The 112705-nt window shown below is 66.9% G+C and carries 101 protein-coding genes and 6 pseudogenes (1 of these 107 running past the window's edge); 38 read left to right on the forward strand and 69 right to left on the reverse strand.

Annotation, left to right across the window (positions count from 1 at the left end; genetic code table 11):
* On the reverse strand, positions 1 to 2171 hold the 5' portion of the coding sequence (gene secA, locus CSW63_RS06100) for a preprotein translocase subunit SecA (protein WP_062094303.1). Its footprint begins 598 nt before the window's first position; the window shows 2171 of its 2769 coding nt (coding positions 1-2171); its start codon is at positions 2169 to 2171; its stop codon lies off the left edge, out of view.
* Positions 2172 to 2468: 297 nt separating this feature from the next.
* Between secA and CSW63_RS06105 the strand changes: the two genes are divergently transcribed.
* Positions 2469 to 3434 (forward strand): peptidyl-prolyl cis-trans isomerase, encoded by a 966-nt coding sequence (locus tag CSW63_RS06105; RefSeq protein ID WP_168193610.1) that lies wholly within the window; start codon positions 2469 to 2471, stop codon positions 3432 to 3434.
* A gap of 15 nt (positions 3435 to 3449) precedes the next feature.
* The gene (argJ, locus tag CSW63_RS06110) at positions 3450 to 4895 is read left to right on the forward strand and encodes a bifunctional glutamate N-acetyltransferase/amino-acid acetyltransferase ArgJ (protein WP_062094304.1); all 1446 of its coding nucleotides are present in this window, start codon (positions 3450 to 3452) and stop codon (positions 4893 to 4895) included.
* 24 nt (positions 4896 to 4919) lie between these two features.
* Here argJ and CSW63_RS06115 read toward each other — a convergent pair whose 3' ends face one another.
* Positions 4920 to 5975, reverse strand: coding sequence for a LacI family DNA-binding transcriptional regulator (locus CSW63_RS06115; RefSeq protein ID WP_062094305.1), 1056 nt, complete (start codon positions 5973 to 5975; stop codon positions 4920 to 4922).
* An 88-nt stretch (positions 5976 to 6063) separates the two neighbouring features.
* On the opposite strand from CSW63_RS06115, the gene CSW63_RS06120 reads away from it, so the two are divergent.
* Positions 6064 to 6576: a molybdenum cofactor guanylyltransferase gene (locus CSW63_RS06120; protein ID WP_062094306.1), complete on the forward strand. Its 513-nt coding sequence runs from the start codon at positions 6064 to 6066 to the stop codon at positions 6574 to 6576.
* 145 nt (positions 6577 to 6721) lie between these two features.
* On the opposite strand, the gene CSW63_RS06125 is transcribed toward CSW63_RS06120, so the two are convergent.
* The 12 genes and pseudogenes from CSW63_RS06125 to CSW63_RS06180 all read right to left on the reverse strand — a co-directional run bounded on the left by CSW63_RS06125 (position 6722) and on the right by CSW63_RS06180 (position 21633).
* Positions 6722 to 8236: a sulfite reductase flavoprotein subunit alpha gene (locus CSW63_RS06125; protein ID WP_062094307.1), complete on the reverse strand. Its 1515-nt coding sequence runs from the start codon at positions 8234 to 8236 to the stop codon at positions 6722 to 6724.
* A complete protein-coding gene (locus CSW63_RS06130; protein WP_137803460.1) occupies positions 8236 to 9189 on the reverse strand; it encodes an FAD:protein FMN transferase in 954 nt (317 codons plus the stop codon). Before CSW63_RS06130 ends, CSW63_RS06125 begins: the two co-directional genes overlap by 1 nt.
* Before the next feature lie 176 nt (positions 9190 to 9365).
* Positions 9366 to 10250 (reverse strand): DUF4198 domain-containing protein, encoded by an 885-nt coding sequence (locus tag CSW63_RS06135; protein ID WP_082749374.1) that lies wholly within the window; start codon positions 10248 to 10250, stop codon positions 9366 to 9368.
* The gene (locus CSW63_RS06140) at positions 10247 to 10762 is read right to left on the reverse strand and encodes a DUF2271 domain-containing protein (protein ID WP_062094310.1); all 516 of its coding nucleotides are present in this window, start codon (positions 10760 to 10762) and stop codon (positions 10247 to 10249) included. Before CSW63_RS06140 ends, CSW63_RS06135 begins: the two co-directional genes overlap by 4 nt.
* 10 nt (positions 10763 to 10772) lie before the next feature.
* Positions 10773 to 11402 carry a PepSY-associated TM helix domain-containing protein gene (locus tag CSW63_RS06145; protein WP_062094311.1) on the reverse strand — a complete coding sequence of 210 codons (630 nt, stop codon included), beginning with the start codon at positions 11400 to 11402 and terminating at the stop codon, positions 10773 to 10775.
* Positions 11403 to 11540: 138 nt separating this feature from the next.
* Positions 11541 to 13023 (reverse strand): annotated as a pseudogene (locus CSW63_RS06150) (HWE histidine kinase domain-containing protein).
* A 33-nt stretch (positions 13024 to 13056) separates the two neighbouring features.
* Complete coding sequence (locus CSW63_RS06155) at positions 13057 to 13767, reverse strand: 2OG-Fe dioxygenase family protein (RefSeq protein ID WP_062094313.1); 711 nt, start codon at positions 13765 to 13767, stop codon at positions 13057 to 13059.
* Entirely contained in the window at positions 13764 to 14177 is a 414-nt protein-coding gene (locus CSW63_RS06160) for a group III truncated hemoglobin (RefSeq protein WP_062094314.1), read from the reverse strand. The genes CSW63_RS06155 and CSW63_RS06160 overlap by 4 nt, the downstream gene beginning before the upstream one ends.
* 90 nt (positions 14178 to 14267) lie before the next feature.
* Positions 14268 to 16178: a sialate O-acetylesterase gene (locus CSW63_RS06165; protein ID WP_062094315.1), complete on the reverse strand. Its 1911-nt coding sequence runs from the start codon at positions 16176 to 16178 to the stop codon at positions 14268 to 14270.
* Positions 16179 to 16378: 200 nt separating this feature from the next.
* Positions 16379 to 18799 carry a glycoside hydrolase family 3 N-terminal domain-containing protein gene (locus CSW63_RS06170; protein ID WP_062094316.1) on the reverse strand — a complete coding sequence of 807 codons (2421 nt, stop codon included), beginning with the start codon at positions 18797 to 18799 and terminating at the stop codon, positions 16379 to 16381.
* Between the two features lie 144 nt (positions 18800 to 18943).
* Positions 18944 to 19574, reverse strand: a pseudogene (locus CSW63_RS06175) (hypothetical protein).
* Positions 19575 to 19668: 94 nt separating this feature from the next.
* Positions 19669 to 21633 (reverse strand): M61 family metallopeptidase, encoded by a 1965-nt coding sequence (locus tag CSW63_RS06180; protein WP_082749375.1) that lies wholly within the window; start codon positions 21631 to 21633, stop codon positions 19669 to 19671.
* A 185-nt stretch (positions 21634 to 21818) separates the two neighbouring features.
* On the opposite strand from CSW63_RS06180, the gene dnaG reads away from it, so the two are divergent.
* Both dnaG and rpoD read left to right on the forward strand, forming a co-directional pair.
* Positions 21819 to 23750, forward strand: a complete 1932-nt coding sequence (gene dnaG, locus CSW63_RS06185) for a DNA primase (RefSeq protein ID WP_062094318.1) — start codon at positions 21819 to 21821, stop codon at positions 23748 to 23750.
* 416 nt (positions 23751 to 24166) lie between these two features.
* On the forward strand, positions 24167 to 26125 hold the full coding sequence (gene rpoD, locus CSW63_RS06190; protein WP_062094319.1) for an RNA polymerase sigma factor RpoD: 1959 nt from the start codon (positions 24167 to 24169) through the stop codon (positions 26123 to 26125).
* Between the two features lie 165 nt (positions 26126 to 26290).
* Here the strand turns inward: rpoD and CSW63_RS06195 are convergent, their stop codons facing one another.
* The 5 genes from CSW63_RS06195 to CSW63_RS06215 form a co-directional block, all read right to left on the reverse strand.
* Positions 26291 to 26557, reverse strand: coding sequence for a DUF2798 domain-containing protein (locus CSW63_RS06195; protein ID WP_062094320.1), 267 nt, complete (start codon positions 26555 to 26557; stop codon positions 26291 to 26293).
* A 167-nt stretch (positions 26558 to 26724) separates the two neighbouring features.
* Complete coding sequence (locus CSW63_RS06200) at positions 26725 to 28362, reverse strand: M56 family metallopeptidase (protein WP_062094321.1); 1638 nt, start codon at positions 28360 to 28362, stop codon at positions 26725 to 26727.
* Entirely contained in the window at positions 28359 to 28742 is a 384-nt protein-coding gene (locus CSW63_RS06205) for a BlaI/MecI/CopY family transcriptional regulator (protein WP_062094322.1), read from the reverse strand. Before CSW63_RS06205 ends, CSW63_RS06200 begins: the two co-directional genes overlap by 4 nt.
* Before the next feature lie 118 nt (positions 28743 to 28860).
* The gene (locus CSW63_RS06210; protein ID WP_062094323.1) at positions 28861 to 29376 is read right to left on the reverse strand and encodes a glycine cleavage system protein R; all 516 of its coding nucleotides are present in this window, start codon (positions 29374 to 29376) and stop codon (positions 28861 to 28863) included.
* Between the two features lie 52 nt (positions 29377 to 29428).
* On the reverse strand, positions 29429 to 30319 hold the full coding sequence (locus CSW63_RS06215) for a LysR family transcriptional regulator (RefSeq protein ID WP_062094324.1): 891 nt from the start codon (positions 30317 to 30319) through the stop codon (positions 29429 to 29431).
* A 99-nt stretch (positions 30320 to 30418) separates the two neighbouring features.
* On the opposite strand from CSW63_RS06215, the gene ilvD reads away from it, so the two are divergent.
* Positions 30419 to 32275 carry a dihydroxy-acid dehydratase gene (ilvD, locus tag CSW63_RS06220; RefSeq protein ID WP_099503908.1) on the forward strand — a complete coding sequence of 619 codons (1857 nt, stop codon included), beginning with the start codon at positions 30419 to 30421 and terminating at the stop codon, positions 32273 to 32275.
* 236 nt (positions 32276 to 32511) lie between these two features.
* Here the strand turns inward: ilvD and katG are convergent, their stop codons facing one another.
* Positions 32512 to 34695, reverse strand: a complete 2184-nt coding sequence (gene katG / locus CSW63_RS06225) for a catalase/peroxidase HPI (protein ID WP_062094326.1) — start codon at positions 34693 to 34695, stop codon at positions 32512 to 32514.
* A gap of 124 nt (positions 34696 to 34819) precedes the next feature.
* A complete protein-coding gene (locus CSW63_RS06230; protein WP_062094327.1) occupies positions 34820 to 35497 on the reverse strand; it encodes a methyltransferase domain-containing protein in 678 nt (225 codons plus the stop codon).
* 50 nt (positions 35498 to 35547) lie between these two features.
* Here CSW63_RS06230 and CSW63_RS24100 point away from each other — a divergent pair.
* Positions 35548 to 35622: pseudogene (locus tag CSW63_RS24100) on the forward strand (endonuclease domain-containing protein); the annotation flags it as partial.
* 64 nt (positions 35623 to 35686) lie between these two features.
* On the opposite strand, the gene CSW63_RS06235 reads toward CSW63_RS24100, so the two are convergent.
* From CSW63_RS06235 to CSW63_RS06250, 4 genes are read right to left on the reverse strand one after another with little or no spacing between them, the layout of a single operon-like run.
* Positions 35687 to 36760 carry an endo-1,4-beta-xylanase gene (locus CSW63_RS06235; RefSeq protein ID WP_062094328.1) on the reverse strand — a complete coding sequence of 358 codons (1074 nt, stop codon included), beginning with the start codon at positions 36758 to 36760 and terminating at the stop codon, positions 35687 to 35689.
* A gap of 1 nt (position 36761) precedes the next feature.
* Complete coding sequence (locus CSW63_RS06240) at positions 36762 to 37181, reverse strand: hypothetical protein (protein ID WP_062094329.1); 420 nt, start codon at positions 37179 to 37181, stop codon at positions 36762 to 36764.
* 2 nt (positions 37182 to 37183) lie between these two features.
* Complete coding sequence (gene fliI / locus CSW63_RS06245; RefSeq protein ID WP_062094330.1) at positions 37184 to 38518, reverse strand: flagellar protein export ATPase FliI; 1335 nt, start codon at positions 38516 to 38518, stop codon at positions 37184 to 37186.
* A 58-nt stretch (positions 38519 to 38576) separates the two neighbouring features.
* Positions 38577 to 39584 carry a dienelactone hydrolase gene (locus CSW63_RS06250; protein ID WP_062094331.1) on the reverse strand — a complete coding sequence of 336 codons (1008 nt, stop codon included), beginning with the start codon at positions 39582 to 39584 and terminating at the stop codon, positions 38577 to 38579.
* 157 nt (positions 39585 to 39741) lie between these two features.
* Between CSW63_RS06250 and CSW63_RS06255 the strand changes: the two genes are divergently transcribed.
* The 5 genes from CSW63_RS06255 (at position 39742) to CSW63_RS06275 (ending at position 44877) form a co-directional block, all read left to right on the forward strand.
* Positions 39742 to 40536 carry a LytTR family DNA-binding domain-containing protein gene (locus CSW63_RS06255; RefSeq protein ID WP_062094332.1) on the forward strand — a complete coding sequence of 265 codons (795 nt, stop codon included), beginning with the start codon at positions 39742 to 39744 and terminating at the stop codon, positions 40534 to 40536.
* A gap of 413 nt (positions 40537 to 40949) precedes the next feature.
* Complete coding sequence (gene ctrA, locus CSW63_RS06260; protein WP_062094333.1) at positions 40950 to 41645, forward strand: response regulator transcription factor CtrA; 696 nt, start codon at positions 40950 to 40952, stop codon at positions 41643 to 41645.
* Positions 41646 to 41903: 258 nt separating this feature from the next.
* Positions 41904 to 43280: a peptidoglycan DD-metalloendopeptidase family protein gene (locus CSW63_RS06265; protein WP_062094334.1), complete on the forward strand. Its 1377-nt coding sequence runs from the start codon at positions 41904 to 41906 to the stop codon at positions 43278 to 43280.
* Positions 43281 to 43375: 95 nt separating this feature from the next.
* Positions 43376 to 43858: a hypothetical protein gene (locus tag CSW63_RS06270; protein ID WP_062094335.1), complete on the forward strand. Its 483-nt coding sequence runs from the start codon at positions 43376 to 43378 to the stop codon at positions 43856 to 43858.
* Between the two features lie 86 nt (positions 43859 to 43944).
* The gene (locus CSW63_RS06275; protein ID WP_062094336.1) at positions 43945 to 44877 is read left to right on the forward strand and encodes a DMT family transporter; all 933 of its coding nucleotides are present in this window, start codon (positions 43945 to 43947) and stop codon (positions 44875 to 44877) included.
* A 105-nt stretch (positions 44878 to 44982) separates the two neighbouring features.
* Here the strand turns inward: CSW63_RS06275 and CSW63_RS06285 are convergent, their stop codons facing one another.
* The 5 genes from CSW63_RS06285 to CSW63_RS06310 all read right to left on the reverse strand — a co-directional run bounded on the left by CSW63_RS06285 (position 44983) and on the right by CSW63_RS06310 (position 50809).
* Complete coding sequence (locus CSW63_RS06285; protein WP_099503906.1) at positions 44983 to 46281, reverse strand: M20/M25/M40 family metallo-hydrolase; 1299 nt, start codon at positions 46279 to 46281, stop codon at positions 44983 to 44985.
* 73 nt (positions 46282 to 46354) lie between these two features.
* The gene (locus tag CSW63_RS06290) at positions 46355 to 48412 is read right to left on the reverse strand and encodes a phosphocholine-specific phospholipase C (RefSeq protein ID WP_062094338.1); all 2058 of its coding nucleotides are present in this window, start codon (positions 48410 to 48412) and stop codon (positions 46355 to 46357) included.
* Positions 48413 to 48601: 189 nt separating this feature from the next.
* Positions 48602 to 48943 (reverse strand): endonuclease domain-containing protein, encoded by a 342-nt coding sequence (locus CSW63_RS06295; RefSeq protein WP_099503904.1) that lies wholly within the window; start codon positions 48941 to 48943, stop codon positions 48602 to 48604.
* 198 nt (positions 48944 to 49141) lie between these two features.
* Positions 49142 to 50242, reverse strand: a complete 1101-nt coding sequence (locus tag CSW63_RS06300) for a Zn-dependent alcohol dehydrogenase (protein WP_062094133.1) — start codon at positions 50240 to 50242, stop codon at positions 49142 to 49144.
* 90 nt (positions 50243 to 50332) lie between these two features.
* Positions 50333 to 50809 carry a chemotaxis protein CheW gene (locus tag CSW63_RS06310; RefSeq protein WP_062094132.1) on the reverse strand — a complete coding sequence of 159 codons (477 nt, stop codon included), beginning with the start codon at positions 50807 to 50809 and terminating at the stop codon, positions 50333 to 50335.
* Positions 50810 to 51004: 195 nt separating this feature from the next.
* Between CSW63_RS06310 and CSW63_RS06315 the strand changes: the two genes are divergently transcribed.
* Together CSW63_RS06315 and CSW63_RS06320 are read left to right on the forward strand one after the other, a co-directional pair.
* Positions 51005 to 51382 carry a hypothetical protein gene (locus CSW63_RS06315; RefSeq protein WP_062094131.1) on the forward strand — a complete coding sequence of 126 codons (378 nt, stop codon included), beginning with the start codon at positions 51005 to 51007 and terminating at the stop codon, positions 51380 to 51382.
* A 189-nt stretch (positions 51383 to 51571) separates the two neighbouring features.
* The gene (locus tag CSW63_RS06320; RefSeq protein WP_062094130.1) at positions 51572 to 51796 is read left to right on the forward strand and encodes a hypothetical protein; all 225 of its coding nucleotides are present in this window, start codon (positions 51572 to 51574) and stop codon (positions 51794 to 51796) included.
* A gap of 192 nt (positions 51797 to 51988) precedes the next feature.
* Here the strand turns inward: CSW63_RS06320 and CSW63_RS06325 are convergent, their stop codons facing one another.
* From CSW63_RS06325 to CSW63_RS06345, 5 genes are all read right to left on the reverse strand, one after another.
* Entirely contained in the window at positions 51989 to 52297 is a 309-nt protein-coding gene (locus CSW63_RS06325) for a hypothetical protein (RefSeq protein WP_062094129.1), read from the reverse strand.
* Positions 52298 to 52438: 141 nt separating this feature from the next.
* Positions 52439 to 52993 (reverse strand): polymer-forming cytoskeletal protein, encoded by a 555-nt coding sequence (locus CSW63_RS06330; RefSeq protein ID WP_062094128.1) that lies wholly within the window; start codon positions 52991 to 52993, stop codon positions 52439 to 52441.
* A 75-nt stretch (positions 52994 to 53068) separates the two neighbouring features.
* Positions 53069 to 53314, reverse strand: coding sequence for a DUF2188 domain-containing protein (locus CSW63_RS06335; protein ID WP_062094127.1), 246 nt, complete (start codon positions 53312 to 53314; stop codon positions 53069 to 53071).
* A 70-nt stretch (positions 53315 to 53384) separates the two neighbouring features.
* A complete protein-coding gene (gene cobS / locus CSW63_RS06340) occupies positions 53385 to 54395 on the reverse strand; it encodes a cobaltochelatase subunit CobS (protein WP_062094126.1) in 1011 nt (336 codons plus the stop codon).
* A 135-nt stretch (positions 54396 to 54530) separates the two neighbouring features.
* A complete protein-coding gene (locus tag CSW63_RS06345) occupies positions 54531 to 54893 on the reverse strand; it encodes an RcnB family protein (RefSeq protein WP_062094125.1) in 363 nt (120 codons plus the stop codon).
* A gap of 138 nt (positions 54894 to 55031) precedes the next feature.
* Between CSW63_RS06345 and CSW63_RS06350 the strand changes: the two genes are divergently transcribed.
* A complete protein-coding gene (locus CSW63_RS06350; RefSeq protein ID WP_168193611.1) occupies positions 55032 to 55751 on the forward strand; it encodes a phosphatase PAP2 family protein in 720 nt (239 codons plus the stop codon).
* Here the strand turns inward: CSW63_RS06350 and CSW63_RS06355 are convergent.
* Together CSW63_RS06355 and CSW63_RS06360 are read right to left on the reverse strand one after the other, a co-directional pair.
* Positions 55720 to 56160 carry a hypothetical protein gene (locus CSW63_RS06355; RefSeq protein ID WP_062094135.1) on the reverse strand — a complete coding sequence of 147 codons (441 nt, stop codon included), beginning with the start codon at positions 56158 to 56160 and terminating at the stop codon, positions 55720 to 55722. The two genes, CSW63_RS06350 and CSW63_RS06355, sit on opposite strands and share 32 nt — an antisense overlap.
* Positions 56161 to 56284: 124 nt before the next feature.
* Positions 56285 to 56935: a J domain-containing protein gene (locus CSW63_RS06360; protein WP_062094123.1), complete on the reverse strand. Its 651-nt coding sequence runs from the start codon at positions 56933 to 56935 to the stop codon at positions 56285 to 56287.
* Between the two features lie 59 nt (positions 56936 to 56994).
* Between CSW63_RS06360 and CSW63_RS06365 the strand changes: the two genes are divergently transcribed.
* Both CSW63_RS06365 and cdd read left to right on the forward strand, forming a co-directional pair.
* Complete coding sequence (locus CSW63_RS06365) at positions 56995 to 57267, forward strand: BolA family transcriptional regulator (RefSeq protein ID WP_062094122.1); 273 nt, start codon at positions 56995 to 56997, stop codon at positions 57265 to 57267.
* Between the two features lie 104 nt (positions 57268 to 57371).
* The gene (gene cdd, locus CSW63_RS06370; RefSeq protein WP_062094121.1) at positions 57372 to 57800 is read left to right on the forward strand and encodes a cytidine deaminase; all 429 of its coding nucleotides are present in this window, start codon (positions 57372 to 57374) and stop codon (positions 57798 to 57800) included.
* A 116-nt stretch (positions 57801 to 57916) separates the two neighbouring features.
* Here the strand turns inward: cdd and CSW63_RS06375 are convergent, their stop codons facing one another.
* Together CSW63_RS06375 and CSW63_RS06380 are read right to left on the reverse strand one after the other, a co-directional pair.
* Positions 57917 to 60313 carry a TonB-dependent receptor domain-containing protein gene (locus CSW63_RS06375; protein WP_099503900.1) on the reverse strand — a complete coding sequence of 799 codons (2397 nt, stop codon included), beginning with the start codon at positions 60311 to 60313 and terminating at the stop codon, positions 57917 to 57919.
* Between the two features lie 17 nt (positions 60314 to 60330).
* Entirely contained in the window at positions 60331 to 61155 is an 825-nt protein-coding gene (locus CSW63_RS06380) for a TonB-dependent siderophore receptor (RefSeq protein WP_168193612.1), read from the reverse strand.
* A 544-nt stretch (positions 61156 to 61699) separates the two neighbouring features.
* Between CSW63_RS06380 and CSW63_RS06385 the strand changes: the two genes are divergently transcribed.
* Entirely contained in the window at positions 61700 to 65359 is a 3660-nt protein-coding gene (locus CSW63_RS06385; RefSeq protein ID WP_062094118.1) for a TonB-dependent receptor domain-containing protein, read from the forward strand.
* A 167-nt stretch (positions 65360 to 65526) separates the two neighbouring features.
* Here CSW63_RS06385 and CSW63_RS06390 read toward each other — a convergent pair whose 3' ends face one another.
* The 6 genes from CSW63_RS06390 to CSW63_RS06415 all read right to left on the reverse strand — a co-directional run bounded on the left by CSW63_RS06390 (position 65527) and on the right by CSW63_RS06415 (position 71338).
* On the reverse strand, positions 65527 to 65895 hold the full coding sequence (locus CSW63_RS06390) for a response regulator (protein ID WP_062094117.1): 369 nt from the start codon (positions 65893 to 65895) through the stop codon (positions 65527 to 65529).
* A gap of 3 nt (positions 65896 to 65898) precedes the next feature.
* Positions 65899 to 67494 (reverse strand): HWE histidine kinase domain-containing protein, encoded by a 1596-nt coding sequence (locus CSW63_RS06395; RefSeq protein WP_231737323.1) that lies wholly within the window; start codon positions 67492 to 67494, stop codon positions 65899 to 65901.
* Positions 67495 to 67586: 92 nt separating this feature from the next.
* On the reverse strand, positions 67587 to 68873 hold the full coding sequence (locus tag CSW63_RS06400) for an HlyC/CorC family transporter (RefSeq protein WP_062094115.1): 1287 nt from the start codon (positions 68871 to 68873) through the stop codon (positions 67587 to 67589).
* A 44-nt stretch (positions 68874 to 68917) separates the two neighbouring features.
* Positions 68918 to 69538, reverse strand: coding sequence for a hypothetical protein (locus CSW63_RS06405; protein ID WP_062094114.1), 621 nt, complete (start codon positions 69536 to 69538; stop codon positions 68918 to 68920).
* A gap of 87 nt (positions 69539 to 69625) precedes the next feature.
* Positions 69626 to 70738 (reverse strand): 3-dehydroquinate synthase, encoded by a 1113-nt coding sequence (aroB, locus tag CSW63_RS06410; RefSeq protein WP_062094113.1) that lies wholly within the window; start codon positions 70736 to 70738, stop codon positions 69626 to 69628.
* Positions 70739 to 70747: 9 nt separating this feature from the next.
* A complete protein-coding gene (locus tag CSW63_RS06415) occupies positions 70748 to 71338 on the reverse strand; it encodes a shikimate kinase (protein WP_062094112.1) in 591 nt (196 codons plus the stop codon).
* Positions 71339 to 71398: 60 nt separating this feature from the next.
* Between CSW63_RS06415 and CSW63_RS06420 the strand changes: the two genes are divergently transcribed.
* From CSW63_RS06420 to CSW63_RS06435, 4 genes are all read left to right on the forward strand, one after another.
* Positions 71399 to 72883 (forward strand): hypothetical protein, encoded by a 1485-nt coding sequence (locus CSW63_RS06420; protein WP_062094111.1) that lies wholly within the window; start codon positions 71399 to 71401, stop codon positions 72881 to 72883.
* Positions 72880 to 73797 (forward strand): site-specific tyrosine recombinase XerD, encoded by a 918-nt coding sequence (locus CSW63_RS06425; protein ID WP_062094110.1) that lies wholly within the window; start codon positions 72880 to 72882, stop codon positions 73795 to 73797. Before CSW63_RS06420 ends, CSW63_RS06425 begins: the two co-directional genes overlap by 4 nt.
* Positions 73798 to 73895: 98 nt before the next feature.
* Positions 73896 to 74117: an alkylphosphonate utilization protein gene (locus CSW63_RS06430; RefSeq protein ID WP_004621989.1), complete on the forward strand. Its 222-nt coding sequence runs from the start codon at positions 73896 to 73898 to the stop codon at positions 74115 to 74117.
* A 50-nt stretch (positions 74118 to 74167) separates the two neighbouring features.
* A complete protein-coding gene (locus tag CSW63_RS06435) occupies positions 74168 to 74908 on the forward strand; it encodes a hypothetical protein (protein WP_062094109.1) in 741 nt (246 codons plus the stop codon).
* A gap of 27 nt (positions 74909 to 74935) precedes the next feature.
* On the opposite strand, the gene CSW63_RS06440 is transcribed toward CSW63_RS06435, so the two are convergent.
* Positions 74936 to 75421: a VOC family protein gene (locus tag CSW63_RS06440; RefSeq protein ID WP_062094108.1), complete on the reverse strand. Its 486-nt coding sequence runs from the start codon at positions 75419 to 75421 to the stop codon at positions 74936 to 74938.
* Positions 75422 to 75581: 160 nt separating this feature from the next.
* Between CSW63_RS06440 and CSW63_RS06445 the strand changes: the two genes are divergently transcribed.
* The 3 genes from CSW63_RS06445 to CSW63_RS06455 all read left to right on the forward strand — a co-directional run bounded on the left by CSW63_RS06445 (position 75582) and on the right by CSW63_RS06455 (position 78866).
* The gene (locus tag CSW63_RS06445) at positions 75582 to 76583 is read left to right on the forward strand and encodes an aldo/keto reductase (protein ID WP_062094107.1); all 1002 of its coding nucleotides are present in this window, start codon (positions 75582 to 75584) and stop codon (positions 76581 to 76583) included.
* A 126-nt stretch (positions 76584 to 76709) separates the two neighbouring features.
* Positions 76710 to 77729, forward strand: a complete 1020-nt coding sequence (locus CSW63_RS06450) for a mechanosensitive ion channel family protein (RefSeq protein WP_062094106.1) — start codon at positions 76710 to 76712, stop codon at positions 77727 to 77729.
* 78 nt (positions 77730 to 77807) lie between these two features.
* On the forward strand, positions 77808 to 78866 hold the full coding sequence (locus CSW63_RS06455) for a CoA ester lyase (protein ID WP_099503896.1): 1059 nt from the start codon (positions 77808 to 77810) through the stop codon (positions 78864 to 78866).
* A gap of 141 nt (positions 78867 to 79007) precedes the next feature.
* Here the strand turns inward: CSW63_RS06455 and CSW63_RS06460 are convergent, their stop codons facing one another.
* The 3 genes from CSW63_RS06460 to CSW63_RS06470 all read right to left on the reverse strand — a co-directional run bounded on the left by CSW63_RS06460 (position 79008) and on the right by CSW63_RS06470 (position 81173).
* Positions 79008 to 79433: an OsmC family protein gene (locus CSW63_RS06460; RefSeq protein WP_082749355.1), complete on the reverse strand. Its 426-nt coding sequence runs from the start codon at positions 79431 to 79433 to the stop codon at positions 79008 to 79010.
* A 50-nt stretch (positions 79434 to 79483) separates the two neighbouring features.
* On the reverse strand, positions 79484 to 80872 hold the full coding sequence (locus CSW63_RS06465) for a cytochrome P450 (RefSeq protein WP_062094103.1): 1389 nt from the start codon (positions 80870 to 80872) through the stop codon (positions 79484 to 79486).
* Positions 80873 to 80972: 100 nt separating this feature from the next.
* Positions 80973 to 81173, reverse strand: a complete 201-nt coding sequence (locus tag CSW63_RS06470; RefSeq protein ID WP_062094102.1) for a hypothetical protein — start codon at positions 81171 to 81173, stop codon at positions 80973 to 80975.
* Between the two features lie 278 nt (positions 81174 to 81451).
* On the opposite strand from CSW63_RS06470, the gene CSW63_RS06475 reads away from it, so the two are divergent.
* The 4 genes from CSW63_RS06475 to CSW63_RS06490 all read left to right on the forward strand — a co-directional run bounded on the left by CSW63_RS06475 (position 81452) and on the right by CSW63_RS06490 (position 86253).
* Entirely contained in the window at positions 81452 to 82414 is a 963-nt protein-coding gene (locus CSW63_RS06475; RefSeq protein ID WP_062094101.1) for an acetyl-CoA carboxylase carboxyltransferase subunit alpha, read from the forward strand.
* 56 nt (positions 82415 to 82470) lie between these two features.
* A complete protein-coding gene (locus CSW63_RS06480) occupies positions 82471 to 82899 on the forward strand; it encodes a lysozyme inhibitor LprI family protein (RefSeq protein WP_099503894.1) in 429 nt (142 codons plus the stop codon).
* Between the two features lie 64 nt (positions 82900 to 82963).
* A complete protein-coding gene (locus CSW63_RS06485; RefSeq protein ID WP_062094100.1) occupies positions 82964 to 83941 on the forward strand; it encodes a nitronate monooxygenase family protein in 978 nt (325 codons plus the stop codon).
* Positions 83942 to 84048: 107 nt separating this feature from the next.
* Positions 84049 to 86253 (forward strand): methyl-accepting chemotaxis protein, encoded by a 2205-nt coding sequence (locus CSW63_RS06490; RefSeq protein WP_062094099.1) that lies wholly within the window; start codon positions 84049 to 84051, stop codon positions 86251 to 86253.
* Positions 86254 to 86306: 53 nt separating this feature from the next.
* Here CSW63_RS06490 and CSW63_RS06495 read toward each other — a convergent pair whose 3' ends face one another.
* The 6 genes from CSW63_RS06495 to CSW63_RS06520 all read right to left on the reverse strand — a co-directional run bounded on the left by CSW63_RS06495 (position 86307) and on the right by CSW63_RS06520 (position 95389).
* Entirely contained in the window at positions 86307 to 88442 is a 2136-nt protein-coding gene (locus tag CSW63_RS06495) for a phosphocholine-specific phospholipase C (RefSeq protein ID WP_099503892.1), read from the reverse strand.
* Between the two features lie 11 nt (positions 88443 to 88453).
* Entirely contained in the window at positions 88454 to 89476 is a 1023-nt protein-coding gene (locus CSW63_RS06500; RefSeq protein ID WP_062093269.1) for an alkaline phosphatase D family protein, read from the reverse strand.
* Positions 89473 to 90747, reverse strand: a complete 1275-nt coding sequence (locus CSW63_RS06505) for a DUF5690 family protein (protein WP_062093270.1) — start codon at positions 90745 to 90747, stop codon at positions 89473 to 89475. The genes CSW63_RS06500 and CSW63_RS06505 overlap by 4 nt, the downstream gene beginning before the upstream one ends.
* 103 nt (positions 90748 to 90850) lie before the next feature.
* Positions 90851 to 91420 carry an HD domain-containing protein gene (locus tag CSW63_RS06510; RefSeq protein ID WP_062093271.1) on the reverse strand — a complete coding sequence of 190 codons (570 nt, stop codon included), beginning with the start codon at positions 91418 to 91420 and terminating at the stop codon, positions 90851 to 90853.
* A gap of 39 nt (positions 91421 to 91459) precedes the next feature.
* Positions 91460 to 92389, reverse strand: coding sequence for a LysR substrate-binding domain-containing protein (locus CSW63_RS06515; protein ID WP_099503889.1), 930 nt, complete (start codon positions 92387 to 92389; stop codon positions 91460 to 91462).
* A gap of 153 nt (positions 92390 to 92542) precedes the next feature.
* Positions 92543 to 95389 carry a TonB-dependent receptor gene (locus CSW63_RS06520; RefSeq protein ID WP_099503887.1) on the reverse strand — a complete coding sequence of 949 codons (2847 nt, stop codon included), beginning with the start codon at positions 95387 to 95389 and terminating at the stop codon, positions 92543 to 92545.
* A 261-nt stretch (positions 95390 to 95650) separates the two neighbouring features.
* Between CSW63_RS06520 and CSW63_RS23325 the strand changes: the two are divergent.
* Positions 95651 to 95873, forward strand: a pseudogene (locus CSW63_RS23325) (hypothetical protein); the annotation flags it as partial.
* Between the two features lie 21 nt (positions 95874 to 95894).
* On the opposite strand, the pseudogene CSW63_RS24105 reads toward CSW63_RS23325, so the two are convergent.
* Positions 95895 to 96041, reverse strand: a pseudogene (locus CSW63_RS24105) (hypothetical protein); the annotation flags it as partial.
* Positions 96042 to 96305: 264 nt separating this feature from the next.
* Here CSW63_RS24105 and CSW63_RS06530 point away from each other — a divergent pair.
* Positions 96306 to 96578 (forward strand): type II toxin-antitoxin system ParD family antitoxin, encoded by a 273-nt coding sequence (locus CSW63_RS06530; RefSeq protein ID WP_062093606.1) that lies wholly within the window; start codon positions 96306 to 96308, stop codon positions 96576 to 96578.
* Here CSW63_RS06530 and CSW63_RS06535 read toward each other — a convergent pair.
* The 3 genes from CSW63_RS06535 to CSW63_RS06545 all read right to left on the reverse strand — a co-directional run bounded on the left by CSW63_RS06535 (position 96567) and on the right by CSW63_RS06545 (position 99427).
* Positions 96567 to 98651 (reverse strand): AAA family ATPase, encoded by a 2085-nt coding sequence (locus CSW63_RS06535; RefSeq protein ID WP_168193614.1) that lies wholly within the window; start codon positions 98649 to 98651, stop codon positions 96567 to 96569. The genes CSW63_RS06530 and CSW63_RS06535 overlap by 12 nt on opposite strands.
* A 189-nt stretch (positions 98652 to 98840) precedes the next feature.
* Positions 98841 to 99236, reverse strand: a complete 396-nt coding sequence (locus tag CSW63_RS06540) for a PIN domain nuclease (protein WP_099503885.1) — start codon at positions 99234 to 99236, stop codon at positions 98841 to 98843.
* Entirely contained in the window at positions 99233 to 99427 is a 195-nt protein-coding gene (locus CSW63_RS06545; protein ID WP_062098451.1) for a type II toxin-antitoxin system VapB family antitoxin, read from the reverse strand. The genes CSW63_RS06540 and CSW63_RS06545 overlap by 4 nt, the downstream gene beginning before the upstream one ends.
* 507 nt (positions 99428 to 99934) lie before the next feature.
* Between CSW63_RS06545 and CSW63_RS06550 the strand changes: the two genes are divergently transcribed.
* Positions 99935 to 100267 carry a hypothetical protein gene (locus tag CSW63_RS06550; RefSeq protein WP_127846944.1) on the forward strand — a complete coding sequence of 111 codons (333 nt, stop codon included), beginning with the start codon at positions 99935 to 99937 and terminating at the stop codon, positions 100265 to 100267.
* Positions 100268 to 100415: 148 nt separating this feature from the next.
* On the opposite strand, the gene uvrB is transcribed toward CSW63_RS06550, so the two are convergent.
* The 7 genes from uvrB to CSW63_RS06585 all read right to left on the reverse strand — a co-directional run bounded on the left by uvrB (position 100416) and on the right by CSW63_RS06585 (position 106032).
* Entirely contained in the window at positions 100416 to 102665 is a 2250-nt protein-coding gene (gene uvrB / locus CSW63_RS06555) for an excinuclease ABC subunit UvrB (RefSeq protein WP_062098447.1), read from the reverse strand.
* Between the two features lie 85 nt (positions 102666 to 102750).
* Complete coding sequence (locus tag CSW63_RS06560) at positions 102751 to 103317, reverse strand: DeoR family transcriptional regulator (protein WP_062098445.1); 567 nt, start codon at positions 103315 to 103317, stop codon at positions 102751 to 102753.
* Positions 103292 to 104014, reverse strand: a complete 723-nt coding sequence (locus CSW63_RS06565) for an SDR family NAD(P)-dependent oxidoreductase (protein ID WP_062098443.1) — start codon at positions 104012 to 104014, stop codon at positions 103292 to 103294. The genes CSW63_RS06560 and CSW63_RS06565 overlap by 26 nt, the downstream gene beginning before the upstream one ends.
* Positions 104011 to 104517 (reverse strand): DUF3429 domain-containing protein, encoded by a 507-nt coding sequence (locus CSW63_RS06570; protein ID WP_062098442.1) that lies wholly within the window; start codon positions 104515 to 104517, stop codon positions 104011 to 104013. The genes CSW63_RS06565 and CSW63_RS06570 overlap by 4 nt, the downstream gene beginning before the upstream one ends.
* Positions 104518 to 104614: 97 nt before the next feature.
* On the reverse strand, positions 104615 to 105310 hold the full coding sequence (locus CSW63_RS06575; protein ID WP_099503881.1) for a TetR/AcrR family transcriptional regulator: 696 nt from the start codon (positions 105308 to 105310) through the stop codon (positions 104615 to 104617).
* Positions 105311 to 105443: 133 nt separating this feature from the next.
* Positions 105444 to 105656, reverse strand: a complete 213-nt coding sequence (locus tag CSW63_RS06580) for a 4-oxalocrotonate tautomerase family protein (protein WP_062098440.1) — start codon at positions 105654 to 105656, stop codon at positions 105444 to 105446.
* 4 nt (positions 105657 to 105660) lie between these two features.
* On the reverse strand, positions 105661 to 106032 hold the full coding sequence (locus CSW63_RS06585) for a nuclear transport factor 2 family protein (RefSeq protein ID WP_062098459.1): 372 nt from the start codon (positions 106030 to 106032) through the stop codon (positions 105661 to 105663).
* A gap of 179 nt (positions 106033 to 106211) precedes the next feature.
* Between CSW63_RS06585 and CSW63_RS06590 the strand changes: the two genes are divergently transcribed.
* Positions 106212 to 106571 carry a helix-turn-helix domain-containing protein gene (locus tag CSW63_RS06590; protein WP_062098438.1) on the forward strand — a complete coding sequence of 120 codons (360 nt, stop codon included), beginning with the start codon at positions 106212 to 106214 and terminating at the stop codon, positions 106569 to 106571.
* A gap of 21 nt (positions 106572 to 106592) precedes the next feature.
* Here CSW63_RS06590 and CSW63_RS06595 read toward each other — a convergent pair whose 3' ends face one another.
* Positions 106593 to 106961 (reverse strand): cytochrome c, encoded by a 369-nt coding sequence (locus CSW63_RS06595; protein WP_062098436.1) that lies wholly within the window; start codon positions 106959 to 106961, stop codon positions 106593 to 106595.
* A gap of 177 nt (positions 106962 to 107138) precedes the next feature.
* On the opposite strand from CSW63_RS06595, the gene CSW63_RS06600 reads away from it, so the two are divergent.
* The 3 genes and pseudogenes from CSW63_RS06600 to CSW63_RS06610 all read left to right on the forward strand — a co-directional run bounded on the left by CSW63_RS06600 (position 107139) and on the right by CSW63_RS06610 (position 110026).
* The gene (locus tag CSW63_RS06600) at positions 107139 to 107468 is read left to right on the forward strand and encodes a PadR family transcriptional regulator (protein WP_168193615.1); all 330 of its coding nucleotides are present in this window, start codon (positions 107139 to 107141) and stop codon (positions 107466 to 107468) included.
* A pseudogene (locus CSW63_RS06605) lies at positions 107429 to 108472 on the forward strand (hypothetical protein). The gene CSW63_RS06600 and the pseudogene CSW63_RS06605 overlap by 40 nt, the downstream one beginning before the upstream one ends.
* Positions 108473 to 108889: 417 nt before the next feature.
* The gene (locus tag CSW63_RS06610) at positions 108890 to 110026 is read left to right on the forward strand and encodes a cell wall hydrolase (RefSeq protein ID WP_062098430.1); all 1137 of its coding nucleotides are present in this window, start codon (positions 108890 to 108892) and stop codon (positions 110024 to 110026) included.
* Here the strand turns inward: CSW63_RS06610 and CSW63_RS06615 are convergent.
* On the reverse strand, positions 109992 to 110813 hold the full coding sequence (locus CSW63_RS06615) for an SDR family oxidoreductase (protein WP_168193616.1): 822 nt from the start codon (positions 110811 to 110813) through the stop codon (positions 109992 to 109994). The genes CSW63_RS06610 and CSW63_RS06615 overlap by 35 nt on opposite strands.
* Positions 110814 to 110903: 90 nt before the next feature.
* Positions 110904 to 111083: a DUF1508 domain-containing protein gene (locus CSW63_RS06620; protein ID WP_062098426.1), complete on the reverse strand. Its 180-nt coding sequence runs from the start codon at positions 111081 to 111083 to the stop codon at positions 110904 to 110906.
* 150 nt (positions 111084 to 111233) lie between these two features.
* On the opposite strand from CSW63_RS06620, the gene CSW63_RS06625 reads away from it, so the two are divergent.
* Positions 111234 to 111791: a DUF1003 domain-containing protein gene (locus CSW63_RS06625; protein WP_062098424.1), complete on the forward strand. Its 558-nt coding sequence runs from the start codon at positions 111234 to 111236 to the stop codon at positions 111789 to 111791.
* Positions 111788 to 112699 (forward strand): carbon-nitrogen hydrolase family protein, encoded by a 912-nt coding sequence (locus CSW63_RS06630; RefSeq protein ID WP_062098422.1) that lies wholly within the window; start codon positions 111788 to 111790, stop codon positions 112697 to 112699. The genes CSW63_RS06625 and CSW63_RS06630 overlap by 4 nt, the downstream gene beginning before the upstream one ends.
* Positions 112700 to 112705: the final 6 nt, after the last annotated feature.

A 112705-nucleotide genomic window follows, 5' to 3' on the forward strand; every position in this document is an offset into this window, starting at 1 on the left:
GACTTCACGCGCTCGGTCAGGCCCTCGACGTCCCACTGCTCGGCATAGGCCTTGGGCGGCAGGTGACGAGCGACCAGATCGTCGATCGTGTCGTGACGCATCTCGGTGATGATCTCCGAGAGGTCGCTGGACTCCATGAACTCCTGGCGCTGCTCGAACACGGCCTTGCGCTGGTCGTTGACGACGTCGTCGTACTTCAGGAGGTTCTTGCGGATTTCGTAGTTGCGCTGCTCGACGCGCTTTTGCGCGGTGGCGATGGCGTTGTTCAGCCACTTGTGGGTGATCGCCTCGCCTTCCTGGACGCCGAAGGTGCGCATGATCGCGTCCAGACGGTCGCCGGCGAAGATGCGCAGGAGGTCGTCCTCGCACGACAGGAAGAATTTCGACCGACCCGGGTCGCCCTGACGGCCGGTACGGCCGCGCAGCTGATTGTCGATGCGGCGGCTTTCGTGGCGCTCGGTGCCCAGCACGAACAGGCCGCCGGCGGCCAGGGCCTGGGCCTTCTTGTCGGCGATCTCGGTCTCGAGGCGGGCGCGTTCTTCGGCCTCATCCTCGACGGTGATCTCCAGACCCATGCCGCGTTGCTGCTGGCGCCAGTTGAACAGGCGCATGTCGATGCTGCCGCCCAGCTGGATGTCGGTGCCACGGCCCGCCATGTTGGTGGCGATGGTCACCGCGCCGGGCACGCCGGCGTCGGCGACGATGACAGCTTCCTGCTCGTGGAAGCGGGCGTTCAGCACTTGGTGCGGGATGCCCTTCTGCTTCTTGCCGTCGTTCTCGAAGGTGTAGTTGGTCAGAAGCTTGGACAGCTCTTCCGACTTTTCGATCGAGACGGTGCCGACCAGGATCGGCTGGCCGCGCATATGGCAGTCGGCGATCTGCTTGAGGATGGCCTCGTTCTTTTCGCGCTCGGTGCGATAGACCTCGTCGTCGTCGTCGATGCGCTGGATCGGGCGGTTGGTCGGGATTTCCGACACGCCCATCTTGTAGATGTCGTCGAATTCCTGCGCCTCGGTCGAAGCCGTGCCGGTCATGCCTGACAGCTTCTTGTAGAGGCGGAAGTAGTTTTGGATCGTCACCGAGGCCAGGGTCTGGTTCTCGGGCTGGATGTCGGCGCCTTCCTTGGCCTCGATGGCCTGGTGCAGGCCTTCCGAGAGACGGCGGCCGGTCATCATGCGACCGGTGAACTCGTCGATCAGGATCACCTCGCCGCCCTTGACGATGTAGTCCTTGTCGCGCGTGTAGAGCACGTTGGCGCGCAGCGCCTGATTGACGTGGTGCACCACCGAGACGTTGGCCGCGTCGTAGAGACCCGCGGAGTCTTCGGCCAGGTGGCCGCCGGCCATCAGGATCTCTTCGATCTTCTCCTGGCCTTCTTCGGTCAGGATGACCTGCTTCTGCTTCTCGTCATGGTCGTACATCGACTTGTCGAGGATCAGTTCCTTAACCAGCACGTCGATGGTCTTGTAGAAGCTGCTGCGGTCCTCGGTCGGGCCCGAGATGATCAGCGGGGTGCGGGCCTCGTCGATCAGGATCGAGTCGACCTCGTCGACGATCGCGAAGTTGTGGCCGCGCTGGACCATCTCGTCGACGCTGTAGACGAGGTTGTCGCGCAGATAGTCGAAGCCGAATTCGTTGTTGGTGCCGTAAGTGATGTCGCTGCGATAGGCGCGCTGGCGCTCGCCCTGCGACAGGCCGTTGACGATCACGCCGTACGACAGGCCCAGGAAGTTGTAGACCTGACCCATCCAGTCGGCGTCGCGGCGGGCCAGATAGTCGTTGACGGTGATGACGTGGACGCCCTTGCCTTCCAGGGCGTTCAGATAGGTCGGCAGGGTGGCGACCAGCGTCTTGCCTTCACCGGTGCGCATCTCCGAGATGCCCGAGAAGTGCAGCACCATGCCGCCGACCATCTGGACGTCGAAGTGGCGCATGCCCAGCACGCGCTTGGAGGCCTCGCGCACGACGGCGAAGGCTTCGTTCAGGATGTCGTCGAGGGTTTCGCCCTTTTCGAGACGCGCCTTGAACTCGGCGGTTTTGCCCTTCAGCGCCTCGTCGGAAAGCGCCGCGTATTCGGCTTCATAGGCGTTGATCTTGGCCACGCGCGCGGTCAGCGTCTTGACCTTGCGCTCGTTGGAAGAGCCGAAGAACTTTTTGGCGAAACCAAGCATTCAGGGAGAATCCGGAGGGCGGTTTGGACGAGGAGGCCGGCGCTAAGGCTGAGAGGCCTCGACTACGGAGATGAAAATCAGCCGCAACAACGCGTAAACACGCCGTTCCGGTGCGGCCGGAGACTTAAGCACCGCCCCCCCTGGTGTCAACGCGAAGACCCTAGAACAAAGAGGGTTTAAGGCGCTGAAACTCAGGCCCCCGGGCCGGTTTTCGTAGACCAGAACGCTTTCCACGGCGAAGCCGTTTCCCCTTGGGTAAAAACCGCGCTAGAGCCCATTTCAGCAAAGCCGGAGATCTTGGCCTTGAAGACCTCTTTCCGCCTGATGGGCGCGCTGGGCGCTGTGGCCTGCGCGCTCTTGATCGCCTCCTGCGGCCAGAACAAGGTCGCCGACAAGCCGCCCGAGCCGGGCGACACCGCCGTGGCGCGCGTCAACGGCCAGGTGATCTGGGCCAGCGACGTCAAGCGCGAGGCCGTGGCCCAGGGGCTGATCAGCGAGGGCGAGCCGTTGGATATCTCCAGCGAGGTGTTCCGCCAGCGCCTCGACGAGGTCATCGACCAGAAGCTGCTGGCCGCCGAGGCGGTCAAGCGCAAGCTCGACAAGGACCCGGTGGCCCAGCGCCGCCTCGCCGCTGCGCGCGAGCGTATCCTGGGCGACATGCTGGTCGAGGGCGTGGTCGAGAAGGCCGTCACCGAGGACGCCATCCGCAAGCTCTACGCCGAGCAGCAGAAGCTGTCGAAGCGCTCCGAGGAGATCCGCGCCCGCCAGATTCTGGTCGGCAGTCAGGCCGAGGCCGAGAGCATCAAGAAGCTCTTGGCCACCGGCGCCTCGTTCGATGCGTTGGCCATGGAGCGTTCGACCGACCAGGCCACCCGCTTCAACGGCGGCGACCTCGGCTACTTCACGCTGGACGTCATGCCCGAGCCCTACGGGGTGGCCCTCAAGGACGCCCAGAAGGGTGCGCTGGTCGGCCCGTTCGCCGCCGAGGGCGGCTGGGTCATCGTCAAGGTCGAGGACAAGCGCACCGAGGAACCGATCACTCTGGAGGCCGCGCGGCCGCAGATCATCCGCTTCCTGACCTATGATCAGGTCCGCGACATCCTTGAGAAGCTGCGCGGCTCGGCCAAGGTCGAGATGATGATCGGCAAGTCGCAGGAACTGCCCGCCGGCGCGGCGCAGGAACCCGCCTCGGCCCCACCCGAACTGCAAGGCGCCGCGCCGGCCTCGGCCCCGCCGCCTCCCGCCCAACCCGCGAAGAAATAGTAGTAAGAGCGGCTCATGACCAAGACGACCAAGACTTCCGGGACGACGCCTGGCGAACCTGTCGCGGCCGCGACCGAGCGCGCGCACGGCGTCATCGACGCGATCGTCGATCCGCTGACCGCGGCGCTGAAGCGCGCCGGTCTACGCCGGGCCCAGAAGTCTGCGGGCGAGTCCGAACAGCAGGCCGCGGCGCCGGCCAAGGCCGCGACGGGCGCTGGGAAGCCCGGCCTGGCGATCTCGCCGCTGGCCGTGCCGTTCCCGACCATTCCGCCGATCGCCGGCGTCGAGATCGCCACCGGCCGCGCGGGCTTCTACAAGCACGAGCGGGAAGATCTGCTGCTGATGCGCTTCGCCGAGGGCACCTCGGCGGCGGGCGTCTTCACCCGTCACGGCGTGGGCTCTGCGCCGGTCGATTGGTGCAAGCGCCAGTTGGCGGCGACGGGCGGGGCGGACGTGCGGGCCCTGGTGGTCAACGCCGGCTGCGCCAACAGCTTCACCGGCAAGCCCGGCGCCGACGCGGTGCGCCGCGTGGCCACGGCCGTGGGCAAGCGCCTGGACTGCCGCCAGCGCGACGTGATGATGGCCTCGACCGGCGTCATCGGCGTCATCCTGGACGACAGCAAGATCACCGCCCGCCTGCCTGAGGTGGAAAGCCGTCTGAAGGCCGACGCCTGGGCCGAGGCCGGCCGGGCGATCATGACCACCGACACCTTCCCGAAGGGCGCCTACGCCACGGCGATGATCGACGGGGTCGAGGTCAAGATCGCGGGCATCGCCAAGGGCTCGGGCATGATCGCGCCCGACATGGCCACCATGCTGGCCTTCGTGGCCACCGACGCGGCGATCGCTCCGGCGGCCTTGCAGACCCTCGTCAGCCTCTACACTCGCACCACCTTCAACTGCGTGACGGTGGATGGCGACCGCTCGACCAACGACACCCTGCTGTTGTTCGCGACCGGCCAGTCGGGCGCGCCCAAGATTCACCGCGCCGGCGACAAGCGCCTGGCCGACTTCCGGGAAAAGCTCGAGGGCGTGCTGCTGGATCTGGCCCTGCAACTGGTCAAGGACGGCGAGGGCGCGACCAAGTTCGTCAAGATCACCGTCAACGGCGCCGAAAGCCCGGCCAGCGCCCGCAAAATCGCCCGCACCATCGCCGAGAGCCCGCTGGTCAAGACCGCCTTCGCCGGCGAGGACGCCAACTGGGGCCGCATCGTCATGGCCGTAGGCCGCGCCGACGAGCCGGTGGCCCGCGAGAAGATCAGCGTCAAGTTCGGCGACCTCTACGCCGCCCGCGACGGCCTGATCTCGGCCGAATACGACGAGGCCAAGATGAGCGCCTACGTCAAGAACCAGTCCTTTGAGGTCTCGGTGGATGTCGGCGTCGGCCGCGGCTCGGCCACGGTGTGGACCTGCGACCTGACCAAGCAGTATGTGGCGATCAACGGGGACTACCGGAGCTAGGGGGCGCTCTGGGGCGCTGGCCCTCTAAGCCCCCGCCGGCCCGCTGGAATCCCGCACGATCAGCGTATGAGGGTGCATCAACTGGCGCGGTTCGCCGCCGCCGTCGCGGTGTCGGCGGATTTCTTCAAGCACCAGATCCACGGCCGCGCGGGCCATGGCCGCGATCGGCTGATGGACCGTGGTCAGGGGCGGCCAGATGTTGTCGGCGATCGAGGTGTCGTCGAAGCCGACGATCGAGACGTCGCCCGGCACATCCAGGCCCAGGCGATGGGCGACGCCCGCCGTGGCGGCGGCCATGTCGTCATTGGCCGCGAAGATCGCGGTCGGACGCGGATCAGCGGCTAGCAGGCGCTCGGCCGCCTCCAGGCCCGAGCGATAGGTGAAATAGCCCTGCTCGACCCGGATGTTCTCCTGCGGGATACCGGCGGCCTTGAGGGCGGTCATGAAACCGTCCAGGCGCTGCTGGCTGACCGTCTGGTTCGGGTGGCCCTTGATGAAGCCGAAGCGCTTGTGGCCAAGGCCGATCAGGTGCTGGGTCAGTTCGAAGGCGGCCGCCTCGTTGTCGATGCGGATGGTGGCCATGTCGGCGCTGGCCGTGCCGGGGGCCACGGCCACGGCGGCGGCGCCCGCCGCGCGGATCTCGGCCAGGACCTCGGCTGACTCGCACAGGGGCGGGGGCAGGATCAGGCCGTCGACTCCGGTCTTCAGCAGGCGGGCCAGGGTGGCGCGGGCCAACTCAGGCTCGGCGCACTTCTCGATGACGATCTGAGCGCCAGTGCGGCTGCTTTCGTCCAGCGCCCCGACCAGGAATTCCGACAGATAGCCGGTCGAGGGGTTGTCGTAGAGCAGGCCGATCCGGAACGGCGCGCTGCCGGCCAGGCTGCGGGCGGCGGGGTTCGGCGCGTAGTTGAGATCGGCGATGGCCTTCTCGACCAACTGGCGGGTCTCTTCCTTGACCGTGCTTTCGCGGTTGATCACCCGCGACACCGTCATCGGCGATACCCCCGCCCGGGCCGCTACGTCGCGGATCGTGGCGCTCTGGGTCGTCCGGCGACGCTGGCGCTCGACAGGTTGGTTCATTCTAGAGTCCGTCCCTTTTCGGCGCGGAGACTAGACCGCTTCGGGTGGCGCTTGGAAGAGCAGCGGGTTTTGCTGCTAAACCCTGCCCATGACCTCTCTGGGCGCGATCATCCTGTGTGGCGGCGGCTCGCGGCGCATGGGCCGCGACAAGGCTGCGCTGGACTGGGACGGCCGCCGCGCCGTGGATCGCGTGGCGGACCTGGCGCGCGCGGTCGGGGCGGAGGCGCTGGTGACGGCAGGGGCGGACCTTGGCTGGCCATGGGTCGCCGACGACGCGGCGGGGGCGGGGCCTGTTGGCGGCGTGCTGGCGGGCGCGCGGGCGCTGGGAACCACACGGCTCCTCGTGCTCGCGGTCGATGCGCCGACGATCACGCCTGACGATCTGGCCCCTCTGCTCGCGAAGGGAGGCTGCTACGAGGGCTTGCCGCTGCCGATGGCGCTTGACGCAGCGGCCTTGCCGGCCGACGCCGAGGCCGGCTGGCCGCTGCGGAGACTGGTGGAGCGCGTGGGGCTCGTCGCCTTGCCGGTTCCGGACGGCGCCCTCCTGCGTCTGCGCGGGGCCAATACGCCGGAAGAGCGGGACGGGCTGTTACGGGGCTGAGCGCCCCCTCCGTCTCGCCGCGTATCCGCGTCGATCCACCTCCCCCGCGTCGCGGGTGAGGAGGTCTGGCTATCCTCCTGCCCCGCTTGCGGGGGAGGTGGCGCGGCGCCGCAGGCGACGTGACGCAGGGGGCGCTCCCCAGCGCCTAGTAAACGTCCCGCCGATACCGCCCTTGGTCCGTCAGGCGCTCCAGACCCTCGGCGCCCAGAATCTGGACCAGCGCGCTGTGAACCTCGCGGGACATGCCCTCCAGCGACCCGCAGACATAGATCGCCGCGCCGTTGGCCACCCAGCGGCGCAGGATGTCGGCGGACTCGCGCAGTCGGTGCTGGACATAAATCCGCTCAGCCTGGTCGCGGGAGAAAGCCAGGTCCAGCCGGTCCAGCAGGCCAGAGGCCTTCCAGGCTTCCAGCTCGGCGCGGTGGAAGTAGTCGTGGGCGGCGGTGCGCTCGCCGAAGACCAGCCAGTTCCAGCGCACGCCGGCGGCGGCGCGGGCCTTGAGGTGGGCGCGCAGGCCCGCCAGGCCCGTGCCTGCGCCGATCAGGATCAGGGGCCGGGTGGTCTCGGGGGCGTGGAAGCTGCGGTTTACCCGCACCCGGGCTTCGATCGCCGCGCCGATCGGCGCATAGCGGCACAGCCAGCCCGAACCCAGGCCCAGCGCGCCGTCGGCGCGGGGCATCAGGCGAACGATCAGCTCGACCCCGCCGTCGCCGGGCAGGGAGGCGATCGAGTACTCGCGGTGGGGCAGGGGCGTCAGGCGCTGGGCCAGGGCTTCGACGGACAGGCCGCGCAGGGGGGCAAGGTCGCCATCGTGCGGAGGCAGGCGAAGGCCCGCCAGGGTCTCGGCGGCCTGTGTTGGCAGGTCCAGGGCCGCGACCAGGGCGGCGACCTGCGCCGGATCGTTGCGGGGGCCGATCTCGAGAATGTCGCCGGCCTGCCAGTCCGCGCCCTTGGGCGGGGTCAGGCGGACATGCCAGGCCTCGCCGCCCGGACTGCCGGGGTTGAGCAGCGTCCGCTCGCCCAGGGTCCAGATGTCATAGATCGGCCGCGTCCAGTCCGGCGCGTGGGTGACGCCGGTCAGGGTCGCCAGCTGGACCTGCCAGTGGCGCAGGGCGGCCGGGTCCGCGTCGTCCACCTCCACGCGGTCGAACAGGGGCTGAGCGCCCTGGCCCGCCAGCCAGGCGTCCAGCGACCGGCCAAAGGCGCAGTAGTGGGCGTAGCTCGAATCCCCCAGGGCCAGCACGCCGTAACGCAGAGCCGAAAGGTTAGCCTTGGTCTTCATCACGTCGCGAATGAAGGCGCGTGCCGGGTCGGGAGCGTCGCCTTCGCCGGTGGTGCTGACCAGGAACAGGGCGCGGCCTGCAAGATCGCCGGCGGTTACGGCCGAGAGGTCCTTCAGGGTCACCGGCGCGCCGGCGTCCGACAGGGCCTTGGCCGTGGCGGTCGCCAGTTCCTCGGCGAAGCCGGTCTGGCTGGCGTAGGCGACGAGCACCGGCTCGCCCGATCCTTGCGACAGGGCGGAGGCGGCCTGACGCGCCCGCCGGCCTCGCCAGGTCTCGCGCAGGGCGATGGCCAGGCAGAAGAGGGCGTATAGCACCACGACGACGCCGGCCCAGAACCAGCGACGGGCCTCGGGGGAGAGGGCGGAAAGGTCGGACATCAATCCAGCATCGCCTGCAGGGCGGGCGAGAGCCGTTCCTCCAGACCCGCCGGACCCCGGCTGACGATCAGGGCGGCCAGGTCGTGGTCGGCGGCGAAGGCCAGGGCGCGCTCCGGCGGCATGACGGTCAGGGCCGTGGCCCAGGCGTCGGCGCTCATGCAGTCCTTGGCCAGCACCGTGACGCTGACGGTGGCGTGAACGATCGGCGCGCCGGTAGCCGGGTCCAGCGTGTGGGCGTAGCGTCGGCCGCCGTAGTCGAAGAACCGGCGATACTCGCCCGAGGTGGCTACGGCCAGGTCATGCAGGGCGACCAGGGTCTTCCGGGTGTCGTTGGCGGCAGGCTCGAAGGGCGGCGGGCGCTCCAGCTCGACCCACCAGGGCTGGCCGTCGGGCTTGGCGCCGATCCCGCGCAGCTCGCCGCCGACCTCGACGAGGTAGCTCTTGACCCCGGCGCGATCCAGCGCAGCGGCGGCCTGGTCGACGCCAAAACCCTTGGCGATGCCGTTCAAGTCCAGCTTCAGCCCGCCCGGCTGGAACAGGGCCTCGCCGTCCAGCACAAGACGCTTCCAGCCAGCGGCCTCGCGGCGCGGGGCGAGGCTCTCGGCCTCGGGCGGCTGACCGGCGAACGGACGCGGGCCAAAGCCCCAGAGGTCGGTCAGGGCGCCCAGGGTCGGATCGAACGCGCCCTCGCTTTGCTCGGCCACCTCAAGAGCCCCGCGCAGCACGGTCAGGGTTTCGGGCGGGAGTGTTGTCCAGCTCCCCGGCGCGGCGCGGTTGTAGCGTGATAGGTCCGACAGCGGCGCCCAGGGGCTCATCTGGGCGACGACGCCGTCGAGGGCGCGCTGAACGCTCGCCTGCAGGGCGGCAAGGTCGGTCGTCGCCGGCAGCACCGCCTTGACCGACCAGGTCGTGCCCATGGTGTCCCCGCCGAACGCGCGGATGAGCCCGCCCACGGGGCGGGCGGGCGGGGTGGCGATGGCGGGGACGAGGACGCGAGGCATGGGTTGCAACAACAAAAGCCGTGTCATCCCGGGCGACGAAGTCGACCCGGGACCCAGGGGCGAGCGACGGTGCGTCGGCCCCTGGGTCCCGGCTCGGCGCGCTACGCGCTGGGCCGGGATGACAGTTATTAAGGCCGCTGGGCTTCGATGACGGCGGTGTAGCTGGCGCTCATGCCGTCGCCCGCGAGCGGAGTGGCCGGCGCGGGCGCTGCGCCCGGGGCGCCGGCCATGCCGGGACCGCCGCGCAAGGTCTCGCCCGAGCGGACCGTGGCGTTGACCCAGTACATGCCGGCTTCGGGCAGGGTGACCTTCACCGCGCCGTCGGGGCCCGACTTAACCTTGATCTCGCCGGGGGTGGCGCGCCAGCGTGCGCCGCCAGGGACGAAGGTGACTTCCAGATTGGCGGCCGGCTTGCCGTCGAGCACGAACTTGAAGGTGGCCGCTTCGGTGGCGATGACGTCGGTCGGATGGGTGACCGGGACCAGCTCAAGGCCCTGGCCCGTCGGCTTTAGGGCCTCAAGGGTCGGCTTGTCGCGCGTGACGAAGGTCTCGTTGCGGCTGCTGGACTTGATGGTCTTCAGATCGGCGGCGCCGGCGGGGACCTGCTTGGCGAAGTCTTCGGGCGAACCGCGGAAGCGCTTGACCTCGCCGTTCTCGGTCCAGCTGGCCATGACGCTGTTGCTGGCGGTGTAGATCTTGTAGGTGCCCGGCTTGGTCAGCTGGACGTCGAAGGTCGAGCGGTACTGGCCGGTGGCGGCGTTCTGGATCTTGTCCGCCGCCCCGTCGGGCGCGATCACCTTGATCCCGTCCGTGCGCATCGCGCGGTGGTCGGGATAGAACAGCTCGTTGGAAATGGCCGCGTCCACGGTCACCCAGGCGCTGTCGCCTGACAAGGTGGTGAAGGCCGGCACCATCCAGCCCCGGTGGGCGGAGGCCGACATCGGCAGGGCCAGCGCAACGCCAACGGCGGCGACAGCGAGCAGGCGCGTCTTGAAGGTCATGGCTTTTCTCACTTCACGGAAACGGTGACGGCGCCCAGCTCAGCCGAGCCCTTGGCCGAAGCGGGCTTGCCGGGCTTGCCCCAGACGAACGGCACACGGACGGCCTCATGACCGCCGACTTCGCGGGCGGCCTCGACCACGAGGTTGTACTGACCGGGTTTAAGGCTCTTGAGCGCGCCCTTGGCGCCGGAGAAGACCAGCTTTTGGGGGCCTGGCGCACGCGTGGCGCCGCTGACGCCGTCGGCGGGGAAGCTCATCTCGCGGCCGGCCTTGCGCCACCACTGGCGCATGTCCTTGAGCCACTTGGCGCCGTTGTCCTCGCGGTTCTTGGCGTCATACCAGACGGCCAGGGTGCCGGCGGCGGTGGAATCGGCCGGGTTCTCGATCCAGATGGCCACGTAGGGCTTGTGGTACTCGGCCACATTCAGCTTGGGCACCTCGACCGTGACATTGAGGTCGGCGGCCATCGCCGGAGCGCCGACGGCGGCGCCGGCGAAGGTGAGCAGGGAAATCGAACGCTTCACGGGGTCTGCCTCAGAGGTGGACGAACAGGATGACAAGAAGGATGGGCGCGACCAGGCCCAGCCCGACCAGAGGCCAGGTCAGCGGCCGCGCGCGGGCGTGGAACTGCAGCAGGATCAGGCCGGTGATCGTGAAGATCACGCAGGCGACCGCGAAGATGTCGATGAACCAGCTCCAGGCCGTGCCGGTGTTGCGGCCCTTGTGCAGGTCGTTCAGCAGGCTGATCGCGCCGCGCGTGGTCTTTTCGTGCTCCACCGCGCCGGTCTCGCGATCGATCGAGACCCAGGCGTCTCCGCCGGGCCGGGCCAGGGCCACATAGACCTCATCGGCCGACCATTCGCCCTCGCGCCCGGCCACGTCTGCGCCGACGGCCTCGTCGAGGAACGGCTCCAGCTGGACGGGCAGGGGGCGCTTACCCTCCTCGGGCCCTTTGGCCAGCACCGCCAGCAGCTCCGGTGGCAGGGTGGCTTTGCGGCTGACGACCTTCGGCTCGGCCTCGATCTGGCCTGCGTGGTTCAGGGTGATGCCCGTGATCGCGAACAACAACATACCGATCAGCGACACGGCCGCGCTGATCCAGTGCCACTGGTGCAACTGCTTCAGCCAGAACGAGCGGCGATGTTGAGCGGCGGCGGATTTCACAGGCGGACGCGACCGGGGCTAGGCGACGGAGAAACCGTCCTTACTTGAGAACGAATTGCAATTTCAAGAGCCAAGGCGAGGCGAAACGCAAGATCGCCTGAAAGGCGTCTAGCATAGGCGTATCAGACGCAAGGCTGTTTACGGCGTTGCAAGTTGGGCCCCGCGCGCCAAGGCGCCGAGGAGCACATTGGCGGGCACCGGTTTGCGCAGGACGGGGCCATCGTCGACATCTGGCTCTTGGTAGCCGGTCAAATAGACGAACGGGATGCCCTGACGGCGAAGGGCCTTGGCCACGGGCGTGATCAGGCGTCCACCCAGATTGATGTCCAGAAGCGCACGATCGACCGTATGAGCGTCCAGCAGTTCCATCGCTTCCTCGATGGTGCCGGCGGGGCCGATCACCTTAGCGCCCGCGGAGGTCAGCACACGGCTCAGCTCCATTGCGAGGACGCCTTCGTCTTCGACGACGAGCACATGCTGATCGCTCAGATTGGGGCCGAGTTCGGCGGTGAGGCCTGGACGATAGACCGGTGCGCCTTCCGCCGGACGGGGTTGCGCGCCCTGCAAAAGGTCAAGCCGCACCTTCAGGCCTTGGGGGCGCCAGACGTGTTCGATCCGCGCCCCGAGCTGTTTGACCGCGCTTTCGATCAAGGTCGAGCCAAACCCGCGTCGGGTCGGTGTCGCGATCGACATGCCGGCGTCCTCGCGCCACTTCAGACGCAGAACACCAGCCTCCTCGAAGCTCCAGCTCACATTGAGCCGGCCCAGCGGGCGCGACAGCGCGCCGTATTTGCTCGCATTGGTGGCCAGCTCGTGAATGACCAGGGCGAGAGACTGCGCCGCCTGCGCGTCGATCAGGGCCGGCGGACCCAGGATGGCGATTTGCTCGCCGCCGTCGCCGCCATAGGGCTCAAGTTCCAGGCGCAACAGGTCGTGCATGTCGACGCCGGTCCAGCGCGTCGTCGACAGCAGGCTGTGCGCCCGCGCCAGCGAACCGATCCGGCCCGACAGCGCGTCGACGTACTGGTCCTTGGACTCGAACGGCGTCAACTGCGCCAGGGACTGGACGACCGTCAGCACGTTCTTGGCGCGGTGATCCACTTCGCGGATCAGCAGACGCTCGGTCTCCTCCGCGCGTTTGCGGTCGGAAATGTCGATGATCAGCGCATAATAGCCTGTCACCTCGCCCTGAGGAGTCCGGTCCGGAACATAGCGGGCCTCGATGAAACGGGAACCGAGGCCCTGATAGTCGACCTCGCCCTCAAAGATCAGAGTCTCACCCGCCAGGGCGCGCGTGACATGGTCTTTCAAGCGCTCGTAGGCGGCTCCTCCGATCACGTCGCGAAGCCTGCGGCCTTCGATCGACGCCCGATTCACACCGAACCAGAGTTCATAGGCGCGGTTCACAAACCGATAGCGCTCGTCGCGGTCGACATAGCTGATCAGGATCGGCACCGCATCGGCCATCGCGCTGGAGAATCTGTCGCGATGTTCGGCAGGCGGGAAAGGCGGCGGAGGTAGGTCGTCTCGAGACATGGAAAATGGACGCCCGACGCCGAAGTAGCAACGCGATACCGTTGCACGCCAAGGCGTCGCTCCAAAGAGCGGGAGCGTGAGACAAACGGTCGCAGCAACCACAGGCTGAGTTTTGCGCCTAGACCGTTTCCTGGCGCCGGAAAGTGACGACGAGCACATCGCGCACCGCCGGCGCCTGCGCATTGCGCGGGCGGATCGGCGTGACGCCGTGCAGCACCCGATGATCGTCGAGAAACACCGCATCGCCGGGCGTCGTCAGCGTGAAGGAGCCGAGGCTCGATCCGTCCGGTGCAAAGATATCGGTCACGCCGCGGTCGACGTTCTGGCGGTCGACCAGCATGACGATCACCCAGTCGACGCCGTCGCGGTGCATGCCTTCAGGCGTGGGCAGGCCCTGCTCACCCGCCCGCGCCTCGATGCGGAACTGATGCATCTCCACATGCCAGGGGGATTCCGAGGCGGGCGACAGGGGATCGAACAGCTCAAGCCCCGTGGCGATCACGCCGCGCGTCACCGGATGGTCGGCGATCGCGTCGCTCACCGGCTCGAACCAGCGCTGCACCCCGCCGTTCAGAGGGTTGTAGTCGCGGCTTTGCCAGTGCGGTTGGTGAGGTTTGCGCTCCAAGAGACCGGGCGCGACGGCGAACGCGGCGAACCGTCGGCGGCGATAGCGCCCGCCGTCGGCCATGAAGGTGTCGAGGCCAAGGTCGTTCCAGCTGGCGGCGAAGTCGTCCCAATCGGCGACGGCCTCCGGCCCGAGCATCGCTCGGGTCTCTTCGGCCGGGAAGCGGACGAAGCCTTGGTCGGCCAGATGCGCGCGCGGACTCAAGCCGCCGCTCCAGGCTTGTGAAATAGGCCTAGTTTCAGGGTGGCGGCGATGCGCTCGGCTTTCTGGCCGATGGTCGCCGCGCGGGGGGCGTCGAACAGCTCCGCGCAGGTCATGTGAAAGAGGCCCAGCCACGGCGTAAACAGGCCCTCTGTGAGACCTTCGACGCCCTGGTGGGCCGCCACCGGCTGGCCCTTGTAGCGGCCCGAGGTGTTCAGCACCGACGACCAGAAGTCCTTCAACTTGGCCAGGTGCTCGGGCCAGCCGTCGGGGCCGATCGCGGTCTCGAAGATCGGACCCAGGCGGTGGTGCTGGCGGATCCGCGCATAGAAGGTCTCGACCAGCCGGTCGATCTCCTCGTCGGTGAACGGAGCGGCGTCGGCGCGAGCCTGGGAGCGAGGAGAAACGGCCATGGCCGCGATATGGACCCTGACGTCCTCCTGCAGAACCCCGGTGTGATCACACTTGGCTTCGAATTCTTACTTAAGGGGGCGCTTCGCTGTTCACTGAACCTCAAGCTGGAACGGCCCCGCCGGCAGACCTGCGGCGTCGAACAGGTTGAAGGTCGGGCTGTCGGACCAGGCGAAGCGGACCCTGGAGCCGGGACCGCTGAGCACCACCGAGGTCCCGTCGATGCGGCCGTCGACCCAGCGGCAGGCGATGTCGCACAGTTCAAAGCCAATCACCCGGTCCGAGCCACGCGAGACCAGACGGCCGCCGCCCACCTGGGCGAAGCTGACCACCACGGTGTCGCCCGTCCGCTTGGCGGAGACGACCTCGGGACCGGTGGTCACCGGCTCGCCATAGAGGCGGCGGGCGGCCAAGGCCAGGCGCCGGCCGACCTCCTGCTTGTTGGCAGGGTGGATGTCGTAGGGATCGCCGATGTCGTGGGTGACCACCAGACCGGCGCGCGGATCGGCGGCGACGGCGCGGCGCTGGGCGTCGCGCAGGGCTGCGGTCCCGGCAGTCAGGCCGGGCGCGGTGGCGAAGCCGCCATAGTCGGCCAGTTGCACGACCAGGGCCGGCATGTCGGGTGATTGTCCCTGCCGCCGCTCGGCCATGAAGGCGCTCAACAGGTTCATATAGGCCTTGTCGCGGCCGACATTGGTCTCGCCCTGGTACCAGGCCAGGCCCGCATAGGCGTAGGGCCCCATCGGGGCGAGCATGCCGTTGTAAAGGGTAGAGACGCCCGCCAGAGTGTCCCAAGGCGCACGGGGCGGATCGCCGCCGGCGCGCGGTTCGATCCGATAGGTCCAATCGGTCAGCGGCAGCGCGGTCCCATCGGCCAGGGTCAGGACGCGCTTGGCCGGATCGCCGTACATCCCGCCGTTGGCGTAGGTGTCGTAGGCTGAGACCACGAGAATGTTCTTGCCGGCCTTCAGCGAGCCGGCGGGCAGGGCGTAGCGGCGGTCCAGCCAGGCGCCAGAGGTCGCCCCGACCCCCACGCCGTTGAGATAGGTGGTGTCCATCTCGTCGATCTGGGCGAGGCCCAGAGTGGCGGCCTGGGCGGCTTGGGCGGGGGTCAGCTCGATCTCGGTCTTGAACCAGACGACGCCGTTGAACTCGGCCAGGGCCGGGACGCCCCAGCGCTCCCAGATCCCGAGGCCTTGGGGCGCGGCGGTCCAGGTTCCGGCGCCGGTCCAGGGCGCCTGCGCCGCCTGGCCGGGATTCTTGGCGCTCCACCAGGCCTTGATCACCTCGCCCCAGCGGCGGCTGGCGGCGTCCTGGTCCTTGATCGACAGGTTGAGGACCTCAATGGCCTCGTCATAGCCGCCGACCTTGCGCAGCGCCGTCGGCGTCATCCAGGCCTCGATGCCCGAACCGCCCCACGAGGCATGGATCAGCCCCAGCGGGACGTTGCGGGTCTTCTGCAACTCGCGGGCGAAGTAGAAGCAACTGGCCGAAAAGCCGCCGACGTTCTCCTTGTTGGTCGGCTTCCAGACGGGCGGCTTCTTGTAGTCCTTGGCGGGCGAGCGGGCGTCGGCCTTCTCGATCGTGGCCATGCGGATGGTGTCGTTGGCCGCGCCGTTGTTGATCTGGTTCCAGGCGTCGCCCGAGGCGGAGACCTGCATCTCCATGTTCGATTGGCCCGAGCACAGCCAGACATCGCCGACCAGGACGGCCGACGCGCTGGCCTTGGCCGAGGCGGTGGCGGCGGTGATGGCGTAGGGGCCGCCGGCGGGCGTGGCCGGGAAGTCGACGCGCCAGGCGCCGTCGGGACCGGCCTTGGCGGTCAGGGTCTGGCCGGCGAAGGAGGCGGTGACGGTCTCGCCCGGCTTAGCGGTCCCGAACACCGGCAGGGGGCGGTCGCGCTGGACCACGGCGTGGTCGGCGAACAGGCCGTTCAGCAGAGATTGGGCGTGGGCCGGCGAAACGGCCAGGGCGGCCAGCAGGATCGGCGCGAGACGGCGCATGGTTTGCTCCCTTTTGGCCGCCTTGTTGGCGGTCTTAGATTTCTTCGACTTCCCCGGCGAACGCCGGGGCCCAGATTCATCCGAAGCGCTTTAGGAGTGACTCGCCAACGATCTTGGCAAGGCCCGCGGCCCTCGTGGGTTCGATCTGGGCCCCGGCATTCGCCGGGGAGACCGGAATTTTTTGAACGCGTCGACGGCGCTTAAACCACCGTCAGCGTCGCCTTCTTCAGGTCGACCGAGTTCGGCCCCACCATGATCGAGAAGTCGCCGGGCTCGACGACGCGCTTCATGTCCAGGTTCCACATCGACAGGTCCGAGGGCTTGATCTCGAAGGTGACCGTGGTCCTGGCGCCGGGGGCCAGGGTGACGCGCTTGAAGTGCTTCAGCTCAAGCACCGGACGGGTGACCGAGGCGGCCTCGTCATGGACATAGAGCTGGACCACCTCGTCGCCGGCCACCTTGCCGGTGTTGGTCACCTCGACCTCGACCTTGACGCTTTCGCCCGGGCCGATCCGGGTCTTGGCGAGGCGGGGGGCGGAGATGTCGAAGGTGGTGTAGGACAGGCCGAAGCCGAACGGGTAGAGCGGGGTCGTCTCGCCATCCAGATAGCCGCGGCGGGCCGTGGGCTTGCGGTTGTAGTAGATCGGCAACTGGCCGACGTCGCGGGCGATGCTGACCGGCAGCTTGCCGCCCGGATTGGCGCGGCCGAACAGCACGTCGGCGGCGGCGTGGCCGGTCTCCTGGCCAAGGTACCAGCCCTCGACGATGGCGTCGGCGCGTTCCTTCAACAGGTTGATCGACAGCGGGCGGCCGTTCAGCAGGAAGACGACGGTCGGCTTGCCGAGCTCGAAGATCGCCTTGGCCAGATCGTTCTGCTGGCCCATCAGGTCCAGGCTGTCGCGGTCACCCAGGTGATTGTCGGCCCAGGCCTCGCGGCTGGTCTGCTCGTTGTCGCCCAACACCATGACCACGACATCGGCCTTCTTGGCGACCTCGACGGCCTCGGCGATCAGCTTGGCGTTGACGGCCGGGTCGGTGAACTTGACCTCGTCCTGCGCCCAGATGCGCTGTTCGGTGATCCGCACGGCTTCGGCGTAATCAAGCTGGAAGCCCTGAGCCTTGGCTTCGGCGGTCAAGCCCTCGTGGATCGAGACCACATGGCGCGGTACGTCCGAATAGCCGCCGATCGGCGTGTCCTTGGCGTGCGTGCCCAAGAGGGCCAGGCGCTTGATCTTCTTGCCGTCCAGCGGCAGGACGTTCTTGTCGTTCTTGAGCAGAACCACGGCCTTGCGGGCGGCTTCGCGGGCCAGGGCGACGGCGTCAGGCGTTGCAGTCTTGGCGTCGGCGGTCTTCTCGTCGCAGTAGGGGTTCTCGAACAGGCCGGCCTGGAACTTCATCTCCAGCACGCGGGCGACGGCGGCGTCGACTTCGAATTGCGGGATGCGACCGGCCTTCACCAGTTCGGGGATCAGGACGTAGGCTTCGCCGTCCGGAAGCTCGACATCGACGCCAGCGTGCATCGCCCACACGGCGGTGTCGGCCAGCTTGTCGGTCATCTTGTGACGGCTCGTCATCTCCTTGATGGCGAAGTAGTCGCTCTGGACCGAGCCCTTGTAGCCCCATTCCTCGCGCAGGATCTTGGTCAGCAGCCAGCGGTTGGCGTGCGAGGGCACGCCGTCGATCTCGTTGTACGACGGCATCACCGACCGCACCGGCAGTTCCTTCACCGCGCGCTCGAACGGCGGGAAGAAATTCTCGCGCAGGGTTCGCTCGGCGATCTGGGCGGGGCCGACGTTGGTGCCGTTCTCGGGCTGGCCGTGGCCGGTCATGTGCTTGAGGGTGACGAACACCTTGTCCTTGGCCAGCGGCAGGGTCGCGCCTTGGAAGCCACGGATGGCGGCCAGGCCGATCTCGGCGCAGACGTGCGGGTCTTCGCCGTAGGTCTCCTCGATGCGGCCCCAGCGTGGGTCACGAGCCACGTCGACGACGGGCGCCAGGGCCAGGTTCGAGCCGCGGGCGCGCATCTCGCGGGCGGCGACGGCGAAGATCTTCTCGGTCAGTTCGGGATCGAAGGTCGAGGCCAGGGCGATCGACTGCGGGAAGCTGGTCGCGTCGCGCGCCACATAGCCGTGCAGCGCCTCGTCGTGCATCAGCAGCGGGATGCCCAGGCGCGTCTTCTCGACCGCCCACTTCTGGGCGGCGTTGGTGTAGCGCGCGGTCTCGACGGCGTTGCGATTGACCGCGCCGTCGTCGGCGCCGGCGGCCGCGCCGATGACGGTCACCGGCTTGGCGCCCTTGCGGTCCGAGGGGCGCGAAATCTGTCCGAGGCCATTGGGGAAGTTCTTGGTGGCCTGCTCGGGCGAGAACTCGCCTTCCGGCGTCTGGATCTTGTTCTTGGTCAACCAGATGCCGATCAACTGGGCGGCTTTCTCCTCCAGCGTCATGCGCGAGAGCAGGTCCTGGACGCGTGCGTCGATCGGCTGCGCGGGGTCCTTATAGAGCGGCTTGTCGCCCGACTTCTTCGGGGCCTTGTCGGCGGCCAGGGCGAAGCCAGGCGCTGCGGCGGCCGACAGGGCCGCGAGGCTCGCGCCGAACAGGCGGCGGGTGAGGGTGGTGGTCATCCGGTCGTTTCCCCGAGGCTGAGCGTGACGCTAGCGGCTCTCAGTCGCCGCTGTTGCCGGGCACTATGGGGGCGGTTGTCAGACCACTCAAGCAAGAAATGGTACCGGTCTCATTTCTTGTCGTAGAAACTGCTCTTGGATCGCTCAGTGCAGTGGGCCAGACACGGGCGACCGGGCGGTCGGCCGGCTGGCCTCGTCCATCCAATCGGGCCAGATGCGATCGGTCCAGCCCGCCGCGCCATATTGGCGGCGCAAGATGCCCAGCCATTGGCGCAGGTGCTCGGTCGCCATGGACAGACGCGCCGCGCCGCCGTCCTCCGATCGGAAGGTCAGGGCCGCGCCCTCTCGGCCTGACAGAATGTCCACCGAGTCGACGCGCCAACTGGCGGCGGGCGCCGTGGCCTCGACGGCGGGTTGCGGCGGCAGGGACGCCTCGGCCGCCTGTTGGGCGAACTCTTGCAACAAGGCGTCGCTGTTCGAGTCCGCACGCTCCAGACCCCCGGTCAGACGCGGGACGAGCAGGTTCAAAAGTCGCTGGGTGAGCCACAGCACGATGGTCGCGCCATCGGCCGTCTCGCCACTGATCCGAATACGGTCCTCGACCGGGACATACTCGGTGGTCACGCGTTGGAGTTCGGGAGCGTCCGTCATCTCGTTTCCGGCCAAGCCTGAACAGGCCTTGTAACCGCAGTCGATCGCCCGCGAAGTCGGGAAAATGAAAAAGGGCCCGCCTGGGAGGGGTGCGGGCCCTTTTTTGGTACGCGTTCAGAGGGATCGAACAGGACGGAAGATGACTCAAACGCCGCTCTTCCGCCCTTCCCCATATCGTCGCAGGTCGCGAACGGGTCGCAACGCTGCGATGGGTGTCGCTATTTGCGCGGCGTCAGGATGTCGCCGAGGCGATCGGGAACCCCGGCGATCCGCTCCAGCCGCGGGTACCGCAGGCCGCCGCGATAGTCGATCTTGACCATCTTGTAGCGTGCGCCGTCCTTGATCAGCAGCTCGACGAGCGGGTTCTCGGGTTTGGCCGCCGCCTTGACCGCAGCCTTCAGCTTGTCGCTATCAAGCTGCTCGCCATTGACCGCCACGACGGTCAGGCCTTGGGTGAGCCCAGCCTTGAACGCCGGACCGCCCCATTGGACGTCCGAGATGACGCCATCCGAACCCACGGTCAGGCCCAGCGAGTAGGTCAGGGCGGTGTTCTTGGCGCGGGACTCGGCCGACTTCATGAATTCGGTGGGCGTGTCGGTATAGACCAGCTTGTAGCCGCCGCGCCCCAGACCATCGAGCGGCGCTTCTTCCTGGACCTTCTGGATACGGGTCTTCAGGAAGGCGGCCCAGTCGTTGGCCACCACGCCGTTCAGGGCCGCGACCACGTCGTCGAAGGTGTAGGTGCGCGGCACATACGAGCCGTTGTCGACGCCGAAGAAGGCCTTGGCGAAGTCGTCCAGCGACTTTTTACCGCCCGTCTTCTCGCGGATCACCGTGTCGGCGTCGAGCCAGACCAGCATGCCTTCGGAGTAGTAGTCCTCGCTGCGCTGCCACGAAAGCCACGACAGCGGACGACGGTTGGCGATGATCGGGTCATTGGTGGTGTCCTGCACCGGACGCCAGTCGCGGCCCCGACGGTTGTCGTAGGCGGCGGCGGTGGCGGCGATGGAGTCCATCGCCTGCTGCTTGGTCAGCAGGCCCGAGCGCGCGGCCAGGACGTTGCCCCAGTACTGGGTCTGGCCCTCATAGACCCACATCAGGCTGTCGCGCATCGGCACGTTCAGGTTCGGCGTCCACAGGTCGGCGGCGCGGCGGAACTTGCCGTTCCAAGAGTGGGTGTATTCGTGGCTGAGCAGGTCGCGGCCCACGAAGCTCTTGTCCCACTCGGTGAAGTACTTCGGCGTGACGCGGTTTTCCGATGAGCGGTGGTGCTCCAGGCCGATGCCGCCCAGCTTGTCCGACAGGGCGACCAGGAAGTCGTAGTGGTCGTAGTGGTGCGAGCCGAACACCTTGTAGGCCTGCTGCACTAGATCCTTGTGGACCTGGATATGCTCGGGCTTGGCCTCCAGCAGTTCGGGGCTGTCGGCGACCATGTTCAGGCGCACGGGCGCGGGGCCGGTCGGGTCCAGATCGATCGACTTGAAGTACTTGCCGGCGAAGATCGGCGAGTCGACCAGGGTCTCGACCGTGGTGGGCTTGAAGGTCGTGACCTGACCTTCGACCTTGGCGGTCTCCAGCGCCGAGGCCAGCTTCCAGCCTTCCGGCAGCTTGATGCTGGCCTCGATCGGGATTTGGCGCGTGTAGTAACCGGCGGGGTACAGTGCGACCTGCAGCCATTGCAGGTTCAGCATCTCGGGCGTCACCTGGATCCGGCCGATGCGGCTCTCGACCGCCGTCAGGAACTGATAGCTGACCTGGATTTCCCGGGCGTCGGCGGGGACGTCGACGTGGAAGGCGTGGACGCTGATGACATCGCGGGTCCACGGGATGCGCTTGCCGTTGGCCGTGACCACCAGGCCCGCCAGCTTGTCGAGGTCGTTGCGCGGCGAGTGGCCGCCCGGGACCCACTGCGGATACAGGAAGATGAAGTGCCCGGCCTTGCTCACCGGAATGGTCGTGGTGACGGTCCAGATCTTGCGGTCCAGATCGGTGGCGTCCACCGCCAGCTTGAGCGGGCCAGCCGCGTAGGGGATGTCGCGGGGCGCTGGGATCGGCGCGGTGGGGGCGGCCGACTCCGGCCAGGGCTGCGACGCGGCCGGGCTAGGGACTTGGGCCAGAGCGGCGGTCGCGGCCAGGGACAGGACGGACACGGAGAAGAGCAGCGCTTTCACGAAACACCCCAATGCGGCGCGCGGGCGTGCTCCCCGCGACGAAGAAGCTGGGATGTTTGTGGCGTCGGCGGACGGTTGTCGAGGGTGGGTGAGCCCATTTTTCCACCTGTCTTCGCGGTGGGGCCGTGTCTCGCAGGCGCCAACCTGTGATAGGAAGAACGCCCCCTGGCCACCGGCCAGAACCTCGCCCTCGGACCATGCGTTTCGACGATCGCTTCCTCGAAGAACTGAAGTCCCGCCTTCGCCCGTCCGACGTGATCGGAAAGTCGGTGAAGCTGCGGCGGCAGGGGCGCGAATATGCGGGGCTATCGCCGTTCACCAAGGAAAAGAGCCCGTCGTTCTTCGTCAACGACGAGAAGGGCTTCTACCACTGCTTCTCCAGCGGCAAGCACGGCGACATCATCAGCTTCCTGCAGGAGACCGAGCGGCTGACTTTCGCCGAGGCGGTCGAGCGACTGGCGGCGGAAGCGGGCATGAGCCTGCCCGAGGTCGACCCCCGCGCCGCGCGCGAGGAACAGAAGCGCTCGTCGCTGGGCGACTGGATGGAGCTGGCGGCCGCCTGGTTCGAGAGCGAGTTGCGCCGTCCGGTCGGCCAGGCGGCGCGGGCCTATCTTGAAAAGCGTGGCCTGCCCGAGAGCGAGTGGAGCCGCTTCCGCATCGGCTTTGCGCCCAATAACCGCACGGGGCTGAAGGACTATCTGATCGCCAAGGGCGCCAAGCCGGGCGACCTCGTTGACGCCGGGGTGCTGATCGCGCCCGAAGACGGCGGCCAGCCCTATGACCGCTTCCGCGACCGGATCATCTTCCCGATCACCGACAGCCGGGGAAAGGTCGTCTCGTTCGGCGGCCGGGCGATGGATCCGAACGCCCGCGCCAAGTACCTGAACGGCCCCGAGACCAGCCTCTTCCACAAGGGGCGGGTGCTGTACGGCCTGTTCGAGGCCCGCAAGATCCTCCACGCCGGCCAGAGCGGCGGCGAGAAGCCGCCGATGGTGGTGGTCGAGGGCTATATGGACGTCATCGCCTGCCAGCGCGCCGGCGTGCCGGCCGTGGCGGCCATGGGCACGGCCCTGACCGAGGAGCAGATGGAGGGCCTCTGGCGCCTGCATCCGACGCCGACCCTGTGCTTCGACGGCGACAAGGCCGGCAAGCGCGCCGCCGACCGCGCCATCGACCGCGCCCTGCCGCTGCTCAAGCCCGGCCGCTCGTTCCTGTTCTCGATGCCGGTGGGCGGCAAGGACCCCGACGATGTTTTGCGCGAGCAGGGCCCTGCAGCGCTGAAGGCCCAGCTGTCGGACGCCAAGCCCTTCGTCGAGGCCCTGTTCGAGCGCGAGCGCGATCTTGAGCCCTTCGACACGCCCGAGCAGCGCACCAACCTCAAGGTCCGCCTGCGCACCCTGGCGGCGACCATCGCCGACAAGGACCTGGCGCACGCCTACAAGGAAGAGCTGCTGGACCGGCTGGACGAGATGCGCGCCGCGCGCCGCGTCAAGTCCGACGCCAGCGACGCGGGCCGCGCCCTGTCGCGGGCGCGCTGGGACAACGCCCCGCGTCGTCCCTGGGGCAAGCCGCGCCTGGAGGGCGCCACCGCCGAGGGCCGTCAGGCCGCCGCCGCCCTGCACCAGGCGCCGCGTCCGTTCTCGGCCGCCCTGCTGATCGCCGCGATCCGCGATCCCAAGGTGGTCGACGACCGCATCGAGGTGCTGATGAACCAGGGCTTCGGCGACGAGCGGCTGGACGCCATCGCCCAGGAACTCGTCAATCTGCGACTGGAGACCGATCACGTTGAGGCCGGCCTGCTGAAGGGGCGGCTTGCTTCGGCCGGCTATGACGAGGGCGTGCTATCCTCGTTGGAGCGCGCGGCCGCCCATGTGAAGGCGCTGGATGTCGCCCAGAGCGCGGCCCAAAGCCCCGAGGAAGCGATCCGGGGACTATGGTCCCAGGCCTTCGATCTGTTGCTGCGATTGACGGCCCTGGAGCGCGCCGTCGACGACGCCAAGACCGACCTCGCCGACGAAAGCGATTTCCAGACCCTCCTGCGGCTCAAGACCGAGCGAGACGCGGTCAAGCGCCTGATCGAGAGCGGCGGCTGGACCGATCCGGCGCTGGTCTCGCAGGTGTTGCACTAGGGTTGAGGGCGAAATCGGCGCGCCAAACGCCGAAACCGTCCACATCCATCTTGACTCTGGCGTCACCCAAAGCCACATGCCGACTCAAGGATTTGCCACGCAGCTGACTGACATCACTCGGGCCGCCAGAGCGCGCGCCCTTATCGAAACAGGATGTCACCCTCGCCGCCGCCTCAGATCCCCAGCGGTCGCCGACCCGTTCAGGGAAAAGCCTGCCGTGCTCGTCGCCTGGACCTCCGCCGGTTTCCCGCGGAGCGCTTCTACATGGCGGACCAGAGCGCGAGCGAGCAGTCTGACGGGAACGTGATCCTTGGGTAAGCGCTGATCAAGGCGCGGATCAGGCAGGCAAGCCATTTCGACAAGGATTTTATCGATGCGGGCCTCGCGGGGGCGACGCGTCGACTGCGGAGAGCTTGATGAGCAACAATTCCTCGGCCGAGACGGAAGCGCCCGAAACCACCGGTGGTGACGGCCCCCTGCTCGATCTGACCGACGCTGGCGTCAAGAAGTTCATCAAGCAGGCGAAAGCCCGCGGCTACGTCACGATGGACGAGCTGAACAAGGTGCTGCCGTCCGAGGAAGTGAGCCCAGACGCCATCGAAGACACGCTGGCCATGCTCAGCGAGATGGGCGTCAACGTGGTCGAGGCCGAGGAGGACGCCGAAAACGCCGAGGGCGGCGAAGTCGCCACGCGCGACGAGAACACGGCCGTCATCGCCAGCGACAAGCCCGCAGCCTACGACCGCACCGACGACCCGGTACGCATGTACCTGCGCGAAATGGGCTCGGTGGAGCTGTTGTCGCGCGAGGGCGAAATCGCCATCGCCAAGCGTATCGAGGCCGGCCGCGACACGATGATCCGGGGCCTGTGCGAGTCGGCCCTGACCTTCGAAGCCATCATGGTGTGGCGCGAGGAACTGGGCACAGGCCGCATTCTGCTGCGCGAAGTGATCGACCTGGAAGCCACCTACGCCGCGATCAACGGCGTGGCCGCCGCGCCGGCCGCCGAGGATGACGATGGTCCTGCCGAGCCGGTCGACGATGAAGCCGGCGAGGCCAAGGCCGAGGGCGCCGAGGGCGAGGACGAAGACGATTTCGACGACGGCGCCGGTCCCACGGTCAGCGCCATGGAAGGCGAACTGCGCGAAGGCGTGATGGCCATTCTGGACGCCATCGCCAGCGAGTTCGAGAGCTTCCGCAAGCTGCAGGACAAGCTGGTCGGTAGCCGCCTGAAGGGCGAAGACCTCTCGGAAGCCGACCGCAAGGCCTATGAAAGCCTCTCGGCGACCATCATCCAGCACTTGAAGACGCTGAAGCTGAACAACAACCGCATTGAGGCTCTCGTCGAGCAGCTCTATGCGATCAACAAGCGCCTGATCGGCCTGGAAGGCCGCCTGCTGCGCCTGGCCGACAGCTACGGCATCAGCCGCGCCGAGTTCCTGAAGGCCTATTTCGGCGCCGAGCTGAACCCGACCTGGACCGAGCAGGTCAAGGCGATGGGCGTGCGCTGGACCAAGTTCGTCGAGAACGACAGCCAGTCGGTGCAGGACATCCGCCAGGAAATCGCCGCTCTCGCCACCGAGACCGGCGTGCCGATCGACGACTACCGCCGTATCGTCCAGACCGTCCAGAAGGGCGAGCGCGAAGCCCGTCAGGCCAAGAAGGAGATGGTCGAGGCCAACCTGCGCCTCGTGATCTCGATCGCCAAGAAGTACACCAACCGCGGCCTGCAGTTCCTGGACCTGATCCAGGAGGGCAACATCGGCCTGATGAAGGCGGTCGACAAGTTCGAGTACCGTCGTGGCTACAAGTTCTCGACCTACGCCACCTGGTGGATCCGTCAGGCGATCACCCGCTCGATCGCCGACCAGGCCCGCACGATCCGTATCCCGGTGCACATGATCGAGACGATCAACAAGATCGTCCGCACCAGCCGACAGATGCTGCACGAGATCGGCCGCGAACCGACCCCCGAAGAGCTGGCCGAAAAGCTGGCCATGCCGCTGGAAAAGGTCCGCAAGGTCCTGAAGATCGCCAAGGAGCCGATCAGCCTCGAAACCCCGATCGGCGACGAGGAAGACAGCCACCTGGGCGACTTCATCGAGGACAAGAACGCCGTCCTGCCGATCGACGCGGCCATCCAGTCCAACCTGCGCGAAACCACCACCCGCGTGCTGGCCTCGCTGACCCCGCGTGAAGAGCGCGTGCTGCGGATGCGCTTCGGCATCGGCATGAACACCGACCACACGCTGGAAGAAGTCGGTCAGCAGTTCTCGGTGACCCGCGAACGCATCCGTCAGATCGAGGCCAAGGCCCTGCGCAAGCTCAAGCACCCGTCGCGGTCGCGCAAGCTGCGCAGCTTCCTGGACAGCTAAGACATGGCGAGGGCGGCTCTCACGAGCCGCCCTTTCTGTTTGCGCGGTCGCCTAGAGCATTTTCCGATAAGTGTGAAACGGTTATCGGATCGAAAAATGCTCTAAACTTTTGAAATAGAGCCCTTTTTATCCGATCTGATTGGTTCAATCAGATCGGAAAGGGCTCTAGCGCGCCGGCGGGGCCACGATCAGGCCGACGATGCGCCGCACCAGCGGCAGCACCAGCAGCAGCGTGGGAAAGGCCACCAGCCACGACAGACCCCAGGCCGACATCCAGGTCGCCGCGAACCCGGGCGACAGGCCCACGGATCGCAAGGTCGAGATACCCGAAACCACGAAGGTCATGATCACCGACAGCACCAGGGGCATGACGACGGCCGCGTAGCGGGCGGGCAGGCGCTGGAACGTGATGATCGAGGGATGAGATTGCATCGAGAGTCTCACTGACGAGGTCCGGCCATTTCGCATCCACCGGAGAAGCTCCGGCTGTCCGGCCGGAACCGGAGAGGATGCGTTGCCTGACGTGAGACGCTTACGGTCGCGGAAGCGACAATGGCTCCTTAGCGTCTTTGCGAGAAACTCGCAAGTGGCGTCAATGATCAGCTATCTGCCGCCCGGCGCTCCAGTCGGTCCGCCTGGCGCTCCATCTCATCCGCCTGGGCGGGCATTCGCCGAGCCACGGCCTTCAACTCCTCGTCCGTCACGGTCTGGCCGCGCGCGTGGTTGTCGGCGATCTGCTGGGCGCGGTAGGCCGGGTCGCGTAGGCGGGCGGCTTCCTCGCGCAGCTGGCGCGCCCCGGCGCGCATCTGTTCTGCGCCCCTGGCCATGTCGAGACGGGTCTGCTTCATCGCGACGACGCGCGCGCGCTCTACCGCCTTGCTGGCCTCTTCGCTGACGCGGCGGGCTTCTTCCGCAGAGAGGCGGGCCTGCCGGGCGTGAACGCCAGCCTCGCGGGCGGCCGCCTCGATCTCGTCGCGATGCGCTTCAACCTGGCGGCGGATGTCCTCGGCGTTGACGCGGATGGCCTCGGCCTGGGCCCTGGCCCATTCGGCCTGCGCTCGCGCCTGGGCCCTGTTCCAGTCCGCTTGAGCGCGCGCCTGGACCCGATCGTAGGTCTCCGAGGTTTCGGCGAACGGGGCGGGCGGCGCTGGTGGCGCGGGCGGAGCGGGGATCGCGAGAGGCGCCGCCTTGGCGGCCGGCGCGGGAGGAGCCGGTTCAGCCGGCGGCGCGGGCGGCAGGGGCGTGCTTGCAGCCCTGGCGGGCGCGGTCGACGGGAGCGGCGGCGCGACCTGGCGGGTCACGGCGAAGGCGCCCAGCGGCGCGGCGACCAGCGCCAGGGCGCCGACTCCGAGCGCGACGGTCAGCGGGCGACGGCGGGTAGGCGTGTCGGTCATGATGCTGGCGATCCTCGATTTCAGGGTCCGGCTGTCGGCGGCCATCGGTAGCGAGGCGACCGGGGTGAGCAGCGGCGTGGGATGGGCGGCCAGGCGCACGAGCGTGCGGGCGTAGAGAGCGCGGTCGACGAAACCGAGCGCGGCGGCGTCGGCGGCCTCCTCCGACCGCTGGCGCAGCACCGCGTGCAGGCGCCAGACCAGCGGGTTGAACCAGAAGATCGCCAGCACGACGCGCGAGATCAGCAGGAAGATCCAGTCGTGACGGCGCAGGTGGGCCAGCTCGTGGGCCATGATCGCCGGGGCGGCATGGCGCTCGGTCAAGGTGGCCGGATCGATCAGGATGGCGCCGGGCGCGACGCCCCAACTCAAGGGACCGGCGACACGGTCGGAGCAGACAAGGTTGGGGCGGTCGGCAGGCGGCAACTCTTCGATCGGCCCCAACCAAGCCGGGCAGGTGACGGGATCGGCCTTCCGAGTCCAGCGGGTCAGGGTCTGGAGCCCCAGGGCCAGCCGGGCGCCGATCAAGGCGGCGCCCAGCAGCCACAGGCCGCCCAGGATCGCGCCCGGGGTCATCCAGGCCGGAGCCGGCGTGGCGGGGAGGGGCGGGGCGGCCGGAGCGCTCAGCAGGGCGACAGGGGCAGCCTCGATCGGCGGCAAAAGGGCCAGCTCGATCGGCGGCAGGGCGTTCATGATCACCGGCAGGGCCAACAGCAGGCAGACGGTCCCGCGCAGGATATCGACCCGCTCGACGGGGCGCTGTGTCAGGTGACGCGAGGCGGCCAAGCCTACGCCGGCGATAAGGCTGGACTTGACCAGCAGCGAAATCAGCAGCGTCCAGGTCATCGCTTGTCCTCTCCGTCCTGGGTGGCCTTGTCGATCATCGCCTCGAGGGCGGCGGCTTCTTCGGGCGTCAGCTTCTGGCCAAGGCCCAGCAGGGCGCTGGCGGCGCTGGCGGCCGAGCCGGCGAAGAAGGTGTCGATCAGCCGCCTCAGGGCCCCGACCGCGACGGTCTCGGCGCCCTGGACGGGGCGATAGATAACGCCGTGCGCGCCGGACGAACGCTCGACCAGGCCCTTGCTCTCCAGCCGGACGAGCAGCGTCCGGACGGCGGAGTCGCTCAAGGGGTCGGCGAGGGCGGCGCGGACCTCGGCGGTTGTGCCGCTTTCCAGGCGGCACAGGGTCTCGAAGACCTCACGTTCGCGTCGGGGCAGGGTGTCGATCAAGGGCGACCTCCGCAGGCTCAGTTCGCTACACCTGTAGCGCTACATTTGTAGCGACGAAAGTGAACTTGCTGTAATGCGGAGGCGGGTCTCGCCAAGCTCGCCAGCCCGGCAAGCCTGCTTAGCTCTGCCCCACCGTCACATCGACCATGATCTCGCCGGAGATGTCTTCCAGAGCCGCCTGCACCGCAGCGGCCGACAGCGTGGGCGGCAGACGCAGGCGGGCGTCCATGTGGAACAGCGGCGCGCCGGAGTGCGGTTCGACGCTGAGGCGGGTCTCGAAGGTCTCGATATTGGCGTGCAAGCTGCTCAGGACGGCGGTCACCTGGGCGACGATGCCCGGACGGTCCTGGCCGACGACGCCAAAAGCGACGGTTTCGCCCGACGCGGCCTGCGGCGCCTGGGCGGGGGCGATGCGGACTTCCAGTCCCTGTGCGTCGACTTCGGCGACGGCCGTGCGCAGGGCGTCCACGGATCCGGCCTCCAGCGCTACCAGCACCGAGCCGACATAAAGTCCGCCCAACTGGCTCAGATGGCTCTCCAGCCAGTTGCCGCCGGCTGACAGCACGGCCTTGGCAAGGGCCTCGGTGAGGCCGGGCCGGTCACTGCCGACGACGCTGAGGATCAAGTTGGCCATGAAAACTCCCCGGGAACGATTGACCTGAACCAGCCACGCACGCCCCCCGTCGTCAATCCTGGGCGAATGCGGGTTCGGCGGCCAGCCCCAGGAGGCCGCCCAGGGTCGGCGTCGCGTCGTCCCGCCGCCAGACGAGGCCCGTCTCGAGGATGGGGGGATCGACGAGGTCGACATAGCGCACGCCCGCGCGCGCCAGGTTGCGTAGCGAAGCTGGCACCAGCGCCATCCCGAGACCGGCCGAAACCAGGCTGATGATGGTCTGCATCTGGATCGCCTCCTGGACGATCCGGACCGGCTGGCCCCGCGCGGCGACATAGCCGGTGACCAGATCGTGGAAGGCGGGGGCGACGGTACGGGGGAACAGCACGAGCGGCGCGTCGGGCAGGGCGCCAAGGTCGAGCGGTCCGTCCAGGTTCCAGCTTGAGGGCGTTGCGGCGACCAGCGGCTCGGACAACAGACGGCGATAGGCCAGGCGCCCAGGCAAGGCTCGGTTCGGCGGTGGAATGATGATCCCCGCATGCCGCTCGCCGTCCAGGATGGCCGGCACCTGCACGTCGCTGGTGGCCTCGACCAGCTGGATTTCGACGCCTGGAAAGGCCTCGGCGTAGCGCCGTACCAGATCGGGCAGGACGCTGTAGTCGGCAGTGCTGACGAACGACAGCGACAGATATCCCGTCTGCCCGTCGCGCAGGCGGCGGGCGGTCTCGGGCAGGAGGTCGATGGCGGCCAGCGCCTCGCGCACATGCGGCAGCCACTGCCGACCCAGCGGGGTGAGTTCCACGTGCCGCTTGGTGCGCGCGAACAGCGGGGCGCCGACGGCCTTCTCGAGCGCCTGGATCGACTGGCTGAGCGGCGGCTGGGTTATCCCCAGCCGCTCGGCGGCGCGCCCAAAGTGCAGAGTCTCGGCCACGGCGGCGAAGTGACGAAACTGGCGGATATCCATACTGATATGTCCATCGACCTAATCGGGCGTGACTAATATATTTTTAGATCAAAGCGGGGCGCCGTAGAAAGACCCCACGATCGACACTGGAATTCTCCGATGCCTCCCTATCGCTCACGCACCTCCACCCATGGCCGCAACATGGCCGGCGCCCGCGGCCTCTGGCGCGCCACCGGCATGAAGGACAGCGACTTCGGCAAGCCGATCATCGCCATCGCCAACAGCTTCACCCAGTTCGTGCCGGGCCACGTGCACCTGAAGGACCTGGGTCAGCTGGTCGCCCGCGAGATCGAGGCGGCCGGGGGCGTGGCCAAGGAGTTCAACACCATCGCCGTCGACGACGGCATCGCCATGGGCCACGGCGGGATGCTGTACTCGCTGCCCAGCCGCGACCTGATCGCCGACAGCGTCGAGTACATGGTCAACGCCCACTGCGCCGACGCCATCGTCTGCATCTCCAACTGCGACAAGATCACGCCCGGCATGCTGATGGCCGCCATGCGCCTGAACATCCCGGTGGTCTTCGTTTCCGGCGGGCCAATGGAGGCCGGCAAGGTCACGGTGAAGGGCAAGATCAAGGCGCTGGACCTGGTCGACGCCATGGTCGTGGCCGCTGACGACAGCTATTCCGACGAAGAGGTTGAGGCGATCGAGAAGGCCGCCTGTCCGACCTGCGGCTCGTGCTCGGGCATGTTCACCGCCAACTCGATGAACTGCCTGACCGAAGCCTTGGGCCTGTCGCTGCCCGGCAACGGCTCGGTGCTGGCCACCCACGCCGACCGCGAGGCCCTGTTCAAGGAGGCCGGCCGCCTGATCGTCGATCTCTGCCAGCGCTGGTACGAGCAGGACGACGCCACGGCCCTGCCGCGCGGCATCGCCACCCGAGCCGCGTTCGAGAACGCCATGAGTCTCGACATCGCCATGGGCGGCTCGACCAACACCGTGCTGCACCTCTTGGCCGCCGCGCACGAAGGCGGGGTCGACTTCAGCATGGCCGACATCGACCGGCTGTCGCGCCGCGTGCCGTGCCTGTCGAAGGTGGCTCCGGCCAAGAGCGACGTGCACATGGAGGACGTTCACCGCGCCGGTGGCGTCATGGCCATTCTCGGCGAGTTGGAGCGCGGCGGTCTGATCGACGCCAGCCAGCCCACCATCCACGCCGCGACGCTGGGAGAGGCTCTGGCTCGCTGGGACATCGGCCGCACCAACAGCCAGACCGCCCACGAGTTCTTCAAGGCCGCGCCGGGCGGCAAGCCGACCCAGGTCGCCTTCAGCCAGGCCGCGCGCTGGGAGGAGCTGGACCTCGACCGCGAAAAGGGCGTCATCCGGTCGGTCGAGCACCCGTTCTCCAAGGACGGGGGCCTCGCTGTTCTGTTTGGCAACCTGGCCCCGGAAGGCTGCATCGTGAAGACCGCCGGGGTCGACGAGTCGATCCTGACCTTCCGGGGTACGGCCCGCGTGTTCGAAAGCCAGGACGCGGCGGTCAGTGGCATCCTGGGCGGTCAGGTCAAGGCCGGCGAGGTCGTGGTCATCCGCTACGAAGGTCCCAAGGGCGGACCCGGCATGCAGGAGATGCTCTACCCGACCACCTATCTGAAATCTAAGGGCCTGGGCGCGGCCTGCGCCTTGATCACCGACGGCCGCTTCTCGGGCGGCACCTCGGGTCTGTCGATCGGCCATGTCTCGCCCGAAGCTGGCGAGGGTGGTCTGATCGCGCTGGTGGAGACCGGGGACTCGATCCTGATCGACATTCCGACCCGCGGGATCACGCTTGAGGTCTCGGACGATGTGCTGGCCGCCCGCCGCGAGGCGGAGCTCGCGCGGGGCAAGGCCGCCTGGACGCCCAAGGAACGCCAGCGCGAGGTCAGCCCCGCTCTGCGCGCCTACGCGGCCATGACCACCAACGCCGCCCGCGGCGCGGTCCGTGACGTCAGTCAAGTGGAGCGGTCGCGGTAGAGTCTGGTCCCAATTGCGAAGGCCGAAGCTCCCTATACCCCAAAGATAAAATCCCCATGTCATCCCGGAAGCCTCGCAGAGGCTATCCGGGACCCAGGGGCCGGCGCACTGCGGTTGCCCCTGGGTCCCGGCGCTACAGCCCGCTACGCGGTCTTCCGGCCGGGATGACACGCTGACTCCCAACGCGAACACACCCAAGAAAAAGGCCCCGGCGTTTCCGTCGGGGCCCTTCCGCCTTAAGCCGCCAGATCCAGGCGGTCGGCGTTCATCACCTTGTTCCAGGCAGTGACGAAGTCGCAGACGAACTTCTCTTGCGCGTCGGCGCAGGCATAGACCTCGGCGAAGGCCCGCAGTTCGGCGTGGGAGCCGAAGATTAGGTCGACGCGGGTCGCCGTCCAACGCGGCTCGCTGGACGTGCGGTCGTGACCGGCGAAGGCGTTGGCCGCCGTCGGGCTCCAGGTCGTGCCCATGCTGAGCAGGTTGACGAAGAAGTCATTGGTCAGAACGCCCGGACGATCGGTGAACACCCCGTCCTTGGAGCCGCCGGCGTTGGCGTCCAGGACGCGCAAGCCGCCCACCAGAACCGTCATTTCTGGACCCGACAGGCCCAGAAGCTGGGCGCGGTCGACCAGGGCTTCTTCCGGGGCCATGAAGTGCTTGCCCGGACCGCGATAGTTGCGGAAGCCGTCCGAACGCGGTTCCAGGGCCTCGAACGAGTGGGCGTCGGTCTGTTCGGCCGAGGCGTCCATGCGGCCCGGCGCGAATGGCACCGTGACGCTGGTCCCGGCGTCCCTGGCCGCCTTCTCGATGGCCGCGGCGCCGCCCAGCACGATCAGATCGGCCAGCGAGATCTTCTTGCCGCGACTGGCGGTGGCGTTGAAGGCCTGCTGGACGCCTTCGAGGACCGCCAGAACCTTGGCCAGGACCGACGGATTGTTGACCGCCCAGTCCTTCTGCGGCGCCAGCCGGATGCGGGCGCCATTGGCCCCGCCGCGCTTGTCCGATTTGCGATAGGTCGAGGCCGAGGCCCAGGCGGTCGAGACCAGTTCCGACACCGACAGGCCGGTGGCCAGGATCTTGGCCTTCAGGTCCGCGATGTCCTGGTCATCAACCAGCGGGTGGTCGACGGAGGGGATCGGGTCCTGCCAGATCAGCTCTTCCTTCGGGACCAGCGGGCCCAGATAGCGGCCGATCGGGCCCATGTCGCGGTGGGTCAGCTTGAACCAGGCGCGGGCGAAGGCGTCGGCGAACTGGTCCGGGTTCTCGTAGAACCGGCGCGAGATCTTTTCGTAGGCCGGGTCGAAGCGCAGGGCCAGGTCCGAGGTCAGCATGCGGGGCGCGTGCTTTTTGTTGGGATCATACGCGTCCGGGATGTCGGCCGGGGCGTTCTTGGCCTGCCACTGCTTGGCGCCGGCCGGGCTTTCGGTCAGCTCCCACTCGAACTTGAACAGGTTGTCGAAGTAGTGGTTGCTCCAGTGCGTCGGCGTCTGGGTCCAGATCACTTCCGGGCCGCCGGTGATAGCGTCGGCGCCCCTGCCCGTGCCGTACTTGCTCTTCCAGCCCAGGCCCTGGTCTTCGATCGCGCCGCCTTCCGGCTCAGGGCCGATGAGGGAGGGATCGCCCGCGCCGTGTGTCTTACCGAAGGTGTGGCCGCCGGCGATCAGGGCGACGGTTTCCTCGTCGTTCATGGCCATGCGGGCGAAGGTCTCGCGGATGTCGCGCGCCGAGGCCAGCGGGTCGGGATTGCCGTTCGGGCCCTCGGGATTGACGTAGATGAGGCCCATCTGGACTGCGCCCAGGGGCGAATCCAGCTCGCGCTCGCCGCTGTAACGCTCGTCGCCCAGCCAGGAGCCTTCGGGGCCCCAGTAGAGTTCTTCAGGCTCCCACTGGTCGGCGCGGCCGCCGGCGAAGCCGAAGGTCTTGAAGCCCATCGACTCCAGGGCGACGTTGCCGACCAACACATAGAGGTCGGCCCACGACAGCTTGGCGCCGTACTTCTGCTTGATCGGCCACAGCAGGCGGCGGGCCTTGTCGAGGTTGGCGTTGTCCGGCCAGCTGTTCAGGGGCGCGAAGCGCTGCTGCCCGCCGCCCGCGCCGCCGCGGCCGTCGGTGATGCGGTAGGTGCCGGCGCTGTGCCAGGCCAGGCGGATGAAGAGACCGCCGTAGTGGCCGAAGTCGGCCGGCCACCAGTCCTGGCTGTCGGTCATCAGGGCGTGCAGGTCGTTGATGACCGCGTTCAGGTCGAGGGTCTTGAACGCCTCGGCGTAGTCGAAAGCTTCGCCCATGGGATTGGAGCGCGGCGAATGCTGGTTCAGCCCTTCCAGGCGCAGGTTCTGCGGCCACCAATCACGGTTGGCGCGACCACGACCGTGGCCCATCGGGCATTGGCCCGCGATATTGTCTTCGACCTTGGCGTCCATTGGCGTGTTCCTTCGCGCGGGTGTTCATCACCCCTTCGCGAAGGACACTACCTTTCCGGCCATCGGTAAAATTGATTGTTCTTATCAGTTTGATAGGAAAAACCACTCCGCATGCGGCGCGGCGCTATTCTCGGATAGCGATCAGCGATTTAGTCAACCCGACGAACGTCTCATCCACATGACGCGCGTCCGGATAGAGGAAGCGGAACTGGGCCTTGTCCAGCAGGCGCGCGTGCTGGACATCGCGCATGGCCGCGCCGATGTCGGGGGCCTTTTGCGAGAAGCCCAGCGGGCCCTTCATCAGGCGGCGCGCACGCGCTTGCTCCGAGCGCCAGTGGAAGAACGGCGCGGAGAAGTGCGGTTCGATCGGGAACCAGAAATAGGGCGTCTGCACGTAGTAGCGCGGCGCCAGGCGACGACACTCGCGGGCGAAGGCCTCCATCCGCACCCAGTCGCCGACGTGCTCGACCACCGAGTTGGAGTGAACGAGGTCGAAGCTGTTGTCGGCGTGCTCATGCAGATCGCAGGCGTCGCCCACCACGGCGGTGAACAGCGGATCGTCCACCGTGAACGGCTGTGGGTTGAACAGGCTGATATGGACCCGGTTGCGCTCCAGGAAAGCCCGGTCGAACAGGATGTTCCAGTAGGTCGGCTCGCCGCCCAGGTCGGCGATGCGGCATTGACCGCGCTCGGCGAAGGTCTTCTCGATCAGGGCCACGACCCTGGCCGCGCGGGCGCGACGAAAGCGGGCCGACAGCGACTTGTCGCTGTCCATGTCCTGAAGGGCGTGGATCAGTTTCATGCGGACAGCTTGTCGCAGGCCGCTTGAGATTTGGTGAAGCGAACGACGTTGGTCGGGGGAGCGCCCCTTCCGTCTCGTCGCGTATCCGCGCCGATCCACCTCCCCCGCAGGCGGGGGAGGAAGGCAGGCCCTCCTCCGTTGCGAAGCGGGGGAGGAGGCGCGAGGCGAAGCCTCGTGACGGAGGGGGCGCTATCCCGACAGGACCTCCGCCAGGGCCTGGAACATCGGCTTGGGGCGCCCGGCAGGATCGAAGGGCAGGGGCTGGTCCCAGGGGCGCTGGCCGTTCTGCCCACGCAGCCAGGAGTCGCTGTCGCGCACGCCCCAGACCGTGAAGGCGAAACGCTGCTGAGCGGGCAGGCTCATATAGGCGCCGGCCAGTTCCCGGGCGAGGTCGGCCTGGCGCTTCAGGAGATCGGGAAGGCGGGTCAGGTCCGGCTTTTCGCCCAGCGAGACGTCCAGTTCGGACACATGGATCGGCAGGCCGAAGCTCGCCAGATCGCGCATGGCCGCGCGACACATGCCCGGACGGGTGAAGTCGAGGTCGAGGTGGCTCTGCGTGCCGATGCCGCCGATCGGCGCGCCGGCCTTGAGAAGACGCTCGATCAGCCGCATGAAGGTCGCCCGCTTCGTCGGGTTGTTCTCAAGATGGTACTCGTTGATGAACAGCGCCGCTTTCGGATCGGCCTCCTGGGCGTGGTGGAACGCCAGGGTCATGTGCTCGTCGACGCCCAGATTGCGGGTCCAGATCGACTGGCGAAGATCGACGCCGTTGTCCTCGACGGGTTCGTTGACCACGTCCCAGCCGGCGGCCAGGCCCCGGTAACGCCCCGCGACGGCGAGAATATAGTTGCGATAGGCGTCAGCGAACCGCTTGCCCTGGCCGTCCAGCTTGACGAACGCGGGCATCCCCTGGTCGTACCAGACCAGGGTGGTGCCATGGAGCCGCATGCCGTTGCGCCGTGCGAAGTCGGCGATGGCGTCGGGGCGATCGAAACGGAAGCGTCCGTCGTCCTGGAGGATGTATTCCATCTTCATCTCCCACTCGGGCGTGAGCTGGGAGTAGTTGCGAGCCAACAGCTCAGCGAAGGCCGGTTCGTCCAGCTGGTGGCGCTGCACGCAGGCGCCGACCGGTGTCGAGGCGATGGATTTCAGGGGCATGTCGGAGATGGGCGGGAGCGTCGATGTCTGACTGGCGGCCTCGCGACCGCAGGCGCTTAGGGCCAGGGCCGAAGCGATCGCCGAGCGCCGGGTCAGCCGCCCCATACTACCGCCCGCCGAAGGCGGCGCGGCGGATGCTCAGCTCGTCCATCTGGGCGGCCTCGAAAGCGCCCAGTTTCTTGGCGGCCAGGATCTTGGCCTGCTCGGCCACGTGCTCGTACTTCTTGAGGTTCTCGAACGCCTCGGACAGCGCGTCACGGGCCCCGGCCTCTTCCTGCTGGCATTTCTCGATCTGCAAGAGCATCTCAGCCCGGCGGCGCTTGTAGCCCTCGCGGTAGCCGATCATGTACCAGCCTGCGGAGGCGTCGTTCTCGGCGCTCTTAGCCTCTGCCTCGGCCTCGGCGTCCAGCATGGTGACGCGTAGTTCGGCGGCCATGCGCCGTTCGGTGATCTCGGCCAGGCGCTTTTGCAGCGTTTCGACCTCGTGGTTGGAGATCCTGATCAGCGAAGCGGCCCACTTGGTCATGATCAGTACTCACTCTGCAGGATCTGGCCCAGGATCCCGAAAGAGTCGTCCAGAGACGTTGCTTCTTCCTTATCCTGGCTGAGGAAAGCCTCGATCGCCGGATTCAGGCGGATGGCGCGGTCGACCACGGGGTCGGCCCCGGCGCGATAGGCGCCGATGCGGATCAGCTCTTCCATGTTGGCGTAGGCGGCCATCACCTGGCGCGCGCCCTTGACGATGTCGCGCTCGTGCGGGTGCTGGCAGCCGGGCATGGTCCGGCTGATCGACTTCAGGACATTGATGGCCGGGAAGCGTCCGCGCTCAGCGATCGCGCGCTCCATGACGATATGGCCGTCCAGGATACCGCGCGTGGCGTCGGCGATCGGTTCGTTATGGTCGTCGCCGTCGACCAGCACCGTAAACAGCGCCGTGATCGGCGCGGCGGTGGTGCCGTCGGGGCGGATCGGCCCCGGCCCCGCGCGCTCCAGGAGCTTGGGCAGCTCGGTGAAGACGGTGGGGGTGTAGCCCTTGGTGGTCGGCGGTTCGCCGGCGGCCAGACCGATCTCACGCTGGGCCATGGCGAAGCGGGTCACCGAGTCCATGAGGCACAGGACTTCCTGGTCCTGATCCCGCATGAACTCGCTGATCGCCAAGGTCATATAGGCGGCCTGGCGGCGGGTCAGGGCGGGCTCGTCCGAGGTGGCGACGACCACGACGGCGCGGCGCAGGCCTTCCTCGCCCAGGGTTTCCTCGACGAACTCGCGGACCTCGCGACCCCGCTCGCCGATCAGACCAACAACGACGGCGTCGCAGGTGGCTTCTTTCGCCAGCATCGACAGCAGCACCGACTTGCCGACGCCCGAGCCGGCGAAGATGCCTAAGCGCTGGCCCCGGCAGGTGGTGGTGAAGACGTTCATCGAGCGGACGCCCAGATCCAGGCGCTCGCCCACCCGGCCGCGGGCGTGGGCGGGCGGCGGCGCGGTCTTCAGCGGGTAGGGGACCTCGCCCTGGGGCAGGGGGCCGAGCCCGTCGATCGGTTCGCCAAACGCGTTGATGATCCGGCCCAGCCAGGCCTTGGTCGGGCGAACCACGGCGCCTTCGGGGACGATGCGGATCTCCGCGCCCGGCGCGACGCCCTCGACCGGGCCGAAGGGCATCAGCAGGGCGCGCGTCTCGCGGAAGCCGACCACCTCGGCGGGCAGCGGCTTCTGGCCGAAGCGCTCGATCTCGACCCGGGCGCCGACGGCCAGGCGGGTCAGGCCGCCGCGCACCTCGATCAGCAGCCCGTTCACCGCGGCCACCCGACCATAGATGGTCAGCGGATCGATACGTTCGACGGCGGCGATAAGGCTACGCAAGACGGCTCCCGAAACAGCAGGCGCCAGACTCGACCAACGTGGTTAATCGGGAATGAACTCAGCCCTTCGGAGCGCCCTTCGAAGGTGCGACCAATTGGTCGGTGAAGAAGCGCACGACCTCGGTGTTGAAGGTCCGGTGGAACGCCTTGCGGTCGAAGCCCGGCGCGCTGGCGCACAGCATTTGCGTCCCACCTACCGGCGCGGTCTCGCACGGGGTGAGGAAGTCGAAGTGCCGGGCGCCCTTCACGACGCGATAGTCGTGCTTGCGCTTGAGGTTGCGGTGCACGAACTCGGCGTAGGCGTCGCCCGGCAGGATCTCGTCATCGGCCGCCTTCCACAGCTGCACCGGCGCGGTGATCCCTTTCAGGCCGTCCTTGCCAAACGCAAAACCCAGGGCCGGGGCCGCCGAGACCACGACCTTGATGCGCGGATCGTGGACCCAGGTCGCGGTCAGCGCATCGGCGGGCAGGGGGCGACCGGCGGTCAGCTTGCAGGCGTAGTCGTTCGGATGGGCCTGGCAGTGGGCGGGAACGAGGCTGAGGTCCGGCTTGCCGCCCGCCGCCGCCAGCACCGTGAAGCCGCCCGACGAGAAGCCAAAGGCGCCGACCTTGGCCGGGTTCAGCTTGGCCTTCAGCGGCGAGGCCTCCAGCATCCAGCCGATCAGCGCTGACAAGGCGGCGGGACGGTCGGCCATGGCGGTGGCGCGGCTCTGATCCTTGTAGTTGTCGCCGGGGTGGGTGAGGGCGGCGACCACGAAGCCGGCCTCGGCCAGGGCCTGGGCGGTGTCGGCGTGACCGCCGAAGAAGCCGCCGTTACCGTGCGACATGACGATCAGCGGCAGGCCTTCTCCGTCGACCGGCGCGCCGGGAGCGACGGTGTGGCCCCACGAACCTAGCGGCATGAAGGCGGGCTTGGCCTGCGTCGGATACCAGATCCCGACCTCGACCGGCGGACCCTCGGCGCGGGGCTGGCGCAGGACCATGAAGCCGGCGTTGTCGGCCAGTGCGGGCGAGGCGAGAGCGGCGACGGCGAGGCTGGCGGCGGCGAAAAGAGCGCGAAGCGACATGGTGGTCCGGGTGGTCCCTTGAGGTGAGCGATGGCTCTGCTTTGGCGTCGTCTTTCCGTCGTCGCCAGCGCTCCTGCGCGAATGGGCGAATGGGTTCGTGAACTGGCGAACGGGCGCGGGGTGGCGACTCCCGTCGGGCTCGCCTAATGATCCGGACATGAGCGCCGATGCTTCCAAACCGCCCCTGCTGGGCTCGGCTCGCGAGTGGACGATCGACCTTTCCGTGGCGGTCGTCATTGGAATCCTGCTGGGCCTGATGGGGCCGTTCGGCAGCTTCTTCAACGACGGGCCGGCGGTGCGGATCGCTTACTGGGTCTGTAGCGTCACCTTCGGCATGGCGCTGTTCGGAACCCTGACGCGCCTGGGGGCCGCAGCCGCGCGACGGCTGGGCTTGCCGGACTGGGCGGCGCTGCCCCCTGTCGTCCTGCTGGGGACCGCGCTCCTGGGCGCGCCCTTGCGCCTGTTCGCCATCGCCTTCTGGCCCGGAGTCATCGAAGCGGTGCCGCTGGCGGCGTGGTTTGGCCAATGCCTGGCGATCTCGGCCCCGCTGGTCGTGGGGTCCTACTTCCTGCGGGTGCGGCAGGCCGGGCGGGGGCGCGTGCGCCCGGCGGCGGTCCCGTCCCTGACGTCCGCGCCGTCGGAGGCGACGCCGAGCGCGGACGCCAGCAACGTCCTCTATCTGAAGATGGAGGATCACTATGTCCGGATCCGTACCGAGCACGGTTCGCGCCTCGAGATGGGACCGCTGGCGCGGGTCACCGCCATGCTGGCGACCGTCGAGGGGCTGCAGACCCATCGCTCCTGGTGGGTGGCGCGACGGGCGATCGTGGGCGTCCAGCGCGACGGCCGCAATCTGCGCCTCCGGCTTGTCGATGGTGAGACCGCCCCGGTCAGCCGCGCGTCGGTCGCCAAGCTTCGAGAGGCCGGCTGGCTGGCGGACGGGCCGGAGTGAAAATATCCGCGACCGGGTGTCGCGGCGCGGTCGCGGACGCCGCGAAATCAGATGTGGATGGCTCAGGAAAATCTCGCGACAGAACGCCGCGATTTCGTCTTTGAGGCGAACCCTGAGCGTCGGTTCTTAACGCCGTAACGCCGTTCGAACCGCTTTCCTGGCCTCGATTTCTTGAATTTTCGAGGTCCCAACGCCGCCGCGAAAGGGCGCCCTGCGACGCCTGCGACCAATGTGTTCAAGGGCTCCGACGCGGCTTGCACCCGATTCGCAAATCAGATTAACCATTCGTCCAACGGGAAACATTCACCATTAACCAGTCTTAAATTAACTCTCCGGCAAAGTGGCCGAAGGGTTTCACCGGCGGACTCCCGCCAAAGACGTTCGAATACGCCAGTGTTGGCGTGGAGGGGCTCATGCGCGTACTGTTGATCGAGGATGACAGCGCGACGGCGCAGACCATCGAACTGATGCTGAAGTCTGAAGGCTTCAACGTCTATACGACGGATCTGGGTGAAGAAGGCGTCGATCTGGGCAAGATCTACGACTACGACCTTATCCTGCTCGACCTCAATCTCCCCGATATGAGCGGCATCGACGTTCTGCGCACCCTGCGGGTCGCGAAGATCAACACGCCGATCATGATCCTGTCGGGTTCGTCGGAAATCGACACCAAGGTCAAGACCTTCGCCGGCGGCGCCGACGACTACATGACCAAGCCCTTCCACAAGGACGAAATGATCGCCCGCATCCATGCGGTGGTCCGTCGCTCGAAGGGGCACGCCCAGTCGGTCATCAAGACCGGCGACATCGTGGTCAACCTGGACGCCAAGACGGTGGAAGTGAACGGCAACCGCGTTCACCTGACCGGCAAGGAGTACCAGATGCTGGAGCTCCTCTCCCTGCGCAAGGGCACGACCCTGACCAAGGAAATGTTCCTGAACCACCTGTACGGCGGCATGGACGAGCCGGAATTGAAGATCATCGACGTCTTCATCTGCAAGCTGCGCAAGAAGCTGGCCGCTTCGGCGCATGGCAAGCACCACATTGAGACGGTCTGGGGCCGCGGCTATGTGCTGCGCGACCCGAACGAAGCGGTCAACGCCGCCTGAGTCGTCGGAATTTAGTAAGCGCAACAGTAAAGCGTATCCAGAAGCGCCCACCCAAAAGGTGGGCGTTTTCTGTTAAAGATCATATGGTTGCGCTTCGCCGCCTCGCGAGCGTCAACCTCGCCCGTGACAAAAGGACAAAGGCGCGGAATAGTCCGTGCCGCCGAGCGCGTGGCCTATAAAGTCCGGCGCGACGATTGCTGGGGGGCTTCCCAGCCGTGTCATTTTGACTTACGCGGCATCGACACCGACGGGGGACCGATGCAAGAATTCGATCCACGACGCAACACGACGCGTTGGGCGCCGCGGGTTTTAACGGCGGTCGCCGGCTTGGCCGCCTTGGGCCTGGGCTGGAAACTGACCGCCGATGACGCCAGCGCCCCGCTCGCCAAGGCGCCGCTCGATCCCGCGTCGCTTGTGGCTTTGCAGCATATCGCCTTCGCCAGCGCCGAGGCTCAGCCCGGTTTCGAACGTCCTGAAAACATCGAAGTGAAGGTCCGCCCCGGCGAGACCCTGCAAGGCGCGGTGCTGCGCACGGGCGTCGCGCCGGAAGAAGCCCGGCAGGTGGTGGCGACGCTGCAAGGCGCTATCGACACCGTCAACATCAAGGCCGGCATGGCCTTCGAGGCCGCTGTCGCGCAGCGTCGCAGCCAGCGCGGCCCAGCCCGTCTGGTCGGCCTGTCGATGCGCACCAGTCCGTCGTCGACCCTGACCGTCTCGCGCACCTTCGACGGTGCGCTGCGCCTGCGCGAGATGGAGGAGGAGGTCCGCGAGGAACAGCAGGTCGCCTGTGGCGAGATGAACGGCTCGTTCTACGAGAGCGTGGCCAGCGTCGGCGGCACGCCTTCGGTGATCAGCCAGGCGGCCAAGCTGTTCTCGCACAAGATCGACTTCTCGCGCGACATCAAGGAAGGCGACCGTTTCTGCCTGATCTTCGATCGCAAGGTCACTGAGAGCGGCCGCACCATCGAAGCCGGCGATCTGGAGTACGCCGAGGTCAAAGGACAAAAGTTCTATGCCTTCGACCGTCGGGGCGAGGACGGCAAGAGCCAGTTCTTCGACGAGACCGGCAAGAACATCAAAGGCTTCCTGCTGCGTACGCCGGTCGACGGCGCCCGGATCACCTCGAAGTTCGGCCTGCGCCGCCATCCGATCCTGGGCTACAATCGGGCCCACCAAGGCGTAGACTTCGGGGCTGGCACGGGTACGCCGATCCTGGCCGCCGGCGACGGTGTGGTGCTGGAGGCGCGCCGTTGGGCGGGGTACGGCAACTGGTTGCGGATCCGCCATTCGGGTCAATGGGACACCGGCTACGCGCACATTTCGCGCTACGCCAACGGTATTCGGCCCGGGGTTAGGGTGCGCCAGGGTCAGGTCGTAGCCTATGTCGGCTCCACCGGCATGTCATCTGGGCCGCACCTGCACTATGAGGTCTGGCTGAATGGCCAGCGCGTCAACCCGATTGGCGCCAAGGTGCCGCAGGGCACCATCCTGGCCGGCGCGGAACTGGCCTCGTTCCGCTCGCAAAAGGCGCGCATCGACCGCATGTTGGCCGAGGGCGGTGCGGCTGTCAGCAACGAAGACACGCCCAAGCTGGCCGCGGCTGATATCCAGAAAGCCAAGTTCAGCCTGCGATAGGCCATTGTCGGGATTTGATCCTGGTCAGGGCGTCGTCTCAGGCGACGAACCATGCTCCTGTCAACGCGCCCGCGTGCGTCGTTGGAGAGATCACCATGGATAAGCCCGTTCGTCGGAACCCCGCCCTGCGGCTGGCGCTGATCCGAAGGATCCACACCTGGCTTGGCGTCTTCGTCGCGCCCAGCGTCCTGTTCTTCGCGCTGACCGGCGCCGTGCAACTCTATGGGCTTCACGAGTCGCACGACGGCTACAAGCCTGCCCCGGCAATCGAGAAGCTGGGCATGCTGCACAAGGACCAGGTGCTCAAGCTGAAGCCCAAGCGCGCGAAGCCTCCGGCCGCCGCCGCTGCGTCGACGGCGGCGCCCAAGCCGGCCGCTCGCCCCGACGAAGGACCCAAGCCGGCGACGGCGATCCTGAAGGCCCTCTTCCTGGTCGTGGCCTTGGCGTTGACCGCTGCGACAGGGCTTGGTGTGTGGATGGCCGTGTTCCACGGCCGCGACCGCAAGGCTGCTGTTGTGCTGCTGGCGGCCGGAACTATGGTCCCGATCATCTTGGCGCTGTTGACGCAGGGCGGTTGAAGCCTGTCTGGCTCAGGTCTAGAAGGCCTGCCTCAAATCGCCGTCCCATCTTCCGTGGGACGGCGACGCCTTTCAGGTCCTCGTCTTTGCCCTCATCTCGCGCCGACCTCTACAGCGACCGCCGCTTTGTGGTCGGGATGGCGCTGCTGTGCTGCCTGCTCTGGGGCAGCGCCTTTCCGGCGGTGAAGGTCGGCTATGCGCTGCTGCACGTGGCCAAGACCGACACCGCCGCACAGATGCTGTTCGCCGGATGGCGGTTCCTCGCGGCAGGGCTGATCCTGTTGGCCCTGGCGGTTCTAGGTCGCAGGCCGGTGGCCGTCCCGCGCGACCAGATCGGACGCCTGCTGAGCCTCGGCGTCTTCCAGACCACGCTGCAGTACGTGTTCTTCTATATCGGCCTGGCCCACGCGACCGGGGTGAAGTCGTCGATCATGAACGCCACAGGCGCGTTCTTCGGGGTGGTGCTGGCCCATTTCCTGTTCCCCAATGACAAGCTGACGCCGCGCAAGGTGATCGGCTGCCTGCTGGGTTTCGCCGGCGTGCTGGCGGTGAACCTGGGCGGGAAGGGCTTCGACTTCGAGTTCAGCCTTTTGGGTGAGGGCTTTGTGGTCGCCGCCGCGTTCGTGCTGGCGGCCGGCTCGATCTGGGGGCGGGCAATCTCGCAGACGCTCGATCCGATGGTGATGACCGGCTGGCAACTGGCCATCGGTGGCGCTGTGCTGCTGGCCATTGGGGCCGTTGCGGGTGGTCACCTTGAGGCCTTCGACGTCCGCTCACTGGCGTTACTGGCCTATATGGCCGGGCTGTCGGCCGCCGCCTTCGCGCTATGGAGCCTGCTGCTCAAGCACAATCCGGTGGGACTGCTGGCGGTGTTCAACTTCCTGATCCCGGTGTTCGGGGTGCTGCTGTCGGCCCTGTTCCTGCACGAGCCCGTGCTGGCCTGGAAGAACGCCGCCGCCCTGGCGCTCGTGTGCGGCGGCATCCTTCTGGTGACAGGGCGTAAGATGCTCCCCCGCTGAGCGGGGGAGCTGTCGCGAAGTGACTGAGGGGGCGAACTGGACATTGGCCGAGATGGCCCCCTCCGGCCCCCTGGGCCACCTCCCCCGCGTCGCGGGGGAGGAACTTTAATCCACCCCCGCCACGGCCAGCAGGGCGGCGAGGCCCACCTGCATGCCCTTCAGGCTCTCGCCCTTTTCGACGTCGATCCACTCGTCGAGCGCGTGGGCCCGGCCGCCGCGGAAGCCTGCGCCGATGGTCAGGGCCGGCACGCCCAGGCTCATCGGGATGTTGGAGTCGGTCGAGCTGGCCTCTCGCGTCGGCTTGTAGCCCAGGGCCTTCACCGCGCCCTCTGTCAGGGCGACGATCTGCGCGGTCGGCGGCGTCGCGCCGGCCGGACGCTCGCCGATCACCTTGGCCTGGTAGCTGACCGCGCCGTTTTTGGTGGAGCGCGCTGCGTTCTCGCTGGCCACGGCCTTGTCGAAGATGCCGATCAGCGTCTGGTCCAGCTTGGCCAGTTCGGCCGCGCTTTCCGAGCGCATGTCGAACTCCATGAAGACGTCGTGCGGGATGGAGTTCACCGAGGTGCCGCCGCCGGTGACGCTGGCCGAATAGGTGGTCTTGGGCTTCTTGGGCGGCTCGACCGCGTAGAGGTCGGTCACGGCCTCGGCCATCGCCGCCATCGGATTGACGATGCCGAACGCGCCGTAGCTGTGCCCGCCGGGGCCGGTGAAGGTCACGCGATAACGCTTGGAGCCGGTGCCCTGGTCGACGATCCGATCCGGATCGCCGCCGTCCATCGAGAAGAAGGCCGTGATCCGACCCTTGTACGGGCCCTTGTTGAAGAGATGGCGCACGCCACGCAGGTCGCCCGGGCCTTCCTCGCCGACATTGCCGACGAACAGAATGTCGCTCTTGGTCTTGATCCCCGCCGCGTCCATGGCGCGGACATAGGCCAGAAGGGTCGATAGCGCGCGGGTGTCGTCCCCGATGCCCGGGGCCATCAGCTTGGTCCCCTCACGGCGCACCTTCACGTCGGTGCCTTCGGGGAAGACGGTGTCCAGGTGGGCGGCGATGACCACGAACGGACCCTTGCCCTTGGTCGCCGTGCCGGGGCGCACGCCCATGACATTGCCCTCGGCGTCCATCTCGACATTGGTCAGGCCGTGGGCCTTAAGCATCTCCAGATAGGCCTTGGCCCGTTGTTCCTCCTTGAACGGCGGGGCCGGGATCTCAGTCAGGGTGATGATGTCGGCGACGGTGCGGTCGAAGTCGGCGTCCAGCTTGGCGACGGCTTTCTTGAAGCCAGGTGAGGCGACGAGCTTGGCGACGGCCTTGTCGGCGTCAGCGGCCTTGGGCGCGGCGATGGCGGGCGCGGCGACCAGGACGGCGGCGAGGGTGAGCAGGGAGACGGTGTGACGGAGCATGCGACGAATCCTCAGGTTCGCCCGCACCCTAAACCGCCCGCCAAGGCCCGCGCACCCCACCTTTCGCTTGGCCTTAGGCGCCGAGCCGCGCCTCGCCGCCCATCCAGGGGTCGCTGATGGAGTCCGCGCCGGTCTCGATCCGTCCGGCGAGGCGACGCAGCCAGGTCGGCTCGTCCTCCAGGCGGACGGTGACGTCATACCAGCCCTGCCGCGTGGCCAGGGTCCGCGACATGGTGTCGACGCCCTTGAAGTCCAGTCGCCAGGGCTCCTGACCCAGGATCTCCACGCGCACCCTGAGCGGCGAGGGGCGCACATGGCTGACTGTCAGCAGGAGGCCGCCTGGCGAGGGGCGGGCGGCGATCTCGACGCCAACCTTCTCGCCGGCGAACCGGCGGTGGAAGCCGTTGGGGCCTAGGACCCAAAGATCATAGGGGCCGGCCGGCCAGACGTCGCTCAGATGCCTTTGCGGTCCCACTGTGTAGCGGCGCGGCGCCTGGTCCAGGCGCAGACGATCATAGACATGCAGCACGCCCGCCGCCCCGGCGTTGCTGAATGTCAGGGCGATCGTCCCGTCGGCATAGCTGCCGTCGACCGCCAGGGCGTAGGGCAGGGCGCGTGAAGGGCGCGGCCCCTCGGCCTGGATCGGGGCGACCACGGCAGTCGGCGTCGGGGGCTTGGCGCGGCCCAGCTTGGCGGCGCGGCCTGCCGGTTCGGCCGTGGCCGGCAGGGCGGGGAAGGGGTTGGTGTTGGGCGTCTTGAAGTCAAAGCAGGTCGTCAGGTCGCCGCACACCGCTCGACGCCAGGGCGAAATGTTGGGCTCCATCACGCCGAACCGCGACTCCAGGAACCGGATCACAGAGGTATGGTCGAAGACCTGGCTGTTGACGTAGCCGCCCCGGCTCCACGGAGAGATCACATACAGCGGCACGCGCGGTCCAAGCCCATAGGGCCGGCCCATCAGGTCGTCGCGCTCGGACTTGGCCTCGGTGGGATTGCGCACCAGATGGTGCTCGCCCCCGAGATCGACGGTCGATGCGCCGAGCAGCCTGCCGTCCACGTCACGCGACGGCGGGGCGGGGGGCGGCACATGGTCGAAGAACCCGTCGTTCTCGTCGAACATCACCAGGAACACCGTGCGCGCCCAGACCTTGGGATCAGCGGTCAGGGCGTCGATGACGCGGGCGGTGTAGTCCGCGCCCTGGGCGGGGCTGGAGGGGCCTGGGTGCTCAGAGTCGGCGGCCGGGGCGATGATCCACGAGACCTGCGGCAGGCGGCCGGCCAGCACGTCCTCGCGCAGCTTGTCCAGGTGATGGGTCGACAGGGCCAGTTTCTTGAGGCGCGGGTTCGAGCCCGGCAGGTCTTTGTGGGCGTCGCGATAGGCCTTGAACCCCGCCAAGGGGTTATCGGTGAAGTTGTCGGCCATGTCCTGGTAGATGCGCCAGGAGACGCCGGCCTTTAGCAGCCGCTCGGGATAGGTCGTCCAGGTGTAGGATTCCTTGGCCCCGCCCTTCTCCGGAAAATCGTCGTGGCTGTTCGAGATCGACGGACCGCCGGCCTTGCCAAGACCGTCATTGGTTCCGGTCCACAGGAACAGGCGGTTGGTGTTGGTGCCGGTCTGAGTCGAGCAGTGATAGGCGTCGCAAAGGGTGAAGGCGTCGGCCAGGGCGAACTGAAACGGGATGTCGGCGCGCTGGAAATAGCCCATCGACCAGGGCTTCTTGGCGTCGGGCCAGCGGTCCATGCGGCCTTCGTCCCAGGCGTCCTGGGCGTCGGTCCAGCTGTGCGGCGTGCCCTCGACCCGCATGTGGGCGAAGGTCTCCGCGCTGTTCAGCGGGAAAGGCGCGAGCAGCTTGTCCTTGCTCCAGGCCTGGATGAAGACCGAGCCGTCCTGGCGTCCCGCCGCGTCGCGCACCGGGATGGGGAACCGGTCGCCAAAGCCGCGCACGCCGTTCAGCGTCCCGAAATAGTGATCGAAGCTGCGGTTCTCCTGCATCAGGATCACCACGTGCTCGACATCCTGGATCGTGCCGGTCCGCACATCCGCGTCGATCGCCGCGGCCCTTGCGAGCGCCGGCGGCAGGCTCAGGGCGCCGAGAGCGGCCAGCAGAGCGCGGCGGTCAAGGTTGGGCATGGCGAGACTCCGGCGAAACTGCGCCGCAGGTAGCATGCGGTGTTTGGCGGGCGTGTGACAGGGGGGCTGATTGCCGGCAAGCGGACGTCGGTGACGTCAACAACGGGTGGTTGCTGCGCCCAAGAATCCCTCTCTCTGGAGAGAGGGAGGGGCCCATCCCGAAGCCCGTCGGGATGGGAGGGTGAGAGGCTACAGCCTGCCCGAACGCAACACCGACAGGATCTCGTCCGCCGTCCCGCCGGGGTCCGCCAGCACCCGCTCATTCCGAAAGCGCAGCACGAGATAGCCGAAGAGCGCCAGAGTCTCGCTGCGCCGGTCATCATGGTCCTCGCGCCCCTCATGGGCGGGGCCGTCGAGCTCCACGATCACCTTGGCGGACTCGCAGACAAAGTCGGCGAAGTATCGGTCGATTGGATGCTGGCGCAGGAAGCGAAAGCCACCGAGGCGGCGGTTGCGGACGAGGGTCCACAGTGTCTTCTCGGCCAGGGTCTGGCTTCGGCGAAGGCGACGGGCGGTGGCGATCCGATCCATGGCCGGAGCTTGAGCGGGTGCGAGGTCGCGCTCAACGAAAGGAATCGAGATTTTCCCTTCGGCGGTGAAACCTCTCACCCTCCCACCGCTTCGCGGCGGGCCCCGCCCTCTCTCAAAGAGAGAGGGATCTTGTTAGGCGGCCGGCAACGGCCGCAACGGGTCGCAAGTCGCCCTTCAGGCCGCGCGCAGCCTAGCCCCTCACTCAAACACGATCACCGACCGCGCCAACTCGCCGCGCTTGAGTTCGTCGAACGCCGAGTTGACGTCCTCCAGCTTGATCCGGCGCGAGATCAGTTCGTCCAGCTTCAGCTTGCCCGACATGTAGAAGTCCACCAGGCGCGGCATGTCGACCGGGAAGCGGTTGGAGCCCATGTAGCTGCCCTGGATGCGGCGCTCGCCCAGGAAGTCGACGCCGTGCAGCTCGATCTTGGTGCCCACCGGGATCATGCCGATGACATTGGCGGTGCCGCCCCGGCGCAGCATCTTGAACGACGCTTCAGCGGTCTGTTTCAGGCCGATGGCCTCGAAGCTGTGATGGACGCCGCCGCCGGTCAGCTCGACCACGGCCTTGGCGATGTCGTCGACCTGCGAGCCGTCGATGATGTCCGTCGCGCCGAAGGTCTTGGCCAACTCTAGCTTGGAGGCGAGGCGGTCGATGGCGATGATCCGGCCAGCGCCGGCGATCGCCGCGCCATTGATGGTGGCCAGACCCACGCCGCCGCAGCCGATCACGGCCACCGTCTCGCCCGGACGGACGTTGGAGGTGTGCATGACCGCGCCCACGCCCGTCATCACCGAGCAGCCGATCAGGGCGGCGCGGTCGAATGGCATGTCCTTGCGGATGGCGACGCAGGCATGCTCGTGCACCAGCATCATCTCGGCGAAGGACGACAGGTTCAGGAACTGGGCCATCGGGCCGGTTCCGCCGTTCAGGTCTTCCTTGAACAGGCGCGGGGCGTCGCTCTTGCTGCGGCGGGTCTCGGGGCTGATGCAGAGGTTCATGTGCCCGGTCAGGCAGACCTCGCAGTGGCCGCAATAGGGGTTGAGGCATGTGATGACGTGGTCGCCGACCTTGACGGTGCGCACCTCCGAGCCGACCGCCTCGACGACGCCGGCGCTCTCGTGGCCCAGCACGGCGGGCAGGGCGTGAGTGTAGGAGCCTTCGACGAAGTGCAGGTCGGAGTGGCAGACCCCGGCGGCCTTGGTGCGGATCAGCACCTCGCGCGGGCCGGGCTTGCCAATGGCCACGGTCTCGATCTCGAGGGGCTTGCCCACCTCGCGCAGAACAGCGGCCTTCATGCTCGTCTCCCTCTTGTTTGCAGAGAGACTAGCGTTCCGCTTAGGGACAGCGGAAGAGGGGACTCGAACAAATGTTCGGGTGTTGAGCCCTTAAGCGGCCAGGGCTTCGATCTGGCGTTCCGGCAGGATGCGGCTGACGGCCAGCAGGACGGTCATCGCGCCTTCGCCCGAGGTGATGACCGCCGAGACGAGCGGCGAGTCCTCGCCATCGCCCATGGCGGGAGGCGGGTTGATCTGTTCGGCCTCGACCGTGAAGCTGTCGCAGACCGCGTCGACCAGCAGGCCGGCGACATCGCTTTGGTTCTCGACCACAATGATGACCTGACGGGCGCCGTCCTGGGCCGCGCCCTTGCCGAGACGCCAGGACAGGTCGATGACCGGCATGACCTGGCCGCGCAGATTGATGACGCCGCGCACATAGGGCGGAGCCTCGGGAAGGGGCGTTGGCGGCGTGACGCCGCGGATCTCGCGAACAGCGCTGACGGGAACGCAATAGGTCTGGGCGCCGACCTCGAACGACAGGACCTGCAGGGCCTGGCCTTGGGCGTAAGACACGGTGCTGGTCATGGCGGGTCTCCGTGAACGCGAGAGCCGCTAGAGACCCTCGATACCGCCACCCTGTCGTAAAAAGATGAACAAAGCGGTTCTGGCCAGGGTTGATGAAGTCTGTTCAGCCGCCGTTCAGGCTGGAAATCCGATCGTTGCCGTAACGCTTGGAACGACGCATCGGGCGACGGCGGCGCAGACCTGAGGGAGGCCGGGATGGCCAGCAAGATGATCAACACGGTCGGACGGGTCGCCGCCGGCGTCGCCGCCCTGTCGGTGGCTGCGGCCGCCACCACGGCCTCGGCGGATTCGCGCTATCACCGTCATCACCGCGACAAGGGCGGCGACGTCGCCGCCGCCGCGATCACCGCGGGTGTCATCGGCTTGGTCATCGGCGCGGCGATCGCCGACGACGACCATCGCGACGACCGTTATCGCGACCGCCGCTACGCGCCGCCGCCGCCGCCCCCGCCGCGTTATGGCTATGGCTATGGCTACGCTCCTCGTCCGTATTACGGCGACCGCGAGTGCTGGACGACCCGCGAGTACGACCGCTGGAGCGGCTCGTACTACGAGCGGACGGTCTGCCGATAAGCCGCACCGGATCGGATCGCTGTTGTGAGCCAGCGATCCGCTCGGCGTCGACCGCCCCGTCGACGCCGGTCCAGCCCCGAGGTCCCCCGACCTCGGGGCTTTCTTCTGCGGGGTAGGAAAGAGGACTCGACTCCGGCGCCGAATGAGAACAAAAAATGAACATTACCGTGAACCGCCGGAGGGTCCGACATGTCGCCGCTCGCCAATTCCGCCTTCGACAGCCCGTTCAGCCCGGGCCTGAGATTGACCGAAGACCGACTGGATATCGCCGAGGCGGTGCTGGCGGGGGCGTGGCGCACGCTGCGCGCGGCGGGGTTCGGCGAGGCCGAGGTGCAAGCCTTGTTCGACCAGATCGCCGATCGGCCCGAGGATCTGGCGCGCCGCCTGAGAAAGATGGCCAACGCGGCGGGCTGACGCGAACGCGTCCAAAGCGGGTCTTGGCCCGTAGCCCTTTCGATCCGGCCGCCACGCCCCTCTCCCGGTGTCCCCTTCGGGACGCGAAGTGGCCGGAAGCGTCGCCTGTCCGCCTACCGTCCCCTAGCGCGGCGGATGCGCCGCGGAGCCTCTCGTCGACACCCCCAGGTTCGTGCGAGAGGCTCCGATGGCTCAGCTTGTCGTGCGGTCCAGCAGAGCGCGCAGGATCTCGGCGCGTTGGGCAGTGTCCACCGAAATGCGGCCTGCCAGTTCCCGGATGCCGGTCGGATAGGCTTCGCCGCCGTCGGCGACGGCTCGGGCCTGCTGGGCGATACGGCGCAGGTCGCGATCCAGGCGCTCAATCTCTTCACGCGCCAACAGACGCGCCTCGGCTTGCAGCCGCTGAATGCGTTGGCTGGTGGACTCCGGACCGCGCCCAAGGTCATAGATTTCGGCCACGCCCGGCGCGGGCGACACGATCTTCAGCGGCTTGTTGGCCATGGTTCAGGTCTCCTTGAACGGGGCCGGTCGTGTCGGCCCTCGTTCAATCAAAGCCTGGCTTGACCTAGCTGTTCCGCAGCCGAACCGTGAAAGCGTCACCGCGTGGCCGTCACGCCACACGCTCGCTGGTCGGGAAAGTGCTCAGTAGGCCGAGTGGTTGTAAGGAAACTGCGATGCCGAGGGCGGCGAGACCGGCGCAGGCGGCGGTGCGGGGGGCGGAGGCGGCGCATGCTGGGCCTGCGGGGGCGTCGGCGCCGGACGGCGGAACTTCAGGCTGCGACCCTGGAACTCGGCGCCGGTCTCCATGGCCAGTTGTTCGTGGGTGATGTCGCCGTCGACACGGGCTGTCCCATAAAGACGCACGCTCTGGGCGGTGACCGATCCGATCACCATCCCGTGGATTTCCATGGCCTGGGCCGTTACCGAACCTTCGATGCGTGCGTTCGGGCCCACGACCAGCTTGCCCACCTTGACGTCGCCCAGCACCACGCAGTCGAGGTGAACCTCGATGTCACCGATGACATCGCCCCGGATCGTCAGGCCTTTGGCGATCAGCGAAGCGGGCTTGGGCCGGGCGGGGGGCGGCGTGGGCGCGGGCTGGGGCTGAGGCTGAGCAGCCTGCGGTGGCGCAGCGCGCGTCGGCTCCAGCGGAGTCAGGGCCAGCTTCGCGGGCGTCTCTTTCTTCTTGGCGAACATCGGCGGCGACCTTGTCTCGAAATGGGCGTTGGGAAGCCCCCCGCAGCAAGATATGGGCCGTTTTCGCCAATCCTGTCAGCCGGCGTCCCGAACCTGGGTGATCGGGCGGTCATCGCCGGTCGAGACTTCAGCATGCCAGACGGCGTTGCGATCTTCGTACAGGACGCCCTCGGTCTCTCCCGGTTGCTCCTGCTTCTCGGCCGCCGTTCGGGCGGCCGACAACGCCGCCTCGTGCGTCGGGAAGGTTTCGGAGAACGTCGCCCCGACCTTGTAGGCCCAGCCGCCGTCGTGCTCGACGATATCGTAGGTCAGGGTGGTCATGGGCGGGTCTCCGTTGGGATGCGGAGATCGAACGACCAGCCGCTCCCGACGTTCCCCGTTCGAGGTTTTCCTAAGCCACCTTCACCCGCGCCGCGCTTTCCGGCAGGTCCGTGCCGAACGCGCGCTGGAAGAACTCGGCCACCGTGGGGCGCTCAAGCTCGTCGCACTTGTTCAGGAAGGTCAGACGGAAGGCGAGCGCCACGTCGTGGTCGAAGATCTCGGCGTTCTGGGCCCAGGTGATCACGGTGCGCGGGCTCATGACCGTCGAGATGTCGCCGTTCATGAAGGCGTTGCGGGTCATGTCGGCGACGCGGACCATGGCCGCCAGGGTGCGCTTGCCCTCGGCGGTGTCGTATCCGGGGTTCTTGGCCAGAACGATGGCGGCCTCGACGTCGTGCTCGAGGTAGTTCAGCGTCGTGACGATCGACCAGCGGTCCATCTGGCCTTGGTTGATCTGCTGGGTGCCGTGATAGAGGCCCGTGGTGTCGCCCAGACCGATGGTGTTGGTCGTGGCGAACAGGCGGAAGTACGGATTGGCGCGGATGACGCGGTTCTGATCCAGCAGGGTCAGCTTGCCGCCGGCTTCCAGGACGCGCTGGATCACGAACATCACGTCGGGGCGCCCCGCGTCATACTCGTCGAACACCAGGGCGACGGGACGCTGCAGCGTCCAGGGCAGGATGCCTTCGCGGAACTCGGTGATCTGCTTGCCATCCTTCAGGACGATGGCGTCCTTGCCGACCAGATCGATCCGGCTGACGTGGCTGTCGAGGTTCACGCGAACCAGCGGCCAGTTCAGCCGCGCGGCGATCTGCTCGATGTGCGTCGACTTGCCCGTGCCGTGATAGCCCTGGACCATCACGCGACGGTCATAGGCGAAGCCGGCGCAGATGGCCTTGGTCGTCTGCGGGTCGAACTTGTAGGCCGGGTCGATGTCCGGCACGTGGCTGTCGCGGTGGCTGAAGGCCGGGACCTTCATGTCGCTGTCGACGCCGAACGCGTCGCGAAGCGTCACCCACTTGTCGGGGACCAGGGTGATCAGCGGATCGGCGGCGGAGCTGGTTTCGGCGAACTCGGGCATGCTTCCGGCTTACCGCCTTGGACCCGCCCGTTTCAAATGGAAATCCGCTCAAAGCGGGGGTTGGCGTGCACTTTCCTGGCGAGGACGCTGTTCTCGTAAGGGAAGGGGCGGCGAGGGAACGCCGCCCCGCCCAGCTTAGTTATTGGCGAGAATGACCGACGCGATCAGGCCGGTGGCGACGGCGGCCAGGACGTACTGATTGTCGACCTTCTGCCAGCGATAGCCGCGCGGCGGGGCGCGCAGGCCGTGACGGCGCCAGTCGCTGACGTAGTAGCCGTTGCCGCGATAGCGGGCGTCGAGGCGCTGGCCGCGCACCCAGCGGCGGTATTCGCGGCGGTCCTGGCGGTTCTCATAGCGGGCCTGGTCGCGGCGACCCTGTTCGTAGGCCCGGTCGCGGGCGTCGTAGCGGCCATCATGGCGGTAGGCCTGGGCCGAGGCGGCGGTGGCGCCGCCGGCCAGCATCAGGACGGCGAGCGAGGTGGTCAGAATGCGTTTCATGTCGGGTCTCCTTCGATGAGGATGTCAACGTAAGATGGTCGACCTAGTCCCTTGCTGAACGGCTGACCCGTTCTTAAGTTCATGTTTCAAAAGAGAAATGTTGTTTCGAAGCCTCGGTTTTGGGAAGGAGCGCGCCGCTTGTATCACCTTGACGTTCAGAGACTGTTCGCCGCAGCCGGCCGCGAGATCGGCGTGGCGTCCGCCCTGCTGATTGTGGCGCTGGGCGCCTTGGGCTTCGTGGGGATCGCCGACGAGGTGGTCGAGGGCGAAACCCACGCTCTGGATCTGACGGTGTTGCAAGCGCTGCGGGTCGATGGCCGGCCGGACGCTCTGATCGGGCCGGAATGGCTGCATGTGGCGGCGGTCGACATCACCGCCCTCGGCTCGGTGGCCGTGCTGACCCTGCTGATCCTGGCGGGTTTCGCGCTACTAGGGTCGCTGAGGCGCTGGACTGAGGCCTGGCTTCTGGCGCTAGGCGCTTTGAGCGGCGTCACGGTCAGCCAGGGGCTCAAGGCGCTGTTCGGCCGCGAGCGACCCGACGAGGCCTATCGCGTGGTCGAGGCGGTCAACGCCAGCTTCCCCTCGGGCCACGCCATGCTCTCTGCGGTGGTGTTCCTGACCCTGGGTGTGCTGGCGTCCCGCTTCGCCGAGCGGCGCCGGGTCAAGATCCTGGCGATCAGCGCCGCAGTGCTGGTCAGCCTGCTGGTCGGCGCCAGCCGAGTCTATCTGGGCGTCCACTGGACCAGCGACGTGCTGGCCGGGTGGAGCGTAGGGGCGGCCTGGGCGATGATCTGCTGGCTGGTCGCCTATCTGGTCGAGCGTCGGTTCAAGCCGACTTCGGCTTCGGACGCCACCTGAGCTCCAGCGTTGTCCAGATTGCGCCGATGACGTCGCCCACGCCCACCGCCAACCAAGCCTTCGGCAGCCAGTTCAAGAGAACGAAACCGCCGATGATCACCAGCGACAGCACCCGCAGGACGACAGAGGCGCGCATGAAGGTGCGTTGCCCGGTCCAGCCGGCGACGTGGTAGCCCATGGCGTAGGCCAACAGGAGAAGTCCACAGAACCGCACCCAGGGAAGGGCGGAGACGTCGACCGGCGAGTCGAGCAGACGCAGCACCGTCATGGGCTGCACGGCCAGGGCCAGTCCGGCCGTCGACAGCAGACCGCCCCAGAACCAGATGCTCCAAGGCTTGCCGAACGGCACCGGCGTGACCGGGGTCGGCGGCTCGGCTGGCGCGCGCCACTGGGGGTCGTTGACTGTCATGATATGGTTCGCCCCCTGCTTCGGCGGCGACAATGGCGCATTCGCCCCGCGCGCCGCAAGGCGTGAAGCGGGCCTCGTTCCCGGATGCAGGGCTTGGCCGATGCGTCCGCGCGACGCGCGCTGGCTACACCATCCCCGATTTCTGCAACTGCTTGTAAGCCTTGATGACGCGCTGCAACTTGTGCTCAGCGCTGCGGTCGCCGCCGTTGGCGTCGGGGTGGCAGCGCTTGAGCAGTTCCTTGTAGCGGGTCTTGATCGCGGCCCCGTCCGCCGTGGCCTCCAAGTCGAGATCGGCCAGGGCCTGACGTTCCAGCTTGCCCAAGCGGCGCTCGGCCGCCGAACGCTCGGCTTCGGCCCTTCGCTGCTGGGCGCGGAAGATGCCGAAGGGGTCGGCGAAGTGACGCGCGTCGCGGGCGGCCATGGCGGCGGCCTCGCGCGAATTGGCGTCGGCCTTGAAGCTCCAGGTCGGACGGCCGCCCGTCATCCGCTCGGTCTCCTGCTCGGCCCGAATCTGGGCCTCGCTCATGCCGGCGTAGAAGTTCCAGTTCTTGTTGTACTCGGCCGCGTGCCGCTGACAGAACCAATAGTGGTCATTGGGCATGTCGCGCGACTTCGGCGCCTTGGCCGATCCGGCCAGGCGGCAGTCAGGATGGTCGCAGCGCTTCTCGCCGGGCTTAAGGCCCAGGACGTCGTGCGCGGGATCGTCTTCGCCCTCCTTGGGCGGCCGAACCCGGATGTCGTAAAATTTGGGGCGGTACTCGAACGGCCGGCTCATGGCGTCTAGAGTAAGCCCGCGCTATTTGCGTTCAAGGATTGACAAGCACGAGACGTGTTATGGGCGCAGTCGCCGAGACCATCCGCCGCAAGTTGGAAGCGGCTTTTACCCCCTCTGTGCTCGATCTGGTCGATGATAGCGACCGCCATCATGGCCATGCCGGGCACACCGGGGCCGGTGAGAGTCACTTCAATCTGCGGATTGAGTCGCTGGCTTTCGCGGGCAAGTCGCGGGTCATGCGCCAGCGGATGGTGATGCACGCCCTGGCCGAGGAACTGGCGGGCCCTGTGCACGCGCTCTCCATCACGGCGTCGGCTCCCGGAGACGCGTGAGGCCGGGCGGAAAGTAAGTTCGGGCTTACTTTTTGCTTGCGCCGCAACGTGGTCGCTGATTGCTTTCCACCCCGGCGCGGTCTTGCCGGAAGGCAGGAATCCCGATGAGCGCCGACCTCCCTACGCCCTCTGAAACCCTCGAACACGAGATCGCTGCGGCCCTGCCGGCTTTGTTGTCGCGATCGTACGCCCGCTATTCGAAGTTCACGGTGGCCGCAGCGGTGATCGACGAGACCGGCGCGGTCCACTACGGCGTCAATGTCGAGAACGCCGCCTATCCGCAGGGCACCTGCGCCGAGCAGACCGCGATCGGGGCGATGATCACCGCCGCCGGCGCGCGCCGCATCGACAAGGTGATGATCGCCGCCGGATCCGACGCCGTGGTTCAGCCGTGCGGCGGCTGCCGCCAGCGCATCGCCGAGTTTGCGGGGGAGGGTTGCGAGATCGTCTCGGTCCAGGGCGGCAAGCCCACCGAGCGTGTGGCCTTCTGGGAGCTGTTGCCGCGCTCGTTCGGGCCCCGCGACCTGGACTGATCCGCTGCCTCCAGACACGAAAAACGCCGCCGTGGGGTCCCACGGCGGCGTCTTTGTTTTTGGGCGCCTCTCATCGGAACACGCCGGGAGTGGTAAGGCCCCCGGCGTGCTGACGATTAGAAGCGGATGTTCATGCCCAGGTTGAAACGACGACCGAAGAGGTCGAAGTTGTCCGTCAGGCCGGTCTGAATGTTCGGCTCGACGCCGAAGATGTTGTTCACACCGCCACGGATGTAGGCCTTCTCGGTCACGTCATAGCGGAACGAGATGTCCTGCTGCAGGAAGCTGCCCGTGTCGAAGTATTCCTTCGGACGCGAGTCGCCGTTGGCGCCGACCAGGCGGTAGTTGAACAGCTCTTGAGCGGTCTGGTAGTCCGCGCGCCAGGTCAAAGCGAGCGGGCCCTTGGTCCAGGTCGCCGTCGTGCGGAAGCGCACGCGCGGGTTGTTGACCGTGGAGTCGATGTCCGTGGCCAGGCCCGGCACCGTCGGGTTGGTGAAGTTCTGGCGACGGATCAGGTAGTTACCCGTCACGCCGAGATCCAGACGACCCCAGTCCTTGCCACCGAACAGGTCGCCCGGCTCGAAGTTGTAACGCATGGTGAAGTCCATGCCGCGCGACAGCAGGGCCGCGAAGTTGAACGGACCTTCCAGGAAGTTGTCGATCTCGTAGGCGTTCGGACCAGCCGAGGCCGGACGACGCGGAACGGCGGCGCAGGCGGCCGGGTTCAGAGCGTCTTCATCCACGCACAGGTTGGCGAGGGTCTGAGCCGAGAGGGTCGAGATCGCGTTGGTGATCTTGATGTCATAGTAGTCGAAGATCATCGACAGACGCGGCACCCAACGCGGCGTGATGATCGCAGAGATGGTGTGGCTCTTCGACTCTTCCGGCTGCAGGTTCGGGTTGCTGCCGCTCTTGCCGTTGTTCGAGAACCCGGGGTTGGGGTCGACATAGGTGGTCGGGATGCCGAGCAGAGCGCAGTTCTTGATCCGGTTGTTGCGGATGCGCTGGTCGGTCGTCCCGGCGATGACCGGAGACGAGCAGGGGTCGGTGATGTTCGGGAACGTATCCCCAGGCGGCGAGTACAGTTCACTCAACGTCGGCGCGCGCACGGCCTTGCCGTAGGTGAAGCGGAAGGCGATGTCGCGAACCGGACGCCACGAACCATTCACGCCCCAGGTCTTGGTGACGCCGATGGTCGAGTAGTCCGAGTAGCGATAGGTGCCGCCGATTTCCAGGCTTTCGGCCAGGAACTTGTCCTTCAGCAACGGCAGGCGCATTTCACCGAAGGCTTCCTTGACGTTGAAGCCGATCTTGGCCAGGTCGCCGGCCGAGTTGCCGAACAGCACGCGGTCGCCGAAGTCCGTCAGGTCCGCGCTGGTTTCTTCCTTGCGGTATTCACCGCCGACGGCGATGCCGATCGGACCGGCGCCCCAGAAGTCCCACAGGTTGCCCGAGGCGAAGCCGCGGACGTCCTGCTGCTCGTTCATTTCCTTGGTGACGAGCTTGGTGAGGATGTAGTCCTTGGAGTCGGCGAAGCCGCCGGTGCCGAAGACGCGCGAAGGCTTACAGTTGGCGATCGTCGGATCGTTGGCCGAATAGGCGACGCCGTCCAGGTTCTTGATCTGCACGCCACGCTTGGCCAGCAACTGCACGCGGCAGACGACGGCGCCGGCCTTGCCCAGCTCGCCGGCCGTGTCGACCACGGCGTCGATCGAGTAGGCGTAACGTTCGACGTCGATCGTTTCCGGCTCGGTGTTGACGGCCTTCATCTTGCCGTAGGTGTAGCCCAGCTCCCAGGACACGTCCTTCACGAAGGCCAGAGAGTCGAGGTCGCCCTTGAAGCCGCCCACGAAGCGGGTGGTGTTACGATCGGCGATCGCCGGACGATAGCCAAGGTCGTAGCTGAACACCCGCAGTTGGGCGCGACGGTCGTTGACCGTGCCGGTCACGGCGCTGTCGCCAGTCGCCGTCGGCGCGCCGTAGATGGTGCGCTGGTTGTTGAGGATCGCGTTGCGCACCTCGGTCGGCATGTAGGCGTTGTCGAGACCGATCGTGAACGAGGTCAGCGCACCGTAGTCGTTCGGATACTCGGTGGCGCCGAACGCGCGGATGTTCACGTTGGCGAAGTGCGGCTGGAAGATGTCGATGTTGGTTTCTTCGACATACTTCAGTTCGCTGAAGAACTTGACGTTGTCGGTGACGTCGAAGTTCGCGCCGATCTGGAAGCGCTCAGCCTTTTGCTGGGGCAGGCGGTTGGTTTCGACAACCGTCAGGCCGTCGCCGCTGCCGCCATAGGTGGTGGTGCGGTTCACCGCGCCGACCGACTGACCCGCGCCGAAGTCGGCCAGGAAGGGCGTGCCGTCCGCACGGAACTGGTAGGTCCGGCCCGGGTTGGTCGCAAAGCAGTTGGACGAGAAGGTGGCCGAGTTGGCTTGCGTCGAGGCGCAGGCGCCGTACGGAATGTCCGGGTCGGTGGTGATGCTGCCCGGGGTGCCGTTGGCCAGCACCAGCACGCCACCCAGCGGACGGTTCAGCGAGCGCAGGTTATAGCGCTTGTCGACATCGAAGACGCCGTCGTTGACCGCGCCGGTCGGGTCGGGTCGACGTCGAGGGTGAGCAAGCGGGCGTTCTTCTGGATCCAGGAGATTTCCAGGTCCTTGTCGAACAGCACGTCAGAACGCTGCGTTTCGGCATAGCCGTAAACGTTCAGGCGGCCGTCCATGAAGTTCTTGCCGGCGGTGATCGACAGTCGCTTGTTGTACTGCGACGTGTTTTGGCTCAGCTGACCGATCGCGGCGTCCATTTCGACGCCTTCGTAGTCATCGCGCATGATGAAGTTGACGACGCCCGAGACGGCGTCGGCGCCGTACAGCGCCGAACCAGCGCCGGTCGTGACTTCAACGCGGCGAACCAGCGAGCTCGGAATGGTGTCGACGTCGACCGAGGCGCCGCCCGGGGCGCCGGCCACGTGACGACGACCATCGACCAGCACCAGGGTGCGGCCCGAGCCGAGGTTGCGCAGGTTCAGGAACGCCAGACCGCCGATGCCGACGAAGCCGCCGGTGGTGTCTTCATAGACCTGGCTGTTCTGCAGCGCGGGGATGTCGGCCAGATAGTCGACGATGTTGATCTCGCCCGACTGCTGGATTTCTTCCTGGCCGACCTGGATCAGCGGGGTGGGCGAATTGAGCGGGTTGCGACGGATCAGCGATCCGGTGACCACCACTTCCTCGACGGCCGTCGAATCCTGAGCCGCAGGCGCCGGCGCGGTCTGCGCCAGAGCGAGGGTCGGAGCGAAAGCCGCGAGGCTTCCCAGCATCGTCGTCGCCAGGAGAACCTTGGTTTTCAACGCCATATTCTTGTTGTCCTCGAAAGTACGCGCGCCCGCCACGCCGCCGCGCGGGGGAGCTATGAGGGCCATTCCTCAGCGCGCGACGTTAAAGGCTTTCCGCCGGGCTAGCAGCGACCAAGGCGAGATTGCGGCAGGTTGACGGCGCGGCGTTACCAAAAAGTCACGTTTATGGTGTCGATCTGTCAAAATTGGGAAATTCTTGCTCAAAACTGATTGATCCGTTTAGGCCGAGGCGCGTAAATTGGGGCAATTTCTTGCTCGCGGGATGTGCTTTTCCCAGGCGATGCGCGCGTCTGTAGTCTGGGGCGCTAGGGGTGAAGAGGTTTTCTGACATCTAATATACGTTCTGGCGCCTAGCCTGCGGGCGCCTAGAGCTCAAACCGGAGCAATAGCGGCCTTTGTGACGCGTTCCTCTCGGAAAAGTGTCTTTTAGTGGGCGCGATTGCGGTCTGGGATGATTTTTGCGCGCGACTCGCGTTGGTCTCCGCAGGCCGTTCGGATTTTTGGGGCTCCGCCTTAGGCGGGGATAGTTCGGGGAAGATTACATATGAAAGTTGCTCTACTGGCTGGCGCCGCTCTCAGCGCGGTGCTTGGGACCTATGCCTACGCCCAAGAGACTACGCCGCCTCAGACCACTGTGACCGAAGTCGTGGTGACCGGCTCGCGCATCAAGCGTCCCCAGTTCGACGGAACGATCCCCGGGGTGCAGGTCACCAAGGAAGAGATCATCGAGCGCGGCTTCAACAACGCATATGACATCGTGCTGAGTCAGCCGATGGTCTACGCTGGCGCCAGCCCCTACGGTAACAACGGCGGCCAGACCTCTAGCCTGGGCACCGCCTTCGCCGACCTTCTGGGCCTGGGCAGCCAGCGCACCCTGACGCTGGTCAACGGTCGTCGCCAGGTCTCGGGCAACGCCGCGACGCTGTTCGTCACTAGCAACAACGCCGGTTCGCAGGTCGATCTGGGCGCCATTCCCTCGCAGTTGATCGACCGGGTCGACACCCTGACCGTCGGCGGCGCCGCCGCCTACGGCTCGGACGCCATTGCCGGGGTGATCAACTACATCATCAAGGATAAGTACGTCGGCAGCGAAGTGCGCGCATCAGCGCGGGCTTCGGAGAAGGGCGACGCCAATCGCTACAGCTTCAGCGTCATCGTTGGCCGGAACCTGATGGACGAGCGGGCCAACCTGACCCTGGCCTTTGAACAGACCACGACCGATGCGCTCTACGCCGACGCCCGCCCGTGGATCATCGACGCTGGCGTCGGTGTGACCAACGCGTTCAATGGTTCCAAGCGCAATCCGAACTTCTCGCCGACCGCCGCCATCGACGTCACGGGCCTGAACAACGGCGCCTTCCTGCGCAACAGCGACGACGGGATACCGTCGACCGCCTACGCCTATTTCGCACGCAATGCGCTGCAGTATCCGTCGGGTGTGGCCTTCACGCCCTCAAGCGCTACGGCGGCTTGTCCGACGACGATCGCGGGCGTGACAGCGTGTCTGCTGCCGACGGGCTCGGTCAGCTCGACTTCCCAGCTGGTCCCCGGCATTCCCACCGGTAACGGTCTTTACTTTACGAGCGCACCGTCGGGCACCTTTCCGAACTTCGCGCCGACCTCGCTGCCGACCGGCGTCACCGCTGCGGCCGTGTTCGCCAAGTACGGCGTCACGGCCCCGACCGGTCTGACCACAGCCCAGCTTAACACGCTGGCGGTCAACGTGCTGCAAAGCAAGCTGCCGACCCTGCGGGAGTATCTTGCGCAGAACCCGAACACCGACATCAACCTGATCGTCGGCTCGCTGTATTCGAACATCCCGCGGGTGGCGAACACCGATCCGGCGACCCGGGCGCTGTTCCCCTTCATCGCCAAGCCGGTTCGCTTCAACGCCAATGGTCAGGCCGAGAACTGGTCGTTCGCCAACATCGGCCCGAACGCCCAAGGCACCCTGGGCAGCGCCCCGGGCATCGAGGGCAATAACACCAACCGCACCAACCTGATTCAGAACGCGCAGAACCGTAAGAACTTCACGGCCTTCGCGACCTTTGACATTAACGACCGCATCCAGGCTTACAGCCAGAACACCTATTCGACGGTGCGGACGGTGGTGCCGCGCAACGCAGCCTCGGGCAACGCCGTGACCAGCGCCGGCACCGAGACCTCGGGTATCCTGGTCAGCATTAACAACCCCTACCTCAGCGCAGCGTCGCAGCAACTGCTGCGCGACAGCGGCGCGGTGAATACGGCCAACAACTTCATCATGTCGCGCACCAACCAGGACATCCTGGGCGACAACCCGCAGCGCGGCGTCACCAACATCGGTAACTTCGCGCAAGGCCTGAAGGGCGACTTTGATTTCCTGGATCGCAACTGGACCTGGGATCTGTCCTACACCTACGGCCGCGCCGACGGTAAGGTCGAGAGCACGAGCATCCTTGACGTCGAATACCTGCTGGCCATCGACACCGTCCGCGACGGGAGCGGCCAGATCACCTGCCGCGCCAAAACGAACCCCGCCGCCTATCTGGGCAAGGCGCCGTCGTTCATCGCATCTAACCTGGCCGACATCCCGCAATCGAGCGGCACGATCGCCAAGCAGTCGTTCCAGCCGACCGTCACTCAGGCGATGATCGACAGCTGTCAGCCGCTGAACCCGTTCGGCTACGGCCAGATGACGCAGGCGGCTAAGGACTATGTTACCGCGCAGCAGGTCTACTCCTTCGAGAACACCCAGACCTTCCTGCAAGGCTCGATCGCCGGCGATGTGCTTCAACTGCCGGGCGGTCCTCTGGGCGTGGCGCTGGCCGCCGAACGCCGCACGACCAAGAACGACTACTCTGCTAACGACGTCTCGCGCCTTGGCCGCGCCCGGGGGGCGGCGATCTCCGCAACCCAGTATGAAACCGAGGCGCAGGAATATGGCGTCGAACTGAATATCCCGATCCTGGGCGGCGACTTCAGCCTGCCCTTCGCTCAACGGCTTGAAATCAACCCGGCTGTCCGCTGGTCCAAGCAAACGGGCGAGGCGTCGACCTACATCAATCAGGTCGGGAATTCGGTCAGCCCGAAGTATGACGGCGACCTGTCCAAGATCTGGTCACTGGCCGCCACTTTCCAGCCGATCCGTGACATCACGTTCCGCGGCAATGTCACCCGCTCGATCCGCCAGCCGGACGGCGTAGAACTGTTCCTGGGCGGCCAAGGCGCGTTCACGACGATGGCCGACCCCTGTGCTGTGGGGAACATCAACTCGGGTCTGAACCCGGCGACCCGCAAGGCCAACTGTGTCGCTGCGGTGAAGGCGGCGGGCTACGCCTCGACCAACGCCGAAGCCGAGACCTTCCTCAGCACCTTCAACCCGGGCTCGCCCTCGGTTCTGGGCGCCCGTTTCGGCAACATGGCGCTGAAGCCCGAGCGCGGCGAAAGCTGGACGGCCGGCGTGGTTCTGGAACCGCGGTTCATTCCGAACCTGCGCATGTCGTTCGACTATATCGACATCCAGCTGAAGGATCAGCTGACCCGCGTGTCGGCCGAACAACTGCTGACCTACTGCTTTGACTCGACCGCCTACCCCGACAACAGCGCTCAGTTTGGCGTGAACAGCTGCGCCTCGGTGCCGCGTTACACGGCGGGTACTGAACCGAACTCCGCACGTGCGTTCAGCGTGAGCGACGGTTGGCAGTCGACCTATCTGAACCTGGCCCAGACCAATCTGCGCGCCGCCAACATCGTGGTGACCTACCGCAAGGCGCTGGCGGAGCTGTTTGGTTCGTCGGGCGACTGGGGCCGCATCTCGCTGAACAGCAACCTCTACCGGACCTACGAGTCGAGCTTCAGCGGCACCGGTCTGCCGGGCGACACCGAGCAATATCTCGGCAGCATCGGCACGCCCAAGTGGCAGAGCAACACGACGATCGGCTACGCGCGCGACAAGATCTCGACCAGCCTCAACATCAACACCGTTTCGGACACGATCCGGTTCAACGGGGCCGTGCCGGCGACGATCGAGCAGAACGCCTATCTCGATCGCAAGGGCTACGCAGTCTACAATCTCTATGTCGGCTACAAGCTGACCAAAGAGATCGACCTGCGCTTCAACGTCAACAACCTCGCCGGCAAGCGCTGGGAACAAGAGGCCGTTGGCGTCATCTACAGCTCGGTGGGTCGCACCTATCAGTTCAGCATGAACGCCCGCTTCTAGGCGGCGGCGACCAAAGCGACGAGCGACCGCGCTGGGCCGAGCCATCGGTCCAGCGCATCGCTGCTGCGGGCCAGATCAGCAAAAAGGGCGACCCGCCTGCGGGCCGCCCTTTTTTCATGGGATGCTGACGTGGTGTCGCGTTCTGAACGCCACCCGCCCGCCAGGCTTCAGGCGATCTGGGCGACAAGGCCCTCAAGCACCCGGCGCAGGTCGGCCTCGCGGAACGGCTTCTGCAGGACGGTGGAGCCCCGGTGGTCCTCGGTCAGCCCTGCCTCGCCATAGCCGCTGGCGAAGGCGAACGGCACGCCGCGCGCCTTCAGGGCGTCGGCGACCGGGAAGATCGGACGGCCGCCCAGGTTTACGTCCAGCAGAGCCGCGTCTATGTCGGCCGAGCCGGCCAGGCGCAGCGCCTCCTCGATCTCGGCGGCGGGGCCGATGATCGTGCAGCCAAGATCGGTCAGCATGTCCTCGACCAGCATCGAGACCAGCGCCTCGTCTTCGACGACCAAAACCTTCAGGGACGACAGAGTCTTCATGTATCAGGGCTCCAAGGCGCGCAGGGGCAGCGCCATGTGGCAGACGAGGCCGGGGGCATCATAGGTCAGCTCGACGCCGCCGGATAGCTCGGCCGCGAGTCCGCGTTCGAGAAGCCGGGCGCCAAAGCCCCGGCGGGCGGGCGGATGGACTTCGGGGCCGCCGCTCTCGGTCCAGGTCAGGCGCAGGACATCCTGCTCTACGATCCAAACCACCTTCACCCGGCCGAGCGGCGTCGACAGTGCGCCGTACTTCACCGCGTTGGTCGCCAGCTCGTGTATCCCCATCCCCAGGGCCACGGCGGCCTTGGGCGTCAAACGCACATCGCTCAAATAGTCGAAGCTGACCCGGTCTTCGCCGGCCATTGCGTGCAGCTCCACATCGAACACCTCGCGCAGGCTCGCGCCTTCCCAGCTTTCGCGGGTCAGCAGGTCGTGGGTCTGCGAAAGGGCGATCAGGCGGGTTTCGAAGGCTTCGCGAAAGAACTCCGGCGAGGCGGTGGAGCGTAGGGTCTGGGCGGCGATCGACTGCACCGTGGCCAAGCTGTTCTTGACCCGGTGGTTCAGTTCATTGACCAGCAGCTTCTGGCGCTCGTCGGCGCGCTTGCGTTCGGTGATGTCCAGCGAGACCCCGGCCAGACGTCGCACGCCGCCGTCGTCGGCGGTCTGAGCGGCGCGCCCCCGGGCGTGCAGCCAGCGCAGTTCGCCGCTGGGATGGATCACGCGGTATTCGACATCGTAGTCGGCGCTGTCGCCGATAGCGCGGTCGATCGCGGCGAGAATGCGCGGACGGTCATCCGGATGAATCGTTGCGACGAAGTCCGAGAATGTGAAGGCTTCGTCCGGCCGGCGTCCGTAATTGGCTTTGCACAGGTCCGAGGCTTCGTAGGTCTTGCTCGCCACTTCCAGATCCCACGATCCCATGCGGCCGCTGTCGAGGGCGAATTTCAGGCGTTCTTCGGCCTTCCGACGATGATCCAGCTCAGCCAGCGCGTCGGCGTTCAGCTTGATCGACTCGATGGTCGCGGCCACCTGCGCGCCTAGTCCTGTCAGCAGCGTTTCATCCCGAACGGTGAAACGGCCCGGCTCCGGGTGACCGAAGAGCAGGCCGCCCAGAACCTCGCCTTGGCGCGTGGCCACGGGGATGGCCAGATAGCTGCGCACCGGCAGATGGCCTTGCGGCATCCCGGCGCGCGGGGCGTTGTGGCCGTAACGCGGGTCCAGGGTGATGTCATCCGAGCGCACCACGCCCGTGTTCTCGAACGTCGGCGCGAACAGGGGGGTCTTTCGCACCGGGGGGAAGTCGGCGAACGCCGCCGGCGGCGCCCCCGAAAGCCGGAAGAGCGCGTAGCTTTTCCCGTCCGGCTCGGTCTGATTGTAGAAGAACGCGCCATAGGCGGCGCCGCTGATCTCGCGCGCGCCGTCCAAGGCCGTCTGCACGCAGGCGTCGACATCGTTACTTGAGGCGATCGCTTCGGTGACGCGCGCCAGGGTGTCGGACTTGTGAACCTCTGCGGCCAGCTGACGCTCAAGCTGGAGGAGACGCGCGCCGACGTCATCGCCCCGCGCTTCGCGATCCTCGCTTTTAGCCCCTACGGCCACCACGCGCCCCCACTACGCAGAACCCGATGAGTTCTTAAGGAGGCCAAACGCGCTTGTCCGGCCCCGGTTCCCCGCAGCATCAAGGTAGCACGCTAAGCGTCGCTGTCGTCTTGCAGCGGGGCGCTTATGCGCAGCGCGGTGATCTGGTTGCGCTGACGGCGCAACACCTGAAACCGGTGGCGATGGAAGATGAAGGTCTGCCCCGGTTCAGGGATCATCTGGGCCTCGTGGATGACGAGGCCGGCGATCGTCACCGCCTCGCCCTCGGGCAGGCGCCAGTCCATGGCGCGGTTCAGATCGCGGACTGTGACATGACCGTCGACATTGACCGAGCCGTCGACCTGGCGGCGCACGCCGTCCAGGGTGGTGTCGTGCTCGTCCTCGATCTCGCCGACGATCTCCTCGAGGATGTCCTCCAGCGTCACCAGGCCCTGCAGCGCGCCATATTCGTCGACCACCAGGGCGAAGTGGCTCTTGCGTTTCAGGAAGGCGTTCAGCTGGTCTTTCAGGTTGGTGGTGTCGGGGATGAACCACGGCTCGCGCAGGATGGCGGCGATGTCCAGGCCCTCAAGCCCTGTCGGGCATTCGGCCAGGGCCTTGAGCAGGTCGCGGGCGTGCAGCACGCCGACGATGTTGTCGGGCTCGTCGCGATACAGCGGCACACGGGTGTGCTGGGCCTCCAGAACATGGGTCACCAAGTCACGGGCCGGCAGGCCCGCGTCCAGCAGCACCATCGACTTGCGGTGGACCATGATCTCGGAAACGTCCATGTCCGACAGGTCCAGCACCCCGCCCAGCATGCGCCGGTCGTCGGTCTCCACCAGGCCCTCGGAGTGGTGGTAGTCGACCGCGCCGCGGATCTCTTCGTGCGCGGCCAGCACGTCGACGGCCATGTCCAGCTTGACGCCGAACACCCGCAGCGTGCGGCGCACGATCCACTGGACGGCGTAGACGACCGGGCCAAACAGTCGGACCAGGAACAGGGTCGGCGCCGACAGCGCTCGGGCCACGTCGTCGGAACGGACGATGGCCACGGTCTTGGGCAGCACCTCGGCGAAGATCAGGATCAAGGTGGTCATGGCCGCTGTCGCCACCGCCACGCCCCACGGGCCGGGTATCAGGGTGGTCAGCACCTGGGTCGCCAGGGCCGAGGCCAGGATGTTGATCAGGTTGTTGCCCAGCAGCACCGCCCCGATCATCGTCTCCTGATCGGATAGGAGCTTGTTGACCCGCTTGGCGGGCCGGTCGCCCTCGCGCTCCAGCTGGTGCATCCGCGCGCGGCTCGCGCCGGTCATGGACGTCTCGGCGGCCGAGAAGATGGCCGACAGGGTCAGCAGGGCGATGACGATCGGCGCGAGGCCGAGGAGGGCGGTGAGCATGCGCGTGTTCTAGCCCGCTAAGCCGCGCTTAGGGAGGCCTGTGATCACGGAGAGGCTTCGGCCTGGGCTTTACCCAGCGGCGTATCGGGATGCGGCGGATGGAGGACCGACAGCACCGCGATCGCCACATAGAGCGCGATGTGCAGGCCGATTAGGGCGCCGAACAACCAGCGTCGTTTGGTCAAGGCCGCGCCGCCGACCAGAAGAACATAGATCGCCAGGTTGAGGGCGTAGTTGATCGCCAGAACCAGACCGTTCTCCCGCGTCATATTGACTGCAAGCTGGCCGCAGACGCCAAGTAGGTTTGCGAGGATCAGCAGCCCCAGGATCGCGCGCTTGTTGGCCCAGAAATGCTCGTCCAGCGGCGCCTTTGGGTCGCTGTCGTCGGGAAACACCAGCGCGGCGGCGATGAAATAGGTCACCGCCACGACCATGCCGCCGATCAGCAGCCCATAGCTGAACGGCAACGTGCGGTAGTTGACCCACGCGCTCTCCCAGAACGTCGCGACGTCCAGCGCGACGAAGATCGCCAGCAGCGGCGTAAGCCAGCCGACGGGCTGGGTCTTGCGATGCTTGAACGCCCGCGCCGCCCCGGTGGCGAGCACGCCGACGGACAGGCCTAGCAGCAAGCCGTAAAAGCTGAAGAAGAACTCGAACGCGCTCATGCCCTGCCCCTGGCGCGCCGACTCCGACGCAAGCCCCGGCTCAACTTGGACGGGCGGCCCTCTTTAGCCAATCCCGTTTGCGCATTTTCAGGCCGCGCCTTCCGCGATCAGGAACGCCCGCAGCGCCTCGCGGTCCACGTCCTTGGCCACGAACGCATCGCCGATGCCGCGCGCCAGCACGAAGGTCAGCTTGCCGCCCTCGGCCTTCTTGTCCTGACTGCAGTGGGCGATCAGGGCGTCAGCGCTGAAAGGCTCCGGACGGACGTCGGCGAGCGTCGTCGGCAGGCCGGCGGCCTTGATGGCGGCTTCGGCGCGGACCGCTTCCTGGGAGGGGCATAGACCTTGCGCGGCCGAGAAGCGGAACGCCTGGGCCATGCCGACCCCGACAGCCTCGCCGTGCTTCAGTGCGTCCCCAAAGCCCATCTCGGCCTCGATCGCGTGACCGAAGGTGTGCCCCAGATTCAGGAGCGCGCGGCGGCCGGCTTCCTTCTCGTCTTCGGCGACGATCTCGGCCTTCATCTCGACGCTGCGGCCGACGGCGCGGACTAGGGCGTCGACATTCCGCTCCAGCACCGCCTGGACGTTGGCCTCCAGCCACTCGAAGAACGAAAAATCCCCGAGCAGGCCGTACTTGATGATCTCTGCGTAGCCGCAGGCCATTTCCCGAGCGGGCAGGGTGGCCAGCACGTCGAGATCGGCCAAAACCAGGCGCGGCTGGTGGAAGGCCCCGATCAGGTTCTTGCCGCGCGGGGTGTCGATGGCGGTCTTGCCGCCCACAGAGCTGTCGACCTGGGCCAGGAGGGTGGTCGGGACCTGCACGAAGTCGATGCCGCGCTTGTAGATCGCCGCCGCGAAGCCCGCGAGGTCGCCCACGACGCCGCCGCCCAGGGCCACGATCTGGTCGCCGCGCTCCAGGTTCAAGGCCAGCAGGCGGTCGGAAAGGTCGGCCAGGCCTTCGAAGCTCTTGCTCTCCTCGCCGGGCGCAATGGTGATGACATCGACGGTGATCCCGGCGCCTTGCAGCGCGGCGGAGAGGCGCTCGCCGTGATGGGCGCCGACATGGGCGTCGGTGACGACGGCGACGCGCTTGCGCTTGCCCAGGACGGCCGCGACACGGTCGCCGGCCTGATCCAGCAGGCCAGGCCCGATGACCACGTCATAGGCGCGCTCGCCCAGTCCGACGGAAACGGTGCGGATCATGCGAACTCCTTAAGCGCGCGACTGGCGAAGGGCCGTCAGGATGGCCTCGACCGCGACCATGTGCGGGGTGTCGCCGGTCTCGACGTGGACCTGGGCCTCGGCATAGGCCGGATAGCGGGCCTCGGCGAGCTCGGTCAGCACCTTCACCGGATCCTTGCCGCGCACCAGCGGTCGGTTGTCCTTGCGCGAGACGCGGCGGGCCAGGAGCTCGACATCGGCTTTCAGCCACACCGAGACGGCTTTCTCGTTGATCAGGGCGCGGGTCTCGGCGTTGACGAACGCGCCGCCGCCGGTGGCCAGCACATGTGGCGGCTCGTCCAGCAGGCGGGCGATCACGCGCCGTTCGCCGTCGCGGAAGGCCGGCTCGCCCAGCTCGGCGAAGATCTCCGAAATCGACCGGCCGGCGGCGGCCTCGACCTCGTTGTCGGCGTCGCGGAACGGCAGGCCCAGCACATGGGCCAGGCGTCGCCCGACGCTGGACTTTCCCACGCCCATCAAGCCCACGAGCACGATCGTCCTTGCGCGCAGAGGGGCGAGGTCGTCGGAAACGATCGGGGCGGCCGCAGGGGCGGCGTCGGGAGTCGGATCAGGCTCGGTCATGATGCGGTCGCGGGTTTACACGAGGCTAGGCCTCAGCGCCAAGTTTGCGAGAGCCTCGTCATGCGTCATAACCGGTCCATGCCTCATTCGCTGCGTTTTCCGTCGCTGATCGCCCTGGCCGCCGCCCTGTCTGCGCCGACCCTGGCCGCCGCTCAGGAGGCGGTGCAGGTCAAGAGCCTGGCCGCCCCCGACTACTTCTCCAGCGCCTTGGCCGATAGGGGCCTTCCTGGCGACCTGTGGAAGGACACCGCGCCGGACCTCATGCGCGAGGTGCTGCCCCGCATCGGAGGACCGCGCGGCCTGTCGCCGGCCTTCGCCGATCTGGCGCGGCGGATGCTGTCGACCGGAGCCAACGCGCCGCCCCGGATTGGCGATGATGTCGAGATGGGCGCGCAACGAGCGTTGGCTCTGATCGCTTTGGGCGAGGCGCGTGGCGTCGATGGTCTGCTGGATCGCACGACCGGCGCGGCCGGCAGCTCGGCCCTGTCGATGGCCGCAGCCGAGGCGGCGCTGATCACCGGCCAGGACGACAAGGCCTGCGCCGTGCAAGATGCCCTGACGGTGGAGCGCGGCGGCGCCTACTGGCTGCGCCTGCGCGCTTTCTGCCAGCTGAAGGCCGGACAGGAAGACGCCGCCCAGCTGACCTTTCAGCTGGCCCAGCAGCAGACCAAGGACGCCGACTACGCCCGCCTGATGGGCGCGGCGCTGGCGGGGAGCGCGCCCGGTGCGGCTTCGCTGAAGAACGGCGTCAACTATGCGCTGTCGCGCCGCTTGAACCTCGACGTCAACTCGGCCGCTGCGGTCGCCTCCGCTGCGCCTGCCCTGAAACCGCTGACCCGGTCGGGAAGCGGCGATCTCGCCGGCGTTGCGCCCGGCGCGGACCTGACCGCCGCCGAAGCCTCGGCCTTGGCGTTCCTGCGCCAGGCCAAGACCCTGCCCGCCTTTGTCGACGCGGCGCAGGCCTCGGCCGGTCCGATCGCGGCGCTCGCCGCCGCCGGCGGACCGCTGCAGGACCCCGTGCTGATGGCCCGCGCGGCCGTCGCGGCGGGTGACCTGGCCAGCGCCCAGACGATCCGCGCGCGGCTGGTGCAGGACAGCATTCCCGGCGCCAGCGGTGCGGACCTGGCGATCCTCGACGCCCTGATCACGGCGGCTTCCGGCAAGACCGACAACCAGGTGCTCGGCGCCCTCGTGGCGCGCGGGGCAAGCGGCGGCGCCCGCTCCCCGGCCCAGGCCGCCGCCCTGCTGCTGGCCAGCCTGGGCGGAACCCTGGACGCCGACGCGCGCGGTCAGGTCTACAATTTCGACGCGGGCAAGTCGGCGGCCCAGCCGGCCCGCCTGCAACTGCTGGACGACGCCGGCGCGGCCAAGCGGGCGGGCGAGGCGGGGCTCCTGGCGCTGTCGATCGCCGCGGACGCCGGCGTCGCCGGACCCGCGCCGGTCGACCGCGCGCGCATCGCCCGGGCCCTGCATCAGGCCGGCCTCGACGCTGACGCCCGCGCCATCGTCGTCGAGGGGCTGCTGGGCCTGGCCTACGCCAAATGAGCCAGGGCGAGGCCTGGGTTGACGCTTTCCTTGAGATGATGGCGGTCGAGCGCGCGGCCGCGCGCAACACCCTGACCGCCTATGGCAAGGATCTGGAGGATGCGCGCGGTTTTCTCGGCCGCTCGGGCCACGACCTGCACGACGCCGACGCCGAGACCATCGAGGCCTATTTCCAGGACCTTGGCGCGCGGGGCCTGTCGCCGGCCACCGCCGCCCGCCGTCGTTCCGCCGTGCGCCAGTTCTACCGCTTCGTGCTGGGCGAGGGCTGGCGCGCCGACGATCCGTCGCGCCGCGTGGCCGCGCCCAAGGCCGGCCGCCCCCTGCCCAAGGTGCTGGAGCGCGAGGAGATCGAGCGGCTGCTCGCCGCCGCTGCGGCCAAGGACAGCGCCCAGGGGCTGCGGCTGGCCTGTATGATCGAGCTGATCTACGCCTCGGGTTTGCGGATCTCGGAGCTCCTGGCCCTGCCGCTCTTGGCCCTGGCGCGCGACCCCGCCTACCTGATCGTCAAGGGCAAGGGCGGTAAGGAGCGGCTGGCGCCCCTGAACGACGCGGCCCGCGCGGCGGTGAAGGCCTATCTGGAAGCCCGACCGGCCTTCCTGTCCAAGGGGCAAAAGGACAGTCCGTGGCTGTTCCCCTCGCGCGGCGCGACGGGGCGCCTGACCGCGCGCCGCGTGGGCCAATTGCTGGAAGACGCGGCCATCGCCGCCGGCATCGACCGCCAGAAGGTCAGCCCCCACGTGCTGCGGCACGCCTTCGCCACGCATTTGCTGGAAGGCGGGGCGGACCTTCGGGTGATCCAGACCCTCTTGGGCCACGCCGACATCGCGACCACGCAGATCTACACGCACGTCGCGGGCGAGCATCTGGCGCATATCGTCCAAACCAAGCACCCCTTGGGGCGGAATAAGGGGTAAAGCGCCAGCATTGACGCGCCGCGCGCCCATCGCCTAGGAAAGCCCCCACCAAATCTACGGGTTTGCCCTGCGGCCGCCCGAACCTCGAAAGGTCGGCCATGTCCGAAGAAACCCGCGACTCCAACGGAACCCTGCTGGCCGACGGCGACACCGTCACCCTGATCAAGGACCTCAAGGTCAAGGGCTCGGGCGGGGTGACGCTGAAGCGTGGCACGGTGGTCAAGAAGATCCGTCTGACCGGCGACCCCGACGAGATTGAAGCCAATGTCGACAAGGTTCGGGGTCTGGTTCTGCGAACCGAGTTCGTCAAGAAGGCCTAACTTAACCTTGGCCTGCTAGGTCTGGCCTCCAGACAGGCGGAGAACCGCCGATGGGGGCTGGAAGGCCGATGGTGATGGTGACCGGGCAGGCGGGCGCGTTGGCGCTGATCGCTTACGCCAAGAACGCAAAGGCTGGGCCGTCGAGCGCGCCGTCCAAGGCGGTTGCGACGGCCGCGACGCCGGCCCCGAACTCGCCGGAGGCCAAGAAGGCGGCCGAGGCCGCCGAGGCGATGGCCAAGCTCAAGAAAGACATGCGGCTGGGCAAGAAAAACGCCATCGGCGACGCCAAGGGCCGCGCCAAGGCCAAGCTGCAGCAGGTGATGGAACGCCTGAAGCTGCTGAAGAAGATCTACGCCAATGACCCCAAGGCCATGGCCAAGGCTCTGGCCGCTGCGGCCAAGGAATTGAAGGCGGCCGTCAAGGACTATGGCAAGGCCGCCAAGGAAGCCGGCGAGCTCTACGCTCAGGACTTCGCCAGCCTGCCCGACGCGGCGACCGACCCCGAAAGCTCAGCCGCCCAGCGCAAGCAGCTCGAGGATGAGGCCAAGATGGAGGCCTCGGGCGACATGGACTTCCTCAAGGAGGTCCGCAGCACGAGCAACGCGCTGAAGGACGAGCTTCAGACCGCCAAGACCAAGGGCATCCTGACCCAGCCGGGCAAGTTCGAGCGCTCCGATGAGGTCAAGGAAGCCGAGGACGGTCTCAAAGAGCTCGACGAGATGACAGAGGACCTGGATCAGCAGATCCGCCGCGACATGCCGCCCGGCAGCCTGATGAAGCTGGCCGCTTAAGGCCACGCTTCAACGACTGGGCGCTCGCTATTGACCGTCAAACGCTAAGCGCAGGGCGCCGATGTCGAGCTTGACCATGTTCATCATCGCCTCGAAGGCGCGCTTGGCCTTGGCGGCGTCGGGGTCGCGGATCATCTCGATCAGCGCCTTGGGCGTGACCTGCCAGGACAGGCCGAAGCGGTCCTTGAGCCAGCCGCAGGCGCTGGGCGCGCCGCCGCCGTTCAGGAAGGCGTCCCAGTAATAGTCGACTTCGGCCTGGTCTTCGCAGTCGATGACCAGGGAGATGGCCTCGTTGAACTGGAACGCCGGACCGCCGTTCAGGCCCAGGAACGGCTTGCCGTCCAGCTCGAAGGCGACGGTCAGCACATCGCCGATCTTGGCGCCGTCGCCAGGCGTGTCGACGAGCGATCGCTGGACATCGGTGATCCGCGCGTTGGGAAAGACCGAGACATAGAACTCGGCGGCCTCCAGGGCCTTTCCATCGAACCAGAGGCAGGTGGTGATCTGCGGCATGGGGCGTCCTCCATCGTGACCCTAGGACGGACGAGGATCGGCCGTCCCGACAAGCGCGGAAATAATTTCGCGGCCGGTCTTCTGGCGCGGCGCGGGGTGGCCCATCTTCTCAGTCTCGGACGCCGCCTCGTCGTCGGCGTGATCAACAGGGAAACGCCCCATGAAGACGCGTGAACTCGGTGATGGCCTCAAGGTCTCTGCCATCGGCCTCGGCTGCATGGGCATGGGCCAGGTCTATGGAACGGCGCTGGAGAAGGCTGACGCCTTGGCGTTGATGGCGCGCGCGGTCGAGCTGGGCGTGACCTTCTTCGACACCGCCGAGGTCTATGGCCCCTTCGCCAACGAGGAACTGGTGGGCGAAGGTCTGAAGCCCTTCCGCGACCAGGTGGTGATCGCCACCAAGTTCGGCTTCGACATCGGTCCGGAGGACCTGGGGCAGGGCATGGCGCGCGTGCGCGGCGTCAACAGCCGTCCCGAGCATATCCGCAGCGTTGCCGAGGCCTCGCTGAAGCGGCTGGGGATCGAGACGATTGATCTCTTCTACCAGCACCGCGTTGACCCGACCGTGCCGATCGAGGACGTGGCCGGCACGGTCAAGGACCTGATCGCCGAGGGCAAGGTCAAGCATTTCGGCCTCTCGGAAGCCGGCGCCGCCACCATCCGCAAGGCCCACGCCGTCCAGCCGGTCGCGGCGCTGCAGAGCGAGTATTCGCTGTGGTTCCGCGAGTTGGAGGCCGAGATCCTGCCGACGCTGCGCGAGCTGAAGATCGGCCTGGTGCCCTACAGCCCGCTGGGACGCGGCTTCCTGACCGGCGCGGTCAAGGCCGAGACGATGGGCGACGGCGACTTCCGCAGGGGTCTGCCGCGCTTCCAGGGCGAGGCGCTGGCCAAGAACCTGTCGCTGGTCGAGGCCCTGGCCGCCATCGCCGCCGACAAGGGCGTCACCCCGGCCCAGCTGGCCTTGGCCTGGATTCTCCACCAAGGGCCAGACATCGCCCCGATCCCGGGCACGACCAAGGTCCACCGGCTGGAGGAAAACATCGCCGCCGCCGACGTGACCTTCACCGCCGACGAACTGGCCCGCATCGCCGCCGCCGTGCCCGAGACCGCGATCGAGGGCGAGCGCTACAGCAAGACCGGCATGGCGATGGTGGGGCGGTAGGGGGGGCGGGTTCTTCTCCTCCCTTGACGGGGAGGAGAGGGCGTTACGCTCATCCCCCCCTCGCCGCCTGTGGCCGACCAAGCGCGCCCTTGATCCGTCGCGCCACCTGCCCTCACACTCGTAACCATGACCGAAAGCCCGCTCCGCACCCTCGATTCCTTCGAGTTGCTCAAACTGGGCAAGGCGTCGGTGACGGTGGGCAGTCTGGCGGCGGGGCTGCTGATCGTGGCGGCGGCGCTGTTCGCCGCGCGGCTGACCTCGGCGGGGCTACGGCGCCTCCGCGAGCGAGCAGGCGGCAACGCCGCATCGCTTTATGTGGTGGAGAAGGTCGCCAGCTACAGCCTCGTCGTCATCGGCGTCCTGGCCGGCCTGTCGACCATGGGGGTCAACCTGACCTCGCTGACGGTCTTCGCCGGCGCGCTGGGCGTCGGGGTGGGCCTGGGCCTGCAGGGGATCATCAAGGACTTCGCCTCGGGCGTCAGTCTTGTGTTCGAGCGGCTGGTGGCGGTGGGCGACTTTGTCGAACTGCCCAATGGCGGGCGGGGCGTAGTGCACGAGATCGGGCCGCGCGCCACGCGCATCCGCACCAATGACAGCACCGACATCATCGTGCCCAACTCGGTGCTGGTGAACGATCAGGTGATCAACTGGACCCTGCGCGGCACCAACCGACGCCTGCGTGTGCCGTTCGTCACCGCCTTCGGGACCGACAAGGAGAAGGTGCGCGAGGCGGTGCTGAAGGCCGCCAAGGCTGCGCCCTTCACCTCGCCTGACGACGCCACCCGCCGCGCCCAGGTCTGGCTGGTCGGCTATGGCGAGAGTTCACTGAAGTTCGAGCTGGTAGTCTGGCCCACGCTCGAGGCCGTAAGGCGTCCGGCGGCGATCTTCGCGGCCTATACCTGGCTGATCGACGACGCCCTGCGCGAGGCCGGCATCGAGATCCCGTACCCGCAGCGCGACATTAGGCTTCGCGGCCTGTTCGGCGAGGAGGGGGAGGAGGCCATGGCCAGTCTGCGTCTGGAGCCGGCCGCCCGCCGCCGCAAAGCGTCCAAGGCCGCCCGCATCGGGTCCAGCAACGACGCCGCCGCCGACTTGGAACGCGAGGATCCGGAAGAAGCGCCCATGACCCCGACTGAACGACGATAAGCTTGACGCGCTTTTTGCGCCGCCGCATGGTTCTCGCAATTGCGAAATGATCCCCTCGCGAAGGGGACGTAGCGGGGAGTGACCGGCATGAAGACGCCGCGCGGCTTTTTCAAACCCTTGGCCATCGGCGCGCCGACGCCCTATCGCGAGCTGCCCGCCCGCGTGGAGCGGATGATCCACTTCGTGCCGCCGCACCTGGAGAAGGTGCGCGCCAAGCTCCCCGAGATCGCCCCGACCGTCGACGTCATCCTGGCCAATCTCGAAGACGCCATCCCCGCCGACGCCAAGGGCGCAGCCCTGGCGGGTCTGGTGGCCATGTCGCGCGAGGTGGACTTCAAGGCCCTGGGCGTCGGCTTCTGGACGCGGATCAACTGCCTGAACTCGCCCTGGCACCTGGATGAGATCGCCACCATCGTCGAGAAGGCCGGCGACAAGATCGACGTGATCATGGTGCCCAAGGTCGAGGGGCCGTGGGACATCTTCTACATGGACCAGCTCCTGGCCTCGCTGGAGGCCAAACACGGCGTCACCCGGCCGATCCTGCTGCACGCGATCCTGGAGACCGCCGAGGGCGTGATGAACGTCGAGGCTATCGCCGCGGCCAGCCCGCGCATGCAGGGGATTTCTCTCGGCCCGGCGGATCTGGCCGCCAGCCGCGCCATGAAGACCACCCGCGTGGGCGGGGGGCATCCGGGCTATCGCGTGATCGAGGATCCGCATGCGGACGGTTCGGCGCGTGTCTCGGTCCAGCAGGACCTCTGGCACTACACGTTCGCCAAGATGGTCGACGCCTGCGCGGCCCACGGCATCAAGCCGTTCTACGGCCCGTTCGGGGCGATTGACGATCCGGTGGCCTGCGAACAGCAGTTCCGCAACGCCTTCCTGATGGGCTGCGCCGGCGCCTGGAGCCTGCACCCCAGCCAGATCGAGATCGCCAAGAAGGTCTTCAGCCCCGACCCGGCCGAGGTCGCCTTCGCCAAGAAGATCCTCGAAGCCATGCCCGACGGCACGGGCGTGGCGATGATCGACGGCAAGATGCAGGACGACGCGACCTGGAAGCAGGCCAAGGTCATGGTGGATTGCGCCAAGCAGATCGCGGCCAAGGACGCGGAGTATGCGGGGTTGTACGGGTTTTAGATCCGTACTCGCCCCCTCCGCGCCTGCGGCGCTCCTCCCCCAGAGGGGGAAGAAGGTCCGTGCTCCTTCTGCCCCCTTTGGGGGGCGGACGACCACGCGCAGCGTGGTCAGGTGGGGGCGTGCTGAGCTCCAGAATTCACGCTAGTTCCCCGCCACCGTCGTCACGACCTTCGCCCCCGCCGTCAGCAGCTTGTGGATCGGGCACTTTTCGGCGATCTGGAACAGGCGCTCGCGCTGTTCGTCGGTGAGGTCGCCCTCCAGGGTGATGATCCGCTCGAAGCGCTCGTGCGGCGTGGCGTCCTTGTCGAAGGACGAGAACACCTCGACGTGCAGGCCGCTGATGTCCCAGCCCTTCTGGTTGGCGTAGAGGCGCAGGGTCATGGTGGTGCAGGCCGCCAGCCCTGCGGCGACCAGCTCATGCGGATCGGGGCCCAAATCGAGGCCGCCCTGCGCGGCGGACAGATCGGCGACGATCGTCGCCGGGCCCGCCGTGACGAAGGTCTGCAGGCCGCCATGGCCGCTGTCGGTGGCGGTCGCAAAGGGGCGGGTCGGGGTGGTCTCGGTCATCGGGGCTTCCTTGGATGGACGGCCGAAGCTGGCGCTTCGGCGTCCGCCGTTCAAGGCCGCGCTTGCGAGATCGGCGTCAGGGTGAAGTCCGGCGCATGATCGGGCCCCAGCGTGATCGAGGCGACCGGGATCACCGGTCGCTGGCTTTTCACGCCGATCTCGAACCAGGCGAGCAGCGAGGCCAGGATGATCTGGGCCTCAGCAAGGGCGAAGCCGGCCCCGATACAGACGCGCGGACCCGCCCCGAACGGCAGGAAGGCTTCAATGCCCCACGGGTGCGGCTGGTCGAGGAAACGCTCGGGGCGGAACGCTGTTGGCGCATCCCACAGCTTGCGGTGTCGATGGATCACCCAGGGACTGATCGTGATCGTGCAGCCGGGAACGACCGGGCAGCCCAGCACCTCGTCCGCCTCAAACGCCTGGCGCGCGATCATCGGCGCTGACGGATATAGCCGCAGCGTCTCAAACAGCACCGAGCGCAGCAGCGGCCAGTGCTTCAGGTCGTCCAGGTTGGCGACCCGTTCGACCGGAAAGTCCAACACCTCGGCGCGGACGCGGCCTTGAGTGTCTGGGTCCAGCGCCAGCAGATACGCCGCCCAGAACAGCAGGCGTGAGGTCGTCTCAAAGCCAGCGGCCAGCATCGAGCTGCTCTGGTCGCGGATTTCCTGGTCTGGCAGGGGCGCGCCGTCCTCGGTGCGCGCGGCGAGCAGGCGGTCCAGCAGGTCGCGGACCTCGGCGTGCGGCTTGGCCCGCCGCTCGGCGATCAGGGCGTCGACCGCCGTGAACCAGCGCTTGCCGATCCGCCGCCGCTCGCCGTCCATGAACAGCAGGTCGTCGGCGCCCTTGGCCACGAAGTCCATCAGGTTGAAGTGCGCCGGCCCCTCCATGTAGCGGCGGGCGAGGTCGGCCAGCAGGGCGCCTTCGGCGTCCGCGCGGCGCGAGAATAGCGCCCGCAAGACGGCGTCCAGGGTGGCGCGGTGGAAGGCCTGGGCCAGGTTGGCGCGATTCTGGCCTTGCAGCGTTTCGGTCAGCCCGGCGCCGGCGGCGATAAAGTGGGGCAGCAGGCCGCCCGTCGCGGCGGGCGTGAAGACCGGGGCCAGGCTCTTGCGCTGCCTCCGCCAGATCTCGCCTTCAGACATCAAGACGCCCTCGCCGACCAGCGGCTTGAGCGAACGCGCCGCCTTCACGGGTCTCCGGTACTTCGGTGAGGTCAGGACGTGGCGGACGGCCGTGGGGTTGTTCACGAACAGGCCGTGCTGGCCCATGAACATGTAGGGCGTGACCAGGCTTTCGAAGTCTTCTTCGCAATAGGCCCCGATCAGGCTGCGGCCCATCTCCAGGGCGATGCGCAACTCACCCACGAACGAGCCGCCGAGCGGGCGGGGGTGAACCTTGGGGGCTGGAGGGATCAACGGCGCGGAGCGGACGATGGCGTCCATGGTGCGGCCTTCCGGATTTCAGGATCCCGCAGCGGGCTCCATCCGGATCGGCACCTTAGGCGCGTTCAGGTTGCGATGCAATAATTCATCGCGTGTTGAATTATGCGGCTGCGGCCTGCGGGGCGAAAACGTCGAACGCCCTCTGGGCGCCGCGCCAGACCTCCACGAAGTCACAGCGATGGTGCATGTCCAGAAGCTCAAGAGCGCGCAAGCGCGCGGCTTGATCGTCGGCGCAGGGCGTGACGTCGAAACGGGGGACCGAGCCGTCGGACTCGACACAGAAGAAGGTAAACACCTGCATGGGAACTGTGCGCTCTCATCAGGCGGGGCCGCGCACGTTCGATGGCGGGGGCCGCAGGGCGCAGGTCGGCTTCCGCAACCTGCTACAAAACAACATAGGACTCTATGTCGCGATTCACCAGACTAGGAGAGTCTTGAATCGAGACTCACCTGGGGATCAATCCTGTGGATAAAACGAGGCGACACCGGGGCGGTTCCCGGCCGAAATCTCGCCTCTTTCCCTCGGGGGATTCCATCTCTAGGTTCGCAGCCCTTCATCAACGGCGACGTTAAGAGTCCATGGCCGCCCATTATCTCGATTTCGAACGCCCCATCGCCGACTTGGAAAGCAAGATCGAAGAGCTGAGCCGGCTCTCCGAAACGGCCGGTCCAGGCGCGTTCGACACCGAGATCCAGGCCCTCCGCGACCGAGCCCAGGCGCTGCGCAAGGAGGCGTACGCCAATCTCGACGCCTGGCAGAAGACCATGGTCGCCCGCCACCCGCAGCGTCCGCACCTGCGTGACTACGTCGCCGGCCTGATCGACGAGTTCGTCGAACTGCGCGGCGACCGAAAGTTCGCCGACGACCAGGCCATCGTCGGCGGTCTGGGTCGTTTCCGCGGCCAGCCGGTCGTGGTCATGGGCCACGAGAAGGGCCACGACACCACCACCCGCCTGAAGCATAACTTCGGCATGGCCCGCCCCGAGGGCTATCGTAAAGCCGTGCGCCTGATGGACATGGCCGAGCGCTTCAACCTGCCGGTCATCACCTTCGTCGACACCGCCGGCGCCTATCCGGGCCTGGGGGCCGAGGAGCGCGGCCAGGCCGAGGCCATCGCCCGCTCGACCGAGCGCTGCTTGACCCTCGGCGTGCCCATGGTCGCGACGATCGTGGGCGAGGGCGGTTCGGGCGGCGCTATCGCCTTGGCCGGCGCCAACCGCGTGCTGATCCTGGAGCACTCGATCTATTCGGTGATCTCGCCGGAAGGCGCGGCCTCGATCCTGTGGCGCGACGGCGCCCGGGCCAAGGATGCGGCCACCCAGATGCGCATCACCGCCCAGGACCTGATCAAGCTGGGCATTGTTGACCGCATCGTCGAAGAGCCCGCCGGCGGCGCCCACTCCGACACCGAGGCGGCGATCCAGGCCGTCGGCGACGCGGTCGAGGACGAGCTGAAGGCGATGGCCGCCATGAGCGCCGCCGAGCTGAAGGCTCAACGCGCCGAACGCTTCTACGCCATCGGCCGGTCGGGCCTGCAGTAGGCTTTTTCCACGGACGCGAAGCGGGTTACGCTGCCGAGATCTCTGGAGCTCGCCTGATGACCCGCGCCGCCGTCCTGTCCGTCCTGACCTTTGCGCTTATGGCCGCCGCCGCGCCGGTCGCCAGCGCCCAAGCCCCCAAACCCGCCAAGCCCGCAAAGCCGGTTTCGGCGCTGGACCGCTGTCTGGCGACGCCTGAGGGCATGTCGACCTACGGCATGATCGATTGCATCGGCAAGGAGGTCGTCGTGCAGGACGCGCGCCTCAACCGCGCTTACCAGGCCGCCTTGATGCGTCTGGAGCGCCCGCGCCAGAAGGCCGCCCTGCAAAAGGCGCAACGGGCCTGGATCGCCTTCCGCGACGCCGACTGCGCCAGCTATCTCGATGAGGACTGGGGCTCGATGGCTCGGGTCGAGTCGAACCAGTGCGTGCTCGACCACACTCGCCAGCGGGCCGATGAGCTGGAGCGCTATCGCGCTGGCTATTAGGCGCTTGCATGACGTAGCGGGCGCCCCAGCATAGTCTCCCGAAAATCAAGGGAGACCTGTCGCCATGGCCATCAAGACCCGTTTCACCGAGCTGTTCGGCGTCGAGCATCCGATCGCTCAAGGCGGCATGCAGTGGGTTGGCAAGGCTGAGCTGGTCAGCGCCGTCGCCAACGCCGGGGCGCTGGGCTTTCTGACGGCCCTGACCCAGCCCACGCCGGAGGCGCTGTCCAAGGAAATCGCCCGCACCCGCGAGATGACCGACAAGCCGTTCGGCGTGAACCTGACCATCCTGCCCACCATGACCCCGCCGCCCTACGCCGAGTACCGGGCCGCGATCATCGAAAGCGGGGTCAAGATCGTCGAAACCGCCGGCTACAAGCCGCAGGAGCATGTCGACGACCTCAGGGCCAATGGCGTGAAGGTGATCCACAAATGCACCGCCGTCCGTCACGCCTTGAGCGCCGAGCGGATGGGCGTCGACGCCATCAGCATCGACGGCTTCGAGTGCGCAGGTCACCCGGGCGAGGACGACATCCCCGGCCTGATCCTGATCGCCGCCGCTGCCGACAAGGTGAAGATCCCGATGCTGGCCTCGGGCGGCATCGCCGATGCGCGCGGCCTGGTGGCGGCCCTGGCGCTCGGCGCCGACGGCGTCAACATGGGCACCCGCTTTTGCGTGACTCAGGAGGCCCCGATCCCGATGGCGTTCAAGGAGCAGATGGTCGCCAATGATGAGCGCCAGACCGACCTGATTTTCCGCACCCTGCACAACACCGCCCGCGTCATGCGCAACGCCGTCAGCCAGGAGGTGGTGCAGATCGAGCGGGCGGGCGGGGCCAAGTTCGAGGACGTCGCGCACCTGGTCGCCGGTACGCGTGGTCGCGACGCGCTGGCCCAGGGCGACACTAATGGCGGCATCTGGAGCGCCGGCATGGTCCAGGGGCTGATCCACGACATCCCGACGGTGAAGGACCTGGTGGACCGGATGGTCGCGGAGGCCGAGGACCTGATCCGGGGCCGTTTGGCCCGCATGGTCGGCTGAGGGCCCTTCAGGCCCGGCGGTGTGTGACAGTTGGTCGCGGAGCCGCGACCGAGACGGTAAACTCGGCTTAAGCGGCGCCTTGCAGGTTGAGGGCAAGGAGATCCGCCATGGCCTTGCCGAAAACCAAGTCACTGCGCGTTGTGCTCGCCCTGACCGTGGGCGCCCTGTTGCTCGCCACCGGGCTTGGGATCACCCTCACGGGCTGGACAGTGATCCAGGGCGACGCTCGGCGTCAGGCCGAGATCGAGGCGCGCGCCCTTCTGCAAGGCTATGCCGAGGCGATCGCCAAGGACATCGGCGCTCCTGTGACCCATGCCCATGCCGGCGCGGCGGCGGTGGAGGCTCTGGTGGCCGACACCGGCTCGGCCAATCGCGACCAGGTGGGGCGCACCATCCGACGTATGATCGAAGCGCGCCCCGACGCCGTGGGTATGGCGGTGGCGTTCGAGCCTAACGCTATCGACGGCCGCGACGCGGAGTTCGTGACCCACCCACATTCGGATCAGAGCGGCCGCTACGTCCCCTATTTCTTCTGGACCCCGGACCGCACCATCGGCCTGGAGAAGCTGATCATGACCGCCGAGGGCGGCATCGACGGCTGGTACACCAAGCCCTTGGCCGAGAACCGTGACCTGATTACGCCGCCCTATGTCTACCCGGTCAACGGCAAGGACGTGCCGATGAGCTCGGCCGTGGCGATCATCCGTCGCGACGGCAAGCCTGTCGGGGTGGTCACGACTGACGTGTCACTGGCCGCCATCGTCGACCGCACTGCCGGACTGACGCCGTTCGGCGTGGGCAAGGTGATGATCGCCGGCGGCGACAACCTTTGGGTCGCCCAGGCCGACAAGTCGCAGCTGGCCAAGCCGATGAAGGACGAAAGCCTGCGGCGCCTGTCCGACAAGGCCAAGAAGGACGGCTTCGCCATCGAGATCAAGGGCGGAACGCTGCGCGCCGCCGTACCGGCTCAGATTCCCGGCGTCGCTGACGTCTGGACCGTGATGTTGGAGGCCCCGATGAGCGCGGTCATGGCTGGGGCGAACCTCACGCTGGCCCTGATGGCCGCAGCGGGCCTGGCCTTTGTCGCTGCCGCTCTGGCCCTGACTTGGATCGTCGCGGGCCGTATTGTCGCGCCAGTCGAGAAGATGACCGGCTACATGGGCGCCCTGGCGGGCGGCGACTATGAAACCGACACCCCGTTCGTCGAACGTGGCGACGAGATCGGCGGTATGGCCCGTTCCGTCAAGGTCTTCCGTGACGCCCTGCTGGAGCGCCGCCGCATCCGCCAGAGCGAGGAGGAGGCGCGCAATATCGCGGAGTCCGAGCGTCGATCGCGCGACGCCGCCGGACAGCGTGAGGCCCAGGAGCGTGAGCAGGTGATGGACGCCTTGGCCGAGGGGCTTTCAAAGCTGTCGGCGGGTGATCTGGTCTGGCGCATCGACACTCCATTCCCGCCCGCCTTCGAGACCCTGCGGGCCAACTTCAACGCGGCCATGGGCGATCTGGAGAAGACCATCGCGGTGCTGGCTCAGAGCGCCGAGTCGGTGCGCGCGGGTTCGGCCGAGGTCTCGGCCGCCGCCGACGACTTGGCGCGCCGCACCGAGCGGCAGGCCGCCAGCATCGAGGAGACCGCCGCGGCGCTTGACGAGGTTACCGCCACGGTGCGTCAGTCAGCCGCCGGCGCCGACCAGGCCCGCAAGACCGTCGCCGCCAGCCGCGAGGCCACCGAGGCCTCCCGCCGCATCGTCGCCGACGCCGTGGCCGCCATGCGCCAGATCGAGACCTCCTCGCAGTCGATCAGCCAGATCATCGGGGTGATCGACGAGATCGCGTTCCAGACGAACCTTCTGGCCCTCAACGCCGGGGTCGAGGCCGCGCGAGCGGGCGAGGCTGGCCGTGGTTTCGCTGTGGTCGCGCAGGAAGTGCGGGCTCTGGCCCAGCGCTCGGCTGATGCGGCCAAGGAGATCAAGACCTTGATCTCAACCTCGACCCAGCAGGTCGAGCAGGGCGTGGGCCTGATCGACCGGGCCGGAGCGGCGTTGGAAGGCGTCACCCGACAGGCCGCCGAAATCAACGAACTGGTGGCGTCCATCGCCGCGTCGGCCCGCGACCAGGCCGCCAGCCTGTCGGAGGTGAACAGCGCGGTGAACCTGATGGATCAGAACACCCAGCAGAACGCCGCCATGGTCGAGGAAACCAACGCCGCCGGCCAGAACCTGGCCAATGAGGCCGAGCGCCTGGGTCAGGCCGTTAGCCGCTTCCGCCACGCCGGCGAAGCCGGGACCCCGCACCGCAGCCGCCGCGCCGCCTGACGGGCGTCCCCTTCTACGTCAGGCGCAGCGGGGACGCGGCTCAGGCCTTCGGTCTAGAGGGTTAGCACCATTGCGCCGATGCCAGGGTCGGTGCGGCTGGGCTTGCCCGTTTCGACATGTCCGGCGTACCGCCACAGGATGTCGGCGTCGGCCGCGTTGCCTAGACTGATGTCGTACCAAAGGTCGCTGGCGGCCAGGTCCAGCGCGACTTCGCGCGCCTCGCCGGCCTTCAGGACCAGGGCCTGCTGCCGCGCGGCCCCCGCAGTGACGGGATAGCGCGGATCGACGCTGAGGTTCAGCGTCGCCTCGGCGGTGGTGTCATTGCGCAGGTTCAGAACCACCTTGCCGGCGGAGGGGTCTTCGCGCAGAGCGACCCGGATATAGCCGTCCTTCGAGGGGCGGCCCCGGAAATGGCGATAGAAGCCGTTGGGACCGTGGACGGCCAGATCGTAGGCTTCCTTGTCCTTGTGGTTCCAGTGCGCGGCCGTGTGGCGCTCGCCCGCGACCAGGGTGTAGTGCCAGGGCGGGCTCAGGCCGTAGGGCGCATAGTCGTGGATGGTGAAGACCGCCGCGTGAGCGCCGGTGTTGGCCAGGTCGATCAGCAGGTCTTCCCCGTTCGGTCGCAGGTCGGCCGCCAGGCGATAGGGCAGCGGCCGCGCCGGCCTCTGGGCGCGAGGCTGCTCGGCGGGGGTCTGGACGGCCGGGATCTTCAGGTCGGGCTGGCGCGCGGCATGGGCAAGGCGCTCAGCGTAATCGTCGGTGGAGGGCAGCGCGACAGGGCGGGCGTTCGGCGTCTTGAAGTCGAAGCACGAGGTCAGGTCGCCTGACACAGCGCGTCGCCAGTCGGAGATGTTTGGCTCCATCACGCCGAAGCGCTTTTCCAGGAACTTCAGGGTCGAGGTGTGGTCGAACACCTGCGAGCAGACATAACCGCCCCGGCTCCACGGCGACACGATAATGGCCGGCACGCGGATGCCCAGGCCCAGCGGCTGCAGGCCGCGAACGCCGGGATGGGGGTTCTTGTCGTAGTCCTTGAACTCGCCAGCCACGCTGACGCCGCTGTGGCCTCGGGTTGGATCGGCGGCGGGCATCGGGGGCAGCATGTGATCGAACAGGCCGCCGGCTTCGTCGTAGTTGAGGATGAAGACGGTCTTGGAGAACACCTCCGGGTGATCGACCAGGGCCTCGATCAGCTTGGCGGTCAGGTTCTCGCCGTCCGCCGGCGTCCAGCGCGGGTGCTCGGACAGCGCCGCCGCCGTGACGATCCACGACACCTGCGGCAGGCGGCCGGCGGCGATGTCGGCGCGGAAAGCTTCGACCAGCTGCTTGCCGTCTGACCGGGTGCGGTCAGGACCATCCTTGTGCTCGGAGACCCAGGCGCGGCCGCGCTTGTAGAGGTTGGAGTCCTTGTCGCAAGGACGGAAGGGCTTGAACACCGACAGGATGTTGTCGCCGAAATTGTCGTACTCCTGATAGACCTTCCAGCTGACCCCCGCCGCTTCCAGGCGTTCGGCGTAGGTGGTCCACTCATAGGCCTTGATCGGCTTGTCGGTGGCCATGTCGGCCGAAGGGGTTTCGTCCTCGCCGTAGTTGCTCATCACCGGATCGCCGCCGACGCGTCCGCCGCCGTTGCAACCGGTCCAGAGATGCAGACGGTTGGGATAGGTCTGGGTCAGGGTCGAGCAGTGGTAGGCGTCCAGGATCGTGAAGGTCGAGGCCAGGGCGTGGTAGTAGGGCAGGTCGGAGGCCTTGTAGTAGGTCATCCGGTGCTGCAGCTGGCGGGATACGCCCCACTGATCGAAGCGGCCGCCATTGACGATGATCGTCGCGGCGGTGTGCCCCTGATCGGCGCCATCCACCACATAGGCGTTCGTCGTCTTGGAGTCGGCCCAGTAGGGCTGGACGTAGCCGTCGGGATGCTGGTCGCTGGGTTGGCGCCAGACGGTGTGGCCGTTCCGTAGCCGCAGGGGGCGCGGGTCGCCCAGGCCGCGCACGCCCGGAAAGCTGCCGAAATAGTGGTCAAAGGCCCGGTTCTCCTGCATCAGGATCACGACGTGCTCGACGTCCATGATGGTCCCGGTGCGGTTGTTGGCCGGGGTGGCCATGGCCTTCTCCAGCGTCGCCAGCGTGGCGGCGCTGAGGCCGGCGGCGCCCAGCGCCTTGAGGAAATGGCGGCGATCAGCGGTCATGGCGACGTTCCTCAGCCGAAGGTCAGTTCACTGAAATTGAGGCGGTAGGCGATGTCGGTCGCGCCGGTCTCGGTATCGATGACGCGGTAGAGGATGTGCGGCGCGTTGTGGTCGTCGGCCTCCCACTGGATATCCAGCAGGCACATGGAGTGCAGGCTCGTGGACACGGGAGACACCCGGTAGAGGTTCTTCTCCGGCTTCTCGATCTGGTTGAGACCGCAGAACTGCAGTTCCACCGCGTCGTAGCCCAGTGCGCCGCGCGCACGGGCCACCTCGCCATAGTGTTGATCGCCGGTAATGAAGACGACGCCCGGGCGACGATGCCTGCGGACCATCTTGAACAGGCGGTCGCGGGCGCGCGGATAGTCTTCCCAGGTCTCCGAACCGGTGCCGGCGTTGAGCAGGATCTGCGTGCCGCTGATCACCAGGGTCAGGTCGGCCGGAACCGCCAGGCGGCTGTTCAGCCAGCGCCACTGACCCTCGCCCAGGATGTCGCCCCGGCCATCGGGCGCGTCGCGGCGCCAGCGCACGTCCAGCATGATCACATGCAACCGGCGCTGGCCGAACGTAAACAGCCGGCTGCTATAGACGCCGTCCTCCGGCGCTGAGGTGTCGGTCTCGAGGTTCCAGAAGCGCTGGAAAGCCGTCTTGGAGTCCTCCTTCAGCGCATAGGCCCGGTCGGCGTCGTTAGCGCCGTAGTCGTGGTCATCCCAGGTCGCCATATGCTGGCCCTGGGCCCGCAGTTCGGCGAAGCCTGGCTTGGTGGCGAGCTGGGCGTAGGCCTCGGCGAAGGCGGCCGGATCGTCCTTGGTGTCGACATAGACGTTGTCGCCGATCCACAGGTTGAGATCGGCCTTGGCGGCGGCGTAGGCCAACAGCGCCGGGACCGGCTTCTTCTGCCGAATGCAGCCCAGGATGGCGACGCGACGGATGGGGGTGGCGGACTGCGTCGTCGCTGCGGCGATCGGGGCGGCGAGGGCGCTCAGGGTCGCGCCGCCGAGGGTGGCGGTCACGGTGCGGCGGGTCGGGGTCATTTGCGGAAGACCTTGGCGGAGAAGTACAGGGCCGAGCCTGCGGTGGTGGTCCCGACGATGGCGGCGGCCGCGTAGCAAAGGCCGGTGAAGAAGCCGAGCCAGCTCAGGGACAGGCCGAAGTTCTTCAGCAGCATCAGGGCCACGCTGCCGCCGTAGCCCGAGGCGTCGGCGAGATACATGAAGAAGGCCGCGTTGCCGGGCACGCCCAAGGCTGCGGTCAGTCGGTCGGCCAGCACCGCATTATAAGGGATGAAGCCAAGATAGACCCCCGCGCCCACGGCGATCATCCACCAGAGCGGGCTCAGCAGATGCGCCTGCCAGGCCAGGGTCGCTAGGGCGATCAGGATCGCGCCGGCGATGATCATCACGTGATAGACCAGCACTGCCCGGCGGTTGTCGCGGATCAGCGCGGTCAGGCCGAACAGCGGCAGGATCAGCGCGGCGATCGGCAGTTCCGACAGGCTGAAAATGGCCGGGTCGTCGCCATAGCCCAGCGCCTCCCACAGTTCGACGGCGAAGTTGTCGCGGAAGTCGCGAACGGCGGTCAGTACGATGTAGGCGATGATCAGCAGCGCGATCCCCAAGCCGCCGCGCGCCCAGAAGGCCCGACGTTCTTCGCGGAACATGGGCTGGCGCGCCATGCGCTCGGCGATGTCGCGCGCGTCGGGGGGCGGGGTCTGCGATAGCATCCACACCGAAAACGCCAGGATCGGCAGGAAGAGGGCCCCCGTCGCGGCGGGCATCCACAGCTCCGGAACGCCGTAGTCGACGATTAGCGCCCGGCCGACCGACTTCACCACGCCCGAGGAGACGATGAAGCTGATGCACAGGCCCGCGCCAAGCCATTCGGAGGCGCGTCGGCCTTCCAGGAAGCCGAACACCAGCCCCCAGATCATGCCCAGAGGCAGGCCGCTGAAGAAAATGGCGATGACCTTGAAGGGCGCCGGCAGGACCGCGAACAGGATCAACGCCGTCCACGAGGTGAGCACAAAGCCCACGATCATGTAGGCGCGGTGCTGCGGCCGGGCCTCGCTGACCACCTTGATACCGATCAGCTTGGACAGGGCGTAGCCCAGCACCTGGGCGATCACGAGGGCGATCTTGAAGTCGATGACGAACGGCCAGCCTGGGACGCCGACGTAGCTGGCGACCGCGAAGGGCTTGCGGAACGCGTACATGCAGAAATAGGTGGTGAACGCCGCCGCCAGGGCGTAGGCGGCCACCCATCCCGGACCAGACTTGGCCAGGCCGCGCGTAAGTCTGGAGGTCATGCCGTCCTGAAATCCATAATACGGAATTATACTATATGTAGTGTAATTCCCTATTGTTATGATCGCGTGACGGTCGGTTTGGGCGCTGTCCCGTGTTCAGCGTCTAGGCGTTCAGCGCCGCCGACAGGTGGCGTTCGAGGAACGCCTCTAGGCTGTCGGTTTCGGCGTTCTTGTCCTTGGCCAGCTCGTCGATGCGGCGCAGGGCGATCGCCTGATCGGCGAAGGGTTCGTTGAGGAAGGCCAACTGCTCGGCGTCGTCCATCACGCCGCCCTGCAGCGCCAGGGAGATGCGGGAGTCCTTCGACAGACCGTCCATATAGCCAGGCTCCACGCTGCACAGATAGCGTTTGGCGGCCACGTGCAGGCGGATGGGTTCGCTGACCGGAAGAGGGAAGCGCGCCGCCGCCCAGTCGGCGCCGAGGGCCTCGTGCAAGTCGTCGACGCCGTCTTCCGCCGGAGCCTCGCCCAGGTCGTGGATCATGTGCCCGACATCGTGCAGCAGGCAGGCGATGACCAAGGCGGACGACAGCGCCTGCGCCTCGGCGTGGGCGGCCGACTGAAGGGCGTGTTGCAGCTGGTTGATGCCGTAAAGGCCGTAAGGGCGCCGGGCGTTGCCCAGATAGATGTCCCGGATTTCGTCGAACAGGACTTGAGTGGAGGTCAGCGCTGTCATAAAAATATCAAATCCATCACGTGACGATATTTGATATGCTTATAGAGCATCCCGCTTTAGCCCAGCAAGGCGAATAAAGGCGGAGACCGCCGGAATCTCCATGTTTTCCCGCAAGGTGACGATGTAGACGCCGCCGGTTCGCGGCAGGCCCTGGACGGGCAGGGCCTTGAGCCGAGCATCGTGCCCGGTCTCGCCATCCAGGATGCAGCCGAAGCCGATGCCATGGGCCGTGGCTTCCTTGACCGCTTCCCGGCTCTCGACGATGAAGCCGCGCTCCACACTGGTGGCGCTGCGACCCAGGGCGATTTCCGTCAGGGCCCGTGTCACCGAGCCCTCTTCGCGCAGGACCAGCGGCAGGCCGCCCAGTTCGCGGGCCTCGATATGGTCGCGCTGGGCGAAGGGGTGGTCGACGGGCACCATCAGGTTCAGCGACTGCTCGAACACCAGATGGCAGGCCAGGACCGGGTCGGGCTCCAGCAGCGAGATGATCGCCACATCGGCGCGGCACTCCATCACGTCCTGGGTCAGCGAGCGCGTATTGCCCAGCCGGGTGGAGATCTCGATATCGGGATAGGTGCGGCGGAACTGGCTGATCAGATGCATGGTCGCCGGCGGGGTCGAAAAGCCGATCGACATGCGGCCCCGCTTCAATCCGCTGAACAGATTGGCGGTCATCTCGAAGTCGTCGACGCGGCTGATGACTAGTCGCGCCCGCGTATAGAGCTCGCGCCCGGCGTCGGTCAGGTTCTGGTTCTGGGTGCGACGGTTCAGCAGCCGCACGCCGCAGATCTGTTCCAGTGCGTTGATCTGATTGGAGATGTTGGGTTGGGAAACGCCCAGCACGGCGGCCGCCCGCGAAAAGGAGCCTTGATCGACGACGGTGACGAAGGCCTTCAGCGCGCCGATCGACAGGCTGCCGGTCTCACGGCGCCGGCTACGCTCGGCGCCATCCTCGGGCGAAACGGCCATGATTCTCTCTTCGGCAGCGGACAGGCTCGGACCATACAAATCGGAACCGGAAACTCAAACAGACCCTGTCCCCACCAGCAGTCACTGATCTTGTCACCAAAGAAAAGCCCTTCCGGCCTGAACCGGAAGGGCGTCGACGAAAGTCAGGTCAGATTAGTACGAGTAGGCGACGCGCAGGATGAAGTTCCGGCCCGGCTCCATGTAGTCCTTCTGGTAGGTCGGGTTCTTGCCCTTGGTCGTGTAGTAGCGGTGACCATCCAGGATGTTCTGCACGTCGAAATCGACGGTCAGACCCTGGCGAATGGTGTAGCGGGTGTGCAGGTCGAGCGACTTGTTCGGCTGCACCCACTTGTCGACCGCGTTGTCGCGCGTGTCTTCAATATAGGCGCCCTGATACTGGTAGCTCAGCTTCGCTTCGATGCCGTACTTTTGGTAGGTCAGCGAGGTGTTGTAGATCAGGTCCGGCGCCTGCAGGAACGTGATCGGATGGCCGCGACGATAGGCTAGGCCCGTCTCGGCCTCGGACGTCTGCGAGGTGACGTTGGCCTCGACGCCGAAGCCGTCGAACGGCGCCGAGAGCCCTTCGAACGACTTGATCAGGTTCAGTTCCACGCCCGTCAGCGTCGCTTTCTCGCCGTTTTGCGGCTGGGTGATCGTGATCGTGCCTTCCTTGGTGGGGGCGTTGACCGAGCGGCCGTTGGTGAAGATGAAGTGCTTGATCTTCTTGTGGAAGACGCCGATCGACACCACGCTCGAGCGATCCGGATACCATTCGGCCGACAGGTCGAAATTGACCGACTCGCCGGGCTTCAGGTCCGGGTTGCCCCGGCTGATGGCGATGATTTCCTTGGTCGAGGGATCGCGGGTCACGCTCTCGCCGCGCGAGATGTTGGAGTATTCCGGACGCGAGAAACTGGTCCAGATCGCGCCGCGATAGACCAGGCTCTCGCCCTGGCGGTAGACGGCGGTCAGGCTGGGCAGGACGTTGGTGTAGTCGCGCTTGGTCTTGCCGAAGCCAGCGGTGGTGTCGCTGATCCAGGCGGTGGTTTCCACCTTGGTGTGCTCGATCCGCGCGCCGCCGACGACCTCGAGGCCGCCCGAACGCAGGTGCGCCAGGGCGTAGCCGGCGTAGATGGTTTCCGAGCCCTTCTTGTCGTCCTTGTTCAGGTCGGCGGTCGAGTAGGTCACCGGATTGGCGGCGCGGGCGGCGTTGACCGCGGCGATCACCCGATCACGGCTCAGGACCGAGCCATAGTAGTAGCGGTCCTTGAAGAAGCCATCGACCTGGCGCTCGACCAGGCCCGACGCCGCCAGCGACTTGCCGGCCAGCGGCGTGCCCGACAGGTCGCCTTCCCAGATCGGGGTGGAGTCGTAGTCGCGTTCCGACTTCAGATACTTGAAGCCGGTCTTCACATAGTCGAACAGGCCGCCGACCTCGTAGCGGGCGTCGACCTTCAGCGCGGTGCGGGCGTCGGACTGCTTGTCCTTGCTCATCGAGGCGCCGTCGAAGGGCAGCAGGTCGTCGCGGTGGTCGACATTGGCCGCATAGGCCGGCAGCTGCGCCATCGGGAAGCGCGGATCGGCCGACGACCAGAGGATGCCCGTCGAGGTGAACATCGGGTCGGTCGAGCACTTATCGCAGTTGTAGCCGATGCCGTAGTACAGCGGCGTGCCCTTCTCGCCGTACGAGTAGCTGACGTCGTAGTCCAGGCTCAGGCGATCGAAGCGGCTCTGGCCGCCGGCGTTGATCGTGTAGAGCGAGGACTCCTGATCCTGGGACTCGTGGGTGCGGGCGAACTGGAAGGCCTGCGGGTTCCAGACGCCCGAGCGGCCGAACAGCGACCAGTAGGAGTTGCCCGACTTGCGGTCGGCGTCGGTGATCAGGCCGTCCTTGTCCGCATCGACGATCTGGCCGACCGTGTAGCCGTAGATATTGCCCTTCACCGGATCGCGGCCGGTGATCATCTGCTCGGGCTGGCGCAGGGTGGTGTCTTCCAGGTTCACCTGGGTCAGGCGCTTGGTCGGACGGCTGCGGAAGTCGGTGTAGTCGTTGGTGCCCGTGCGGTTCAGCTTGGCGTACTGGCCGCGGACATAGAAGTTGTGCTGGTCGATCTGGTAGTCGGCCGAGAAGTTGCCGCCGAAGCGCTCCTGCTCGCCGCGACGGAAGTCCAGGTCGATGCCCGGCAGGTACATCGAGCGGCTGTCGATCGCCTCGATCGAGTCCTTGCGCCAGCGGTAGGGCTCCCACTCGCCGTCGTTCTCGGACTCTTCGTTCGTGTAGTGGCTCTTGCCGTAATAGATCGAGCCGAACAGGCCGAAGTCGCCGTTGCCGAACTTGCGGGCGCCGTCGATCTGGATCTGGCCGCTGCCGGCCGGCTCGTCCTGCTTTTGGGCGCGGTCATTGAGGCCGTACGAGGCGAAGACGCGCAGGGTCGGCTTGCGGAAGTCGAAGGCGGTCGGCGTGACGAAGTTGACCGAGCCGCCGATCGCGTCGCCGTCCAGGTCCGGGGTCAGGGTCTTGTTGACCGCGATCGCCTTCAGGCCGTTGGGCGGCAGCACCGTCATCGACATCTTGCGCGAGCCGGAGTCGGTCAGGGCCACGCGCACGCCGTTGATCGAATAGGCGTTGTAGGTGCTGGCCAGGCCGCGGATCGAGACGTACTCGCCTTCGCCGGTTTCCTGGTTGACCACGACGTTGACGCCGGGGATGCGGGCCAGGGCGTCGGCCACGTTGGCGTCGGGCAGCTTGCCCAGGTCGTCGGCCGAGATGACGTTGACGACGCCGGTGGCCTTCTTCTGCTGGTCGATCGAGTTGGCGGTCGACAGGCGCTGGCCGGTGATGACCACTTCGCTGACGGCGTCGTCGGCCGCCGGCTTGACCGGGGTCTTCTGGCTCTGACTCGTCGTCGACTGAGCGTGCGCGGCCGAGCCGAGGGCGATGGCGAACAGGCTGACGCCGGTCAGGGCCGCGAGCTTGAGGCGCGATGGCGGGCTGAACATGGATAACTCCGTTGAATGTGTCCCGACGCTCGCCCAGGCGCGCGCCGTCCCCTCCCGTCGGCGAACACCGACGGGTTAACGACCTGGCGGCCCGGCAAGGAGACCGTCAGGGAAGATCTGTGCGAGGCTGGATCCCGTCTGCGATGCGCCGTTCGGGAAGCCCCCCTCCGAACGGTCATATAAAAAATGCAAATGAGACGAGTTTTGATATACGATTAAAGTATGACGGCTTGTTGACGGCGCCGCGCCCACGGCGTCGCCGCTTCACGCGGCGCGCCGCTGAAGGGACGGAAAGGGCTGCGGAGCGCCGGACATCCGTCCGGAAGCAAGGGGTGTGTGTACCGTTTCGACGAAGCCAGGACGCTCCGCGCAGCCGTTATCCGCCAGCGTCCCGTCAGGTGGCCCTGTTCAGGCCTTACCGGGACCCGCGCCCCCGGTTTCCCGGGCGCGCGACGGTCGGAGAGGACGAGCCACTACAGGCTAAGACACATCCTTTTGCCTCCAACCACGCCGACGGCGGGCGGGTCTGGCCAGCAACCAGATCCCCGGACCGTCCGAGTATCCCCCTCGGACCTCCACCGCTCGACCGCCCCCCGCCGCCGCAATCGGTCGCTGGCCAACGCGCCCTTTCCCCGCGACGAGGTGCAGTCATTATGGCGGCGGTTCCAACGCCGGGGATCGGGCGGCGTGTAAAAGTGACAAGGCGTTGACTATGTTGGGATCCGCCCCGCCAACGCCGAGCGTTCACGCCCGCCAATCCCCGTAAAACCGCTCCCAGAGAAAGAGGGCTGAAGCGCGAAACCCTCTCCCAGAGGGAGAGGGCGGGGCCCATCGCTTGCGATGGGAGGGTGAGGGGTTACGGCCCTTTGACACCGATCGCCCTCTCCTGGCGTCATGACCCCCTTGGAGGCGCGCCATGGCGACGATGAATGTTTCCCTGCCCGACGCGATGCGCGAGTGGGTCGAAGGCCAGACCCAGTCGGGCCGCTATCACAATGCCAGCGAATACGTCCGCGACCTCATCCGTCGCGACCAGGAACGCGCCGACAAGATCGCCCACCTGCAACGCCTGATCGACGACGGCCTTGATAGCGGCGTCGGCGAACGCTCGCTGAAGGAGATCCGCGCGGAGGCGCGGCGGCGGGTGGGTGATAGGGGGCTGTCCTCCCAGGCTGGATCAAGCGGCTAGTATCGCCTCAACAACTGTCTTCATGCCGGTTGGCTGGTAGCCAGTCTCGCGCATCCGCGAGAGTATTAAGTTGCGCAAAATCTCGTACGGAACCGTTGTGAACCGCGCAGCGTACCTCTTGAGTATATCCCGCCCCCTGAAAATTTTGATCCAATTTCCATCGGCCAGCGCGGCTTCATATCTCTCTCTAAGCTCGCGTTCTTTCACCCTTAGCGATGTCTCATTCAAGTCTCCCAGACTCACGGCCTGGAACCGTTCAACGGATCGCCCAACAGCTGCGGTAAGCTCCGCGACTAAGTCACCTTTAGTCGGATCCGTGCCAGTGCTTATGGCGCGTATCAGTGCGTTATTTGCGAACTCGGCAAGCTCATGTCTAAGCAATTGGGGTAAAGTTTCGCGGGCGCACTCACGGAGGTTATCTGCTACGACTTCTGGCGTCTGGCCACCAGCGGTGGACAATGAAGAAACTACGCTAGATACTATCTCTGGAACCAAAAAGTAGTTCTCTATATGGTAGACGTCCCACGTGAAGGTATTTGACTTATGTGGGGCTTCAAAATCTGTATCTTTGTCTGTGATTGCGAAGAATTTGAACGGTAAAAGTCCTTTCTCGGACGCTCGTTCGAGGGTTTCGTGTAGTGCTCGAACCCTGACTTTATTTGATCCTGAAATCAGATTTGCCTTTTCCTGTAATTCTGGAAAGAGGGATCCTGTGACTTTCTGATCGAATTCGGAGTCGCCGCCGCCCTCGAAGATGATGACTTTTCCGCCTGGACGATAAGCGGCAAGATCTCCGACAAGGTCGACGAGCGCTAGTTCCAAGTCTGCGGTGACGGCTAGCGGCTTGAGTTGGGTTTCGCCGGGCTGGACGACCCCGCAGGGAAGCATGTGAAATACGTCGTACGCCTCTCTTCCTACTACCTCCCGCAATAGCGCGTCGGAATGAGAAACCAGCCAGATTTGATTGCCGAGCGCCTTGCCCAGATTTTTTTCGTAAAACTGTGGCAATCCACGGATCAGGCGCGGGTTGAGGTGAAGTTCTGGCTCATCGAGAAGAATGATTGAATGGTTAGGAGCGGAATTTCTAATCCTCAGATACCCATAAAGTATTTCCTTTTCTCCGGCGCTTAGCTCGTCAAGGTCATGGGTTGATCCTGAGGCAGTCTGGACGGGGAACGTCAAGGCCCCATCAGGAGTTGGCTTTGGCCCAAGAAATTCCTTGTCGGGGAAGAATGTGGTGAAGAGCTCCTTGAGTGTTTCAATAAGTGTAACGCCGCCGCGAGATTCTACACCCGCTTCTCGCGATAGTATTTCTCGCAAATACGTTGCGGCAAGCTCGCTCTTAACTCCAACATATTTATTTTGAGAGTTGTAAAGCGTGCTTTGGCTTTTCTGTTGTTTGTTTGCATCAAGGTCTAGATTTACGCCCTGAACATGTTCTCTGTTGTAGTGGCGCTGAGCGCCATGGTAGTCTATGACCCCAATTTGTTGCGGCCTGTAGGTGCTAAAGATAACTGTAAGCGCAATAGATTGGACGATATTGGGGATGCCGCCCACCGGGATGAAGCACTCGCCCCGGATGACCTCGTTCGATAATTCAGCCATCAATAGTGGCTTCACTTTGGCAACCTCCGCAAGCACCTCAGGTTCGCGGTCTCGGAACTGAGCGGCGAACATAGCCATACGGTAGCCGCCCCACTCGTATGCCTCGGGCAGAATGCGCCGCCAGATAACCTCCCGAAGAACTTCATCTGCATTCGATGAGATGTATACGCGCTCTGCTTGGGCTAGGCGAAAGTCGCATGCGATACGCAATTCTTTATTTCGATCGTTGAACATCGCTTTAAAGTCACTGGATCGATTGGATAGTTGAATCTGAAATTCTCCCATCCATTGCTGCCATTCATTCTGTTGATATCCGCCATATACAGACTTAAGAAGTCTAACGGCATCGAAAATGCAAGACTTTCCAGATCCATTCTGGCCAGCTATTATGATGGTATTTCCCAAATCTCGAAGATCGACTTCTCTAATCCCGCGAAAATTGGAGATTTTCAGGTTCTCGATTTTCAAAATCAACCTCAGCGAATGCGCAGCCGTGCCTCGCGTTAAGCTAGCGGCGGTCCAGCTTTGCAGCAAGTTGGAGAACGAGGTTATGTAGTCGGAGTTGCGGGAAAGACGGTGAGGGAGTTGCACTAACTATGCACCAATCACGGGACTCAGCCGCCCTCCCCCGGTGAGGAACGCGAGGTCCCTCCCGCCTCACCCCATCCCCGACACCAGCCCCAGGTGCTCGACGAACGGTTCGAAATCCCGGTCGCTGAACAGCAGGGCGTGGCCGCTCTCCAGGCAGCGGGTGGCGATCAGGGTGTCGATGGTCTTGCGGGGCGTGACGCCCAGGGCGCGCAGAGTCCGGTAATGTCGCGCGGCCTGCAGCGCGACGTCGCGGCCGCCGATCTCGACCAGGGTGAAGGCGCTGAGCGCCGCCAGGGCGCGGTCGAAGTCGCGCTGACGCGTGAAGCCTTGCAGCACCTCGGTCAGGATCAGATCGCCGACGACCAGGGGCTCGGCGCCCAGCAGGCTGTCCAGGCGCTCGACCTGCGGAGTCGAGACGCCCCGGAAGAAGTCGATCCAGACGCTGGAGTCGACGAGGATCACCCGTCGGTCCGCATCGCGTCGAGGTCGCCCTCCCAGGCCAGCCGGCCGCGCAGCTCGCGCACCGCCGCCTGACGGCGCAGGTCGAGCAGGGTCCTAAGGCCCAGCTCCACGACCTCGCGCTTGGTCTTCAGGCCCGTGGCCTTGAGGGTCTCGGCCATCAGGGCGTCATCGATGACGATGTTGGTGCGCATGATGTGTATCCGGTGTCGTCGCTATACACATAGCATGGCGGGGGCGGTCTTGCCACTGCCGGCCCCCTCCACCGGCGTTCGCCGGTCCCCCTCCCCCCGTGGGGGAGGAGAGGAGCTACGATGAACTGTTCGCCCGCATGGCTTCTGGATCGCCCTGCCAGTCCAGCGCGCCGCGTAGCGCTCGCACCGCCGCTTGACGGCCTGTGTCGCGCATCATCCTGCGCGTCACCGAGATTGACGTGATCGTAAACCCTGGGGTTGATCGTGTGTGGGGCGCAATTTATGGCTTTGGCGCCCAGAGGGACCCGAATGCTCCGACCTTGTCGCTCGCTTGTGGTCGTCCTGGCCTTGGCTGTTACGGCCTGCAATCCCGCCGAGAAGCCCGACTATGGTTGGGATAGGACGCCCGCCTCGCAGCTCCGGGCGGTTGCGGGACTGGTGCTGGGGGTGGGCCAGGCCGGTAGAACTTCAGCCAAGATTTCGCTGGTCTGTACCGAGTCGCGACGCATGCATCTTGTGATCAGAGGTGTCTTCCCCGATCGGCAATTCTTCGAGCTGCCGAGGCGAGATGTTGTCGAGGTTCATATCGGGCCGTTCACGGGCCATGATGTCAACGCGGCGAGGACGGGGGTGACAACCATCTTGGATGGGCGAGTTTTGTCGTCTGTTTCCGATGAGCTGAGCGATGCAGTGCTGAATCGGATTGCTCTCGAATTGGCGGAAAACCCAGATGGAAGAGTTGTCGCCTTTGGTATCCGCGAGACTCTTCTCTACTTCGATCTCAAGGTCTCGCCTGGCGCCTTGAAGCGTTTCGTGAGTGAGTGTCAGGTGCGCGCCTGAGGGCGGCGGCGGCGGGTCATCGCTATACTCGCCCCCTCCGCGCTGACGCGCTCCTCCCCCGGAGGGGGAAGAAGGGCGCGCGTTTGCTTCCGCCCGCCTCTGGGGGCGGACGACCTGCGGAGCAGGTCAGGTGGGGGGAGGCGGTCCCCTACAGCCGCTTCTTCCGGAACGCCTCGGCCTGCTCCGCCCGCAGCTCGGCGCGCACCCGTTTGGGGGCGGTCTTGTCGACCGCTTCGCCCGGGGCGGTGAGGACCTCGTTGGCGAATTCCAGGTCCATCAGCTTCATGCGCTTGATCTCGTCGCGCAGGCGGGCGGCGGTCTCGAATTCGAGGTTGGCGGCGGCCTCGCGCATCTTGGCCTCCAGGTCCTTGAGCGCGGCCTTGAAGTTGTCGCCGCTGAACGGGCGGTCGTCGGTCTCCGACATGCCCATCGGCACCAGCACGCGGTCGCCGCGCTCGTAGGGGCTGTTGAGGATGTCCTTGATGTCGCGCTTGACGCTCTCGGGCGTGATGCCGTGTTCGAGATTGTAGGCGTGCTGCTTCTCGCGGCGGCGGGCGGTCTCGGCCATGGCCCGCTCCATCGAGCCGGTGACCCGGTCGGCGTAGAGGATGACCTTGCCGTCCACGTTCCGCGCGGCGCGGCCGATGGTCTGGATCAGGCTGGTCTCCGAGCGCAGGAAGCCTTCCTTGTCGGCGTCGAGAATGGCGACGAGGCCGCACTCCGGAATGTCGAGGCCTTCGCGCAGCAGGTTGATGCCCACCAGCACGTCGAAGTGGCCCAGGCGCAGGTCGCGAATGATCTCGATGCGCTCGATGGTGTCGACGTCGCTGTGCATGTAGCGGACGCGGATGCCCTGTTCGTTCAGATATTCGGTCAGGTCCTCGGCCATCTTCTTGGTCAGGACGGTGACCAGGGTGCGGTAGCCCTTGGCGATGGTCTGGCGGATCTCGTCGACCACGTCGTCGACCTGGCTGGCGCCGTCCTTGGAGACGGGGCGCACCTCGACCGGCGGGTCGATCAGGCCGGTGGGGCGGATGACCTGCTCGGCGAAGACGCCGCCGGCCCGCTCCAGCTCCCAGGCGGCCGGGGTGGCGCTGACGTGCACCGACTGGGGCCGCATGGCGTCCCACTCCTCGAACTTGAGGGGGCGGTTGTCCAGGGCCGAGGGCAGGCGGAAGCCGTATTCCGCGAGCGTCCATTTGCGGTTGCGGTCGCCCTTGTACATGGCGCCGATCTGCGGAACCGTCTGGTGGCTCTCGTCGGTGAAGAGCAGGGCGTTGTCGGGGATGTATTCGAAGAAGGTCGGCGGCGGCTCGCCGGGTTTGCGGCCCGACAGATAGCGGCTGTAGTTCTCGATGCCGGCGCACGAGCCGGTGGTCTCGATCATCTCCAGGTCAAAGGTCGTGCGCTGCTCCAGGCGCTGGGCTTCCAGCAGCTTGCCGTTGGCGACCAGCCAGTCGAGGCGCTCCTTCAGCTCCTTCTTGATCTCGACAATGGCCTGCCGGAGCGTCGGGCGCGGGGTGACGTGGTGGCTGTTGGCGTAGACCTTGATCATCTCAAGGTCCGCCGTCTTCTTGCCGGTCAGGGTGTCGAACTCCGACAGGGCCTCGACCTCGTCGCCGAACATCGTGACGCGCCAGGCGCGGTCCTCGTAGTGGGCGGGGAAGATCTCGATGGTGTCGCCCCGGCGGCGGAACGTGCCGCGCTCGAAGGCCTGGTCGTTGCGCTTGTACTGCTGGGCCACGAGGTCGGCGATCAGCTGCTTTTCGTCCACCCGCTGGCCGACCTCCAGGGTGAAGGTCATGGCGGTGTAGGTCTCGACCGAGCCGATGCCGTAGATGCACGACACCGAGGCCACGACGATGACGTCGTCGCGCTCCAGGATCGCCCGGGTGGCCGAGTGGCGCATCCGGTCGATCTGCTCGTTAATCGAGGAGTCCTTCTCGATATAGGTGTCGGTCCGGGGGACGTAGGCTTCCGGCTGGTAGTAGTCGTAGTAGCTGACGAAGTACTCGACGGCGTTCTCCGGGAAGAACGACTTCATCTCGCTATAGAGCTGGGCGGCCAGGGTCTTGTTGGGGGCCAGGATCAGGGCAGGGCGCTGGGTGCGCGCGATGACCTGGGCCATGGTGAAGGTCTTGCCCGAGCCGGTGACGCCCAGCAGCACCTGGTCCTGGTCGCCGTTCTCGATGCCCTCCACCAGTTCGGCGATGGCGGTCGGCTGGTCGCCGGCGGGCTGGTAGTCGCTGACCAGCTTGAACTTCTTGCCGCCCTCGGACTTGTCGGGCCGCGAGGGGCGATGCGGAGTCCACAGCGCCGGGATCGCGCCGCCGGGAACCGTGTCCAGGACGAAGGGCGTCGAGACGTCGGAGACGCCGGAGGTGTCGCGAGAAGGCATGGGCTCAAGTTAAGAGCGCGGGTCGTCGAACGCTAGGGGGCCTGCTGACGGGGAGTGGCAGCAGGCTGGCGGCAGGCCCCGTCGCTTACGCCGCCATGTTGGCGATGTGCTGGCGGTTGATGCGGATGACGCCCAACTGCTCCAGCGACAGCAGCAGGCGCCACAGCTGCGACAGCTCCAGCCCCAGTGACCGGCGCATGGCCGGGCTCTCCAGCGCCTTGAGGTCGATGGCGAGGCCGGCGCTGAGCCCGCTGCGCTCGCCGTCGTCGTCCTCCAGCGGTCCCATGCGCTCGACGAGGCCGCGGGCGACCAGCGCCTTGAGGCGGCGGCGGACCGTCTCGCTGGAGACGTTCAGCGCGGCGGCCACGCCCTCGATCGACACCGGGTGGCGCTCGTCGCCGGCCTCGGGATCGTTCAGGTCGGCGCGGCGGCTGGCGGGCAGGTGCTGCAGATTGGCGGCGGCGATGGTGTGGACGATCAGGAACTCCAACGGGTCCAGGTCCAGCGCCCGCTGGCGGGCGTCGATCCAGTTGAGGACGAAGGTCGTGGTCGTGCGGCGGACGGCGCGGGCGACATCGCTGGGGATCAACATGCGGGGCGTCTCCGAGGGGGGAAGGGTGAGCGGCTCACCAGGGGATGGGCTGGCCGTCATGGGCGAAGAAGCCGCCGCTATCGGCGGGCTCCAGCTGGGACAGCACCTTGAGCAGGCGCTGGGCGGCGTCGTCGGGGGTGAACAGGGTCCTGGGCGAGCGGGCGAAGGGTGCGCTGAGCGGGGTGGCGACCGTGCCGGGGTGCAGCGCCACGCAGACGGCGCGCGGGCGCTCGCGTTGCAGTTCCAGCGCCTGGCAGCGGATCATCATGTTCAGCGCCGCCTTGCTGGCGCGATAGGCGTGCCAGCCGCCCAGCCGGTTGTCGCCGATGCTGCCGACCCGCGCGGAGAGCGCGGCGATGACGCTCGGCTCGTCCTTGGGGAGCAGCGGGGCCAGGTGCTTGAGCACCAGGCTGGGGATGACGGCGTTGACCTCGAACAGGCGCTGCATCGCCGCAGCGCTGACCGCGCGCATGCTCTTTTCCGGCGTCAGATCGGTATCGTGCAGCAGGCCCGTGGTGATCAGCAGCAGGCTGAGGCTGCCCCGCTCGCGCAGCTGCCGGGCGAGATCGGCGAGGGCGGCTTCGTCCAGCAGGTCCAGCGCGAGGAACGGGGTGCGGGGATCCTCGGGCCAGTCGTCCGGACGGGCGCGGCCGACGCCGACGACGGCGCTCCAGCCGGGCTCGGCGGCCAGGCGCGCCACGAAGGCGCGGCCAAGACCGCCGCTGGCGCCCACGACGACGGCGAGGCGTCCGCTCATGCGGGCAGGCTCGCCAGTAGCGCGCCGACCAGCAGAGACCCGCAGGCGACGACGGTGAGCGGCAGGCGCAGTTTGCGGTACCAGTCGGGTAGGGTGCGGGCGGTCATGTCCCACACGCCCTGCGCCGCGAGCGCGACGGCGAGGCCCAGCAGGCCGGCCGCGACCAAGGCGGACGAGCCGGCGCCGGCGACCAGCGCTGCGACGGCGAAGCCGACGATCGGCGGCGCCATGGCGATCACCAGGGTGGCGATATCCGCCCGCGCGCCCAGCGCGGCTTGCGCCGCCCGGACGCCGCCGAGAAAGGCGAGGATCGCGCCGGCGTAGGCGGCCTGGGCGATCCAGGCGGTCCCCGCCGGCAGCGCGCCGACCAAGAACAGAAGGGGCGGGGCCACGAACGGGATCAAGCCCAGGGCGCCGAGCACGGCCATGGCCCTGGCGACGCCGGCCTCCGCGCGCGGGGCGTTATCGCTACGAGGCTCGAGGATATGGATCGCGCCGTCCATAAGGCGTCTCCCTCGGTCAAACCGGATCGAGGGATATTTAGTGTATCAACTGGTATAAAGAAAGGGCGGCGAACCGCTTAAGGGTTCGCCGCGACGTTTAGCGCCAATCCGCGGCCGCCAGAACCGGCGCCGGCGGCTCGTCGGTTCCCCAGACGGGCGGCGATACGGCGAAGGCGCGCAGGAACGCCCCGCAGGTGCTGGCGATCAGCTTCTCCAGGTTCATGGCGCGGAGATGCGCGCCCTCCAACTGGTCCTGATGCAGGCAGGCCAGCAGCAGCGGCGAGACCAGTTGCAGCGCCGCCATGCGCGGATCGACATCGGCCCGCATCTCCCCGCGCGCGATGTGCAGTTGCAGCCGCGCCTCCAGCGCCTGCAAGGTCGGCTCGACAATATGCTCCAGGGCCGGGCGGCCATAGCTCGGGTCCATCAGGCCCTCGGCCAGGCTGAGGGCGAACACATCGCCCAGGCGCACCGTCTTCTCGGCCCGCAGCGCGTTCACCAGGCTGCGAGCATAGGTGTAGATCGAGGCCTCGAAAGGCAGATCGCTCAGGCGCTGGGCGTTGAGGCCCGGGCGGCCACGGCGCAGACACTCCTCCAGCACCGCATCGATGACCGCACGGCGGTCACCAAAGTAGTGCCGCAGAGTCGGCGGCGACACCTCGGCGGCGGCCGCAAGGTCACGAAAGCTCGCACGCTCGCCACCCCGCGCCATCAGGTGCAGCGTAATCTTCTCCAACAGGTCACGGCGCTTGGCCTCGTGATCGAGATCCTTGGCGCCCTTGGTTCTGGACAAGGTGAACGCACTCCTTCGCGGCCAAGATACCGTCGCCGCCCAGGCGGCGCAAACCTTGGCCCCCTCGGAATCCCCAGGGTCCGGCGGGCGCGTGGCCTTTGAATGGCGCCGCGCCACCATGCCACGCATCAAGTCATTCCGGCCTTTTTCTAAGCGCCCGGTAGGTCTCTACGGGCAGGCCGCCGACGCCCCAGTTTTCAAGCGCGACCTCATCGATTACGACGAAGGTCGTGTTCGGATCCTTGCCCAGAACCTCGCTGAGAAGGGTGGTCACGCCCGCGATCAGGTCAGCCTTCTGTTCGGCCGTGACGCCTTCGCGGGTCACCTGGATGTTCACATAGGGCATGGGATCAGCCTTTCTCGATAATCTGGAAGACCTTGGCGATGATCCGCCAGCGGCCGTCTTCACGGACGAGTGTCAGCAGGTCGACGAAGTCGCGCGCGCCCAGCGTGCAACGTACGCGCACCGCGGCGGCGTTGGGCCCGGCGAAGGCGATCTCGTCGATGATGTCCCGGCGTGGATCCGCCGAAGCCGCGGGCGGGGTGCGCCCGCGCACCACCTCGAAATAGGTGGGCATGTCACGATAGAGCGCCGGGCTTTCGTCCGCCGTGGCGTAGATCGCCCGGGGATGAAACACCTCCGCCAGCAGATCCACGTCGCAGGCGTAGAGCGCGTCGAAGTACTTCTGGAGGACGTCCTGGACACCGGCGAAGTCGCTCAAGGTGTCTCGGTACGGCGGCGAAGCTTCCAGGCGATGGCGAGCGTCCTGGGCGTAAGGTGTCATGGCGTGGTCTCCGGTTGAGGGCCACCGCGCAGGTATGATTACGCGTTACGCTTGCCTACCTGGTTTCCAATGGTTACTGCGCTTTGACGTTTCCTGGTGGTAACCGAGCGTTTGGCATGGTCCTGAAAGTCCGAAAGAATCGCAGCGCGCCGCCGCCCGAACCGTGCGCGCTGACGGAGTGCATGGCCGTCATCTCCGGCGCATGGGCTCCGAATGTGATCTGGCATCTGCGCGCCGGCCCAAGGCGGTTCAGCGAGCTGCGGACCGATATCCCGCCGGTGTCGGCCAAGGTGCTGTCCCAGCGGCTCAAGGAACTGGAGGCCCGGGGTGTGCTCTCGCGAACGATCCAGCCCACCTCGCCGCCGTCAGTGGAATACGCCCTGACGCCGCTAGGCGAAGGACTCGTTCCGGCCTTGGAGGCGATCGTGGCGGTCGGGCATCGGCTCAAGGCGGCGCATGCGGCTGAGCGCGCATGAGTCGCGAGGCCTCGGCCCTCCCTAGCGGGGGTCCAGGCTCCGAAGATAGGCCTTCAGGTCCGCCCGCTGATCGTCGTCGAACTTGACCTGCGGCATGCGCGGATGAGTAGGCGGGGAGCCTTCCTCGGGCGGCGATTGCGGCGACAGCATGCCTTCAGAGAGCACGCGATCCAGGCCGCCGGGCGGGTAACGCAGGTAGAGCTTGGCGAAGGCCGGCGCGCCGGTGAGGGGGCTCTTCAGCCCGCTCACCGCGTGACAGCCGCCGCACTGGCGCTGGGCCAGCTTCTGGCCGTTGACCGCTGAGGCCTGGGCGCTGGCGGCCGTCGCCGTGGCGGCAAGACCGCCGGCCAGGAGTGAGGCGGCGACGAGCGTGCGGATCGGACGCGGCATGGCGGGCTCCTGTTCGCAGCGAAGTCTAGAGCCATCCGGGCGTCAGGTCAGTCGGTAAGAACACCTACCGCCCTGACAGCGAACGGCGTTCGGGGGGGGCGTTGACTCGCTCAAATGCTGTGTGACATACAGTGTGTATCGCACACCATGTGCCACACACTATGCGTCACACACCCCATGCCGACTGATACGGACATCTTTGAATCGCTCCGCCAGGAGCTGCGGCGGGGGACCTTGATCCTCGCCGTCCTCGCTCAGCTAAGGGAAGAGCGCTACGGCTACAGCCTGCGTCAGGCGCTCTCGTCTGTGGGCGTAGAGATCGACGAAGGCGCGCTCTATCCGATGCTGCGGCGGTTGGAAGCCCAAGGGCTGCTGGCCAGCGAATGGCGCGAGGAAGACAAGCGCAAGAAGCGTTTCTATCAGCTGTCGAACGAGGGGAGGGGCGTTCTGGCCCGCCTCGCCGATGAATGGCGCGCGATCAACGCCGCCCTGGAGCCGCTGCTGTGACAGCGGCCACCCTTACCGAAGGACCCCATGACATGAGCGATCTGATCGATCGTTATCTGGGCGCGGTCGCCGCCCTGCTGCCCAAGGCCTCGCGCCAGGACATCGTCGCCGAGCTGCGCGACCTGATAGTCAACCGCGTCGAGGAGCGCGAGGCGGCTCTTGGCCGTCCGCTGGACAAGCGCGAGACCGAAGCCCTGCTGCGCGAGATCGGTCACCCGATCGCCGTGGCCGGCCGCTATGGCCCGCGCACCGCCCTGATCGGTCCCGAGATCTATCCGTTCTGGCTGTTCGGCGTGAAGGTCCTCTTGGCGGTGGCGGCCCTGGCGGCGGTGATCCCGGCGGGCGTGGCCATGCTGACGGCCCATGGCGATGCGCGCCTGGTGATGCGGACGGTCACGGACTTCATCCCCACGGCCCTGACCCTGATTGGCGCAGCGACCCTGATCGGAGCCGCGATCGAGCGTGGCTGGATCGGAACCGAGGGCTTCCAGAACTAGAAGGTCAGTGAACTGCCCCGGGTTCCCAAGTCCAAGGAATGGTTCTTCAAGAGCCGGTTCGATGGCCTTTTCGAGACGGCGGTGACCCTGCTGTTCATCGGTTGGTGGACCGGAGCGGTGGAATTCCCGACGGGCAATGTCATCACCACGCGCGGGGGCGAGGTGGCCCTGACCTTCTCGCCCATCTTTCAGGCGCTCTACTGGCCCATCCTGGTCATGGCGGTGGTGCAGGTGGTCTCGGGTCTGATCCTCGTGATGAAGCCGGGCTGGGTGCGGGCGCGGGCGGGCGCCGAAATCATCGGCGCGCTGATCGGTTTGGCCATCGCCGCCGCTCTCTGGCCGGCCATGCCGCTGGTCACTCTCGTTGCGCCGGAGGCGACGGTGGCTGGCTTGGCCAATCTGCAGAAGACGGTGGACCTTACCTTCCAGGTCGCGCTGTGGGTCGCTGTGGCCACCAATCTGCTGAAGCTGATCGTCGACACCTGGCGGCTGATCCGGGGGCGTTAGCTCAGGTCGCGCGGGGCGCTCTCGAGCTCCTCGCGCATCCCCTTGTCGTTAACCTTGTGTCGTTGCCGAGTAACGATAAGTCCCGTTTCAGATTCCCGCCTGATGGGTTGAGCAAAGGCGCGACGGGGCCTTGGCGGCCGCAAAAAAACGACGATCGGACGTGTCCAGCTTTTCGCGAGGATTCAAGGCGTTAACGTTTCGACTGTGCGGCGCTTAGGCGCAGGCGCCATGTTGCGGCGCGGCAAGTGCTTGCGAGTCGGTCATGGATACGTCATAAGCCGCTACAAGCAGGATCTTGGCCACAGCGTGATACGGCCAGTCCTCCGCTTCGGAAGAGTCTCCGCCAGTGATTTTTGCGGGGTTTCCGGGGCGCTTTTGTCGGGGAGCCGGAGGCTCTCGCCGCGCAGGACACGAGTTTTGTATATCAAGTCGCAGACGCGCGCGGACGCGCGCGGGCTGGTCGGCGCCGTATTGGTGGGGTCCATCACGGGCCTCGCCCTTGGCGGCGTTTACCTTCTGGGTGGCCTGGCCCAATCGGCCTCGACCCACGCCCGCGTCGCCCGATTGGCGGAAGGCGCTTCGGGGGATTTCTCCGAAGCGGCGATGCTCAGCGCTTCTACGCGTATGGACCCCGGCGCGCTCGCCGTGGCCAAGCGTCATGATCCCCAACTTTTCGCTGCCGTCGATCAGCGTGATCGCCAGTCGGCGATGCTGGCCGCCCGCCTTGAAGGCGCCGGTTCTGCCCTGCTGCCCGGCCAGAGCGGCCGCACCGGCCCGCTGATGCTGCGCGCCAGTTTCGGCACGATGTTCAACGGCGCGGGGGCCGGTCCGTTCCAGATCGGCAACGCCCTGCAGAGCTCGCGCGAGCTCGAATGCCTGGCTCAGGCGATCTATTACGAGGCCAGGGGCGAGACCCCCAGCGGTCAGGCGGCCGTGGCTCAGGTGGTGTTGAACCGCGTGCGCCACCCGGCCTTCCCGAAGTCGATCTGCGGCGTCGTGTTCCAGGGCGCCTACAATCGCACGGGCTGTCAGTTCAGCTTCGCCTGCGATGGCTCGATGCGCCGCGCCCGCGAGGGCGGCGCCTGGAGCCGCGCCCGCAAGGTCGCCGCCCGCGCCCTGGCCGGCACAATGGCCAGCGAAGTCGGCTCGGCCACCCACTTCCACACGGTCAACGTCTCGCCGGGCTGGGGTCCGCGCCTGCTGCGCGTGACCCAGGTGGGGATGCACATCTTCTATCGCTTCGGCCGCCGTGGCGGGGGCTCGAGCCTGTCGCCGACGGTCGACGATATCGCGCCGTCCGAGATCGCCAGCCTGACGGCCGACGGTCACGGGCCCGTGGCCTATACCACCCTGGCGCGCCTGGAACCGGGCGCCAGCGCCCCGGGCGTAGGCGGTCCGATCGGTCCGGTCTCCGAGCCGGCCTCCGCGCCGAACGTCGCGCCCGCGAAGGCTCCGACCCTGACGCCCGTCAAGTCGATGGCGCCGGCCAACGACAAGCCGGTGCTCGAAGGCCTTAAGGCTACAGTAGGGGCCGGGAGCGGAGCTGCTTCCTGACGCTGCCGGGCATGTGGCTGGTGGCGAAGCGCATCTGCTTCGCCCGCTTGCCCACCAGATAGTGCAGCGCCTTGCCGTGGGCGGCCTCCCAGACCACCTGGGCGGCGTCCTCGACGGGATAGACCTCCAGCCCGCCGGCCTTCAGCGACTCTGACATCGACTTGTTGGAGCCGTCCGAGGCCGCGTTCAGGATCGGCGTCTCGACGAACCACGGCATGACGCAGGCGACGCTGACGCCATAGGCGGCGTACTCGACGTCCAGCGCCTCCGACAGGCCGCGCACCGCGAATTTGGTGGCCGAATAGACCGCCAGCTTCGGCGAGCCGTAGAGCCCGGCGCATGACGCGACGTTGATCAGTCGCCCGCCTGCGGCCTTCAGCAGCGGCAGGCCGGCGCGGGCGCCGTTGATCACGCCTTTGATGTTGATGTCGATCTGGATGTCGCAGTCGGCGTCCGACATCTCGTTCAGCATGCCGAACCGGGCGACGCCGGCGTTGTTCAGCAGAGCGTCGGCCTTGCCGCCGGTCTCGCGGCCGAACTCGCCGATGGCGTTCTCCCAGGCCTCGCGGTCACGGACGTCGAGATGATGGATCGAGCCGTTCTCGGGGCTGATGGCCAGCAGCGCCGCTTTCAGTCCCGCCTTGTCGATGTCCGACAGGCCGACGAACCAGCCCTCCTGGGCGAACCGCTTGGCGCACGCCAGGCCGATGCCGCTGGCCGCGCCCGTGATGAAGATGCTCTTGCGCCCGTTCGCCGGCATGGACCCCTCCCGTATCATTGTTATCAATGATCAGATGCCGAACGGGCGGAGGGGTCAAGGGGGCTGTCGCGGCCTTCGCTCCCCCGCCGTCGCGAGGGAGCCTCTGGCCGGGACGGATCAGTCCGTCTGGTCGTCGACCTCGGCCTCGGGGCCGTTCTTCTTGATCGACTCGATGGCGTTCTTGGCCGAGGCCTTGGACGCGTAGCCCTCGGTCCAGAAGATGGTTTCGCTGTTGTAGGTGAAATAGGCGACGAACTCGCCGGCCTTGTTCTTCTTGATGATGAACTTGTGGGCCATCGGCGCTTCTCCTTTGCGGATCTGATTTCTCGTCGGCCCCACCCGACGAGTAAGCGTCGCCCTGGCGACGAGGGCTGTCAATCGCGGCCTTGCCACGTCCGGCGCGCGCCGCCGATGATGAGGCTTAACTTTCCGCCGAGTCTTCACCTCATGTCGCAAGATCGTCTCGACCAGCTTTCGATGGACCTGCTCGGTCGCCGCTACGAAGACCTCAACGACGTCCAGAAGCGCGTCATCGACCTGATCCTGGCCGAGCAGCCGTCGGACCCGCGCGCCCTGCTCGACGAGGGCACCTTCTGGACGCGCCTGGCCGACAAGGTCGCGGCCATCGGCGGTTCGTGGAGCTTCATCGGCGGCTTCACCCTGGCGCTGCTGCTGTGGATCGGGCTGAACTTGGCTCTCAAGCCGATGCACCTGGCGTTCGACCCCTATCCGTTCATCTTCCTGAACCTGCTGCTCTCGACCGTGGCGGCGATCCAGGCGCCGGTGATCATGATGAGCCAGAACCGTCAGGCGGCGAAAGACCGCCTGACCGCCGAGCACGACTATGCCGTCAACCTGCGGGCCGAACTGGAGATCATGCGGGTGATCGACAAGCTGGACGCGCTGCGCAGCGACGAGCTGATGGTGCTGTGCCGCGAGCACGCCGCGCGCCTCTCGGTGCTGCAGGAGGAGGTGGCGATCCTGCGGGCGGAGCGGGGCGGGTGAAGCTGATCCTCGCCACCGCCCAGTTCGCCATCTCGGCCGACATCGACGCCAATCAGGCGGCGATCGAGCGCCTGATGCGCGAGGCCCGGACGAGGGGCGCGGATGTCGTCCATTTTCCGGAAGCGGCCTTGTCCGGCTATGCGGGCGTCGATTTTGCGAGCTTCGAGGGCTTCGACTGGCCGCGTCTGGAGGCGGCGACCCGCCGCGTCGTGGCGCTGGCGGGCGAGCTTGGACTCTGGACGATCCTGGGTTCGGCCCATCCGCTGTCCGAAGGGCGCAAGCCGCACAACTGCGCCTATGTCATCGACGCCTCGGGCGCGCTGGTGGACCGCTACGACAAACGGTTCTGCGCCGGCGACGCTGGGGGCCTGACCGGGGATCTCGCCCACTACACGCCGGGCGACCACTTCGCCGTCTTCGAGATCAAGGGCGTCCGCTGCGGCGTTCTGATCTGCCATGACTATCGCTATCCGGAGCTCTATCGCGCCTATCACGGGCGAGGTGTGCGGCTGATGTTCCACGGCTTCCACGCGGGCGGGTTGCCGGTCGAGCGGTTCGCGGCGATGCAGGCCGATGTCGGCCGCCATCACCTGACGGGCGGGACCACACTGCCGGCGATCACCATGCCGGCGGGGATGATCGCCAGCGCCTCGAACAACAACCTCTGGATAAGCTGTCCGAACTCGGCGGCGCCGAAAAGCTGCTGGCCGTCTTTCGTGGTTCGGCCGGACGGGGTGATCACCGGCGCGCTGGAGCCCGAGACCGAAGGGGTGCTGCTGTCGGTGATCGACCCCGACGCGGCGATCTACGACAGCACCGTCGCCTGGCGCGATCGGGCGATCGACGGGGTGCTGCATTCGGGCGAGGTCGTGGACGATCCCAGGTCGAGGGATCGGACGGGGCTTTAGGTGTCG

The sequence above is a fragment of the Caulobacter sp. FWC26 genome (genome assembly GCF_002742645.2).
GTDB lineage: Bacteria > Pseudomonadota > Alphaproteobacteria > Caulobacterales > Caulobacteraceae > Caulobacter.

Excerpts from the sequence above, each read along its gene's own strand:
- rpoD (WP_062094319.1), top strand. The coding sequence starts at position 24,167 with ATGAGCAACAATTCCTCGGCCGAGACGGAAGCGCCCGAAACCACCGGT.
- CSW63_RS06480 (WP_099503894.1), top strand. The coding sequence starts at position 82,471 with ATGACCCGCGCCGCCGTCCTGTCCGTCCTGACCTTTGCGCTTATGGCC.
- CSW63_RS06335 (WP_062094127.1), bottom strand. The coding sequence starts at position 53,314 with ATGACCACCCTGACCTACGATATCGTCGAGCACGACGGCGGCTGGGCC.
- CSW63_RS06435 (WP_062094109.1), top strand. The coding sequence starts at position 74,168 with ATGGGGGCTGGAAGGCCGATGGTGATGGTGACCGGGCAGGCGGGCGCG.
- CSW63_RS06385 (WP_062094118.1), top strand. The coding sequence starts at position 61,700 with ATGAAAGTTGCTCTACTGGCTGGCGCCGCTCTCAGCGCGGTGCTTGGG.
- cobS (WP_062094126.1), bottom strand. The coding sequence starts at position 54,395 with ATGCCCGAGTTCGCCGAAACCAGCTCCGCCGCCGATCCGCTGATCACC.
- CSW63_RS06580 (WP_062098440.1), bottom strand. The coding sequence starts at position 105,656 with ATGCCCTATGTGAACATCCAGGTGACCCGCGAAGGCGTCACGGCCGAA.
- argJ (WP_062094304.1), top strand. The coding sequence starts at position 3,450 with ATGACCAAGACGACCAAGACTTCCGGGACGACGCCTGGCGAACCTGTC.
- CSW63_RS06315 (WP_062094131.1), top strand. The coding sequence starts at position 51,005 with ATGGCCAGCAAGATGATCAACACGGTCGGACGGGTCGCCGCCGGCGTC.
- CSW63_RS06390 (WP_062094117.1), bottom strand. The coding sequence starts at position 65,895 with ATGAAGACTCTGTCGTCCCTGAAGGTTTTGGTCGTCGAAGACGAGGCG.
- CSW63_RS06440 (WP_062094108.1), bottom strand. The coding sequence starts at position 75,421 with ATGCCGCAGATCACCACCTGCCTCTGGTTCGATGGAAAGGCCCTGGAG.
- aroB (WP_062094113.1), bottom strand. The coding sequence starts at position 70,738 with ATGATCCGCACCGTTTCCGTCGGACTGGGCGAGCGCGCCTATGACGTG.
- CSW63_RS06590 (WP_062098438.1), top strand. The coding sequence starts at position 106,212 with ATGGTCCTGAAAGTCCGAAAGAATCGCAGCGCGCCGCCGCCCGAACCG.
- CSW63_RS06325 (WP_062094129.1), bottom strand. The coding sequence starts at position 52,297 with ATGGCCAACAAGCCGCTGAAGATCGTGTCGCCCGCGCCGGGCGTGGCC.
- CSW63_RS06120 (WP_062094306.1), top strand. The coding sequence starts at position 6,064 with ATGACCTCTCTGGGCGCGATCATCCTGTGTGGCGGCGGCTCGCGGCGC.
- CSW63_RS06250 (WP_062094331.1), bottom strand. The coding sequence starts at position 39,584 with ATGTCGCTTCGCGCTCTTTTCGCCGCCGCCAGCCTCGCCGTCGCCGCT.
- CSW63_RS06355 (WP_062094135.1), bottom strand. The coding sequence starts at position 56,160 with ATGACAGTCAACGACCCCCAGTGGCGCGCGCCAGCCGAGCCGCCGACC.
- dnaG (WP_062094318.1), top strand. The coding sequence starts at position 21,819 with ATGCGTTTCGACGATCGCTTCCTCGAAGAACTGAAGTCCCGCCTTCGC.
- CSW63_RS06460 (WP_082749355.1), bottom strand. The coding sequence starts at position 79,433 with ATGACCGAGACCACCCCGACCCGCCCCTTTGCGACCGCCACCGACAGC.
- CSW63_RS06285 (WP_099503906.1), bottom strand. The coding sequence starts at position 46,281 with ATGCTCCGTCACACCGTCTCCCTGCTCACCCTCGCCGCCGTCCTGGTC.
- CSW63_RS06570 (WP_062098442.1), bottom strand. The coding sequence starts at position 104,517 with ATGGACGGCGCGATCCATATCCTCGAGCCTCGTAGCGATAACGCCCCG.
- katG (WP_062094326.1), bottom strand. The coding sequence starts at position 34,695 with ATGGACGCCAAGGTCGAAGACAATATCGCGGGCCAATGCCCGATGGGC.
- CSW63_RS06215 (WP_062094324.1), bottom strand. The coding sequence starts at position 30,319 with ATGGATATCCGCCAGTTTCGTCACTTCGCCGCCGTGGCCGAGACTCTG.
- CSW63_RS06425 (WP_062094110.1), top strand. The coding sequence starts at position 72,880 with ATGAGCCAGGGCGAGGCCTGGGTTGACGCTTTCCTTGAGATGATGGCG.
- CSW63_RS06320 (WP_062094130.1), top strand. The coding sequence starts at position 51,572 with ATGTCGCCGCTCGCCAATTCCGCCTTCGACAGCCCGTTCAGCCCGGGC.
- CSW63_RS06530 (WP_062093606.1), top strand. The coding sequence starts at position 96,306 with ATGGCGACGATGAATGTTTCCCTGCCCGACGCGATGCGCGAGTGGGTC.
- CSW63_RS06295 (WP_099503904.1), bottom strand. The coding sequence starts at position 48,943 with ATGGATCGGATCGCCACCGCCCGTCGCCTTCGCCGAAGCCAGACCCTG.
- CSW63_RS06255 (WP_062094332.1), top strand. The coding sequence starts at position 39,742 with ATGAGCGCCGATGCTTCCAAACCGCCCCTGCTGGGCTCGGCTCGCGAG.
- CSW63_RS06445 (WP_062094107.1), top strand. The coding sequence starts at position 75,582 with ATGAAGACGCGTGAACTCGGTGATGGCCTCAAGGTCTCTGCCATCGGC.
- CSW63_RS06625 (WP_062098424.1), top strand. The coding sequence starts at position 111,234 with ATGTCGCAAGATCGTCTCGACCAGCTTTCGATGGACCTGCTCGGTCGC.
- CSW63_RS06200 (WP_062094321.1), bottom strand. The coding sequence starts at position 28,362 with ATGACCTGGACGCTGCTGATTTCGCTGCTGGTCAAGTCCAGCCTTATC.
- CSW63_RS06115 (WP_062094305.1), bottom strand. The coding sequence starts at position 5,975 with ATGAACCAACCTGTCGAGCGCCAGCGTCGCCGGACGACCCAGAGCGCC.
- CSW63_RS06405 (WP_062094114.1), bottom strand. The coding sequence starts at position 69,538 with ATGAGCGCGTTCGAGTTCTTCTTCAGCTTTTACGGCTTGCTGCTAGGC.
- CSW63_RS06345 (WP_062094125.1), bottom strand. The coding sequence starts at position 54,893 with ATGAAACGCATTCTGACCACCTCGCTCGCCGTCCTGATGCTGGCCGGC.
- CSW63_RS06465 (WP_062094103.1), bottom strand. The coding sequence starts at position 80,872 with ATGGACGCCATCGTCCGCTCCGCGCCGTTGATCCCTCCAGCCCCCAAG.
- CSW63_RS06490 (WP_062094099.1), top strand. The coding sequence starts at position 84,049 with ATGGCCTTGCCGAAAACCAAGTCACTGCGCGTTGTGCTCGCCCTGACC.
- CSW63_RS06515 (WP_099503889.1), bottom strand. The coding sequence starts at position 92,389 with ATGGCCGTTTCGCCCGAGGATGGCGCCGAGCGTAGCCGGCGCCGTGAG.
- CSW63_RS06235 (WP_062094328.1), bottom strand. The coding sequence starts at position 36,760 with ATGGGGCGGCTGACCCGGCGCTCGGCGATCGCTTCGGCCCTGGCCCTA.
- CSW63_RS06360 (WP_062094123.1), bottom strand. The coding sequence starts at position 56,935 with ATGAGCCGGCCGTTCGAGTACCGCCCCAAATTTTACGACATCCGGGTT.
- CSW63_RS06620 (WP_062098426.1), bottom strand. The coding sequence starts at position 111,083 with ATGGCCCACAAGTTCATCATCAAGAAGAACAAGGCCGGCGAGTTCGTC.
- ilvD (WP_099503908.1), top strand. The coding sequence starts at position 30,419 with ATGCCTCCCTATCGCTCACGCACCTCCACCCATGGCCGCAACATGGCC.
- CSW63_RS06415 (WP_062094112.1), bottom strand. The coding sequence starts at position 71,338 with ATGACCGAGCCTGATCCGACTCCCGACGCCGCCCCTGCGGCCGCCCCG.
- CSW63_RS06470 (WP_062094102.1), bottom strand. The coding sequence starts at position 81,173 with ATGCAGGTGTTTACCTTCTTCTGTGTCGAGTCCGACGGCTCGGTCCCC.
- CSW63_RS06475 (WP_062094101.1), top strand. The coding sequence starts at position 81,452 with ATGGCCGCCCATTATCTCGATTTCGAACGCCCCATCGCCGACTTGGAA.
- CSW63_RS06595 (WP_062098436.1), bottom strand. The coding sequence starts at position 106,961 with ATGCCGCGTCCGATCCGCACGCTCGTCGCCGCCTCACTCCTGGCCGGC.
- CSW63_RS06400 (WP_062094115.1), bottom strand. The coding sequence starts at position 68,873 with ATGCTCACCGCCCTCCTCGGCCTCGCGCCGATCGTCATCGCCCTGCTG.
- CSW63_RS06565 (WP_062098443.1), bottom strand. The coding sequence starts at position 104,014 with ATGAGCGGACGCCTCGCCGTCGTCGTGGGCGCCAGCGGCGGTCTTGGC.
- CSW63_RS06505 (WP_062093270.1), bottom strand. The coding sequence starts at position 90,747 with ATGACCTCCAGACTTACGCGCGGCCTGGCCAAGTCTGGTCCGGGATGG.
- CSW63_RS06560 (WP_062098445.1), bottom strand. The coding sequence starts at position 103,317 with ATGACGGCCAGCCCATCCCCTGGTGAGCCGCTCACCCTTCCCCCCTCG.
- CSW63_RS06550 (WP_127846944.1), top strand. The coding sequence starts at position 99,935 with ATGCATCTTGTGATCAGAGGTGTCTTCCCCGATCGGCAATTCTTCGAG.
- CSW63_RS06210 (WP_062094323.1), bottom strand. The coding sequence starts at position 29,376 with ATGGCCAACTTGATCCTCAGCGTCGTCGGCAGTGACCGGCCCGGCCTC.
- ctrA (WP_062094333.1), top strand. The coding sequence starts at position 40,950 with ATGCGCGTACTGTTGATCGAGGATGACAGCGCGACGGCGCAGACCATC.
- CSW63_RS06300 (WP_062094133.1), bottom strand. The coding sequence starts at position 50,242 with ATGAAGGCCGCTGTTCTGCGCGAGGTGGGCAAGCCCCTCGAGATCGAG.
- uvrB (WP_062098447.1), bottom strand. The coding sequence starts at position 102,665 with ATGCCTTCTCGCGACACCTCCGGCGTCTCCGACGTCTCGACGCCCTTC.
- CSW63_RS06365 (WP_062094122.1), top strand. The coding sequence starts at position 56,995 with ATGGGCGCAGTCGCCGAGACCATCCGCCGCAAGTTGGAAGCGGCTTTT.
- CSW63_RS06420 (WP_062094111.1), top strand. The coding sequence starts at position 71,399 with ATGCGTCATAACCGGTCCATGCCTCATTCGCTGCGTTTTCCGTCGCTG.
- CSW63_RS06500 (WP_062093269.1), bottom strand. The coding sequence starts at position 89,476 with ATGACCCCGACCCGCCGCACCGTGACCGCCACCCTCGGCGGCGCGACC.
- CSW63_RS06240 (WP_062094329.1), bottom strand. The coding sequence starts at position 37,181 with ATGACCAAGTGGGCCGCTTCGCTGATCAGGATCTCCAACCACGAGGTC.
- CSW63_RS06495 (WP_099503892.1), bottom strand. The coding sequence starts at position 88,442 with ATGACCGCTGATCGCCGCCATTTCCTCAAGGCGCTGGGCGCCGCCGGC.
- CSW63_RS06545 (WP_062098451.1), bottom strand. The coding sequence starts at position 99,427 with ATGCGCACCAACATCGTCATCGATGACGCCCTGATGGCCGAGACCCTC.
- CSW63_RS06195 (WP_062094320.1), bottom strand. The coding sequence starts at position 26,557 with ATGCAATCTCATCCCTCGATCATCACGTTCCAGCGCCTGCCCGCCCGC.
- CSW63_RS06430 (WP_004621989.1), top strand. The coding sequence starts at position 73,896 with ATGTCCGAAGAAACCCGCGACTCCAACGGAACCCTGCTGGCCGACGGC.
- CSW63_RS06170 (WP_062094316.1), bottom strand. The coding sequence starts at position 18,799 with ATGACCACCACCCTCACCCGCCGCCTGTTCGGCGCGAGCCTCGCGGCC.
- CSW63_RS06265 (WP_062094334.1), top strand. The coding sequence starts at position 41,904 with ATGCAAGAATTCGATCCACGACGCAACACGACGCGTTGGGCGCCGCGG.
- CSW63_RS06290 (WP_062094338.1), bottom strand. The coding sequence starts at position 48,412 with ATGCCCAACCTTGACCGCCGCGCTCTGCTGGCCGCTCTCGGCGCCCTG.
- CSW63_RS06310 (WP_062094132.1), bottom strand. The coding sequence starts at position 50,809 with ATGACCAGCACCGTGTCTTACGCCCAAGGCCAGGCCCTGCAGGTCCTG.
- CSW63_RS06165 (WP_062094315.1), bottom strand. The coding sequence starts at position 16,178 with ATGCGCCGTCTCGCGCCGATCCTGCTGGCCGCCCTGGCCGTTTCGCCG.
- CSW63_RS06230 (WP_062094327.1), bottom strand. The coding sequence starts at position 35,497 with ATGAAACTGATCCACGCCCTTCAGGACATGGACAGCGACAAGTCGCTG.
- cdd (WP_062094121.1), top strand. The coding sequence starts at position 57,372 with ATGAGCGCCGACCTCCCTACGCCCTCTGAAACCCTCGAACACGAGATC.
- CSW63_RS06520 (WP_099503887.1), bottom strand. The coding sequence starts at position 95,389 with ATGTTCAGCCCGCCATCGCGCCTCAAGCTCGCGGCCCTGACCGGCGTC.
- CSW63_RS06600 (WP_168193615.1), top strand. The coding sequence starts at position 107,139 with ATGCCGACTGATACGGACATCTTTGAATCGCTCCGCCAGGAGCTGCGG.
- CSW63_RS06330 (WP_062094128.1), bottom strand. The coding sequence starts at position 52,993 with ATGTTCGCCAAGAAGAAAGAGACGCCCGCGAAGCTGGCCCTGACTCCG.
- CSW63_RS06160 (WP_062094314.1), bottom strand. The coding sequence starts at position 14,177 with ATGGCCGTTTCTCCTCGCTCCCAGGCTCGCGCCGACGCCGCTCCGTTC.
- CSW63_RS06510 (WP_062093271.1), bottom strand. The coding sequence starts at position 91,420 with ATGACAGCGCTGACCTCCACTCAAGTCCTGTTCGACGAAATCCGGGAC.
- CSW63_RS06270 (WP_062094335.1), top strand. The coding sequence starts at position 43,376 with ATGGATAAGCCCGTTCGTCGGAACCCCGCCCTGCGGCTGGCGCTGATC.
- CSW63_RS06485 (WP_062094100.1), top strand. The coding sequence starts at position 82,964 with ATGGCCATCAAGACCCGTTTCACCGAGCTGTTCGGCGTCGAGCATCCG.
- CSW63_RS06125 (WP_062094307.1), bottom strand. The coding sequence starts at position 8,236 with ATGTCCGACCTTTCCGCCCTCTCCCCCGAGGCCCGTCGCTGGTTCTGG.
- CSW63_RS06380 (WP_168193612.1), bottom strand. The coding sequence starts at position 61,155 with ATGGCGTTGAAAACCAAGGTTCTCCTGGCGACGACGATGCTGGGAAGC.
- CSW63_RS06450 (WP_062094106.1), top strand. The coding sequence starts at position 76,710 with ATGACCGAAAGCCCGCTCCGCACCCTCGATTCCTTCGAGTTGCTCAAA.